Genomic DNA, 113200 nt, shown 5'->3' on the forward strand with positions numbered 1-113200 from the left:
CGGCGGTCCGCCGAACTTCGGCGCGGACCCCTCCCGCCCGGTCCCGCCGCCCCCCGGTCCGACCCCGCCCGCGGGCCCCGGCGCCACGAGCGGTGCCCCGCAGGGCTTCCCGGCGCAGGGCGCGTCCGCCCCGCCCGCCTTCCCGCAGGAGACCAACCGGCCCCAGCCGGGCGGTCCGTCCTTCGGTGGCGGCGGCGCCGACGACTGGGTCATCTCCCCGCCCTCCGGCAACGCCCCCGGCGGCCCCGGCCAGGCCGGTCCCGGCGGCCCGGGCGGTCCCGGCGGCTACGGCTACCCCCAGCCCGGCGGCACCCAGGCCCCGCCCGCGCCCCCCGGCCCGTCCTTCCCGCAGCAGCCGGCGACCTGGACGGCGACCATCGGCCCGGACCGCGAGTACTTCATGGCGATGATGCAGCGCTCCGGCCCCGAGGCCGCGGGCCTGAACCTGCCCGCCTACTCCCCCGAGCAACAGCGCACGCTCACCGGCAACCAGGTCACCATCGGCCGCCGCCGGCACTCCACCGGCGACACCCCCGACGTGGACCTGTCGGTGCCGCCGGAGGACCCGGGCGTCTCGCACCAGCACGCGGTGCTGGTGCAGCAGCCGGACGGGTCCTGGGCGGTCGTCGACCAGAACTCGACGAACGGCACCACGGTCAACGGCGCCGAGGAACCCATCACGCCGTTCGTGCCGGTGCCGCTCCAGGACGGCGACCGGGTGCACGTCGGCGCCTGGACGACGATCACGATCCGCCGCGGCTAGCGGACGGCCACGTCACCGGAGGGGCCACGCACACGGTCCCTCCGGATCGTCCAGCCACGCCCACTCCCGGTCCCCGCTGACCGTGACGCCGTACCGCTCGCGGCTCGGCTGCCCCTCGCGCTCCCACAGCGCGTACGCCTCCCGCGGTTCGAGGCTGCCGCGGCTCAGGGCCAGCAGGAAGCGGAACAGGTCGCTCTCCCGGGCCCGCCGCGGGAGACCGCTCGGGTCCGGCGGCTCCTGCTCCCGCCGGCCCGCGCCACGCAACGGCACGAAGTAGGCGGGCGTGTGCAGGAACCGCCCGTCGGCGTGCCCGGCGTCCCGCACGGTCAGGGCGATCAGGCCGGTGGCGAGCGGGCCCAGGACGCGTGCGCCGGGGCGGCACTGCGCGAGCCAGGCGGTGGGCACCGCATCCAGGGTGCAGGTGGCGATGATCCGGTCGAAGGGGGCGCGTTCGGGCACCCCGCGCGCGCCGTCGCCGGTGACGACGACGGGGTGGTACCCGGCGGCGGCCAGATGAGCTCGCGCCGCCTCGGTGATCTCCGGCTCCAGGTCGACGGTGGTGACGTGGTCGTCGCCGAGCCGGTGCGCGAGCAGGGCCGCGTTGTAGCCGGTGCCGGCACCGATCTCCAGGACCCGGTCGCCGTCCCGCACCCGCAGTTCGGCCAGCATCTTCGCCATCAGCGAGGGCTGGCTGCTGGAGGAGACGAGCTCGCCGTCGCGCAGCCGGGTGGCCAGCGGGGCGTCCGCGTAGGCCCCGCGGACCCACTCCTCCCGGGTGCGCGGGTCCGGGCTCTCGCCCCAGCGCCGCTCGTAGCCGCCCCTGACGCCGACGTAGTAGTACGGCACGAACAGGTGCCGGGACACCGCCTCGAAGGCCGCCCGCCAGGCCGGGTCGGCGGCCCAGGCCCCGCTCGCGTCGATCTCCCGCACCAGCGCGGCCCGCGCGGAGGCGGCGAGTCCGGCGAGGTCTTCCCTGTCGAGAGCGTGCGCGCCCATACCTCCACTCTGCACCCTGAGCGAGGGAGGTCCTAAGCCTTGAGTCCTCGTCCTGCCGGTCTGAGACCATGGTTGACGTGAAAGAGATCCGGCGCGGCACGCTTCAGACGCAGACCTTCTACGAGCAGGTCGGCGGGGAGGAGACCTTCCGCCGCCTCGTCCACCGTTTCTACGAGGGGGTGGCCGAGGACCCGGTCCTGCGGCCCATGTACCCCGAGGAGGACCTCGGCCCGGCCGAGGAGCGCCTCACGCTGTTCCTGATGCAGTACTGGGGCGGCCCCACGACGTACAGCGACAACCGCGGCCACCCCCGGCTGCGCATGCGGCACGCGCCCTTCGTGGTCAACCGCGAGGCGCACGACGCGTGGCTGCGGCACATGCGGGACGCCGTCGACGAACTCGGCCTGTCCGAGGAGCACGCGACCCAGTTGTGGAACTACCTGACGTACGCGGCCGCTTCGATGGTGAACACCCCCGACTGATCATCCCTCGTGCACCGTTCGTCGATCACCCCTCGGTGACCGCCGCTCACTGATTGCCGGATTCCGGTCGCGTGGTGCCGGAATCCGGTCACAATCAGGTCAAGCCCGCGCTACAGGCGCTTACCCGTGACCGGCGCCTCTGACATCCTCGCCAAAGATCTGGCACGACACGGCGGGGGGCCGGGTGACGGGGTTCGGGGGAATCGCACGTCTCGTGTTCCTGCGTGCGCGGGCGCACCGGCTGCTGCTCGCCGCCGCGCTGCTCACGGTCCTGCTCACCACGGCGGTCCTCGCGACCCTGACCGCCTACTCCGGCGCGATCGGCGACGCGGCCCTGCGCCACTCCCTCGGGGACCCGCGCAACACGGCCGACACCGCGCTGGTCGTCAAGGCCGACGTGCCCGAGGAGCGCCGCAAGGCCGCCGACAGCGCCGTACGCGACGTGGCGCGGCGGGCCTTCGACGGGCTGCCGGTGACCGTGCGGACGTTCCTGCGGTCGGGCCCGTACGCGCTGCCGCGGTCGCTCCAGCCCGAGTCCGCGCGGTCGGGGGACCCGGACCTGACCCACTTCGCGCAACTGGACCGCAGCCGGGTGCGGTTGGTCGAGGGGCGGCTGCCACGGCCGGCCGAGGGGCTGGTCGAGGTGGCGCTCCCGCAGGCCGCCGCCCGCACCCTGCACCTCGCCTCCGGCGCCCGCTTCACCCTCGCCGACCGGCTGCGCGGCCCGGCGGTACGGGTCGCGGTGACCGGCCTGTACCGGCCCGTCCGCGCGGCCGACCCGTACTGGCTCCTCGACGAGCTGCACGGCCGGGGCGTCAACAAGCTCGACTTCACGACGTACGGCCCCCTGCTCGCCGACCCCGGCGTGCTGGCCGACGGGACGGTGAGCGTCGGGACGTCCGGGTGGCTGGCGACGGCCGACTTCGCGACGGTGACCACCGCGCGGTCGGACGCGCTGCGCGGGTCGGCCCTCGCCGCGAACGCGGCCCTGCGCAAGGAGTCCTCCCTCGGCGGCGCCACGACCGCGTCGACCTCGCTGCCCGAGGTCCTCGACCGCACCGACCGCTCGCTGCTGGTCTCCCGCTCGACCCTGCTGATCGTCGCCCTCCAACTGGTGCTGCTCGCGGGCTGCGCCCTGCTGCTGGTGGCCGGGCTGCTGAGCAGCGAGCGCACCGGTGAGAGCCGGCTGCTGCTGGCGCGCGGCGCCTCCCGGGCCCGGATCGCGGGACTGGCCGCCCTGGAGGGTGTGCTGCTCGCGGCCCCCGCGCTGCTGTGCGCGCCGCTCCTGGCGGGCCCGCTGACCCGGCTGCTGGCCGGGCGGGGGCCGCTGGCCCGGATCGGGCTGCACCTGGAGGTGCCGTCGGGCGGGCGCCCGGGGGTGTGGCTGGTGGCGGGGGTGGTGGCGCTCGGGTGCGCGCTGGCGGTGACCCTGCCCGCCCTGACCTCCTCCTTCGCCCGCGGCCGGGCCGCGGGCCTGCCCGCAGCGGTGCGCGCGGGGGCGGACCTCGGGCTGCTGGCCGTGGCCGGGGTGGCGTACTTCCAGCTCAGCCGCCAGACCTCCGGTGCCGTGTCCGACGACACCTCCGGCACGCTGGGCGTCGACCCGCTGCTGGTGGCGGCGCCCGCGCTCGCGCTGCTGGCCGGGACCGTCCTGACGCTGCGGCTGCTGCCGCCGCTGGCCCGGCTCGCCGAACGCCGGGCCACCGGCGGACGCGGGCTGACCGCGGCCCTGGCGGGCTGGCAGATCGCCCGCCGCCCGATGCGCGGGGCGGGCCCGGTGCTGCTGCTGGTCCTCGCGATGGCGCTGGGCATGCTGGCCATCGGACAGGGCGCCTCCTGGGACCGTTCGCAGTCCGACCAGGCGGACTTCCGGGCCGGGGCGCCGGTGCGGGTCCTGGTGTCCGGGGACGCGGGCATCGGCCGCACCGAGCAGTACGCGGCCACCGCGGGCGTACGGCGGACCGCCCCCGCGGCCCGCTCCGAACTGCCGCTGTCCGGCAGCCGGGTGGCGACGGTGCTCGCGCTGGACACCGCGCACGCCTCGATGCTGATCCGCCCCGACCTGCACTCCGGGCCGTTCCTCCAGGGCCTCGCCCCCGAGGGCCCGACCGTGGGGGTGAGGGTACCCGCGGGCACCGCACGGCTGCGGCTGACGGCGAGCATGCGCAGCGCGGTCCCGAGCACGACGGCGCAGGTCGCCGTCACCCTGATCGACGACTACGGCACCCCCTACCGGATCCCGGCCGGCGAACTCGCCGCCGACGGCCGGACCCACCCGCTGGACGTCTACGTGTCCGGGGGCCCGCTGACCCTCACCGCCGTGGAGCTGGTGGTGTCCGTGCCGGGCGGCAAGGCCGACCGACAGCGGCTCACCGTCAGCGAGTTGACGGCCAAGGGCACCGACGGGGCGGTGCGCCGGCTCCCGCTGCCGACCGACTGGGACGCGAACTCGCAGAACGACGGGGCGAGTTCGCTGCCGGACCCCAAGACCAAACCCACCGCACCGCGGCTGAGCTCGGCAGCCGGGCGGCTGAGCGTGGCCTACGGCACGGGGTTCATCCCGTGGGACGACCAGTGGAGTTCGGGGTCGCTGACGGTCCGGCTGAAGGCCCCGCAGCCGAAGGCGCCCGGGATCACGGCCGTCGCCACCGAGAGCTTCCTGGCCTCCGCGGGCGCGGCGGTCGGGGACCTGGTCGACGTGCCGCTGGACGGCGAGACGGTGGGGGTGCGGATCGTGCGCACGATCCGGGAGCTGCCCACCGCCTCGGACAGCGGCGGGGCCCTGCTGATCGATCTGCGCACGGTGAACCGCGAGTTGCAGGAGCGGTCCGGGGGCGGTGTGGAGCCGACCGAGTGGTGGCTGTCGACGGAACCGGGTGCCTCGGACGAGGTCGCGGCGGCACTGCGGGCCCGGCCCGACATGGACCCCGCGCAGGTCGTGGTGCGGGACGAACTCGCCGGCCAACTGCGTGACGACCCGTTCGGGGCGGGCCCCGAGGCCGCGTTCGCCGCGGCGGCCGCGGTGGCGGCGGCGCTGGCCGCGGTCGGCTTCGCGGTGAGTTCGGCCGGGTCGCTGCGGGAGCGCGGCGCGGAGTTCGCCGTACTGCGCGCCCTGGGTGCCCCGCGGCGGCGGCTGGCCCGGGCGGTCGCCGTGGAACAGGGCGTCCTGGTGGTGCTGGCGCTGCTGGTGGGCGCGCTGCTGGGCGCGGCGCTGACCCGGGCGGTGGTCCCGCTGATCGTGCTGACGGACGAGGCGACCCGGCCGGTCCCGCGGGTCCTGGTCCAGCTCCCGCTCCCGCAGGCGGCCGCGCTGCTGGCGGCGGTGGCCCTCGCCCCGCTCCTGGTGACGGCGGCACTCGCGCTGCGCCGGGCGGATCCGGCGCGGGCACTGCGTGAGGGGGGTGAGTGAGGTGAGGTTCTTCAGGAGGGCCGAGCCGGGAGTCCCCGGGGCGACCGTGCCCTGGGTGCGCACCCGGCTGCGGACCGCGCCCGGCACCGCGTTCTGGCTGGCGCTGCTGGTCGCGCTGACCGCTTGCCTGGCGGCCGCGTTCCCGCGGGCCGTCGACCGGTACGAGGACTCCGGACTGCGCGCGGCCGTCGAGCAGGCCCGCCCCGACCGGACCAGCGTCCAGGTGTACGCCCCGCCGCCGTCCGTGATGCTGACGCCGCCCGAGCGGGAGGACGTGCTGCGCCCTGCCCTGCTGGCCCGGCAGTACGCCAAGGTCCGCGCCGAGGTCCCGCCTGCGCTCGCCCTCGACAGCGACCAGTCGGCGTACGGTGTGCGCACCACCCTGGACATCCCGGTGCCGGACCCGTGGCTGCCGAGGCCGACCGGCAAGCCCGCGGAGGTCACCCTGGTCGCCCAGTCGGGTCTCGGCGCCCACACCTCGGCCGTCCGGGGACGGCTGCCGCGCGCGGCGGCGGACATCACCTCCGCCGCGCCCGAACTGGAGGCGGCCGTCAGCGTCGAGACGGCCAAGTCCCTGCACATCAAGGTCGGTTCGGTGCTTCACCTGCCCGCGGCCGGCCGCACCCTGCCCGTCCGGGTCACGGGCGTCGTCACCCCGCGCGACCCGAAGGGCGCCTACTGGGGCACCCGGCCCATCCTGCGCTCCCCGTCCCTGATCCGGGAGCCCGCGCCGTCCGTGGACATGCACTGGCTCGGCGCCCTGCTGATCGCCCCCGAGGCGGCCCCGGCCCTGCTGGCCACGCCGGGCCGCCCGGAGCGCTACTGGCATCTGGCGCCCTCCGAGGACGTCCTCCGGGCCCGCGACACCCCGGCCCTGCGGTCCGCGCTCGCCTCCCTGGAGGCCGGCCCGGCGCTGCGGAAGACGCGCCTGCGGATCGACGGCCCGCCGACCGAGCTCACGCAGATCACCGGGCAGACCGAGATCCTCACCGACCTCGACGAGGTCCTCATCGCCTACGACCGGTTCCGTGCGGGGGTCGCCCCGCTCGTCGCGGTCGCCGCGTTCGGCACCGGCACGGTCGCCGCCGTCGTCCTCCTGATGGCGGGCGGCCTCACCGCCGAACGCCGGCGCACCGAACTCGCCCTGCTGCGCGCCCGTGGCGCCTCCCTGCGCGGTCTCACCGCCCGCCTCCTCGCCGAGACCGCGGTGGTGGCCGTCCCGGCGGGCGCCCTGGGTCTGGCCGCCGCGCTCGTCGCGGTCCCCGAGGGCCGCCCGCGGTACGCGGTCGCGGCCGCCGCGGCGGTCACCGCCGTCACCTGCGCGGCCCTCCCCCTCCGCGCGGCGGCCGCCCACCGCGTGGTCCGCCTCCACACCGGCCGCGAGGACATCGCGGCCGTACGGCCGTCCCGGCGCCGTGCCGTCGCCGAGCTGACCCTGCTGGTGCTGGCGGTCGGAGCGGTGGCGTCGCTGCGCCGCCGGGGCACGTCCGGCGGGTCCGACGACCTGGTCTCGCTGGCGCCGGTGCTGGTGGGCGTGATCGCCGCGCTGGTCCTGGTCCGCCTGTACCCGCTGCCGCTGCGGGGCCTGGCCCGGCCTGCCGCCCGGCTGCGCGGTGTCCTCGCCCATCTGTCCCTGGCCCGGGCCGGCCGCACCTCGGCCTCCGCCGTCCTGCCGCTGCTCGCCCTGCTGACCGCCCTGACCACGGCGGCCTTCGGCGGCTCGGTCCTCGCGGGCGTGGCGGAGGCCCGCGACCACGCGGCCCTCCTCGCGGTCGGCGCCGACGCCCGCGTGGAGACCTCGACGCCCCTCCCGTCGGGGCTGCCGGACCGACTGCGCAGGTCACCGGGGGTGAGCGAACTGTCCGCGGTGAGCGTCACCTACGACGCCAAGCCGGAGAACGGGGCACAGTCGCTGCCGCTGGTCGGGGTGGACCCCGCGGACTACGCGGCCCTGTCGTCCCGGACGGACATCGGCGCCTTCACGGCGGCCCGGCTGCGGGACGAGGCCCCCGGCGCCACGGTCCCGGCGCTGGCCTCCACGGCCACCGCCCGGACGTACGGCACCCGGCCCTTCCCGGTCCTCCTCCCGGACGGCAGCTCGGTCACCGTCCGCATCACCACCGTCCTGAACCGCACCCCCGCGGTGGCGGGCACGGACTTCCTGGTCGTGAACCGCGCGGCGCTGAACCCGGCGACCGCGCGGCCGACGGCCCTGCTGCTGACGGGCCGGGACCTGGACGGGGCCGCGCTGCGCGAGGCGGCCCCCCGGGCGGCGTCCGTGCACCTGCGGTCCGAGGAACGGCGGCGCTACGCCGACTCCCCGCTCCAGACCGGCGCGGAGGGCGTCTACGCGACGGCCGTCGCGGCCGGCACCGGATACGCGGTCCTGGCCCTCCTGCTGTCCCTGTTGCGCACGGCCCCCGAACGCACCGCCCTGCTGGCCCGCCTGCGCACCATGGGCCTGACCCGGGCGGCGGGCCGCCGCCTGCTGATCCTGGAGTCCCTGCCCCAGGCGGTCTTGGCCGCGCTGGGCGGCGCCCTCACGGGCTGGGCCGCCATCCACCTCCTGTCCCCCGGGATCGACCTGACCGCCATCGCCCTGCCCGCGGCCGAACCCGCCGACGGCGGAGCGCGGTTGCGCACGGACGTCCTCTCCCTGGCGATACCGGCGGCGGGAGTGCTGCTGCTCGCGGTGGGGATGGGGATCGGCCAGGCGTGGTGGTCGGGAAGACGGGGATCGGTACAGGAGTTGCGGGCGGGGGACGCGAGATGAACGACTCCGCGTGGGCGGGACCACGGGATGAGCGACTCCGCGGCGGCAGGGGACGCGAGATGAACGACCTCGCACGGGCGGCGACCACCCCGGCGGCAGGGCCGCCCCCGGACCACGGCACCCGCCCGACGGCACAGCGCGGCACATCGACAGGCGCCCCCTCAGGAGACGGCCAGTGACCACGAACCCCACCCTCACCGACCTCGCCCACAAGGCGACCCGGTTCCGCGACCGCCCCGCCTACGGCCACGACGCCCTGATCACCTGCGACCGGCTCGTCCGCATCTTCACCACGGACGGCGTCGAGGTCCAGGCCCTCCAGGGTCTCGACCTCCTCGTCCGGGAGGGCGAACTCCTCGCCCTCGTGGGCGCGTCCGGCAGCGGCAAGTCCACCCTCATGAACATCCTCGCCGGACTGGACACCCCCACCGCCGGCGCGGCCAGGGTCGCGGGCCACGACCTGCTGACCATGACGGCGAAGGACCGCCTGGCCTACCGCCGCAGGACGGTCGGCTTCGTCTGGCAGCAGACCTCCCGCAACCTGCTCCCCTACCTCACCGCCACGCAGAACATCACCCTGCCCATCCAGCTCTCCGGCTCCCGGACACCCCGCCGCGCCCAGACCGAACGCGCCCTGGAACTCCTGGAGTTGCTGGAGGTGGCCGACTGCCGCAACCGCCGCCCGCACCAGATGTCGGGCGGCCAGCAGCAGCGCGTGGCGATCGCCGTGGCGCTGGCCAACAGCCCCGCGGTCCTGCTGGCCGACGAGCCGACGGGCGAACTCGACTCCCAGACCGCGGAACAGATCTTCGCCGCGTTCCGCACCGCCAACGAGCAGCTCGGCACGACGATCGTGATCGTCACCCACGACCAGGCGGTGGCGGGCGAGGTCCGCCGCGCGGTGGCCATCAGGGACGGCCGCACCTCCACGGAGGTCCTGCGCCGCAGTCAGGTGGACGCGGCGACGGGCGACGAGACCCTGGTGGCGAGGGAGTACGCGATGCTCGACCGCGCCGGCCGCCTCCAGCTCCCGAAGGAGTACACCGAGGCACTGGGCATGCGCGACCGGGTCGCGTTGGAACTGGAGCCGGACCACATCGGCGTGTGGCCGGACGACAGCGACCGGGACTGACGGCCGGTCAGCGCACGCTGACCCCGAGCGCCCCCAGTCCCCCCTGGCGTACGGCGATCGAGCCGTACGGCGTGCGCAGCCGCAGCCACGCTCCCGAGGCGAACAGCGCCGCCTGGCTGCTGGGCAGCAGGAAGCCGAGCGACTGGGCCGCGTGCACGGCCCGGACGGGCAGCCGGGTGTCCCCCACGGTCCGGGACCAGATCTCCCGCCCGATCCGGTCGAGTTCGGCCCGGGTACGCGCCTCGGGGCCCAACTCCTCGGTGCGGGAACGGAATTCGGCGACCCCGGCGTGGACGAGCGCCCGCAGCGTCTCCGGCTCCGGCAGCCCGGGCGCCTCCTGCCATCCGCCGCGCGGCGGCAGCACTCCGGCCCACGGCGGGCCGGTCACCGCCGCCGGCACGACAGCCGTGCCGGCGCTCTCGTCGACGGACTCCAGGAGCTCGCCGGCGGACACGGTCACGTCGAGCGTGACGTCGAGCCCGTTCTCGTACGGCTTGGCCAGGCGCACCGCGCGGATCGCCAGCACCTCGAAGGACGGCGGCCGTCCGAAGACGGCGAGCGCGGTGCCGGTGCCCTGGAGGCGCACCGCGGCCGAGCGGTCGTAGTGGAGCAGCCGGGAGAGGAAGGCGGCGAGGTCCGCGGCCTCCCCCTCGTCGGCGAGGTGGAGCACCGTCATGCGGCGACGGCCTCCTCCTCGTCGTCGTCCCGGTACCCCTCGAGGAACTCCCGTTCCTCCGCGGTGATCCGGCGCGGCCGCTGGGCCGGGAAGTCGAACGGCACTATCACCGTCGAGGCCCGGACGTACACCTCGTCGCCGTCCTTCACCTCGTAGGCGATGGTGAAGGAGGCCGCTCGGATCTCGGTGACCCACAGCTCGATGTCCACCGGCGCGTGCCGGTGGACGAGCTGCCGCTTGTAGTCGATCTCATGGCGTGCCACCACGGACCCCTGCTGGAAGTCCTTCTCCGGGCGGAACAGGAAGTCGATACGGGCTTCCTCCAGGTAGCGGAGGAAGACCACGTTGTTGACGTGGCCGTACGCGTCCATGTCCGCCCAGCGCAGCGGGCAGCGGTAGATGTGCCGCAAGATCAGCCCCGGGTCAGCTTCTTGTAGGTGGCGCGGTGCGGACGCGCGGCGTCCGGGCCGAGCCGCTCGATCTTGTTCTTCTCGTACGACTCGAAGTTGCCCTCGAACCAGAACCACTTGGAGTCGCCCTCGTAGGCGAGGATGTGGGTGGCGACCCGGTCCAGGAACCAGCGGTCGTGGGAGACGACCACAGCCGCGCCCGGGAACTCGAGGAGCGCGTTCTCCAGCGAGCCGAGGGTCTCGACGTCGAGGTCGTTGGTCGGCTCGTCGAGGAGCAGCAGGTTGCCGCCCTGCTTGAGGGTGAGCGCGAGGTTGAGGCGGTTGCGCTCACCGCCGGACAGGACACCGGCCGGCTTCTGCTGGTCCGGGCCCTTGAAGCCGAAGGCCGAGACGTACGCCCGGCTCGGCATCTCGACCTGGCCGACGTTGATGTAGTCGAGCTCGTCGGAGACGACCGCCCACAGCGTCTTCTTCGGGTCGATGTTCGCGCGGCTCTGGTCGACGTACGAGATCTTGACGGTCTCGCCGACCTTGATGGTGCCGGAGTCCGGCTCCTCCAGGCCCTGGATCATCTTGAAGAGGGTGGTCTTGCCGGCGCCGTTGGGGCCGATGACACCGACGATGCCGTTGCGCGGCAGCGTGAAGCTCAGGTCGTCGATCAGGACCTTGTCGCCGAAGCCCTTGCTGAGGTTGCTGACCTCGACGACGACACTGCCGAGCCGCGGGCCCGGCGGGATCTGGATCTCCTCGAAGTCCAGCTTCCGCATCTTGTCGGCCTCGGCGGCCATCTCCTCGTAGCGCGCGAGACGGGCCTTGGACTTGGCCTGACGCCCCTTGGCGTTGGACCGCACCCACTCCAGCTCTTCCTTGAGCCGCTTGGCGCGCTTGGCGTCCTTGGCACCCTCGACCTTGAGACGGGTCTGCTTGGTCTCCAGGTACTTGGAGTAGTTGCCCTCGTAGCCGTGCAGGCGGCCGCGGTCGACCTCGCAGATCCAGCCGGCGACGTTGTCCAGGAAGTACCGGTCGTGGGTGACGGCCACGATGGTGCCCTCGTACTTGGCCAGGTGCTGCTCCAGCCAGTTCACCGACTCGGCGTCGAGGTGGTTGGTGGGCTCGTCGAGAAGCAGCAGGTCAGGCGCTTCGAGCAGCAGCTTGCACAGGGCCACGCGGCGCTTCTCACCACCGGAGAGGTTGGTGACGGGCCAGTCGCCGGGCGGGCACCCGAGCGCGTCCATGGCCTGCTCGAGCTGCGCGTCGAGGTCCCACGCGTTGGCGTGGTCGAGCTCCTCCTGGAGCTTGCCCATCTCGTCGAGCAGCGCGTCGGAGTAGTCCGTGGCCATGAGCTCGGCGATCTCGTTGAACCGGTCGAGCTTGCCCTTGACCTCGGCGACGCCCTCCTGGACGTTCTCCAGGACGGTCTTGTCCTCGTTCAGCGGCGGCTCCTGCAGCAGGATCCCCACGGTGTAGCCCGGCGACAGGAAGGCATCGCCGTTCGACGGCTGCTCCAGCCCCGCCATGATCTTCAGAATGGTCGACTTACCGGCACCGTTCGGGCCGACCACACCGATCTTCGCGCCAGGCAGGAAGTTCAGCGAGACGTCGTCAAGGATGACCTTGTCGCCGATTGCCTTGCGCGTCTTGCGCATGGTGTAGATGTACTCAGCCAAGAGAAACCGTCCGGCAGCTTGAAATCTGGCAGTGGGCAGATACACCCCATCTTGCCTGAGGTCCACCCTCGGGTGGTAACCCGTTCGGCCGGGGGGCTGTGACCTGGGGTTTCCCGACCGTCGGCGGTGGCTCGACGGTCACTGTCCGTTGCCGTGGCGCGGCCCAGGGGGCGCCGGACGGCCCAGGGACGGCGGCCCGTGAACCCGCCGCCACCCGCCGGGCGTCGGATCAGTCCTCGCCCCTGCGCATGGCCACCAGCACAGCCGCGCCCACGGCCACCGCCCCCACCGCTCCCGCTGACCGCATCAGCCCCCGGGACGTGCCCACCGACAGCACCGACCACCGGGACCGGGCCGACAGCAGCGACGCCGTGCTCAGCCAGGAGCCTCCGGAGATCAGGGACAGTGCCGAACCGATCGAGCCCACGGACAGGGCGCTGCCGATCGAGCCGACCGACAGGGCCGAGCCCACGGAGCCGATGGACAGCACCGAGCCCACCGAGCCGATCGACAGGACCGAGTCCCGGGACCACAGGGACAGCACCGAGTCCGAGGAGGTGTGACGCGCCGACGATGCGGAGGGCTTGGTCATGACGCCATTCTGCCCGGCCCGGCCTCTCCCGTTCAGTCCTGTGCGCCGTTCTGCTTCCTGCCGGTGATCACGAGGGCCGCGCCCCCGATCACCACCAGGGCGATGGCGGTACCGGCGATCAGCGGGGTGGTGGCGGAGCCGCCGGTCTCGGCGAGGTTGACGTCGGTGGTGGGGACGGCCACCGTGGCGGGGCTGGGCTCGCTGAGCGTCTGGGTCGTGGTGCCCGTCTCACTGCTGCGGGTGCGGCAGTCGAGGACACCGGTGAAGCGCTTGGACAGGCCGTCGGGTCCGGTGATCGTGAAGTCGTACGCCTGGTCCTCCTGGAGCGGGACCGTGACCGTGCGGGTCTCGCCCGCCGCGATGACGTACTCCGTGCCCATCAGCTCGAACGCGAACTCCTCGTCGCCCTCGTTGACGGCTGTGATGTCCAGGCCGCTCTCGGCGCAGTTCCGCGCCGCGGACAGGGCGGGGACGGCGCCCGCCTTCGCCCAGGACGCGCTCGCCGCGGCCGAGACCGTCGACTCGCTGGAGCCGGCGAGGATCTGGGTCTGGCTGCGGCTCTCGGAGGCGAACGCCCGGCCGACCGGCACGGTGGTCGAGGCCTGCACGGTCAGGTCGGCCGAGCCCGCCGCCGCGTCCTCGGGGACGTCGAAGTAGAGCTCGCTGCCGTTGCTCACCGAGGTCACCGGGTTGCCGTCCTTGCCGACGATCCGCACGCCGCTGGTGGCCGCGTCCGCCGGCGGGGTGACCGTGGCGCCGGCCGCGTTGGTGTGCACCGTCACCGGGCCGAGCAGCTCGCCGGGGTGGCCGGAGACCGCGGGCGGGTCGAGCGTCAGGGACGCCGTCGGCTCCGCGGCGTCACGGGCGCTCTTCTCCAGGTAGTCCGCGAGCTTCTCGGCCTGCGGGTCGGCGGCGTCGACCTTCGCGTGGTCCGAGTAGCGCCAGATCGCCACCTGGGTGCCCGCCGCCGCGTCCTGCTCGGTCAGGCCCGAGGCGACACCGGCCTTGGCGGCGAGCGCCGCGAGATCGTTGACCTGCGGATAGGAGTTCTGCAGGATCCAACGGATCCGGCCGGCGTCCTTGTTGGCCCCCAGCGAGGTGCCGCTCCAGTCGGTCTCGTGGTACTTGGCGTCCTTCTGCGTGGGGTTGTAGAGGTCGACGCAGTAGGTCTGCAGAGTGCCGCCGCCCTCGACGGACATCTCGAACAGCCCGGCGGACACCTGGAGATCGCCGTCGGCGGCGTGTATCACCGCATCACCGTAGGTCTTCAGGCCCCCTATGGTGGCGGTCGCCCCTCTCTGGTTCTGCGCCGCCCCGTCCGCCGCCGCCGGGCCGGCGACGGCGACCGTCGCACCGGCGGCGAGCAGGCCGGAGACGAACGTGACGGCCGCGAGGCGAGCCGCCCCACGTCCGCGCACGGACAGCGCAGAGAACGCAGAAAACACGGAATTCCCCTTCGAGCAGGACCCGTTGTCGAGCGGGGTGGCGGTCCCACCAGCAGAATCAGTAGCCCCGGGAGCTGTGTTCGGCATCCTAGGGACGCGGCCGCCCCCCTCTTCCCGAGGATGCGGTCGGAAGATCGATCCGACTCGGAATCGTTATCGCCAGGAGCTTTGACCCGTCTGGCTTATCGACAAGTCGACCGGCGACATCCGGAGCGCATGCGCCGATAAGCCGCACTTCGGTCAGCCCTGCCGCGTCCCCGGCCGCCGTCACGTCACCGCGACGGGCTCCTCCCGGTCCGCGGCCTCGCCCGGCGGTGTCTCCCAAGCGGGCTCCGGCTGCGCGGACGCGCCCGCGGCGGCCTGCTCCGGGCGCTGGGTGCGCCGGAAGGCCGAGGTGCCGCGCGCGAGGTCGTGGCCGATCGCCACGGCGTCGATGTCGGCCGAGGTCCAGGCCGGCTGCCCCTCGCGCACCTCCGACCGCACCTTCAACCGGCCCTGCACGACCACCGGATCACCCAGGTTGATCGACCCGGCCACGTTCGTGGCGAGCTGGCGGTTGGCCCACACCGTGAAGAAGTTGGTGTGCCCGTCCGTCCATTCGTTCTTCTCGCGGTCCAGGTACCGCGCCGTCGCCGCGAGCCGGAACCGCACCGACGCACCCGTCGCCAGCTCCCGGTACACCGGCTGTGTCGCCACGTTGCCCACCGCGCAGATCATGGTCTCGTTCATCGCTGGAACCCCTCCCGGACATGCGTACGGGCCCGTCCCGTACGGCTGCTGCCTGCGCGCCGACCGCGTCACCGCGATCGCCGCGACACCAGACTGCCTCCGCCGGGCCGAGCCCGCCGCGCCCTGTGGACCGCCCCCGGGCTGTGGAGAACTCCGCCACCCGAACGAGGGCTTCCGCCCGAGGGACCGTCCTTCACCCCACTCCGACCTTCACCCCACTCCGACCTTCACCCCACTCCGACGACCTTGCCGTACTGCTCCCGGACCTCCCGGTACCGCAGCAGCTCCGCCGCCACCGGGTCCAGCACCCGTGCCCGTCCGCACCCGGACGCCGCTTCCCTGAGCCGCCGTTCCGCCTCCACGCCGTAGCGCCGCGCGGGCCCCCGCGCCGCCATCCGGCAGCTCCACTCGACGAGCGGGCCGCCGACGATGCCGGCCACCATCAGCAGCACCGGGACACCCAGGTTGGGCGCCATGACCCCGACGATCTGGCCCACCAGCCAGAGCCCGCCGACGATCTGGAGCAGCGTCATGGAGGCCTGCGCGAGCACGGCCACCGGCCACCACCCGGGACGCGGCGGTCGGCCCGGCGGCAGCCCGGCCCGGGCCGTCAGCTCGTCCAACGCCTCCGCCAGCCCCTGGGAGCCGCGTACGGCCGCCTCCCGCACCGCCTGCGCCCACGGCGCGGGCAGGCCGGCCGAGGCCCGGTCGGCGAGCGTCCGTACGGCGTGCTCGACCCGCTGCCGCGCGGTCGCCTCCTCGTCGGGCTGGGCGCGCAACGGCAGCCGCCCCGTGGCCGGTTCGCACCGGTCCTGGTACCAGCGCCACAGCCGCAGCCAGGGCGTCCCGCACGCGCGGTTGGCGTTGCGCAGCCAGGCGCGCTCGGCCGCCTCGCCCGCCGCGGTGGCGCCGACCGCGTCCGCGAGGCGGGCGGCGAAGTCGTCGCGCGCCGCCTCGCTCAGCCCGGTGCGCCGGCCCGTCGTGTAGACGGGTCGCAGCCGCCAGGCCGCCGCGTCCACGTCGGCCGCGATCCGCCGCGCCGGCGCTCCGCGCTCCGTCACGAACTGGCCCAGCGCCTCGCGCAGTTCCCCGACACCGTCCCCGGTGAGCGCCGACACCGCGAGCACGGTCGCGCCCGGTTCGCCGTACTCGCCGAGGGCGATCCCGTCCTCGTCCAGCAGCCGCCGCAGATCGTCGAGGACCTGCTCGGCGGCCTCCCCGGGCAGCCGGTCGATCTGGTTGAGGACGACGAACATGACCTCCGCGTGGCCCGCCATGGGCCGCAGATAGCGCTCGTGCAGGATCGCGTCGGCGTACTTCTCGGGGTCGACGACCCAGATGACGGCGTCCACGAGGGCCAGCACCCGGTCAACGTGCTCGCGGTGCTGGACCGCCGCGGAGTCGTGGTCGGGCAGGTCGATCAGGACGAGCCCGCGCAACTGCGCCTCCGCCTCGGCGCTCTGGAGCGGGCGCCGCCGCAACCGGGGCGGGATGCCGAGCCGTTCGATGAGGGTCGCCGAGCCGTCGCTCCAACTGCACGCGATCGGCGCGGCCGTGGTGGGCCGGCGCACGCCGGTCTCCGAGATGGCCACTCCGGCGAGCGAGTTGAACAGTTGCGACTTGCCGCTGCCCGTCGCCCCCGCGATGGCGACGACGGTGTGCTGCCCGGAGAGCCTGCGCCGGGTGGCCGCCTCGTCCAGGACCTGCCCGGCCTCGGCGAGCGTGCGGCTGTCGAGCCGGGCCCGTGAGAGCCCCACGAGTTCGCGCAGCGCCTCCAGACGGGAGCGCAGGGGGCCGTCGTAGGTGAGCGGCGCGGGCGGCGGGGCGTTGGTCCCGCGGGCCTCCACGGCGGTGGTCTGCTCGCTCTCGGCGGTGACCCGGCGGGCGATGAGCCCGTCGTCCCAGGCACCCCCGGACTCGGCGTCGTCCTGCTCCCCGGTCGCTTCCACGGCCTCCCCGCGCGCAGACGCCCGACCGGCGTCCCCGCGCGCAGGCGCCCGGCCTGCGTCCGCCCGCGCGGAACCGGAGTCGGCATCCGCCCGCCGGTCCGCCCGCGCCCTCTTCACGCGCGCGTGCCCGTCCTTCCCGCTGTCGTCCGCCACCGCGTCACCCACCGATTCCTCGACCCGCTCTTTCCCGTTCCCGGACGTGGTGTCCCCCGCCCGCTCCGTGTGGTCCTGATCCGTGACGGCGGTCATCGGTCACCTCTCCTTCTGCAGTACGGACAGCGCGGCGATGAGTTCGGCCTGGGGTTCGGGGTGGACCTCGAGTGCGTCCAGCGGGGCGAGCCGGCGTTCGCGTTCGGCGTGCACGACCCGGTCGAGGTGCTCGGCGAGCAGCCGTCCGCCCCGGTCGCGCAGCCGCAGGGCCCCGTGGGCGCCGATCCGTTCGCCGAGCCCCTCGCCGGCGACCCGGGCCCGGCGGCCGCCGAGCAGCGCGGTGGCGACGAGGGCGGCGACCGTCTCCGGGTCGGGCGCGACCCCACGGTCGAGGTCGCGGATCTCCTCTTCGGCGTACTCCTCCAGCTCCCGCCGCCAGCGTCGTACGGCCATCCCGATCCGGTGCTCGGCGCTCTCCGGGCCGGGGTCGCGCTCCGTCAGTTCCGGTGCCGCCGCGGCCGGTTCGCGCCGCCAGGCCTCGTCCACGCGTTCGTCGGCGGCCGTGACGGCGCACAGCAGGAGGGCGCCCAGGCTCTCCACCAGCGCGTCCAGGAGCTCTTCGGCGGTGCAGTCGAGGGGGAAGGCCCGCCAGCGCTTGAGGGCGTCACCGGCGAGCACGGCACCGGCCTGGAGCCGCCCCCGCACACGCGCGTACTCGCTGTCGTACGCCCCCTCGACGGCGGCGGTGAGCCGCAGTGCGGCCGAGTACTGGGCGGCGGCCGCCCCGGCCAGTTCGGGCATCCGCGACTTGAGGGAGGCCAGCACACCGTTGGCCGTACGGGCGACAGCGTGGTGCCGGGCCGCGGGGTCCTGCACCTGGTGGACGAGCCAGGTGCGCAGCGAGGCCACGGCGGTGGCCGGCAACAGCCCGCCGCCCCAGGCCGACTCGGGCAGCTCCGGCACCGTGAACCGGGGGACCTCGCCGAGGCCCGCCTTGGTGAGCAGGGCGCCGTACTGGCGCGAGACCTCGGAGACGACCTGGTGCGGCACCCGGTCGAGGACGGTCACCAGGGTGGCGTCGTACTCCTTGGCGGTGCGCAGGAGATGCCAGGGCACGGCGTCGGCGTAGCGGGCGGCCGTGGTGACCATGATCCAGATGTCGGCGGCGCAGATGAGCTCGGCGGCCAGGACGCGGTTGTCGGCGACGAGGGAGTCGATGTCGGGCGCGTCCAGGAGCGCGAGGCCCGGCGGGAGGGTGTCGGCGGTCTCGACGCGCAGCACGCGCGCGGGGTTCTCGCCGGGCAGCAGGAGTTCGTCCGGCTGCTCCCCGTGGGGCACCCACACGCGCGTGAGGTCGGGCAGTACGCGCATTCCGCTGAACCAGTGATGGTCCTCCGGATGGCAGACCAGTACGGGTGTCCGCGTGGTCGGCCGCAGGACGCCCGCCTCGCTCACCCGGCGTCCCACAAGGGAGTTGACGAGGGTCGACTTGCCGGCCCCGGTGGAACCGCCCACCACGGCCAGCAGGGGCGCTTCGGGGTCCCGCAACCGGGGCACCAGATAGTCGTCGAGCTGGGCCAGCAGCTCGTCACGGTTGGCACGCGCGCGTGGCGCCCCCGCCAGGGGCAGCGGAAAGCGTGCGGCGGCGACACGGTCGCGCAAGGCGGACAGTGCGTCGAGAAGCTGAGGCCGTACGTCCAAGGTCACCACATGTGAAGAATGCCCAATTTTAGGGGAATTCTGAAGCATATGACCATGTCTGCGCGCCGACCGGACACAAGGGACGGAAGGGATGACTGGGACGGAGGCATAGTCCAGGCATAACGAGTGCACAACACCCGGTGCGCCAGGCGCCAAAAGCGATGCACGATTCGTACCTGCCTGCGATTATCAGGACCGCTTCACTGAACCTCCACATCGAGCCACGGAGGCGAAGCAACAGGGACAAGGTCGTGGGAGCCCTATCCTTGTCCCCGGCAACGTCACGGAACGGCCCACACCCGGGCACCCAAGACAGGAGCCACCACACCCGGCCCCCGTAGCTCAGTGGATAGAGCAGGCGCCTTCTAAGCGCTTGGCCGCAGGTTCGAGTCCTGCCGGGGGCGCACACACCTTCTGACCACGCGTTCCGGGCAGAGGGTCTTTTCATGTCCGCCCCGGGCCGACGAGATCACGCGCCCCTCCCGCTGTCAGTGCCGCGGCGTAGAGTCGATCACCCTGACCGGATCAAGCAGGGGAAGGGCCGCCATGCGTCTGCGCTGTGCCGTGCTCGACGACTACCAGCGGTCGGCGACCCGGCTCGCCGACTGGTCACCGCTCGCGGACCGGGTCGACGTCGTCGCGTACGACACCCACTTCGCCGACGAGGAAGCGCTGGCCGCCGCCCTCGCCGACGCCGACATCGTGGTCACCCTGCGCGAGCGCGTCCCCTTCCCCGCCTCCCTCCTCGCCCGCCTGCCCCGGCTGAAACTGCTCGTCGCCTCCGGCATGCGCAACTCCGTCATCGACTACACGGCCGCCGAGGCGCACGGGGTCACCGTCTGCGGGACGGCGAGTTCGTCGACCCCGCCGGTCGAGCTGACCTGGGCGCTGCTGCTCGGCCTGGCCCGCGGGATCGTCGACGAGAGCAACGCCCTGCGCGCGAACGGCCCCTGGCAGTCCACGGTCGGCGCCGACCTGCACGGCCGCCGCCTCGGACTGCTCGGCCTCGGAAAGATCGGCGGCCGGGTGGCACAGGTCGGGCTCGCCTTCGGCATGGAGGTCAGTGCCTGGAGCCGCAACCTCACCCGGGAGCGCGCCGACGAGGTCGGCGTCCACCTCGCCGACTCCAAGGAAGAGCTGCTCGCCGAGAGCGATTTCGTCTCCGTCCACCTCGCCCTCGGCGACCGCACCCGCGGTCTGCTCGGCGCCGCCGAACTCGCCCTCCTCAAGCCCACCGCCTACCTGGTCAACACCTCCCGCGCGGCGATCGTCGACCAGGACGCGCTCCTCGCCGCCCTGCACGAGGGCCGGATCGCCGGCGCGGGCGTCGACGTCTTCGACACCGAGCCCCTGCCCGCCGACCACCCGATGCGCACGGCGCCGCGCCTGCTCGCCACCCCGCACCTCGGCTATGTCTCGCAGGCCAACTACGCGACCTACTACGGCCAGGCCGTCGAGAACATCCAGGCCTACCTGGCGGGCTCCCCCGTACGACGGCTCCCCTGACGCGGGCGGTACCCGGGCCTCCGCTTCAAGAAGGGTGATCCCCACATGAACGCCGTTACCAGGAGTGAGCCTCCGCGTTGAAGGGGAAGTGCGACGGCGCGTCCTGCCGTCGCACTCACCGAGTCAGAAGGAGAACGTGATGTCTCGCATCGCGAAGGCAGCAGGTGTCGCGCTCGGCACCGGCGCCGTGGTCATCGGCGGCGCGGGCCTGGCCCTGGCGGACGCGGGCGCCGACGGCACCGCCGTCGGCTCGCCCGGCGTCCTGTCCGGCAACGTCGTCCAGGTCCCGATCCACATCCCGGTCAACGTGTGCGGGAACACCGTCAACGTGATCGGTCTGCTGAACCCGGCCTTCGGCAATAGCTGCGCCAACGTCAGCGACAGCCACAAGGGCAACCCCGGCCCGGGTGGGCACGGCGGCTACGGCGGCTGATCGTCCGTACGCGCACCAGAGCCCCGGCACCTCGAGCGCCGGGGCTCTTCGCTGTCCGTTCCGCGTCCGCGGGCCCGCGTGGGCGCTCAGGCGTACCGGTAGATCCTGCTGACGTCCTCGAGCTGATCCGGCGTCACGTCCCACGGCGGCAGGTGCTCGTGCCGGGCCACGACCCGCTCGTGCTGGTCGCTGGCCGGCCCGGGCGGCCTGGCGGGCAGATAGCGGGCGCCGGCGTGCCGCCGCTGCCAGCGGTACCAGCACAGGTCGACGAAGGCGTGGTGCAGCCAGAACACGGGGTCGTTGACCGACGCGCCGCCCACCATGGCCCCGCCGACCCAGCGGTGCACCCGGTTGTGGTTGCGCCAGGAGACGCTGCCCCGTCCGCTCCCCCACCCCTCCAGCTTGTTGCGGAAGCCCTTGGTCACCGTGGAGTTCCAGGGCGAGACGTCGTAGACGGGGTCGGCGAGCGCCCCTTCCAGCTCGCTCCTGGTCGGCAGCGCGAGGGGAGCGGCGGCGCGCCCGAGATCCCGGGTGAGGAACTCCGCGTCGGTGATGCCCTCCGTGAGGGTCCAGTTGCCGCTCGCGTAGGCGAACGGCCCCGTCGTCACCTGGCGGTCCGAGCGCCGCCCGTTGCCGCCGAGGAGGTCCTTGGTCCAGGGCGGGGACGTCGTCGTGCGGTCCCGGGTCCAGTCCCAGTACGGCACCGTCACCGAGGAGTCCACCCGGCGCAGCGCCCGCTCCAGGTCCAGCAGGAAGCGGCGGTGCCAGGGCAGGAAGGAGGGCGCCATGTGGGCGGTCCGCAGTCCGTCCTCGCCGTCGGAGACGTAGTACTGGATGTGGGTGCGCACGAACTCGTCGTACTCACCGCGCCGTTTCAGCTCCAGCAACGCGTTCACGAACCGCCGCTTCTCGCCGGCGGTCAGGGTGCTGACGTCCTTACGCGTGTACGCCATGGTGGCCCCCCGAGTGCGTGTCGCCCGCCATGGCGTCCGTGTCGCGCAGCCGCCGCCCCGGCCCCAGTTCGTCGGCGGCCGCGCGGGCCGCCGCCAGCGGGCTCGGGTACGAGCGGTAGTGGTCGACCATGCTCAGCCAACTGCCGTCGGCACGGCGCATGAGGTGCAGCGGCCGGTCGTCCACTGTGACGTGCCACGGGCCGTCGGCGTCGACGGGGTGCCCGACGGTCGCCGTCCGCGAGCCCCGGATGCGGTGGCCGCGGCGGATCTCGTCGAAGTCGAGGGCGAGGTCCGCCGGCCGGGCGGTCCGGCGCAGGGGCCGGGAGGCGGCGACGACGGGGGCCAGCGCCATGGCCACGGCCGTGACGAGCAGTCCGCGCAGCACGTCCCGCCGCGCGGTGCGCACCGGCCGGGGTCTCACCGCCCCTGTCCCGGCTCCCGCCATTCCCCCACCGACGCTGACGACCATCGTGCACTCCTCGTCCGGTTGCGATGTACACAGCCGTAACCGTCCGAGGGCCCCCGTGGTCACTCCTGCGGTCCGGGCGGCCCGGGGAGCCACGCCGTGGACCGGGGCCGTGAGCGGTCCTACAGGCCCGGTCCCATGCCCAGGTTCGCGGCGGGCACGGTCTGCAGGACGGGGGCGAGGATGCCCGCCTGCGGGAGCTTGGTGTCCGGCAGGCCCATGTGCTCGGGGTTGGGCCGCGTCAGCGGGGCGTCCACGCTCAGGCCGGGCGAGAGGGTGCGCAGGTCGGACGTCGGGACGCCGACACCGACGTGGTCGAACTCCGTGCCGAGGACGTGCGGCACGGGCGCGCGCAGGCCGGCGCCGGGCAGGCCGCCGGTGACCGGCAACTGCGGGACGGTGCGGGCCGGGAGGAGCCGGCCCTCGACGAACTGCGGCCCGTCGGGCTTGCCCGGCCGCGGCAGCGGGATCTCGCCGTTCAGGCTCGGCAGCTCCATGTTGAGGGTCTTCTCGGCGGCTTCCAGGGGCACCGGGACGGGGACCGTGCCGACCGCGACGGCGGGCGCGGCGGCGGCGCCCATGGCGGCCGCGACGCCGGTGACGACGGCGGCAAGGGTTCCTCGGGGGGTCGACTTCATGGCAGGTGCGGTCCTTTTCAGGGTTCGGGGGCTCAACGTCCGTACCGCGTAACGATCCTGGGGCGGTCACCGGCGCAAGAATCCCCCGGGTGCCGCAGTAGTACGACGAACCGACAACGGCCGGTCAACCCGTCCAGAAGTCCCACCAGCGGGTCAGGACCAGCATCCCGACGATCCCGGTGTGCAGCACCGGGGGCACCCAGGCGAACTCGTCGAGGAACGCCCTCAGCGGGGCGGGCGCGGGCAGGAGCCGGTGGCGTACGGCGTGCGCGACGACGTACCAGAACAGCGTGATGGTGGCGACCCAGGCCAGGCAGCACCACAGGCACAGGGCGTTGATCCGGTACAGCGACTCGAACTGGAGCCACGACACGAACCCGAGCCCGAACAGGCAGCCGGCGCCGAACGCCAGCCAGTACCAGCGCGGGAAGCGGGCGCCCGCGAACAGGCCCGTGCCGACGCAGACCACGATGCCGTAGGCGACCAGGCCCAGCATCGGGTTGGGGAACCCGAAGGCCGAGGCCTGGTCGCTCTCCATGACGCTGCCGCAGGAGACCACCGGGTTGAGGCTGCACCCGGGGGTGAAGTCCGGGTCCTCCAGCAGCCTGAACTTGTCGAGCGTGATGACCCAGGAGGCCAGCAGCCCGGCCGCCCCGGTGACCACCAGCAGGAGGGCGAAGGCGCGGCTCGCGCCCACGGGTTCGCGCGGCTGGCGCCCCGGGGCGGTCACGGGGTCAGGCGCGCAGGCTGCGGGCCGGCAGCACGATGTGCGCGGCGGCGTCCAGGGTCTCGTCGGCGTTGACGAACTCGGCGAGCGCCTCCGGGTCGACGGACGCGCCCGGCTCGGCCTCGGTCCAGGCGCGGGTGGTGAAGATGAGGTAGGCGAAGCCGCGCGCCTCGATCGCCTCCAGCCACTCCGGCGGCACGGTGCACTGGACGCTGAGCCGCGGCATGGTCAGGACGGCCTGGCCCGCGACGACGAGCAGGCCGACCGGGAGACTGGGCCTGGCGATGCCGTCGACCAGCTCCCGGCCGACCGGCAGGCCGTTGTCGGTCAGCAGCCGCTCGACCGCGGCGGACGTCGCCTCCGGACCGCCCTCGGTGTTCCCGAGGGAGCAGACCAGGAGGTGGGGGATGGCGACGCCGTCCGCGTTCTCCCCGCTCCAGGGCAGTACGACGACGGTGCCCAGGTCGGCGGAGCGGAAGGGGCGGGTTTCGCTTGAGGTTGAGGTCACCGGGCGACCATAGCGACGCTCCGGGGGGCCGCCCGGGCGTTCTCACCCGAGCGGGCGATGTACCGCGGTCCGTCCACACGAACGAGGGACGGGGTCGAACAGCGCGAAGGGCCGATCCCGGGGCCTGTACGGCCACCAGGGAATCGGCCCCTTTTCCGGATGTCTCCGGGCGCCGGGAAAAGCGGATTCAGCCACCCACGGGAAGAACGCCGGCAATTCCGCCGTCGTTGTTCAGGTCCTGGGTCGCGCCTTTCACGGCGTTGAGCACGGAGCCCGTGTTCTCGGTGTCGAGCGCGTCCGACTGGTGCTGCAGCGGCATCACGTCGATGGGACCCCTGGTGAGCGCGTTCACGGCGCCGTTGAGGCTGGTGGGCGTGAGGTCGGCGCTGTTGTAGGCGAACGCGGGCGCTGCGGCACCGGCGAGGACCAGGGAACCGGCAACGACAGCAGCGGCCTTCAGGGACTTCATCGTGTTCCTTTCTTCGGCAACTCAGGTCGCCAGAGGGAATTCTGACGCCGTGCCCAACGAGTTGCGACCGGAGCGGAAACTCCTTTTATGAGTCCTCATATGAGATCCCGTCGGTCAGCTCGACGGGCCGCCCACGGGGACGCCCGGCAGGCTCGGCGCGGGCAGTCCGCCGCCGACGAGCGTCGCGGCCACGGTGTTGACGAGGCTCGTCACCGTGTCGGTGACCGCCGCGGAGACCTGAGCGGCGGCGCCCGACGTCACCGCCCGGATCAGCTCGTCGATCGCCTTCTGCAGCGCGGCGAGGGCGTCACCGATGACGTCGGCGGGGGCCGCCGTGCCGTTCCGCGTGGGCGCGGGGAGCGTGGTGGCCGACGTGCCCGCGCCCGGTGACGCCGGAGCCGTCGCGGTGGCCTGCGCGATGGCGTCCTTCACGGCGGTGCCGAGTTCGTTCGCCCGGTCGGCCGGGAGGCGGCCCTCGTCGGCCTTGAGCACGGCGTTCAGCAGGTCGGTGACCGGGGTGATCACGCCACCGAGGTTGCCGAGGCTCCTGACCTGGCCGAGAAGTGCGTCCGCGTCGGGCAGCGGCGCGTGGGCCGCGGCGTGGGCACGCTCCCGGACCGGGTCGGCGGCCAGGGCGGCCGGACCGGCCAGGCCGACCAACAGGGTCGCGCAGAGTGCGGTGGACGCGATACGCCGTGCGGGCAGACCACGCATGGGGGTTCCTTTCGGTGAGCGTCGGATCTGTGCCCACCGTGTGTTCACCCACCGTGCCCCGCAACCGATCGATCGCGCACGGTGCCGGGTCGCGCCGCATGTCACCCGGGTCGCCGCTGGTGAGTGCGGCTGTCGGGCCCGGCGCGGCGGCCCGGCGTCCGCATCCCCCGTTCGGGGAAACGCAGACCGGCCGCTCTCCCGCGTGCGAACACGGGAGGGCGGCCGGCCTACGGGGTGGCGTGTGAACGTCAGTCGTTCTCGCACTGGTTGCCGAACGCCGGGTTCAGCAGGGCGATGACGTCGACGGTGTTGCCGCAGACGTTGACCGGAACGTGAACCGGAACCTGCACGACGTTGCCCGACAGGACGCCCGGGGAGTGGGCGGCGGCGGCCTGCGCGCCACTGTCGGCGACGGCGATGCCCGCACCACCGGCGACGGCCGCGGCGGCAACGGAGGTCAGGGCCAGGCCCTTCGCGATACGCGACATGGAGAGTTGCTCCTTGGGGGTTGACACAAAACACCCGGGCGGGATGCCCGGCGTTGTGTCAACGCGCGGCGCCCGCGCGAGTTGTGCGGCCAAAGGGGTGATCTGCCCGAGCCCCGGGCGTGCGATGCCGACACGGTTGACTGATTTGACAGTAATAGTCCGGATCGTGACTAGAGTTGCGGACCTCCCGAGGCCCCCGCAGACGGCACGTCGCCCGCACGGGGCGCCGTACTTTCCCGAAAGGGCAACGCCGGTCATGCGCAATTCCCCGGGCCCACTGCCGCGCCGTGCGATCGCGGGCGTGCTCCTGCTGGCGGCCCTGTGCGCGCCGGTGCGCGCGGAAGCGACGGTGCCCGACCCGTCGGCCGCGGAGGCGCGGCGGCTCCCGTTCGCCGAGCGGTACCGCGCGACACAGCACGGCGGTGTCGTCCGCGCCGCCAACACCTCCATCACCTGCCGCGCCACCGGCGCCGGGGCCGCCGCCGCCTGCCCGACCGTACGCGCGGGCGGCAAGGGGGCCAACGGCGACTTCGACATGGTCTACGTCGACGTGGACCGCGACCCGAACACCTACAACTCCTCCCGCGCCGAGGTCCGGCTGCCCGAGGGCTCGCGGGTGACGTACGCGCGGCTGTACTGGGGCGGCAACCTGCGGGTGGGCGAGCAGAAGCCGCCGAAGGACAACGGGCGGGTGCTGGTCGCGGAGCCCGGCGGGCAGTACAAGGCCCTCCTCGCGGACACCGTGGTGGGTCACCGGGCGGCGCACGGCGCGGACGCCTTCCAGGCCTCCGCTGACGTCACGGACCTGGTCCGGGACAGCGGTCCGGGGCTGTACACGGTGGCGCAGGTCAACGTGGCCAAGGGCAGGTCGAAGGCCGGGGCGTGGGGCGGCTGGACGCTGGTCGTGGCGTACCGGAACCCGGCGCAGCCGCTGCGGCACCTCGCCCTCTGGGACGGGTTCGACGCCCTGAACTCCCGTACCGCCCCGCGGATCCGCCTGGGCGGACTGCGCCTCGCACCGAGGGGCACCGGCCGGGTGGGACTCGTCGCCTACGACGGCGACCGCGGCCGTACGGGTGATTCGTTCACCGTGTCGACCGGCCGCGGCGCGCACACCGTGCTCGTCGGTCCCGGCGGACCCCGCGACGACGTGCTGAACTCCACGATCTCCGAGGCGGGGGCGCTCGCGCCGGAGCGTGTGCCCTCCTACCCGCACACCCTCGGCTACGACTCGGACGTGTTCGAACTCGGGAACGCCCTGCGGCACGGCGGTGACCACCTGGCCTTCCGGCTCGTTTCCCAGCGGGACGCGGCATGGGCCGGCGCGCTCTTCGTCGCCGTCGACGCCCGGCAGTAGGCGCGTTCCGGCCCGTCCCGAGCCCGTCCGTGAGCGAGGAAACCGCGCAATGCACCAGTCAGCAACCGACCCCGGGCCACGGGTCCTGCACCTCACGCAACCCGTGGACGGCGGGGTGGCCCGGGTGGTGACGGATCTGGCGCGGGCCCAGGTCGCCGCCGGTCTGCACGTCACGGTCGCCTGCCCGGACAGCCCCCTCTCCGCCGAACTGCGGGCCCTGGGCGCGGACGTACGGCGCTGGGAGGCGACCCGCTCACCGGGTCCGGCGCTCGTCCGGGAGGTACGGCGGCTCACCCGGGTGGTCGACGAGGTGCGGCCCGACCTGGTGCACGCGCACAGCGCGAAGGCCGGACTGGCCGGACGGATCGCCGTGCGGGGACGGATCCCGACCGTGTTCCAGCCGCACGCCTGGTCGTTCGAGGCGGTCGGCGGCGTCACCGCCGCCCTCGCGCTGAACTGGGAGCGGCGCGGCGCGCGCTGGGCCGCGCGGACGGTGTGCGTCAGCGACGCGGAGCGCCGGACGGGGCTGCGGGCCGGGATCGCCGGGCGGTGGAGCGTGATCCCCAACGGGATCGACACCGACCGCTTCCGCCCCGCCGCCGCGGACGCCGTACGGGAGCGGCTGCTGCCCGGGGTCGATCCGGCGGCGCCGCTCGTGGTGTGCGTGGGGCGGCTGTGCCGGCAGAAGGGGCAGGACGTCCTGCTGCGGGCCTGGGACGCGGTGCTGCACCGGGTGCCGCGGGCCCGGCTGGTGCTCGTCGGGGACGGACCCGAGCGGGACCGGCTGCGCGAACGGGCCCCGCGGTCCGTGCACTTCGCAGGCGCCGTCACCGATGCCGTGCCCTGGTACCGGGCCGCCGATCTGGTCGTCCTGCCGTCACGCTGGGAGGGCATGGCCCTCGCCCCGCTGGAGGCGATGGCCTGCGGGCGGCCCGTGGTGGTGACGGACGTGGACGGCGCCCGGGAGAGCCTGCCGTCCGCTCTCGCGCCGCGCTGCCTGGTGCCCCCGGAGAACCCGGCGGCGCTGGCCGACGCCGTCGCCGCCCTCCTGCTCGACCCGTCGCTGCGCGCGTCGCTCGGCCACCAGGGGCGCCGTCACGTCCTGTCCACGCACGACGTGCGGCGCACGTCCGAGGCGGTGGCGGGCCTGTACCGCGACCTGCTCGACGCCGAGCCCGCCGCGCGCGTCGCGCCCACCGAGTACAGGGAGCCCATCCACTCGTGACCGCGGAAAGCACCGTCCCCTCTCCCGGCAAACAAGCCAGGGACCTCGGATTCTCATCCGTCTCGATCATGCCGCCGCGCGGCCCCGGCGCGGGGTTCCGGTTCCCCGCCCGGCGGCCCCCGGCGCGCCCCGTCTCCCCGGTCCCGCTGCTCACCGCGGACCTCGTCGCCGCCCTCGTGGGGGCGTTCGCGCTCAGCACCGCCCAGTGGCGGCCGCTGCTCGTGGCGGCGCTGGTGGCCGGATCGCTGCTGCTGCGCCCGCACCCGCCCCGCCAGGTGACCGGCGTCCTCGACGAACTGCCCGCCGTCTGCGCCCGGATCGCCGTCGCCTGGCTGGCCCTCGCCGCCGCGGCGGCCGCGTACGACCCGGACCGGGCGCTCTCCCCGACCACCCTCGGCGCCGGCTTCCTGCTCCAGTCGGCGGTGGCCTGCGCGGGCCGCGGCACCGTGCGCCGGCGCCAGCGCCTCGCCCGGCTCACCCGGCCGCGCGCCGCGCTCGTGATCGGCCCGGCGGGGACCGCGCAGCGCGTGGCCGCCGCCGTGCTGCGCCATCCGGGCTGCGGGGTCCGCCCGGTGGGCATCGTGACCGAGCAGCCCGACGGCGGCGAGGGGCTGCCCGTGCTCACCACCGGCGAGGAGGTCGAGCGGGCCCTCATCCAGAACGGCGTACGGGACGTCCTGACCGTGCACCCGTCCGTACGGTCCCGGCAGGGCCCGCTGCTGCGGGCGCTCGCCGAGTCGGGCTGCGCGGTGTGGGAGATCGACGCGGAGTCGCCGTCGTACGAGATGCGCGAACAGCTCGCCGGGTTCTCCTGCCGGCGTCTGGTCATGGGGTCCCGGCGGCGGGGCAGCGCAGGCAAGCGGGCGCTGGACGTGGTCGTGTCCGGGACGCTGCTGCTGCTGATCAGCCCGCTGCTGCTGGTGTGCGCGGTGGCGCTGCGGCTGAGCGGCGGGCCCGGCGTGGTGTTCCGGCAGGAGCGCATCGGCAAGGACGGCAAGCCGTTCACGCTGCTGAAGTTCCGCACCCACCGGCCGGTCGACGCCCATGAGGCGGCGACCCGCTGGAGCGTGGCGAACGAGCACCACATGCCGTGGCTGTGCCGGTTCCTGCGGCGCACCTCCTTGGACGAGCTGCTCCAGTTGTGGAACGTCCTGCGGGGCGACATGAGCCTGGTCGGCCCGCGGCCCGAACGACCCTACTTCGTCACGAAGTTCAGCCAGACCTACCCCGGTTACGCGGCCCGCCACCGGATGCGCACCGGGATCACCGGCCTCGCGCAGATCCACGGGCTGCGCGGGGACACCTCGATCGAGGACCGCTGCCGGTTCGACAACGCGTACATCGACAACTGGTCGCTGTGGCAGGACATCTGCATCCTGCTGCGCACCGCGGCCGCGCTCGTGCGTCCGACGGGGAGCTGAGCGCGCATGAGCCTCGCGCTGAACCTGGCACGGGTACGGCAGTTCACCCCCGTCCTGCCGGTGGTGGCCGTGGTCGCCCTGCTGGCGCTGCCGGTGTCGCCGACCGCCGAGAGCGGTGCGGGTCCGGCCGACGCGGTCTCCGGCCTGGTGGTGCTGTACTGCGTGGTCCGGCTGCTGCGGGAGCGCCGGCGCCCCCTGTCGTGGACGGCCGCCGTCGTCCTCGGGCTGCCGGTGGCCGGGCTGGCCGTCGCCGCGGTGGGCGCCTCCTCGCCGGCGGCCGGGCTCACCGGTCTGGGCCGCTACCTCCAGGTGTTCGTGCTGGTCCCGGCGGCCGTGCTGCTGCTGGTCCGGGACCGGCGCGACTTCCGGCTGCTGGCCTGGTCGTTCGTGGCCCTGGCCGGGTGGCAGGGCGCGATCGGCGTGCACCAGTACGCGACCGGGACCGGCGCCTCCTACCAGGGGGAGGACATCCGGGCCGTCGGCACCTTCGGCGCGGCGGACGTGATGGGGATGGCGACCGTCGTCTCCTTCGGTCTGGTGTGCGCGCTCGGGCTGGCGCTGGGACAGGCGTCCGTGCGGCAGCGGGCGGTGGCCGCCGGGTGCGCGCTCGCGCTGCTCCTGCCGCTGGCGCTGTCCTTCAGCCGGGGCGCGTGGATCGCGACGGCCGTGACCTGCTCGGCGCAGTTGGTGCTGGCCGGGCTGCGGCGGGCGCTGGTGGTGGGGGCCGTGACGGCCGCCGTCGGCGTGGTCCTGGTGGGCGGCTTCGGCGTCGGTTCGGCGCAGTTGCAGGAGCGGATCAGCAGCATCACGCAGGTCACCGACGCCCCCGACCAGTCCGTGACCGACCGGTACACCATGTGGGCGGCGGCCGTCGGCATGTGGCGCGAACAGCCGCTGAACGGCGTGGGGTTGAAGGGCTTCCCCGAGCAGCGCGACGGGCACGCCTCGCTCGCGCTGTCCGCAGGCAGCGACACGGAGGGCGCGGGCGCGGCCTTCCGCCGGCAGCCCTTGCTGTCCCCCCACAACATGTACCTCCTCGTGCTCGCCGAACAGGGCCTGATCGGCCTGCTCGCCCTCGCGGGCGCCTGGTTGGCGCTGCTGGTGTGCGGACTGCGCGGGCTGGTGCGGGCACGGGTGTCCGGGCGCGGGCTGGACTGCGCGCTCGTCGGCTGCGGGCTGCTGGTGTGGCAGCTCACGGACTTCGCGTACGCGGACATCGGCGGGCCCTCGACCGTGCTGACGGCGGTGTGCTTCGGCGTGGTGGCGTGGTGGGCGCTCGTCGGCAGCGGTGCCCTGCCGCCGCGGTACGGCAACGGTTCCGTCCCGGTGCGGGAGGGGGCCGCCGAGGCCGAGGGGGCCGGGACACGATGACGGTGAAACCTCCGCATGCCACTGGGGCCACCGGGGCGGACCGCGATGCGGGCACGGACGCCGGTCCCGCCTCCGAACCCGTCGCCCACGCAAGCGGCGACGGGCCGGTCGCGTACGGAACGGGTGACGGGCCGATCACCCGGGGAACCGGTGGCGGCCCGAGCACTTGGGGAACCGGCGACGGGCCGAGCATTCGGGGAACCGGTGACGAGCCGCTCCCCCTGAGAACCGGTGACGGGCCGGTCACCCGGGGAGCCGGTGGCGGGCCGCTCTCCCTGAGAACCGATGACGGGCCGATCACCCGGGGAACCGGGGGCGGGCCGCTCTCCCTGAGAACCGGTGGCGGGCCGAGCACCCGGGAAACCGGTGACGGGCCGAGCACCTGGAGACCCGGTGACAGGCCGGGCACCCGGGGACCCGGTGGCATGCCGGTCGCCGTTCCTTCGGCCCGGGGCGCGGACGTGGCGCCGGGCGGGGCTCACGAACTGCCGCCCGTGTCCCGCCGTTTCCTCGCCAAGGCCACCGCCGTCACCGCCGCCCTGTCCGTCGCCGGGGCGCTGCTCGGGCTGGTCCGTGACCAGTCGCTGGCCCGGCTGTTCGGGGCCGGCAGCGGGACGGACGCCTTCCTGGTGGCGTGGACCGTGCCGGAGTTCGCGGCCACGCTGCTCATCGAGGACGGGCTGGCCTTCGTGCTGATCCCGGCGTTCAGCCTGGCCCTGGCCCGGCGTGCCCAGGGCGCCCCCGGCGACCCGGTCCGGGCCCTGGTCGCCGCCACCCTGCCCCGTCTGACCCTGGTCTTCGTCGCCGCGTCCGCGCTGATCGTCGCGACCGCCCCCTACCTGGTCGAGGCCCTGGCGCCGGGCCTGCCCGACCCCGGCCTGGCCGTGGACTGCACCCGGCTCACCGCGACCTGCGTGCTGAGCTTCGGGCTCGCCGGGTACTGCAGCGCGGTGCTGCGGGCGCACCGGCGGTTCCTGATGCCGGGCGCGATCTACGTGGCGTACAACGCCGGCATCATCACGGCGATGTTCGTGCTGGGCGGCGCCTGGGGGGTGCGTTCGGCCGCGGCGGGTGTCGCGGTGGGCGGTGCCCTCATGGTCGTGGTGCAACTCCCCGCGGTGTGGCGGCGGTTGCGGCACTCCCCGGTGCGGCGGGAGGCGCCCGCGGAGACCCCGGACCGGGCGGTGACGCTGGCGCTCGTGGCCACCGTGCTGCTGTTCGCGCTGTGCCGGCAGTCCCAGGTCCTCGTCGAGCGCTTCCTCGCCTCACCGCTGCCCGCCGGGGCCATCTCGCACCTGAACTACGCGCAGAAGGTGGCCCAGATCCCGATGACCCTGTCGCTGATGCTGTGCACGGTCACCTTCCCGGTGGTCGCGCGGGCCCTGGCCGACGGGGAGACCGAGCGGGCCCGCGCCCGCGTGGAGCGGGACCTGGCGCTGGCCGCCTGCACGGTGCTGCTCGGCGCGGCCACGGTGATCGCCTGCGCCCCGCAGATCATCGAGGTCCTCTTCCAGCGCGGCGCGTTCACCGCCCGGGACACGGCGGCCACGGCGGGCGTGATGCGCGTGTACGCCCTCGGGCTGCTCGGCCAGACCCTGGTCGGCGCGCTGATCCGCTCGTACTTCTCGGCGGGCCGCCCCACCTGGTACCCGGTCTGCGCGATGGCCGCGGGCATCGTGGTCACCTCGTCGGCCGGCGCCTGGGCGGTGGGCCCCTGGGGTGTGTCCGGGATCGCCGCCGCCAACGCCGCCGGCATCACCGTGACGGCCTCCCTGCTGCTCGCCGGCATGGGGACGACGTACCGGGGCGTCCCGCGCGGCATCCCGGTCCGCACCCGGCAGGTGCTCGCGGAGCTGAGCCGGCCGGTGTGCGCGGCCGTGGCCGCGACACCGGCGGGGTGGCTCGTCGCGAGCCGCACCGCTCAGCCGCTGCCGGGGCTCCTGGCGGGGGCGGCGACCGCGACCGCCGTGTTCGTCCTGCTCGGCCTGGCCCTGGGCGCCCAGGGCTTCGCACCCGCCCTCCGTTCCGTACGGGCCGCCGCCCGTACCCTCACCCGAAGGCTCCCGCATGGCCGTTGACTCCGCCGGCACCCGCACGGCGCCCCGCCGCGGTTCCGCTCCCTGGGTGGCGATGTACCACTCGGTGACGGACTGCCCGGACGACCCGTACCGCATCACCGTCACACCCGACCAACTGGAGCGGCAGCTCAGATGGCTCGCCCTGCGGGGGGTGCGGGGCGTGTCCATGGCCGAGCTGCTGGCCGCACGCGCGCGCGGCGAGGGCCGGCGGCTGGCCGGGCTCACCTTCGACGACGGTTACGCCGACTTCGTCGACCACGCCCTGCCGGTGCTGCGGCGGCTGGACTTCGGCGCCACCCTCTTCGTGCTGCCCGGCCGGCTCGGCGGCGACAACGCCTGGGACCCGCTGGGCCCGCGCAAGCCGCTGCTGACGGCGGACGGCATCCGGCAGGCGGCGCGGGCGGGCATCGAGATCGGCTCGCACGGGCTGACCCACATCGACCTGACGACCGCGGACGACCTCCGGCTGAAGGCCGAGGTCGTCGAGAGCCGGGCCGCCCTGGAGGACCTGCTCGGCGCTCCGGTGGACGGCTTCTGCTACCCCTACGGCACGCTCGACCAGCGGGCCGTCGAGGCCGTCCGGAGCGCCGGGTACCGCTACGCCTGCGCCATCGACCCGGGCCCGCTCACCGGCCCGCTCGCCCTGCCCCGCCTGCACATCGGGCAGAACGACGACTCCGTACGCCTGTTCCTGAAGTACCGGCTGCACCGGCTGCGGCGGCGTCCCGTGGAGGGTCTGTGACATGAGGGCCCTGCACATCATCACCGGCCTCGGAGTCGGCGGCGCCGAGCAGCAACTGCGGCTGCTGCTGCGCCACTTGCCCGTGGACTGCGAGGTCGTGACGCTCACCAACCCGGGCGCGGTCGCCGACGGGCTCGCCGCGGACGGGGTGCGGGTCACGCACCTCGGCATGGCCGGCAACCGCGACCTGGGCGCGCTGCCCCGGCTGGTCCGGCACATCCGCCGGGGCCGCTACGACCTCGTGCACACCCATCTCTACCGTGCCTGCGTGTACGGCCGGCTCGCCGCGCGCCTCGCGGGGGTCAGGGCGGTCGTGGCCACCGAACACTCCCTCGGCGACTCGCAGATGGAGGGGCGCCAGCTCACCTCGGGCGTCCGGGCGCTGTACCTGGCCAGCGAGCGGCTCGGCCGGTCCACCGTCGCCGTCTCCCCCACGGTCGCCGACCGGCTGCGCCGCTGGGGGGTGCCGGCCCCGCGGATCGAGGTCGTCCCGAACGGCATCGACCTGGCCCCCTTCCGCTTCGACCCGGCGCGGCGGCTGCGCACCCGCCAGCGGCTCGGACTGCCGGAGACGGCGTACGTCGTCGGCGGCATCGGCCGTCTCACGACGGCCAAGCGGTTCGACGTACTCATTCGCGCTATTGCCCAACTCCCGGACAACTATTGGCTGTTGCTGGTGGGCGGCGGGCCGGAGGAGCACGTCCTGCGGCGCACCGCGCACGCGGCGGGGGTGGCGGACCGGGTCCTGTTCACCGGCGAACGCCCCTGCGTGCCCGACGGCTCCCCGGGGCCCGACCTCCCCTCGCTCACCTCCGCGATGGACCTGCTCGCCTCGCCGTGCCCGGAGGAGGCGTTCGGCCTGGCCGTCGTGGAGGCCCTCGCCGCCGGACTGCCCGTGCGCTACGCCGCCTGCCCGGCGGTCGAGGACCTGCCCCCGCACTCCGCGCCGGGCGCACGCCGGGTGACCGGCGGCGGCCCCGACGCGTTCGCCCGGGCGCTGGCGGCGGCCCGCACCGAGGGCCCTTTGCCGCGCACCGCGCCCGACGCCGCCCACCACTACAGCATCGCCCGCAGCGCCGCGCTGCTCATGGACGTCTACGCGGCGGCCCACTCCTCGTCCCCGTCACCTCACGGAGTCAGCTCTTCATGACCGAGAATCCCACCGGCGCCCGCCGCCCGTACCGCGCCCTCACCCGCACGAGGTCGCTGCCGGCCTGGTCCCTGCTCGCGGCCGGTGTCCTCGCCGGCGGTCTACTCGGCGGCACGTACGGCCTGGTCAGGACGCCGACGTACACGGCCACCAGCTATGTGGTCGCCGTGCCGACCGAGCGGTCCGACTCGGCGACCGCGCTCGGCTTCGCACAGGCCTACGGCCGGGTCGCCACCCAGCTCGCGGTGCTCGGGGACGCGCAGGTGTGGGCTGGCGTGCCGGTTAAGACGCTGCGGTCGAGCGTGCAGACGGCGACCTCGCCGGACGCGCCGATGGTCGCGATCACGGCGACCTCCTCCCGCCCGGACCTGGCCGCCGACATGGCCAACGCCGTCTCGCGCGCGCTGACCCGGCACGCGAACGACTCGCAGGCCGACACCCACGTCGAGCTCAAGCAGTTCGCCCGCGCCGTCCGTCCCGGCGGGCCGTCCTCGGCGTCGCCCGAGGTGACGGGGCTGGTCGGGGCGAGCGCGGGCGGTCTGCTCGGCGGGCTGGTGCTGCTGGTCCGGCCCCGGCGGACCGTCACGGGCGAACCCGTACGGCCACCGTCCGTGCCGAGCCCGGCCACCGCCGCCGACGTCCACGGACAGCCGTGACGTACTCCGTGGAACTCGTCACCGACGACACCGCTTTCGCCGAACTCGCCCCCGACTGGGGCCGGTTGTACGGCAGGTGCGCGGCGGCGACCCCGTTCCAGAACCACGCCTGGCTGCACTCGTGGTGGCTGTCCTACGGCAGCCGCGGCAAGCTGCGCCTCCTGCTGGTCCGCGACGGCCGCGAACTCGTCGCCGCCGCCCCGCTGATGCGGGTGCGGCGTCCGGTGCCGACGCTCGTGCCGCTCGGCGGGGCGATCTCCGACTACGGGGACGTGCTGCTGGACGACGAGCGCGGCGAGGAGGCGGTGGCCGCCCTCACCGAGGGGCTCGCCGCGGCGGCCCGCACCGCGCTGATCGACCTCCGCGAGGTACGGCCGGGAGGCGCCGCCGAGCGGATCTACGACCGCTGGCACGGCCCGCGCCGCCGGGTGAGCGACTCGCTCTGCCTGGAGCTGCCCGCCGTGCCGATGGACGAACTGGTCGCCCGGCTGCCCTCGGCGAAGGCCCAGCGGGTGCGGGCCAAGCTGCGGAGGCTGACCGCGCTCGGCGTGCAACGTCAGGTGGTGCGGCCGGAGGAGGTCGACAGCGCGCTGCGGCGGCTGCTGGAGCTGCACCGGCTCCAGTGGCAGGGGCGGAAGGTGACCTCCGAGCATCTGCGGCCCCGGTTCTGCGACCACCTGGTGCGTTCGGTCGGACCGATGGTGCGGTCGGGGGACGCCGTGGTCACCGAGTTCCGGCTCGGCGAGGACGTGGTGGCCGTGGACCTGACACTGCTGTCGCACCGGCTGGCGGGCGGCTACCTGTACGGCGCCCACCCGAGGCTGCGGGAGAGCAAGGCGGACGTGGCGGTGATGCTGCTCGACGCGTGCGCCGAGCACACCCGGACCGGCGGGCGCGGCACCCTGAGCCTGCTGCGCGGCAACGAGCCCTACAAGCACCACTGGCGTCCCGAACCGGTCGTCAACCAGAGGCTGTTGCTGGCCCGGCGACGCACCGCGCCACTGCTGTCGGCGACGCTGTGCGACGTGGCCGCCCGGCGGCGGGGCAAGGAACTGCTGCGACGCTGGAGGGAGCGCGGTGGCGACGGGCCGTGACCGACCCGTCGCCGTCTCGGCGTCAGCGGCCGCGCGACCACCAGTCGAGGCGCACGCACAACTTCCCGCCGAGCCAGTACTCGACCCAGTCGCCGAGTTGCAGCGGCGAGCAGTTGGCCGGATTCACGGGCGTGGCCGGTGCGGTCGGGGTGACCGGTGCCGTGGGTGTCGTAGGTGTCGTGGGTGTCGGGGGTGTGGTCTCTCCGCCGGGCTTGGTCGGCTCCGGGGTCGGGGCGTCGGGGCGGCCGGAGAGCACGGACCGGTAGACCTGCGAGGACCGGGGGTTGTCGGCGCACTGCCAGACGCCGTGCGGGCAGTAGTCCGTCAGCGTGTTGTACAGCGGCTTGTGCGCGTCCATCCAGGCGAGCATGCCCCGCATGTACGCGGAGTTGTCACCGTTGCGGAAGAGCCCCCATTCCGGATAGGAGACGGGCTTCCCGTGCGCCTTCGCGAAGTCCACCTGGTGCTGGAGGCCGTACGGCTCCTTCACCTGCTCCTCGAAGGACAGTCCGCTCGGCTGGTCGTAGGAGTCCATTCCGATGATGTCGACCGTGTCGTCCCCGGGGTAGCACTCCGTCCAGGGGACGGCGTCCCGGCCGCGGCTCGGAGCGAAATCGAAGCGGAACTTCTGGCCCGGCACCGCGCGCATCGTGGTGACGATCCGCTTCCAGTACGTCTTCCACGTCTCCGGGTCGGGCCCGCAGCGGTGGGTGTACGTGGTGCCGTTCATCTCCCAGCCGAGGACGAGGACGGTGTCCGGCACCTTCAGCTCGACCAGTTGCTCGGCGAGCACCCGGAAGTGGCGGTCGAACTCGCCGGCGGCGCCCCGGCGCAGCAGCCGCCGCACCTCGGCGTCGGAGACGTTCTCCTCGTTGCGCTCCATCATCGGCACGTTGAGGACGAGCATCCGGTCGGCCTGCCGGGTGCGCCAGTCCGCCCACACGTCGAGGAAGCCGTACCGGCCCTCGATGTTGCTCCAGCGGTCGCCGGGCAGATAGGTGTGCCCGACGCGCAGCTCGGTACCGCCCAGCCAGTGACTGAGCTCGGCGATGCGGGCCACGCCGCGGGGGCCGTAGTCGAGGTAGGCGCCGAAGGCGGGGACGTTCTTCACCGGCGGGACCGGGACCGGCGGAACCGGCGTGACCGAGGGCACCGGCGGGGTGAGCGTCGGCGCCGGGACCGGCGGGGTGAGCGTGGGTGTCGGAGCGGGAGGATCGGCGACCCGCGCCGTCCCCGCGGCGAAGCCCGGACCCGAGGCCAGGACGACCGCCGCGGCGACCGCCGCCGTGGTGACCGCCAGTCGTCGGGAACGGGCTCCTCGCTGCTGTGAGGACATGCCTGCTCCTTTCTCTCCGATAACTGACACTCAGTCACATCAATATGACCAACGCCACCGCGGTTGCGGCTTTCGAGTGCACCGATGGCCCGCCCGAGTGAAACCACCCGAAGGAAATGCCCGTGTCGCTGCTCGACACCCGTGTCCCCGCCGTCCTGCTGCGGATCGACCGGAACCCCTTTCACCACGGAACACTGGGGGCCGTACGCTCACTCGGCCGGGCGGGGGTCCATGTCCACCTCGTCGCGGACTCCACCGGGAGTCCGGTCCGGGCATCCCGGTTCGTACGGCAGATCCACCCCCCGCCGCCACCCGGCGCCTCCCTCGGTGACATCGCCGTCGCCCTGCGCCGGATCGCGAACGGTGTCGCGCGCCCGGCCGTGCTGATCCCGATGGACGACGCGAGCGCCATCGCGGTGGGCCGACTGCGGGACGAACTGGCCCCCGCCTACCTGCTGCCCCAGCAGCCGGGCGCGCTGCCCGAACGCGTGGCCGACAAGGCGGAACTGACCGAGGTGTGCGCGGCGGCGGGCGTGCCCCATCCCGAGACGGTCCTCCCGGAGAGCGCGGAGCACGCCGTGCGCGCCGCCCGGGGACTCGGGCTCCCGGTGGTCGCCAAGTGGAGCCGCCCCTGGCTGCTGCCCGCCGGGTCCGGGCTGCGCAGCACGGTCGTGGTCCGCTCGGCGCAGGAGGCGCGGGACCTGTACCTGCGGACCGCGGAGGCCGGCAGCCGGCTGCTGCTGCAGGCGTTCCTGCCGCCCGGCCCCGACCGGGACTGGTTCTTCCACGGGTACGCCGACCGCTCCGGGGCCGTGTGCGCCGGCGGCCCCGGCGTGAAGACCCGGGCCTGGCCACGCGGCGCCGGGCTGACGGCGGTCGGCCGCTGGACACCCAACCCGCGGGTGCAGTTGCTCGCCGAGCAACTGGCGGGCGCGCTCGGCTACCGCGGCATCCTCGACCTCGACTTCCGTCGCTGCGGCGCGACCGGGCGCTATCACCTGCTCGACTTCAACCCGCGCCCCGGAGCGCAGTTCCGGCTCTTCACGGACAGCGCCGGGCTGGACGTCGTACGCGCCCTGCACCTCGACCTGACCCACCGTCCGCTGCCGGCCGGGGTGCCGCTGCCGGGGCGGGAGTTCGTGGTGGAGAACTACGCCCCGCTGACCGCGCTGCGGCCCGCCCCTCCCGCCGGCCGCGAACTGGCCTGGAACGCACGGGACGACCGGGGTCCCGGGCGGGCGCTGTGGGGGCTGTGGGCCCGCCGTGTGTCGGGCCGGCTGCTGGCGCGCGCCTCCGCCACCGCCCGCTCCACGGACTCGCCGCCCCCGGTCCTGTCCCCAGCCCTCCCACCGGACCTGCCCGACGCCCTGTCCCCCGACCTGTCATCCGAGCTGTCCTCCGAGCTGTCCTCCGAGCTGTCCGGCAACGTCTCCGACGGCGTCTGCGACGAGAAAGCGAGCAGTTGCTGATGTACGACCTGCTGGTGGTGGGCGCCGGGCCGTACGGCCTGTCCATCGCCTCCCACGCCGCGGCCGCCGGGCTCAGACTGCGCGTCCTCGGCCGGCCCATGGCGTCCTGGCGCGACCACATGCCCCGCGGCATGTTCCTCAAGTCGGAGCCCTGGGCCTCCAACCTCTCCGACCCGGCGGGGCGTTGGCAGCTCGACCGGTATTGCGCGGACCGGGGGACGGCGGCCCGGCACGGGGAGCCGATCCCCGTGGAGACCTTCGCCGAGTACGGCCTGTGGTTCGCACGCAACGCGGCGCCCGAGGTCGACGAACGCACGGTGACCCGGGTGGCCCCCTGCCCCGGCGGCTTCGAGGCGGTCACCGAGGACGGGCAGGTCCTGCACGCCCGCACCGTCGCCCTGGCGGTCGGTGTGCTCCCCTTCGTCGAGATCCCGCCCGCCCTGCGCGGTCTGCCCGCGTCCCTCGTCTCGCACAGCAGCCACCACAGCGACCTCTCCCGCTTCCGCGGCCGGGACGTGACCGTCGTCGGCGGCGGCCAGGCGGCCCTGGAGACCGCGGCCCTGCTCGCCGAACAGGGCACGCGGGTGCGGGTGTTGGTGCGCGCCGACCGCCTGTTCTGGAACGACGTCCCACCGCCGTGGGAACGGCCCTGGTGGCAGTCGGCGCGGGCCCCGCACAGCGGCCTGGGCTGCGGCTGGCGCAACTGGTTCTACGCCGAGCGCCCCGGCCTCTTCCACCGCCTCCCGGAGCCGACCCGGGCCCGCGTCGCGGCTACGGCACTCGGCCCGGCGGGCGCCTGGTGGGTGCGCGACCGCGTCGAGAGCGCGGTGGAGGTGCTGCCGGGGCACGAGGTGGCGGCGGCCCGGTCGGTGCGGGACGGAGCCGGGGTCAGGCTGGAGGTGGTGCACCGCGACGGCGGCGAGGGACCCGGTCTCCTGTCGGCCCTGGAGACCGACCACGTCGTCGCGGCCACGGGGTTCACGGCCACCTGTGACCGGCTGACCCTGCTCTCCCCCGATCTGCGCGCCGCCCTGGTGACGGGCTCGGCCGGTTCACCCCGGGTGACCTCGGCCTTCGAGTCCTCGCACGCGGGCCTCTTCCTGGCCGGCCTGATCACCGCACCGGGGTTCGGCCCGGCGATGCGGTTCGTGCACGGGGCGGCCTACACGGCGGGGACGTTGGTACGGGGCGTGCGGCACCGGCTGCGGGCCGGGGGCGTGGGCGCGGCGGTACCGGCGCCGGGGAGGCGGGGGCACAGCGGGGCGTCGGCGGGTGCACGCGGCTGACGCCGTCGGCCCCGGATGCCGGGCCGCGGGTGCCGGACGCTGACGGTCCGGCACCCGGCGCGCTAACGGCGGGAGGCGGCTCGGCCGCGGCGGTACAGGACGACTCCGCCCACGATCATCGCGGCACTGGCACCGGAAGCGGCCAGCATGGCCTCGGCACCGGTGTGCGGCAGCTCGGGCGGAGGCCTGTGGTGACCCCCGGGAGGCGTGTGCCCACCGGGCGGAGGGGTGTGCTCGCCACCGGGAGGCGGAGTGTGCCCACCGGGAGGCGGAGTGTGCTCGCCACCGGGCGGGGGCGTGTGCTCGCCACCGGGGGGAGGCGTGTGCCCACCGGGGGGAGGCGTGTGCTCCCCACCGGGAGGCGGGGTGTGGTCGCCGGGCGGAGGGGTGTGCTCCCCACCGGGAGGCGGAGTGTGGTCACCCGGCGGGGGCGTGTGATGGTCCCCGGGCGGGGGCGTGTGATGGTCCCCGGGCGGAGGCGTGTGCTCCCCACCGCCGGGAGGCGGCGTGTGCCCACCGGGCGGAGGCGTGTGGTCACCCGGCGGGGGCGTGTGGTGATCACCGGGCGGGGGCGTGTGATGGCCGCCGGGCGGGGGCGTGTGGTGGCCGCCCGGTGGAGGTGTGTGGTCGCCGTAGCCGCCGCCCCCCTCCTCGCCGGAGTCGTCCCCGTACCCGCCGTCCCCCTGGTGCCCGGAGTCGCCGTAACCCGGGCCGTCGTCGCCGTGACGCGGACCGCGGGCGTCGTGCCTGCCCGAACCCGGCTCGACGGCACAGGAGTTGGCGAAGGCCGGATTGAGTCCGGCGACCGCGTCGACGGAGTCGCCGCAGGCGTTGACCGGCACCTCGACGGGCGCCGCCACGCTGTCGCCGGACAGGACGCCGGGCGAATCCGTGGCGACCCCGCTGGTGTGCGTGTCGGCGAGGACAGGGCTGCTGCACAGGGACAGAATGCTTGTCGCGGCGGCGGCCGCGACCATTCCCCTACTCAGGGTCTGTCGCAATCTCGTTGTCTTCCTGCTTGTAGAAGTGGGAAAAGCCGGCCCCGGACGGCATCGAGCGGTCCAGGGCCGGCCAAGACAGCCGGTACGGCTGAGTCGTTACGCGATCAGTCGTTCACGCAGGCGTTGCCGAACGCGGGGTTCAGCGCACCGATGACGTTGATCGTGTTGCCGCACACGTTGATCGGCACGTGGATGGGCACCTGGACCACGTTGCCGGAGAGGACGCCCGGGGAACCGACAGCGGCACCCTGAGCTCCGGAGTCCGCGAAGGCCGGGGCGGCCACGCCGAAGGCCATGATCACGCCCGCGGCGACAGCGGCGGTCTTCTTCATGAGATTTCCCTTCTCTGCGGTCATGCCCCTTTGTCGGCGTGTGACCGAGCGAGCACAGACGGAACGGCTCGCGCCATGACCTGCAGGCTGTAGAACGAGGAATAGCCGTCGGAGAAACTACCGAACGCGTGGCGCGGGAGAATTCACTCGATTGCCCTGTGCCGTCACTCATTTCCCCCTCGACCGCACGGGAAAGGGGCACGCAAAAAACCGGACGGCCCGCAGACAATGCCGCGGGCCGCCCGGTCGGTCGGGTTCGCCTTAGTCCTCGGTGGCGGCCGACAGAACCGACAGGTCCTCGAGGACGTGCGACAGGGCGCCGTCCCGCTTGGACTGGGTGGAGTTGTCGCTGCACTGCTGGGTGAGCTGGTCCGACAGGATCGGGACGTCCTGGACGTTGACGATCTGCAGGACGCCGACGTTGGTGTCGCTCAGGCCGAGGCACGGCTTGTTGAGCGTGCCCTGGACCAGCGAGAGCTGGGGGCTCATGTCACCCTTGGTCGCCGAATTGCCGAACGACGACGTGGCGCCGTTACCGTTCTGCACGGTCGGTCCGTTGTCGTTGCCGATGGCAAGCGCCGTCGGAGCTGCCGCCACCGACATTCCGACGACAGAAGCGGCGGCCGCCGCGGCGGCCATTGCCTTCTTAAGCACTTCGCGTTCCTTTCCTCGTAGCGACACAATGCCCTACGGCCACATCAACCCGGCACGTGCGGAATGGTTGCGGGCGTTCACTCCTTTGGCCCTATCGGCGTCCTGGACGCCCGGCGGGGACCGGGTTCCGGCGGGGCTCCCGGGTGCTCCGCGCTATCGGCCGTCGGAGTGAACGGGAGAAACCTCCTCGCGGGCCCGCAGTTAGCCAGAACGCTCCGGTCCACGGGGCTTCCTCAGAAAGGACTGGCCAGTGATCAAGAAGATTGTTGCCACCGCGGCCATCGCCGCGTCCGCCGTGGGTGCCTCCGCCGCCGCGGCTCCGCAGGCACTCGCGATCGGCAACGACCAGGGACCGACCGCGGCGAACGGCAACGGCTCGTGGCAGAGCTTCGGCAACTCGAGCACCTACGGGAACATGAGCCCGCAGATGGCGCTGATCCAGGGTTCCTTCAACAAGCCCTGCATCGCCGTCAGCGACCTGCCCATCGGTGTGCTCCAGGTCGTCAACGTCCAGGACGTGCCGATCCTGTCGGACCAGCAGACCCAGCAGTGTGCGGAGAACTCCACCCAGGCCAAGCGGGACGGTGCGCTGGCCCACCTGCTGGAGGACGTGTCGATCCTGTCCACCGCCGAAGAGGCCGGTCGCTGATCCCGGTCCCCCGGTCAGGGCCGAAGGGGCCGCCGAGCATCTCGGCGGCCCCTTCGGCGTGTCAGCGCCGGTACAGCTCCTCGATCTCCTCCGCGTAGGCCGCCGTCACCACGTGCCGCTTGACCTTCAGGGACGGCGTGAGCATGCCGTTGTCCTCGGTGAACTCCCCCTCGACCAGCCGGAAGGCGCGGATCGACTCGGCGCGGGAGACGGCCGCGTTGGCGTGGTCGACGGCCTTCTGGATGTCGGCGCGCAGCCGTTCGTCCCCGACCAGTTCCGAGTGGGGGGTGTCGGCGGGCAGTCCCCGCACCGACAGCCAGTGGGTCATCGCCTCCGGGTCGAGGGTGACCAGGGCGGCGACGAAGGGGCGGTTGTCGCCGACGACCAGGCACTGGCCCACGGGGGCCTGGCTGCGCAGGCGGTCCTCCAGGACGGCCGGGGAGACGTTCTTGCCGCCGGAGGTGACGAGGAGGTCCTTCTTGCGGCCGGTGATGGTGAGATAGCCGTCCTCGTCCAGGGCGCCGAGGTCGCCGGTGGCGAACCACTCGTCCTTGAGGACCGCGTCGGTGGCCTCGGGGTTGTTCCAGTAGGCACCGAAGACGACCCCGCCCTTGATGAGGACCTCGCCGTCGTCGGCGATGCGGATCGCGGTGCCGGGAACGGGCTGTCCGACCGTGCCGGGGCGCGGGTCCAGGGGCGGGACGATGGTGGCGGCGGCGCTGGTCTCGGTGAGGCCGTAGCCCTCGTAGATGATGATCCCGGCCGCGGAGAAGAACAGGTTGAGCTCGCGGTCCAGGGGTGAGCCGCCGCTGATGGCGTAGCGCGTGCGGCCGCCGAGTTCCTTGCGGATACGGCGGTAGACCAGCAGGTCGTACAGGCCCCAGGCGGCGTAGAGGCCGAGGCCCGGGCCCTTGCCGCGGCCCAGGAACTTGTCCAGGTAGGCCGCGCCGAAGCGGACGCCGACGCGGTGGGCGCGGTCGAAGGAGGCGGCGCGGCCCATCCTCTCGGCGGTGGCGCGGCCGGTGGCGTGGATCTTCTCGAAGAGGTACGGCACGCCGACGAGGAAGGTCGGGCGGAACTCCTTGAGCGCGGGCCGCAGTTCGTCGGGCTTGATGCTGGGGCAGTGGCCGATCTCGATGCGGGCCATCAGGCAGGCGATCTGGAGGGTGCGGCCCATGATGTGGGCGAGCGGGAGGAACAGCAGGGTGGAGGCGGTCTGGTCGGTGACCTCCTTGAAGATCGGGTGGAGCAGCTCGACGGTGTTGGCGGCCTCGGCGTGCAGGTTGGCGTGGGTGAGGACGCAGCCCTTGGGGCGGCCGGTGGTGCCGGAGGTGTAGCAGACGGTGGCGATGGTGTCGGGGGTCAGGGCGGTACGGCGCTTGGTGACCTCCTCGTCGGGGACGTCGAGCCCCTTGGCCCTGAGGGCGGCCAGGTCGTGGCTGTCGATCCGGAAGTAGCGCACCAGGTCGGGCGAGGGCCGGCCGGCGGCGGTCGCGGTCCTCAGGTTGTCGTCGGTCTCCACGAAGAAGTGGCTGACTCCGGAGTCCCGGACGATCCACTCCACCTGCTGGGCCGAGGAGGTGGCGTAGACGGGGACCGTCCGGCCGCCGGCCGCCCAGATCGCGAAGTCCAGGACGGTCCACTCGTAGCGGGTGCGGGACATCACCGCGACCCGGCCGCCCGGTTCGAGTCCTTCGGCGATCAGCCCCTTGGCCACGGCGGTGACCTCGTCGGCGAACTGCCGGGCGGTGACCGGTCGCCAGCCCGTCTCGTCCCGGCGGTGCAGCACCACCGCGTCGGGGGCCTCGGCCGCGTTGGTGAAGGGGAGGTCGGCGATGCTGCCCGTGGTCGGGGGCGGGGCGAGGGGCGGTGTGCGGGCCTCGCGTACGACGCCGTTCTCGTCCTTGACGACCTCGACCCTGGTGCGGCCCGCCAGGTGTTTCGCCCTCTTCAGATCCCTGCGTACGCCCATGGTGGCTCCCCGGTCGGCTCCGACTGGGCCGCTAACTTACTCTGAAGTAAGAAAAGGTCAATGGGTCGGGAGTCAGTCCTCGAGGTCCCGGGCCCGGCGGATGGTGTCGGCCAGCCCGCGTACCGCGCTGTCCTCGGTGCGGTCCCCCAACTCGATCGCCCAGTCGGCGAGTTCACGCAGGGACGGCCGGCCCGGCAGGTGGTTGTCGCGGTAGGTCTCCCGGAGGGCGTCGGCGAAGTAGGCGGCCACCGCGTCGACCTGGAAGCGAGGGTTCGCCTCCCGCAGCGAGTCGTCGAAGGTCTCCAGGCCGGCCGACTCCTCGTGCGGGGCCCGGGTCTTCGGGTCCTGCCAGCGGACGGTGGCCGTGGCGAGGTGGCCGTCGGCGCCGGGCCGGGTGCGGACCGCGTAGAGCGCGGTGACGGTGTGGCCGGGGCCGACCTCGCCGCCGTCCACGCGGTCGTCGCGGAAGTCGTCGTCGGCGACGCGGCGGTTGTCGTAGCCGACGAGGCGGAAGGAGGCGACCGTCTCGGGGTCGAAGGCGACCTGGACCTTGGCGTCGCGGGCGGTCAGGTCGATGTTCTGCGGGAGCTGTTCGCAGAAGACCTTCTCGGCGTCGTCGCCGGAGACGTAGACGGTGTGGCCGTCGCCCTTGTCGGCGAGGCGTTCCATCAGGGCGTCGCCGTAGTCGCTGCCGACGCCGACGCCGAAAAGGGTGATGCCGTGCTCGCGGCGGGCGGAGTCGATGCGATCGAGGATCGCGTCGGCGTCGGTGTCACCGGTGTTGGCGAGGGCGTCGGAGATGAGGACGACCCGGTTGGTGGCGCCCTCGCGCAGGCCCTCGACGGCGGTCCCGTAGCCGGTCTCGACGCCCGCGCCGAGGTTGGTGGAGGACGTCGGTTCCAGGCTGTCGATCGCGTCGTGGACGCGGTCGCGGTGGTCGCCGAGGCGGGTCATCGGCAGGACCGTCTCGGCCTGGTCGCTGAAGGTGACGAGGGCGACCGAGTCGTCGTCGCGCAGCCGCTTCGTCATGGTGTCCAGGGAGCGCCGGGCGAGGTCGAGGCGACCGGGCTCGGCCATGGAGCCGGAGATGTCGATGACGAAGGTGAGGGCGGCGGGCGGGCGTTCCGCGTCCTCGGCTGCGCTCCTGGTGGCCAGGCCCACGCGGACCAGGGACCAGTCGTCGCGGTCGGTGCGGGCGCCGTCGACGGTGACCGTGAAGCCGTTGCCGTCGGGGCGGTCGTAGTCCTGGCGGAAGCTGTTGACGAACTCCTCGGGGCGGATCGTGGCGGGGTCGGGGCGGCGGCCCTCGGCGAGGGTGCGGCGGGCGTAGCCGTAGGAGGCGGTGTCGACGTCGAGGGCGAAGGTGGAGAGGTGGTCGGGGGACGGGGCGACGTAGTCGCCGCGGGACTCCCCGGAGTCCTGTTCGCCCTCGGGCTGCGCCGGGGCCGGGAAGCCCGAGTCGTACGAGCCGCCCCTCGCGCCGTCCGCGCTGCTCTTTCCCGCGTCGGCGCCCCCGCCGCAGCCGGTGAGCAGCAGGCCGCCCGCCACTGTGAGGGCGAGCATCACCTGTCGTGTCCGCTGTCGCTCCATCGTCCGTACCCCCTGGGCCTGTTGACGTCGGCTTCTGCGACTGTGACGGGCCGGGGGGCCGGAACGTGCGCGACGGAGCGTTGCGGATGGGTCTCGAAGGGGGCACGGAGAGGGCCTGTCGAGACCGGTGGGTGATCTTCCGTTGACCTAGGAGACCACGTCCTTGCGGGCGAAACCCCGGAAGGCCAGGGCGAACAGCACCAGGGCGAGCGTTATCGACAGGGAGGCGCCCTGGATCATGTCGGACCACTGCAAGGTGGGCCGTACGGCGTCCAGCCAGGCGTACTGCCAGTGCGCGGGGAGGAAGTCGCGCCAATCGCCGAGGGCCGTCACCTGGTCCAGCACATTGCCGACGATGGTCAGGCCGACCGCGCCGCCGACCGCGCCGAGCGGGGCGTCGGTGCGGGTCGAGAGCCAGAACGCGAGGGCCGCGGTGACGAGTTGGGAGACGAAGAGGTACGCCACCGTGATCAGCAGGCGCTGGGCCGCCGTGCCCGGCTCCAGTGCGCCGCCGGTGGGGAGCTGGAGCGGCCCCCAGCCGTAGGCGGCCGTGCCGACCGCGAGGGCGACCAGCGGGAGCAGCAGCATCGCGCCCAGGCTGAGGGCCAGGCCGACGACGAGCTTGGACCACAGCAGACGGGCCCTCGGCACCGGGGCCGCGAGCAGATAGCGCAGGGAGGACCAGCTCGCCTCGGAGGCGACCGTGTCCCCGCAGAACAGCGCGACCGGGACGACCAGCAGGAAGCCCGCGGAGGCGAAGAGGTTCACCGCGGCGAAGTTCGCCCCGGACACGGTCGCCGTGTCCATCAGGTTGACGCGGTTGTTGCCCGAGCCCGGTCCGCCGCCCAACTGGAAGGCGATCAGCAGGACGAAGGGCAGCGCGACGAGGATGCCGAACATGACGAGGGTGCGGCGGCGCTTCAACTGCCGTACCAGTTCGACCCGGACCGGCAGCGTACGGCCCGCGCGGTAGCCGTCGGCGACCTCCGCGCGCTCGGTCAGCGTGCTGCTCATGCGGAGTCTCCGATCAGGGTGAGGAAGGCGTCCTCCAGGCGGCGGTGGGGGCCCACCGACTCCACGGGGACCTCCAGCCGGACGAGTTCGGCGACCAGGCGGGCCGCACTGCCGTCGGCGGCGAGCCGGACGAGCAGGCCGCCCTCCGTCGCGGCCGCGGAGGCCACGCCGGGCAGGGCCGCGACCTTCTCGACGACGGGCTCCTCGACGGCCGCGGCCGTGCCGACCAGGAGCGTGTCGCCGGAGCCGACGATCTCGCCGACCGGACCCGCCTGGACCAGTTTGCCGTGGTCCATGACCACGAGGTGGGTGCAGGACTGCTCGACCTCCGAGAGGAGGTGGCTGGAGACGATGACCGTGCGCCCGGCGGCCGCGTACCGGATCATCACCTCGCGCATCTCGCGGATCTGCGGCGGGTCGAGGCCGTTGGTCGGTTCGTCGAGGATGAGCAGGTCCGGCAGGCCCAGCATGGCCTGGGCGATGGCCAGGCGCTGGCGCATGCCCTGGGAGTAGGTGCGGACCGCGCGGGACAGCGCGTCGCCGAGGCCGGCGATCTCCAGCGCCTCGTCCATGCGGGCGTCCTCGGGCGGGCGGCCGGTGGCCTGCCAGTACAGCTCCAGGTTCTCCCGGCCCGACAGGTGCGGGAGGAAGCCCGCGCCCTCGACGAAGGCGCCGACCCGGGAGAGCACGGGGGCGCCGGGGGCGATCGCGTGGCCGAAGACGCGGACCTCGCCGCCGTCCGGCCTGATCAGGCCCATCAGCATGCGCAGGGTGGTCGTCTTGCCCGCGCCGTTCGGCCCGAGCAGGCCGAGGACCTGGCCCTTCTCGACGCGGAAGGAGAGGTCGCGGACCGCGTACCGGTCGGCGGACCTGGCGTACCGCTTGCTCAGGTCGGTTATCTGCAGGGGGACTTCGGTCAGTTGCGGCTCGGGGGCCGCGGGGGCCGTCGTACGGCGGCGGCCCGTCACCACGAGGACCAGGGCGAGCACCGCGCCGGCCAGCGGCAGCCACCACACCCAGGCGGGCAGGGGGGCCTGGGTGTTCTTCTCGCCGAGGGGCTCCGGCACGTTCAGGTCGCTCTTCAGGGAGACGGTGTACGTCGCCGGGGCGGCCGGGGAGGCGTAGCCGAGGTCGGTGGAGGCGAGGACCAGGCGCAGTCGGTGGCCGTCGTCGATCTCGTGGTCGATCGCCGGGAGGGTGATCGTGACGTCCTTGCCGGCCTTGGCGCCCTGGATCCGGATCGGCTCGACGAGTTGGGAGGGCAGTGTCTGCTGTCCCCGGCCGCCCACGTCGTACAGCTTGGCGAACAGGACGGCGTCGTCGGTCGTCGACGTCACGTGGACGGTGACCGTGGGCGAGCCGGTGATCCGGAGGTCGTCCTCGACCGGGGCCGACTCGAAGGCGGCGTACTGGCCGGGGAAGTCGAGGGAGACGCCGACGCCGAGGGAGGAGAGCTGGGAGAGGCCGCCGCCGCCGAGGCCGGGCAGGGCCGAGACGGCGGGCGGGCTGGCGCCGGCCGGGTTGTCGAAGTCCTGTTCGCGGCCGGTCAGGGTGATCCGGTGGTCGTCGCCCTCCAGGCCCGGGTAGGTGTCGGCGGTGACGCCGGTCAGGCGGGTCTCGCCGTCGCCGGTGTCGGTGCCGAGGGTGCGGGTGACGCGGAAGGCGGTTCCGGTGCCGGCGGAGCCGTCGTCCTTGAGGTAGCGGTCGAACCAGTCGGCCACGCGGGCCCGGACCCGGTTCGTCTCCAGGTCGCCGCCGTCGTGGCCGCCCGCGATCCAGTCGACGTCCACGGGGGCGCCGTTGGCGCGGATCGCCTTCGCGGCGGCGTCGGCCTGGTCGAGGGGGAAGAGGGAGTCGGTCTGGCCCTGGACGAGGAGGGTGGGGACCTTGATGTCCCGGGCGACCGCCGAGGGTGAGCGCTCCTCCAGCATCCGCACGGCCTGCGCGTCCGGGACGCCGGACTGGGCGACCCGCTGGTACATCGCGCAGATCTGCGGCTCGAACTTCTCGCAGCCGCCCGCGGAGTTGACGAAGATGCCGGCCCACAGCTTCTTGAAGACGCCGTTCGGGAAGAGGGCGTCCGAGAGGTTCCAGTACGTGATCGACGGGGCGATCGCGTCCACGCGCCGGTCGTGTCCGGCGGCGAGGAGGGAGATCGCGCCGCCGTAGCTGGCGCCCGCCACGCCGACCCGGGGGTCGCCGGGCTTGTCGAGCCGCACCTGGGGCTGCTCGGCCAGCCAGTCGACGAGCCGGGAGACGTCGGCGACCTCGCCCTTCGGGTCGTTGAGGCCGACCTTGCCGGTCGACCTGCCGAAGCCGCGCGCCGACCAGGTCAGGACCGCGTAGCCGTCTCTGGCGAGGTCCTCGGCCTGTTGGCGTACGTCGTTCTTGCTGCCGCCGAAGCCGTGGCCGAGGAGGACCGCGGGGCGCCTTCCGGTGCCGTTCGTCGTGAAGTACGAGGTGTCGATGCGGACGCCGTCGATCGCCATGATCTGGTCCGCGCGGTGCACCGGGGGTGGGTCGTCAGAGGCGGCGGCCGTCCAGGTCCCGGCGGCGGCGAGCACGACGACGGAGGCCGCGGCGGCGATCCACCGCGGCCTCCGGAGGCGTCGAAGATCCATGCGTCAACGGTACGGGGTGAAACTGTCGGTCACTTGTCGACCGGGGGCTGAACTCCGGGCCATCCTGGGGGTGGACGGGGGTTCGTCGTGTACAGCGGGTGCGGTACGGCTACGGGGGTGGTGCGTCCTCTTCACGGCCGTCTGCGGGTTCGCTGTGGCTGGTCGCGCCCACGCGGCGGAGCCGCACATCGATACAGCCCCGCGCCCCTGGGCGGGTTCACTCGTCCGGAATCGAGACCAGCCACCTCGTGCCCCTGCGCGGGCGGAGATACAGGGCCCAGTAGAGGGTGGCCGCTGCCGTGATGCCGCCCGTCCACAGCAGGTACTCCGTCTCCTGCTGGGTCAGGATGTACGCCAGGACCGCGATCAGGAGGACCGGCATCGCGGGCCACAGGGGCATGCGCCAGGCCGGGGTGTGCTTGTGGTGGTCGCGGCGGGACAGCAGCGCGGCGATCGCGACGAGGAGGTACATGCCCGTCACCGAGACGCCGGTGACGCCGTACAGCGTGTCCAGGTTCACGAAGCACAGGGCCGCGCCCGGGATGCCGACCGCGAGGGTGGCGACCCAGGGGCTGCCGAAGCGGCCGAGCTTGGAGAAGACCGTGTTGACCGGGGCCGGCCAGGCCTTGTCCCGCGCCGAGGCGAACAGGACCCGGGAGTTCTGGATGACCATGACGATGCCGGCGTTGATGATCGCCAGGGCGACGCACAGGCTGACGAAGGTGCCGACCGCGGAGTTGGACCAGGCGGTGACCATGGTGCTGATGTCGCCGCCGGTGAGCGCGGTCAGGTCGGAGGCGCCCATGGTGATCGCGGCCACCGGGACCAGGATGATCACGGTGGAGATCGCGAGGGTGGCGAGGACCGTGCGGGCCACGTTGCGGCGCGGGTTCTCCAGTTCCTCGGAGAGGTAGACGGCCGTCGAGAAGCCCTGGGTGACGAAGAGGGCGATCGCGAGGCCGGAGACCACCAGCATGGCCGTCACCGTGTCCGTGCCGCCGTGCGCGTTCGCGACCTGCATCGACAGGAGGCTGCCCGGGCCGCGTTCGGCGTGGGTGAAGCCCAGGAGCGCCACCACCGCCGCCGCGATCACCTCGAGGACCAGGAAGATGCCCGTGATCCACGCGTTGGCGCGCAGGTCGAGGAGGCCGGCGAGGGTGGCCAGGAGCATGACTCCGGCGCCCGCCAGGGAGGGGTCCAGGTGGATCACGGGGGCCAGGTAGTCCGCCGTGCCCATCGCGATGACCGGCGGGACGATCATGACGACCAGGAGGGAGAGCACGAAGACGAGCCAGCCCGCGAGTCGTCCCGCCAGCGTCGAGACCATCGCGTACTCGCCGCCCGCGCTGGGGATGAGGGTGCCCAGCTCCGAGTAGCAGAACGCCACGGCGATGCAGAGGAGGGAGCCGATGGCGATGGTCAGGGCGGTGGCGGTGCCGAGTGAGCCGAAGAGGTCGGGGACGACCACGAAGAGCGTGGAGGCCGGGGTCACGCAGGACAGCGTCAGGAGGGTGCCGCCGACCACGCCTATGGAACGGTTGAGCTTGGCGTGGCCGTGCTCCAGCGCCTCTGGGACGGCGTTGTCGGCAGGGCGGAGGGTGTCGGTCATGGTGCTGCATGGAACCCCGACGAAAACCGACCCGTCAATAGATGACTTGCTGCGAAATCCGTAGTGAAGAACCGGTTGCGATGGCGGATTCAACAGTTTGCCGTGAAGAAATCCGCGATTTGGGGAGTACGGGAACCGCAGCGCGTGTGCGCAAAAAAACGGGGCCGTCCGCCATGCGGACGGCCCCGTCGGGGGTGCTCAGTGGTTGCGCGGGAAGCCCAGGTCCACGCCCGCCGGGGCGTCGGCCGGGTCGGGCCAGCGGGTGGTGACGACCTTGCCGCGGGTGTAGAAGTGCGTGCCGTCGTTGCCGTAGATGTGGTGGTCGCCGAAGAGGCTGTCCTTCCAGCCGCCGAAGGAGTGGTAGCCGACCGGGACCGGGATCGGGACGTTCACGCCGACCATGCCGGCCTCGACCTCCAACTGGAAGCGGCGGGCGGCGCCGCCGTCCCGGGTGAAGATCGCGGTGCCGTTGCCGAAGGGTGAGGCGTTGATCAGCGCCAGGCCCTCCTCGTAGGTGTCCACGCGCAGCACGGTCAGGACCGGGCCGAAGATCTCGTCCTGGTAGGCCTTGGCGCTGGTGGGGACCTTGTCGAGCAGGGAGATGCCGATCCAGTGGCCGTCCTCGAAGCCCGCCACGGTGTGCCCGGTGCCGTCCAGGACGACCTCGCAGCCCTCGGCGGCCGCGCCCTCGACGTAGGAGGCCACCTTGTCGCGGTGCACCTTCGTGATGAGCGGGCCCATCTCGGAGGCCGGGTCGTTGCCGGGGCCGATCCTGATCTTCTCGGCGCGCTCGCGGATCTTCTCGACCAGCGTGTCCCCGATGGCGCCGACGGCCACGACCGCGGAGATCGCCATGCAGCGCTCGCCGGCCGAGCCGTAGGCGGCGGAGACGGCCGCGTCGGCGGCCGCGTCCAGGTCCGCGTCCGGCAGGACCAGCATGTGGTTCTTGGCGCCGCCCAGGGCCTGCACGCGCTTGCCGTTGGCGGAGGCGGTGGTGTGGATGTAGCGGGCGATCGGGGTCGAGCCGACGAAGGAGACGGCCTTGACGTCCGGGTGCTCCAGGAGGCGGTCGACGGCCACCTTGTCACCCTGGACGACGTTGAAGACGCCGTCGGGCAGACCGGCCTCGGCCAGCAGCTCGGCGATCTTGAGGGAGGCCGACGGGTCCTTCTCCGAGGGCTTGAGCACGAAGGTGTTGCCGGTCGCGATGGCGATCGGGAACATCCACATCGGCACCATGGCCGGGAAGTTGAACGGCGTGATGCCCGCGACGACACCGAGCGGCTGGCGGATGGAGGAGACGTCCACCCGGCTGGCGACCTCGGTGGACAGCTCGCCCTTGAGCTGCACGGTGATCCCGCACGCCAGGTCCACGATCTCCAGACCGCGGGCGACCTCGCCGAGCGCGTCCGAGTGCACCTTGCCGTGCTCGGCGGTGATCAGCTCGGCGATCGCGTCCCGGTTCGCCTCGAGCAGCGCCCGGAACCGGAACAGGATGCTGGTCCGCTTGGCGAGCGAGGAGGTGCCCCAGGTCTGGAACGCGTCCTTCGCGGCGGCCACGGCGGCGTCGACCTCGTCGACCGAGGCGAACGCGACCTTCGTGGTGACCGCGCCGGTCGCCGGGTCGGTGACCGGCCCGTAGTTCCCCGACGCGCCTTCGACGGTCTTGCCGCCGATCCAGTGGTTGACGATCTTCGTCATGACCGAGTACTCCCTTTCACAGATGGCGGCGTCGGGTTGAGACGTGCCGTTCGTACAGCTCACGGGCCTTCACCGCGGACGCGCGCGTCGCGGTCTCGGCCACAGGAACATCCCACCAGGCCTGCGCCGGAGGCGCGCCCGACACTGTGTCTGCCGTTTCGGTCTCGACGTAGACACATGTGGGAGTGTCGGCGGCCCGCGCCTGTTCGAGGGCGGCGCGGAGGTCTCGTACGGTCTTCGCGCGCAGTACGCGCATACCGAGGCTGGCCGCGTTGGCGGCCAGGTCCACGGGCAGCGGGGCGCCCGTGTAGGTGCCGTCGTCGGATTGATAGCGGTACGCCGTGCCGAAGCGCTCGCCTCCGACCGTCTCGGACAGGCCCCCGATGGAGGCGTAGCCGTGGTTCTGGATCAGCAGGAGCTTGATCGCGACGCCCTCCTGCACGGCCGTGACGATCTCCGTCGGCATCATCAGGTAGGTGCCGTCGCCGACCAGCGCCCAGACGTTGCGGTCGGGAGCGGCCATCTTCACCCCGATCGCGGCCGGGATCTCGTAGCCCATGCAGGAGTAGCCGTACTCCAGGTGGTACTGGTCCCGGGACCGGGCACGCCACAGTTTGTGCAGGTCGCCGGGGAGGGAGCCGGCCGCGTTGATGATCACGTCGGACTCGTCGACGAGTGCGTCCAGGGCGCCGAGGACCTGCGGCTGGGTCGGCCTGACGTCGGGCTCGTCGGCCTCGTAGCAGGCGTCGACGCGCTGCTCCCAGCGCTCCTTGTCCAGGCTGTACTCGTCGACGTACCCGTCCTCGACGCGGTGGCCGTGCAGGGCTAGTGCCCCGGTGAGCTCCTGGAGGCCGCTGCGGGCGTCCGCGACCAGCGGGGTCCCGGCGAGCTTGTGGCCGTCGAAGGGCGCGATGTTGAGGTTGAGGAAGCGGACGCCGTCGCCCGCGAAGAGGGTGCCGGAGGCCGTCGTGAAGTCGGTGTAGCGGGTGCCGACGCCGATCACCAGGTCCGCCTGGCGGGCGAGCTCGTTGGCGGTGGCGGTGCCGGTGTGGCCGATGCCGCCGACGTCCTGGGGGTGGTCGTGGCGCAGGGAGCCCTTGCCGGCCTGGGTGGAGGCGACCGGGATGCCGGTGGCGCTCGCGAACTCGGCGAGGGCCTCCTCGGCGCGGCTGTGGTGGACCCCGCCGCCGGCGACGAGCAGGGGGCGGTGCGCCGACCTGATCGCGCCGACGGCCTCGGCCAGCTCGGCGGGGTCGGCGCCGGGACGCCGTACGGTCCAGGTGCGCTCGGCGAAGAACTCCTCCGGCCAGTCGTACGCCTCGGCCTGGACGTCCTGGGGCAGCGCGAGCGTCACGGCGCCCGTCTCCACGGGGTCGGTGAGGACCCGCATCGCCTGGAGGGCGGCCGGGATCAGGGCTTCCGGCCGGGTGACGCGGTCGAAGTACTTCGAGACGGGCCGCAGGCAGTCGTTGACCGAGATGTCACCGGCGTACGGCACTTCGAGCTGCTGGAGGACCGGGTCGGCGACGCGGGTGGCGAAGATGTCCCCGGGCAGGAGCAGGACCGGGAGGTGGTTGACGGTCGCGAGGGCCGCGCCCGTCACCAGGTTGGTCGCGCCGGGGCCGATCGACGTCGTCACCGCGTGGGTGGAGAGACGGTTCGACTGACGCGCGTAGCCCACCGCCGCGTGCACCATGGACTGTTCGTTGCGGCCCTGGTGGAAGGCCATCTCGTCGCCGTACTCGACCAGGGCCTGGCCGAGCCCGGCGACGTTGCCGTGGCCGAAGATGCCCCAGGTGGCGGAGATCAACCGCTGCCGTACCCCGTCGCGTTCGGTGTACTGGGCGGCCAGGAAGCGGACCAGCGCTTGCGCGACGGTCAGGCGGGTGGTCATCGGTACCCCTCCGTGTGGTCCGGGTGGAAGCAGATCCGCCACTCCCGCGTCGCACCCGGTCCCGCCATGACGTTGAGGTAGTACATGTCGTGGCCGGGCTGGGCGATGGACGGGCCGTGCCATCCGTCGGGGACGAGGACGGCGTCGCCGGAGCGGACCTCGGCGAGGACGTCGGATCCGCCCTCACGGGAGGGAGATACGCGCTGATAGCCGAAACCGTTCGGGCCGTCGATCTCGAAGTAGTAGATCTCCTCCAACTCGGCTTCCTCACCGGGCCGGTGCTCGTCGTGCTTGTGCGGCGGGTACGAGGACCAGTTGCCGCCGGGGGTGACGACCTCGACGGCGATGAGCTTGTCGCAGTCGAAGGCGTCGGCGGAGGCGAAGTTGCGCACGTGCCGCAACTGTGTGCCGCTGCCGCGCTCCTCGACGGGGACCTCCGGCGCGGGGCCGTAGCGGGCGGGGAGTCGTCGCTCGCACTTCGCTCCTGCCAGGGCGAAGCGGCCTCCCGCGCCGGAGGCGATCGATGCCTGGGCGTCCCGGGGCACGTACGCGAAGTCCGAGACTCCGGCGAACACGCTTTCCCGGCCCAGGAGTTGGAACTCTTCGGTACCAACGTGGACGGTACAGCCGCCTTCCAGCGGAAGCACGATCCACTCGCTGTCACCGGAGGTGAAGGTGTGGGTGCCCCCGGGTGCCAGTTCGACGATCCGCAGGCTGCTGTGGGTCCAGCCGGCCCGCTTGGGGTCGATGTCCACCGCGTACTGGGCGTTGGTGGAGGCACCCTTGGGGACGTACAGCTCGGTCTGTGTCATGCGGCGGCCCTCACAGCAGTCCTACGGCGGTGTCCACGGCGGCGGCCACGTCGCCGTCCGCCGGGTACAGCAAGGAGCGCCCGACCACGAGGCCGCGCACGGTGGGGAGTTGGAGGGCGCCGCGCCACTTCTCGTACGCGCCGTCCTGGTCGTCTCCGACCTCGCCGCCGAGCAGCACGGCGGGCAGCGTGGAGGCGGCCATGACCTCGCCCATGTCGTCGGGGTTGTCGCAGACCGGGACCTTGAGCCAGGTGTAGGCCGAACTGCCGCCCAGGCCCGAGGCGATGGCGATGGACTTGGTGACGGCCTCGGCGGACAGGTCGTTCCTGACCTTGCCCTCGGTGGTGCGGCCGCTGATGAACGGCTCGACGAAGACGGGCAGCCTGCGTGCGGCCATGTCGTCGATGGCGCGGGCCGTGGACTCCATGGTGGCCAGGGAGCCCGGGTCGGCGTAGTCGATGCGCAGGAGCAGCTTGCCGGCGTCGAAGCCGAGCCGCGCGATGTCCTCGGGGCGGTGGCCGGTGAAGCGGTCGTCGAGCTCGAAGCTGGCGCCCTGGAGGCCGCCGCGGTTCATGGAGCCCATGACGACCTTGCCGTCCAGGGCGCCGAGGAGGAGCAGGTCGTCCAGGATGTCGGCGGTGGCGAGGACGCCGTCGACGCCGGGGCGGGAGAGCGCGAGGCAGAGGCGTTCGAGCAGGTCGGCGCGGTTGGCCATGGCCATGCGGTTGCCGCCGACGCCGAGCGCGCCCCGGGCGGGGTGGTCGGCGGCGACGATCATCAGCCGGCCGTGGTCGTTGAGGAGCGGACGCCGGGGGCGGCGGGCGGCGGCCTCGGCGATCGCCTCGGGGCGTTCGGCGCGCAGCCGTACGAGTTCGGTGATGTCGACGCTCACTTGACCGCTCCCGCCGCGACCGCGTCCTCGATCTCGTCGACCGTGGGCATCGCGGAACTGCACTCCAGTCGGGAGGCGACGATGGCGCCCGCCGCGTTGGCGTGGCGCATGATCTTCTCCAGGTCCCAGCCGGCGAGCAGGCCGTGGCAGAGGGAGCCGCCGAAGGCGTCCCCGGCGCCGAGACCGTTGAGGACGTTCACGGGCAGGGGCGGGACCTCCGCCTCGTTGCCCTTGTCGTCGACGGCGAGGACACCCTTGGGGCCCTGCTTGACGACCGCCAGCTCGACCCCGGCGTCCAGCAGCGCCTGGGCCGCCTCGCGGGGTTTGCGCACCCCGGTCGCGACCTCGACCTCGTCGAGGTTGCCGACGGCGACGGTGGTGTGGCGCAGGGCCTCCTCGTAGAAGGGGCGGGCGGTGTCCGGGTCCTTCCAGAACATCGGGCGCCAGTCCAGGTCGAAGACGGTGGCGCCCGCCCTGGCCCGGTGGGCGAGGGCCGCCAGGGTCGCCGTCCGGCTGGGCTCCTCGCTCAGGCCGGTGCCGGTGACCCAGAAGATGCTCGCCTCGCGGATCGCGTCGAGGTCCAGCTCGTGGGCGTCGATCTCCAGGTCGGGGGCCTTGGGCTGCCGGTAGAAGTAGAGCGGGAAGTCGTCCGGCGGGAAGACCTCGCAGAAGGTGACGGGGGTCGGCAGTCCCGGGACCGGGGTGACCCAGCGGTCGTCGACGCCGAAGCCCTGGAGGGCCTCGTGCAGATAGGTGCCGAAGGGGTCGTCGCCGGTGCGGGTGATCACCGCGGTCCGCCGTCCCAGGCGGGAGGCGGCGACCGCGACGTTCGTCGCCGAGCCCCCGAGGAACTTGCCGAAGGACGTCACCTGCGGCAGCGGGACACCGGTCTGGAGTGGATACAGGTCCACACCGATCCGCCCCATGGTGATCAGGTCGTACGCCATCGGCTTCCCTTCGTACCTGCGTCGGCTCTCCCGGCGTTTGTAGCCCCGCACGAGGAGCCCTGTCAATGTTTTGTCCAGACATTCGGACGAGACCTTGACAGCGCTTGCTGCGCGAACCGAAGCTGGCCGGCATGACAGCGCCCGCACCTCAGCCCTCACTGTCCCGCATCCGGATCGGCTCGGCTCCGGACTCCTGGGGCGTGTGGTTCCCCGACGACCCCCGGCAGGTCCCCTGGCAGCGCTTCCTCGACGAGGTCGCGGACTCCGGCTACGAGTGGATCGAGCTGGGGCCGTACGGGTACCTGCCGACCGATCCCGCAGTCCTCACCGAGGAGGTCTCCCGGCGTGGCCTGAAGGTGTCCGCGGGCACCGTCTTCACCGGCCTGCACCACGGCGAGGCCGTGTGGGAGAAGACCTGGGCGCATGTCGCGGACAACGCGGTGCTCGCCCAGGCCATGGGGGCGAAGCACCTGGTCGTGATCCCGTCGTTCTGGCGGGACGACAAGACGGGCGAGGTGCTGGAGTCCGACACGCTCACACCCGGGCAGTGGCGCAACCTCAGCTCGCTGACCGAGCGCCTGGGACAGCGCGTGAAGGACGAGTACGGCCTGCAGATCGTCGTCCATCCGCACGCCGACACCCACATCGACAGCGAGGAGAACGTGGTCCGCTTCCTCGACGCCACCGACTCCTCCCTGGTGTCGCTGTGCCTGGACACCGGGCACTACGCGTACTGCGGCGGGGACAGCGTCAAGCTGATCGAGACGTACGGCTCGCGGATCGGGTACCTGCACCTCAAGCAGGTGGACCCGGAGATCCTGGCGGACGTACGGGCCAAGGGGACGCCGTTCGGGCCGGCCGTGGCCCAGGGTGTGATGTGCGAGCCGCCGTCCGGGGTCCCGGAGCTCGGTCCGGTGCTGGAGGCCGCGCAGCAACTGGACGTGGACCTGTTCGCGATCGTCGAGCAGGACATGTACCCGTGCGAGCCGGACAAGCCGCTGCCGATCGCCCAGCGGACCAGGGCGTTCCTGCGCTCCTGCGGGGCGTAGCCGGTCACCTGCGGGCGCGCGGGGGGGCCGGTCGCCCGGTTCCCCGCGCTCTTGGAGACTCCGGAGGGCGCCGGGGGACGCGGTACGGCCGCGGAGGCCGAAAGCGGCCGTTGTCAACGCGCCGCGCCCGCACGCCCGCGTACGCCTTTGCGTCACCTCTGTCACGAAGTCCCCTTCCGTGTCACACATGTCGCGTGTACGCGGGCTCCCCGTCACACTGCGCGCACAGACCCTGACCACCGGTCACCGCGTCTCGTTCACGGGGCACAGGCTTTGTGATCGCCAGCGCAGCGCCCGGTACCCCCGACGGCCGTTCCCGGCCGCCGCCGCGGTGCGCGCGGGGAGGTGCACCACATGACCGACCGAAGGCTCTGGTCGTACAAGGAGATCGCGGCGCACATCCGTGTGCAGCCGGACACCGTGCGGTCGTACCGCAAGCACGGGCTGCTGCCGGCGCCCGACCACGTCGAGGGCGGCAAGCCCTTCTGGTACGCGGACACCGTGCGCGCGTGGGTCGCGTCCCGGCCGGGGAACCGGGGGCGGAGAGAGGACTGAGGCGGCGCCGGACGGGCCGCGGAAAACCGCGGGCCGGGAGGTGGCCGCGTCTGACACAGTCGGGCCATGAGCGACTTCTCCGTGAAACCCGTGCTGACCGGTGAGCGGACCGTGCTGCGGCCGTTCACGGAGGCCGACGCCGAGGTCATGGCGGAGATCATCGAGGACCCCGAGGTGGTCCGCTTCACCGGCGCGCCCGCCGGCGAACTCACCCTGGAGCGGCTGCGCTCCTGGTACGGCTCGCGGTCCGAGCAGACCGACCGGCTCGACCTCGCCGTCACCGACCGCGCCACGGGTGAACTGGTCGGCGAGGTCGTCCTCCACGAGTGGGACCCCCAGGCCCGGAGCTGCACCTTCCGCACGCTCATCGGGCCCCGGGGGCGCGGACGCGGGCTCGGCACCGAGGCCACTCGCCTCGTGGTCGGCCACGGCTTCGAGCGGCTCGGCCTGCACCGCGTCGAGCTGGAGGTCTACCGCCACAACGCCCGCGCCCTGCGGGTCTACGAGAAGGCCGGGTTCACGGTCGAGGGTGTGCGGCGGGAGTCCGACCTGCGGGACGGCGAGTGGGTGGACTGGGTGGTCATGGGCCTCCTCGACCGCGAGTGGGCCGCCCTCAACCCCACGGCTGGATGACCGTCACCCCCGCTCCGGGGGCCGTGCCCATGGCCGCGAGGGCGGCCGGGGCCGCGTCCAGCGGGATCGTGGACGTGACCAGCAGATCCGGTCGCAGCACGCCCGCCGCGACCAGTTCCAGCATCGGCGGGTAGGTGTGGGCGGCCATGCCGTGGCTGCCGAGGAGCGCGAGCTCCAGGGCGATCGCGCGGGCCATGGGCACCGGCGTCGTGCCGTCCGCCGAGGGCAGCAGACCCACCTGGACATGCCGCCCGCGCCGGCGCAGCGACTCGACGGAGGCCGCGCAGGTGGCCGGGGAACCGAGGGCGTCCAGGGACAGATGGGCCCCGCCGCCGGTCAGCTCGCGGACCGCCGCCGCGGTGTCCCGGGTGCCGCCCGCGTCCACGCACTCCGCCGCGCCGAACTCCTTCGCCAGGGCCAGCGCCCGGGCCGAGACGTCCACGGCCACCACGCGGGCCCCCGAGGCCGCCGCGATCATCACCGCGGACAGGCCGACCCCGCCGCAGCCGTGCACCGCGACCCACTCCCCCGCACCGGCCCGCCCCTGCTGCACGACCGCCCTGAACGCCGTGGCGAACCGGCAGCCCAGGGCGGCGGCCGTGGCGAAGGTCATGTCGTGCGGTACGGCGACGAGGTTCACGTCGGCGTGGTCGAGCGCCACGTACTGGGCGAACGAGCCCCAGTGGGTGAAGCCGGGCTGGGTCTGGCGCTCGCAGATCTGGTGGTCGCCGCTCGCGCAGGCCGCGCAGGTGCCGCAGGCGCAGACGAAGGGGACGGTGACCCGGTCGCCGGGACGCCAGTCGCGCACGCGGGGGCCGACCGACTCCACCACGCCCGCGAGTTCGTGCCCGGGCACGTGCGGGAGGGTGATGTCGGGGTCGTGGCCCTGCCAGCCGTGCCAGTCGCTTCTGCACAGGCCCGTGGCCTCCACGCGGACGACCGCTCCGTGGTCCGCGGGGCGGGGGTCGGGCACGTCCCGTACCTGTGCGGGTTCGCCGTAGTTCTCGAAGACAACCGCTCGCATCCGCGTCTCCCTCGCCGATTCCGTCTGCGGGTACATCCTGACGGGTCGCCGGTCCGCCGGCCGGACCCGGCCGACGACTCTTGGAGAAATACCCCCTAGGGGTATAGGCTGTGATGCAGTAACCCCACACGCCTCCACGAGGAGAACGACATGACCGCCCAGACCGATACCCCGGGATCCGTCACCGCCGTCTACAAGGTGAGCGGGATGAGCTGCGGGCACTGTGAGGGTTCCGTTTCCGGTGAGATCTCCGAGATCGCGGGGGTCAGCTCGGTGAAGGCGGTCGCCTCCACCGGCGAGGTCACGGTCGTGTCGGCGGAGCCGCTGGACGAGGAAGCCGTGCGGGCCGCCGTGGACGAGGCCGGTTTCGAGCTCGTGGGCAAGGCCTGACCGCCCGGGGAAGCGCCGTGGCGGGCCGCCGGGCGACCGACGGCCGGCCACGGCCCGTCGCACTGTTCACCGCGCCCCGCAGGAGCGCGGACGAATCGTTTCTGGAGTAGGGAACATGTCCACCACGGCCCCGCCCGCGCCCGTCTCCGAGGTCGAACTCGTCATCGGCGGGATGACCTGCGCCTCCTGTGCCGCCCGGGTCGAGAAGAAGCTCAACCGGATGGACGGCGTCACCGCCACGGTCAACTACGCGACCGAGAAGGCGAGGGTCGCCTACCCGGCGGACGTCGAGGTCGCCGACCTGATCGCGACCGTCGTGCGGACGGGCTACACGGCGCAGGAGCCCGCGCCCGCCGCAGCGGAGCCCGAGGACACGGACCCCGAGCTCGCCTCCCTGCGGCAGCGACTGCTCGTCTCCGTCGCGCTCGCCGTCCCGGTCGTCGTGCTCTCCATGACCCCCGCCCTCCAGTTCGACAACTGGCAGTGGCTCGCGCTGACCCTCGCCTCGCCCGTCGTCGTCTGGGGCGCGTGGCCGTTCCACCGGGCCGCCTGGACCAACATCCGGCACGGCGCGGCGACCATGGACACCCTCGTCTCGGTCGGGACCCTCGCCGCGTTCGGCTGGTCGCTGTGGGCGCTGTTCTTCGGTGACGCGGGCATGCCGGGCATGCGGGAGCGGTTCGAGCTCACCGCCGGCGGCATGGACGGCGCCTCGGCGATCTACCTGGAGGTGGCCTCGGGGGTCACCGCCTTCATCCTGCTCGGCCGCTATCTGGAGGCCCGTGCCAAACGCCGTGCGGGGGCGGCCCTCAGGGCGCTGATGGAGCTCGGGGCCAAGGACGTCTGCGTCCTGCGGGACGGGCGCGAGGTGCGGATCCCGGCGGAGCGGCTGGCCGTCGGGGACCGGTTCGTCGTACGGCCCGGCGAGAAGATCGCGACCGACGGCACCGTCGTCGAGGGCTCCTCGGCCGTGGACGCCTCCATGCTGACCGGCGAGTCGGTGCCGGTGGACGTCGGCGTCGGGGACGCCGTGACCGGGGCCACCGTCAACGCCGGCGGGCGGATCGTCGTGGCCGTGACCCGGATCGGGGCCGACACCCGGCTCGCGCGGATGGCGAAGCTCGTGGAGGACGCCCAGAACGGCAAGGCGCAGGTGCAGCGGCTCGCCGACCGGGTCTCCGCGGTCTTCGTGCCGGCCGTGCTCCTCGTCGCGGTGGCCACCTTCGGGGCCTGGCTCGGCACCACCGGGGACACCGTCGCCGCGTTCACCGCGGCCGTCGCCGTGCTCATCATCGCCTGCCCGTGCGCGCTGGGCCTGGCCACACCGACCGCGCTCATGGTCGGCACCGGACGCGGCGCCCAGCTCGGCATCCTCATCAAGGGCCCGGAGGTCCTGGAGTCCACGCGGCGCGTCGACACCGTCGTCCTGGACAAGACCGGCACGGTCACCACGGGCCGGATGACCCTCCAGGAGATCCACGTCGTCGACGGGGCCGACGAGAAGCAGGTGCTGCGGCTCGCGGGCGCCCTGGAGCACGCCTCCGAGCACCCGGTCGCGCGGGCGGTCGCCGCGGGCGCCGAGGAGCGGGTCGGGGCGCTGCCGCCGGCCGAGCGGTTCGAGAACGTCCCGGGCAGGGGCGTCCGCGGCCGCGTGGAGGGCCACGAGGTGGCCGTGGGGCGGCTCTTCGACGTGCTGCCCGCCGAGCTGGCCCGGGCCAGGGAGGAGGCCGAGCGGGACGGCCGTACGGCTGTCGTGGTGGGGTGGGACGGCGTGGCCCGCGGGGTCCTGGCCGTCGCCGACGCGGTCAGGGAGAGCAGCGCCGAGGCGGTGCGGTCACTGCGGGCGCTGGGGCTCACGCCGGTGCTGCTGACCGGGGACAACCGGACGGTGGCGGAGGCGGTGGCCCGGGCGGTCGGGATCGACGAGGTGGTCGCAGAGGTGCTGCCCGAGGACAAGGTCGAGGCCGTACGACGGCTGCAGCGCGAGGGCCGGGTCGTCGCGATGGTCGGCGACGGGGTCAACGACGCCGCCGCGCTCGCCGCCGCCGACCTGGGGCTCGCCATGGGGACCGGGACCGACGCGGCGATCGAGGCGGGGGATCTGACGCTGGTGCGCGGTGACCTGCGGGTGGCCGCGGACGCGATCCGGCTCTCCCGGCGCACCCTGTCCACGATCAAGGGCAATCTCGTGTGGGCTTTCGGCTACAACGTGGCCGCGCTGCCGCTGGCCGCGGCCGGGCTGCTGAACCCGATGATCGCCGGGGCGGCGATGGCGTTCTCCTCGGTGTTCGTGGTGACCAACAGCCTGCGGCTGCGTGCCTTCCGTTGAGGATCCTTTGACAGACCCCCTCTGGAGTCCGGAGCCACGCTCACATAAGCTCTTCACAAGACTCGCGCATCGTCCTTACGCTGGGGTCCCGTTCACCGTATCCGGGCTCTTGCGTATCTAACGGACATTTGCAAGAGACGCAGATCACAGTGATGCGAACGTAACCATCGAAGGGGTTCGAAGGTCTAAGTTGGCGATGTCAGGCAGCGTCTTGGGGGGCGTTGACTGACGTCTGAGGATGTCTTGGGGGACTTCCTCGGAGCTGCGTTGCCGGGGCACGCACTTAGGGAAGCTTTGAGCGGCCCTCCCGACCGTGCGCTGTCCCGGCAGGCCGCACACTGGAGTAGTACGAGGAGTTCTGCTCGTTCTGCTCAACAGCAGTACCGGAAAGACAGCGATTCAGGCGCTGGTCTCTCAGACGCCCGGCCGGATCCCGTGGGGGGAATCCGCACCGGGACATGGGAAGGCGCCCTGGACGCCGGCCCGTGGGGGGACCGTCGCCAGGGCGCCTTTCGTTTTGCGTGCTCGCAGAGGCTCGCCCGCCGGGAACGCCGAAGGGACGCCACCGAAGCGGCGCCCCTTCGCTCACCGGCAGGTGTCAGCGCTGTTCGACCGGGATGAAGTCCCGCTCCACGACACCCGTGTAGATCTGGCGCGGGCGGCCGATGCGGGAGCCCGGCTCCTTGATCATCTCGTGCCACTGGGCGATCCAGCCCGGGAGGCGGCCGAGGGCGAACAGGACCGTGAACATCTCGGTCGGGAAGCCCATGGCGCGGTAGATCAGGCCCGTGTAGAAGTCGACGTTCGGGTAGAGGCTGCGCGAGACGAAGTAGTCGTCGGAGAGCGCGTGCTCCTCCAGCTTGAGGGCGATGTCCAGCAGCTCGTCGGACTTGCCGAGGGCCGAGAGGACGTCGTGCGCCGCCGCCTTGATGATCTTCGCGCGCGGGTCGAAGTTCTTGTAGACCCGGTGGCCGAAGCCCATCAGCCGGACGCCGTCCTCCTTGTTCTTCACCTTGCGGATGAAGGAGTCGACGTCACCGCCGGAGGCCTGGATGCCCTCCAGCATCTCCAGCACGGACTGGTTGGCACCGCCGTGCAGCGGGCCCCACAGGGCGTTGATGCCGGCGGAGATCGACGCGAACATGTTCGCCTGCGACGAGCCGACGAGACGGACCGTGGAGGTCGAACAGTTCTGCTCGTGGTCGGCGTGCAGGATGAGCAGCTTGTCCAGGGCGGAGACCACGACCGGGTCGAGGTCGTACTCCTGCGCCGGCACCGAGAACGTCATGCGCAGGAAGTTCTCGACGTAGCCGAGGTCGTTGCGCGGGTAGACGAACGGGTGGCCGATCGACTTCTTGTAGGCGTACGCCGCGATCGTCGGGAGCTTGGCGAGCAGGCGGATCGTCGAGAGGTTGCGCTGCTTCTCGTCGAAGGGGTTGTGGCTGTCCTGGTAGAACGTCGACAGGGCGGAGACCACCGACGACAGCATGGCCATCGGGTGGGCGTCGCGCGGGAAGCCCTTGTAGAAGTTCTTGACGTCCTCGTGCAGCAGGGTGTGCTGCGTGATGTCGTTCTTGAAGACCGAGAGCTCGTCGACGGTCGGGAGCTCACCGTTGATCAGGAGGTAGGCGACCTCCAGGAAGGTGGAGCGCTCGGCTAGCTGCTCGATCGGGTAGCCGCGGTACCGGAGGATGCCGGCCTCACCGTCGAGGTAGGTGATGGCGGATTTATAGGCCGCGGTGTTGCCGTAGCCGCTGTCCAGGGTGACCAGACCGGTCTGGGCGCGGAGCTTCCCGATGTCGAAGCCCTTGTCGCCGACGGTGCTGTCGATCACCGGGTAGGTGTACTCGCCATCGCCGTACCGCACTACTACAGAGTTGTCGCTCACGTCATCCCTCACCGACGTTGTGCCTCTTCTTCGAGGTTGCCCTGACTGTCTCTACCATCCCCCATTTGGCGCAGGAGAGTGCACTCGGGGTCGGCCGTTGGGCGTATCAGCGGCACTGAGTGCCGCCAACTTGCTCATCCTGCCCCTCCCCACCCGCTTCCGGAAGGGCTCTGTGACCCACGTGACTCATTTGATCGATCATTTTTTGTGTCGTCTCACGATTGACGCCCGTCACAGGGCCGAGAGCCGGAAGTCCAGCGCCGTGCAGCGCCGCCCCGCCGAGACCGTGCGCACCGCCTGACCGATCGCCTTGCGGGAGCCGACGAGGACGACGAGCTTCTTCGCGCGCGTGACCGCCGTGTACAGCAGATTCCGCTGGAGCATCATCCAGGCGCTGGTGGTGACCGGGATCACCACGGCCGGGTACTCGCTGCCCTGGGAACGGTGGATGGTCACCGCGTACGCGTGGGCCAGTTCGTCCAGTTCGTCGAAGTCGTACGGCACCTCCTCGTCCTCGTCCGTCAGCACGGTGAGGCGCTGGTCGACCGGGTCGAGCGAGGTGACCACGCCCACGGTGCCGTTGAAGACACCGTTGGTGCCCTTCTCGTAATTGTTGCGAATCTGGGTGACCTTGTCGCCGACCCGGAAGACCCGGCCGCCGAACCGCTTCTCGGCGAGGTCGGGGCGGCCCGGGGTGATGGCCTGCTGGAGCAGGCCGTTGAGGGTGCCGGCGCCGGCGGGGCCGCGGTGCATGGGCGCGAGCACCTGCACGTCCCGGCGCGGGTCGAGGCCGAACTTGGCCGGAATCCGACGGGCCGCCACATCCACGGTGAGCCGGCCGACCTCCTCCGTGTCGTCCTCGACGAAGAGGAAGAAGTCCTTCATGCCGTCGGTGACGGGGTGCTGCCCGGCGTTGATCCGGTGCGCGTTGGTGACCACACCGGACTGCTGGGCCTGCCGGAACACCCGGGTGAGGCGCACGGCGGGCACCGGCCCGCCGTCGGCGAGCAGATCCCTGAGGACCTCCCCCGCGCCGACGCTGGGCAGTTGGTCGACGTCCCCGACGAACAGCAGGTGTGCGCCCGGGGGTACGGCCTTCACCAGCTTGTTGGCGAGCAGCAGGTCCAGCATGGAGGCCTCGTCGACCACCACCAGGTCGGCGTCGAGCGGGCGGTCCTTGTCGTAGGCCGCGTCGCCGCCGGGCTTCAGCTCCAGGAGCCGGTGCACGGTGGAGGCGTCGGCGCCGGTGAGCTCGGCGAGGCGCTTGGCGGCCCGGCCGGTCGGGGCGGCGAGGACGACCTTGGCCTTCTTGGCGCGGGCCAGCTCCACGACCGAGCGCACGGTGAAGGACTTGCCGCAGCCGGGGCCGCCGGTGAGGACGGCGACCTTCTGGGTCAACGCCAGCCTGACGGCGGCCTCCTGCTCCGGGGCGAGCTCGGTGCCCGTACGGGACTTCAGCCAGCCCAGCGCCTTGTCCCAGGCCACGTCGCGGAAGGCCGGCATGCGGTCCTGGTCGGTGCGCAGCAGGCGCAACACCTGGGCGGCGAGGGAGAGTTCGGCGCGGTGGAAGGGGACGAGCCAGACGGCGGTGACCTCGTGGCCGTCGGGGCCGGGCACCTTCTCGCGTACGACGCCGGGGTCGCCGGAGTCCTCGTCGGGCAGGGCGAGTTCGGCGAGGCACTCGATGACCAGGCCGGTGTCGACCTGGAGGAGCTTGACCGCGTCGGCGATGAGCTGCTCCTCGGGGAGGTAGCAGTGGCCCTGGTCGGCGGACTGCGAAAGGGCGTACTGGAGGCCCGCCTTGACCCGCTCCGGACTGTCGTGCGGGATGCCGACGGACTGGGCGATCTTGTCGGCGGTGAGGAAGCCGATGCCCCAGACGTCGGCGGCGAGCCGGTAGGGCTGGTTCCTCACCACCGAGATCGAGGCGTCGCCGTACTTCTTGTAGATGCGCACGGCGATGGAGGTGGACACCTCGACGGTCTGGAGGAAGAGCATGACCTCCTTGATCGCCTTCTGCTCCTCCCAGGCGTCGGCGATCTTCCTGGTGCGCTTGGGGCCGAGGCCGGGGACCTCGACGAGCCGCTTCGGCTCCTCCTCGATGATCTTCAGGGTGTCGGTGCCGAAGTGCTGGGTGATGCGGTCGGCGAAGACGGGGCCGATGCCCTTGACGAGCCCCGAGCCGAGATAGCGGCGGATGCCCTGGACGGTGGCCGGCAGGACGGTCGTGTAGTTCTCCACGGTGAACTGCTTGCCGTACTGCGGGTGGGAGCCCCAACGCCCCTCCATCCGCAGGGACTCCCCCACCTGGGCACCGAGCAGCGCGCCGACGACGGTGAGGAGGTCGCCGCCGCCCCTGCCGGTGTCGACGCGGGCGACGGTGTAGCCGTTGTCCTCGTTGGCGTACGTGATGCGCTCCAGCACGCCTTCGAGCACGGCCAGCCGTCGCTCACCCGTGGAGGCCCCCGCCTGATTGGACATGCCCCGACGGTACCGCCCGGCAGTGACAGCCCAGGGGGTCGGCGTGGGGGACGGAGGGGGACGGCGTGACACGCCTGGGGTGCCTCCTGCTCCCCACGGCCCACGCCCGGTCCGCTACCCCGCCTGTGACGTCACGTGGTCGATCACCGTCGCGAAGTCCTCCGTCGGGGAGAACTCCACGAACTCGCAGTCCTCCAGGGCGACGGGGACGTGGCCGGGGCCCCAGTAGTACGCCTGGCCCGCCTCGTACTCCTCCTCGCCGGAGGGCGTGAGCATCTTGAGGCGGCCCTTCAACAGGTAGCCCCAGTGCGGGCATTGGCACGCGTCGCCTTCGAGGCCCTTGAGGGCGGGGCCCATGTCCGTGCCCTCCGGGAGCCGGAGCCAAGCGACGGACATGCCGCCGCCGATCGGCCGGGTGCGCACCTCCACGCCGTCGCCCGCGAGGGCGACGGGTACGTCGTCACGAGTGGCCGCCGTCATGGCTCCTCCGCTCCGGCCTCCCAGGCCTTGAGGAAACGACTTCTGCCCCTTCCAGCCTGGTCCGCCCCCGCGCGGCCCGCCACATCACGATTTGGTATCGGGGTCTTGCAAACGGCCGTGTAATCGATTCCAATCCTCGGTACACGCACTCGTGTAATCGATTCCACAAGGAGGTGGAGCGGCGATGGCGAGCATCAAGGACGTCGCTGCCGAGGCGGGGGTCTCCGTCGCCACGGTGTCGCGGGTCCTGAACGACCACCCGTCGGTCAGCGCGGACGCACGCACCCGCGTGCTGGCCGCCGTGGAGACCCTGGGCTACCGCCCGAACGCCGTCGCCCGCTCCCTGCGCACCGACCAGACCCACACCCTCGGCCTGGTCATCAGCGACGTGCTGAACCCCTACTTCACCGAGCTGGCCCGCTCCGTCGAGGAGGAGGCCCGCGCGCTGGGCTACAGCGTGATCATCGGGAACGCCGACGAACGCCCGGACCTCCAGGACCACCACGTACGCAACCTGCTGGACCGCCGGATCGACGGCCTCCTGGTCTCCCCCACCGACGGCGGCTCCCCGCTGATGCTGGACGCCGTCCGCGCGGGGACCCCGATGGTGTTCGTGGACCGCTGGATCCCCGGCGTGGCCGTGCCGGTGGTCAGGGCCGACGGACGGGCCGCCGTGCGCGACCTCGTGGCCCACCTGCACGGCCTCGGGCACCGCAGGCTCGCCATCATCGCCGGGCCCGCCGCCACCACGACCGGCCAGGAGCGCGTGGCGGCCTTCCGGGAGGCCCTGGAGGCGTACGGCCTGAAGCTGCCCGACGCCTACATAGGCCAGGGCGACTTCCAGGCCGAGAGCGGACGGCGGGTCACCGAGGGCTTCCTCGACCTGCCCGAACCGCCCGAGGTCGTCTTCGCCGCCGACAACCTGATGGCGCTCGGCGCCCTGGACGCCGTACGCGCGCGTGGGCTGCGGGTGCCGCAGGACCTGGCTCTGGCCGCGTTCGACGACATCCCGTGGTTCGTGCACACCGATCCGCCGATCACCGCGGTCGCCCAGCCCACGGGCGAGCTGGGGCGGGCCGCCGTGCGCGCGCTCGTCGACCGCATCGAGGGCCGGCGTCCCGCGTCGGTCACCCTCCCCGCCCGTCTCGTCGTCCGCCGTTCCTGCGGCGAGAACCCGCACGAGAACCCCGTAACGAACAGGAGCGAGTCGTGAGCAACGAGGACGAGTTGCTGCGCATCGAGGGCATACGGAAGTCCTTCCCCGGCGTGGTCGCGCTCGACGGCGTCGACTTCGACCTGCGCCGGGGCGAGGTGCACGTACTGCTCGGCGAGAACGGCGCCGGCAAGAGCACGCTGATCAAGATGCTCTCGGGCGCCTACCACCCCGACGAGGGCCGGGTCCTGGTGGACGGCGCGGAGGTGCACATCCGCGGGGCGCAGGACGCCGAGCGGCTGGGCATCGCCACCATCTACCAGGAGTTCAACCTCGTCCCCGACCTGACGGTCGCCGAGAACATCTTCCTGGGCCGCCAGCCGCGCCGCCTCGGGATGATCGACCGGAAGACCATGGAGGCCGACGCCGAGGTCCTGCTGAAGCGGGTCGGGGTCAACGTGTCGCCACGCGCGCGTGTGCGTGAACTCGGCATCGCCCGGCTCCAGATGGTCGAGATCGCCAAGGCGCTCAGCCTGAACGCGCGCGTGCTGATCATGGACGAGCCGACCGCCGTGCTCACCTCCGAGGAGGTCGACAAGCTCTTCGCGATCGTGCGCAGGCTGCGCGAGGACGGGGTCGGGATCGTCTTCATCACCCACCACCTGGAGGAGATCGCCGCCCTGGGCGACCGGGTCACGGTCATCCGGGACGGGAAGTCGGTCGGCCAGGTGCCCGCCACCACGCCCGAGGACGAACTCGTGCGCCTGATGGTGGGGCGGTCCATCGAGCAGCAGTACCCGCGGCAGCGCGGCGAGACGGGAGCGGCCCTGCTCAGGGTCGAGGGCCTCACCCGCGACGGCGTCTTCCACGACATCGGCTTCGAGGTGCACGCCGGCGAGGTCGTCGGCATCGCCGGGCTGGTCGGCGCGGGCCGTACCGAGGTCGTGCGGGCCGTGTTCGGCGCGGACCCGTACGACAAGGGGGCCGTGCACGTCGCCGGGACGGCGCTGCGGGGCCACGACGTGGGCGCCGCCATGGCCGCCGGGATCGGGCTGATCCCGGAGGACCGCAAGGGCCAGGGCCTGGTGCTCGACCAGTCGGTCGAGGAGAACCTGGGCCTGGTGACCATGCGGGCCGCCACCCGCGGGGGGCTCGTCGACCTCAAGGGCCAGCGGGCGGCCGCCGCGCGGATCGCCGACCAGCTCGGGGTGCGGATGGCGGGCCTGCACCAGCATGTGCGCACGCTCTCCGGCGGCAACCAGCAGAAGGTCGTCATCGGCAAGTGGCTGCTCGCCGACACCAAGGTGCTGATCCTCGACGAGCCCACGCGCGGGATCGACGTCGGCGCCAAGGTCGAGATCTACCAGCTCATCAACGAACTCACCGCGGCCGGTGCCGCCGTCCTCATGATCTCCAGCGATCTGCCCGAGGTGCTCGGCATGAGCGACCGGGTGCTGGTGATGGCCCAGGGCCGGATCGCCGGCGAACTCACCGCCGACGAGGCCACGCAGGACTCCGTGATGGCTCTCGCCGTCAGCACGAACACCGTCAAGACCGAGAAGGAGGCCCCCCGTGGCCACTGACACGCTCAAGAGCGGGGCGAGCGCGGGTGGCCTGCGCCGTCTCCTGCTCGACAACGGCGCGCTCACCGCGCTGATCGTCCTCGTCATCGCCATGTCGGCGCTGTCCGGCGACTTCCTGACCACCGACAACCTGCTCAACGTCGGCGTCCAGGCGGCTGTGACCGCCATCCTCGCCTTCGGTGTGACCTTCGTGATCGTCTCCGCGGGCATCGACCTGTCGGTGGGCTCGGTGGCGGCCCTGTCGGCGACGGTCCTCGCCTGGAGCGCCACGTCGCACGGGGTGCCGGTCTTCATAGCCGTCGTCCTCGCCGTGGTGACCGGCATCGCGGCCGGTCTCGTCAACGGCTTCCTGATCGCGTACGGCAAGCTGCCCCCGTTCATCGCGACCCTGGCCATGCTCTCGGTGGCCCGCGGTCTGTCGCTGGTGATCTCCGAGGGCTCCCCGATCGCCTTCCCCGACTCCGTCTCGCACCTCGGTGACACGCTCGGCGGCTGGCTGCCGGTGCCCGTCCTCGTCATGGTCCTCATGGGGCTGATCGCGGCCTTCGTGCTGGGCCGGACCTACATCGGCCGCTCCATGTACGCGATCGGCGGCAACGAGGAGGCGGCCCGTCTCTCCGGCCTCAGGGTCAAGAAGCAGAAGCTCGCCATCTACGCGCTGTCCGGTGTCTTCGCGGCCGTCGCGGGTGTCGTGCTCGCCGCCCGGCTGTCCTCGGCGCAGCCGCAGGCCGCCGACGGCTACGAGCTGGACGCGATCGCCGCGGTCGTCATCGGCGGCGCCTCGCTCGCGGGCGGCACCGGCAAGGCGTCCGGGACGCTGATCGGCGCGCTGATCCTCGCGGTGCTGCGCAACGGCCTCAACCTGCTGAACGTGTCCGCGTTCTGGCAGCAGGTCGTCATCGGTGTCGTCATCGCACTGGCGGTGCTGCTCGACACGCTGCGCCGCAAGGCCGGGGCGACCCCGGTGGCCGGTGCCCCGCAGGGCGGCAAGGGGCGCCAGGCGGCGACGTACGGTCTCGCGGCCGTGGTCACCGTGGCGATCGTGGGCGCGACCTCGTTCCTGCACGACGACTCGTCCTCGACGGCCAAGCCGAAGGTGGGCCTGTCGCTCTCCACGCTCAACAACCCCTTCTTCGTGCAGATCCGGTCGGGCGCCCAGGCCGAGGCGAAGAAGCTGGGCGTGGACCTGACGGTCACGGACGCCCAGAACGACGCCTCCCAGCAGGCCAACCAGCTCCAGAACTTCACCAGTTCGAACCTCGGCGCGATCATCGTCAACCCGGTGGACTCGGACGCGGCGAGCAACTCGGTCAAGGCCGCCGACAAGGCGAAGATCCCCGTCATCGCGGTCGACCGGGGCGTCAACAACGCCAGGACGGACGCCCTGGTGGCCTCCGACAACATCGCCGGCGGTGAGCTCGCCGCCAAGACCATCGGCGACAAGCTCGGCGGCAAGGGCAAGATCGTGATCCTCCAGGGCCAGGCGGGCACGTCGGCGGCCCGTGAGCGCGCCGAGGGTTTCGCCAAGGGACTCAAGGCGTACCCGGGCATCCAGGTCGTCGCGCAGCAGCCCGCCGACTTCGACCGCACCAAGGGCCTCGACGTGATGTCGAACCTGCTCCAGGCCCACCCGGACGTCCAGGGCGTCATCGCCGCCAACGACGAGATGGCGCTCGGCGCGATCAAGGCGCTGGGCTCCAAGGCCGGCAAGTCGGTCTCGGTGGTCGGCTTCGACGGCACTCCGGACGGCCTGAACGCGGTCAAGGGCGGCACGTTGTACGCGTCCGTGGCACAGCAGCCCTCCCAACTGGGCAAAATCGCGGTGGACAACGCGCTGAAGGCCCTTGAGGGCAAGAAGGTCGAGGAGACCGTCAAGGTGCCGGTGAAGGTGGTCACCAAGGAGAACGTGGCCGGTTTCACGGGCTGACGACGGCGTACGGGCGGGCGGTCGCTTCGACCGCCCGCCCCGCGTCACTGACTAGGGGAGTCATTCATGTACGACTACGACCTTCTGGTCGTAGGGTCGGCCAACGCCGACCTGGTGATCGGCGTGGAGCGGCGGCCGGGGGCCGGCGAGACGGTGCTCGGTTCGGACCTGGCCGTGCACCCGGGGGGCAAGGGCGCCAACCAGGCGGTCGCGGCGGCCCGGTTGGGCGCACGGACGGCGCTGCTGGCCCGGGTCGGCGACGACGGACACGGCAGACTGCTGCTCGACTCGCAGCGGACGGCCGGGGTCGACACGGTGGGCGTGCTGGTGGGCGGGGCCCCGACGGGGGTCGCGCTGATCACCGTCGACCCGTCGGGCGACAACAGCATCGTGGTGTCGCCGGGTGCCAACGGGCGTCTGACGCCGGGGGACGTACGGGCCGCGGTCAGCCTCTTCCACGCCTCCCGGGTGGTGTCGGCCCAGTTGGAGATCCCGCTGGAGACGGTCGTGGAGGTCGTGCGGAGTCTGTCGCCGGACAGCCGGTTCGTGCTGAACCCGTCGCCGCCGCGGCCGTTGCCCACCGAGGTGCTGGCGGCCTGCGATCCGCTCATCGTCAACGAGCACGAGGCGAAGGTGATCCTCGGGGAGGCCTGTGTGAGCGACGTGCCGGAGGACTGGGCGCGGCTGCTGCTCGCCAAGGGGCCCCGGTCGGTGGTGGTGACGCTGGGCGCCGGGGGGTCGCTGGTGGCGTCCTCGGCGGGGGTGAGCCGGGTGGCGTCGGTGAAGGTGGACGCCGTGGACACGACGGGTGCGGGGGACGCCTTCACGGCGGCGCTGGCGTTCCGGCTGGGGGCGGGTGCCTCCCTGGTGGAGGCGGCCGCGTACGCGTCCCGGGTCGGGGCGGTCGCGGTGACCCGGAAGGGCGCGCAGGACTCCTTCCCCACCGCTGAGGAGGTCGGCGCGCTGTGAAGAGGGCCGGAATACTGAACCGCCATCTCTCCGGCGCGCTCGCCGAGTTGGGGCACGGGGACGGGGTGCTGGTGTGCGACGCCGGCATGCCGATCCCGGACGGGCCGCGCGTGGTCGACCTGGCCTTCCGGGCCGGGGTGCCGTCCTTCGCGGAGGTCCTCGACGGGCTGCTCGCCGAGCTGGTGGTCGAGGGGGGCACGGCGGCGGAGGAGGTGCGGGACGCCAACCCGGCGGCCGCGGAGCTGCTGGTCGCCCGCCTCCCCGAGCTGGACCTGGTCTCCCACGAGCAGCTCAAGGAGATGTCGGCGGGCGCCCGGCTCGTCGTACGCACCGGGGAGGCACAGCCGTACGCGAACGTGCTGCTCAGGTGCGGGGTGTTCTTCTGACACCGGGGTCTCAGGGCGCCGGGAAGGCGAGGCGCAGGTCGTACGTCCGCTCGGCGCGCCGGAGGGCCGGTACCAGGGCGGCGCGCAGTGCGCGGACCTCCTCGGCGTGGTCCGCGAGGAACCGATCACGCAGGTCCCGCCGGGCCGGTTCGCGTGCGGTCTCGACCGGGCGCATGCAGGTGGCGTAGGCGTTGCCGAGCGCGCTGTCCACGCGCGCGTAGTCGGCCGCGGGCGCGTTCATCAGGCGGGAGTCGACGAGGGCGAAGAAGGCGTTCTCGTCGCGCACCCGGTACCCCCGTTCCGCGAGGCAGCCGGGCAGGCCGGCCAGGGCGCGGGTGGCCGCCGGGGTGCGACGGGCGGCGGAGAGCTCGCCGAACCACGCCCGCTGCAACGGCAGGTAGGCCTCGCGTACGGCCTTCGCGGCGGCCTCGCCCTCGGCGCGGCAGCGGCGGGTCTGCGCGGCGCTGCCGGTTCGGGCGGTGCCGGCGGCCGCTGTGGGCGCGGGGGTGGGCGGGGGCACCTCGGTGCCGTGTCCGAACCCGTGGCGGCCGAGGAAGGCCAGGTCGGGCAGTTCGGCGTACGAGATGAACGCCAAGGGGGCCTCCTCGGGGAGCCGGATGCCCGCGGTCCGGGCGCAGCGGTCGGCGGCGGTGCGTGCCACCTGCCGGCCGAGGACGTCCAGGCCCTGGGTCCAGCGGCTCTCGGCACCGGTCACCGGGAGCACCATGCGCACCGGGTCCCGGGGCAGGGCGTGGGTGACCCGCGCGGGTGCCGCGGCCGTGGTCGGCGCGGGCGCGGCGGCCGGCCCCGCCCCCGACGGGTCGGCCGCCGTGCCGCACGCGGCGGTGAGCATGGCGGCGGCCGCGGCGACCGCGGTGCGGGCGAGGCTGGTGCGGTTCACGTCCGTCCTTCCGCCGGCCGGGGTGCCGCGCGGGCGCGGCACCCCGGGACCCGGAGTCGAGGTCAGTGGGTGATGGTGACGCTGTCGCCGCCCTCGAGGAGGCTGGACACGCTGAACGGCGTGTTGTCGTTGACGTCGGTGCACAGCCAGTACGTGGAGTCGTTGACGCTGTGGCTGCCGTCGTAGGCCTGGACATAGCGCTTGGCGCAGGTGAACCAGGTGCCGTCGGAGCGGCGCAGACGGCCCGCGTAGTAGTCGTAGGTGCGGGACGTGCTGTTGAAGGAGTACGTCAGGTTGAGGTCGCCGCAGGAGCTGGTGGCGGACTTGTTGCGGACGGTGCCCTGGCTCTCGTACTCGCCGGTGGTCAGCGACGAGGCCGTGCAGGCCTGCGGGGCCGCGGACGCGGCGGGGGCGAGCACCATGCCGGTCGCCGCGGAGACGAACACGAGTGCTCCTGCGACGACGGCCCGGCGGCTGCGGTCTCTGTTCGGCATGCTTGGTTCCCCTTTTCCGGTGGGTGGTGGTGCCGCCGCACACAGTCGCAGCGCGGGTCCGGTCCGGACCACGACCTTCGAACAGACTCGAAAAGTCCAGGCGGGGCAGCGGAGTTCGTCGCTCCGTTGCGGCGGGTGCGACGGCCGGGGCCCATGAGCCGGAGGATGTCCTGAATTGCGGGCCGCCGGTGACTAAAAGTCGCTCGGCACCGTCGCCCCGGCACGCTCGGCCGGGGCGGGACGGCGCAGCATCGCCGCCCCGAGCGGGGTCAGGGTGTGCAGGACGGTGTTCTGGAGGCGGCGGCTCGTGCTCAGGCCGGCGTCGCGCAGCACCGTGGTGTGGTGCGTGGCCGTGGCCGGGGACACGCCCAGGAAGCGGGCCAGCTCCGAGGTGGTCATGCCGAGGGCCACGGCGCGTAACGCGGCGGCCCTGGTCCTGCCCAGCAGCGCGGAGAGCGCGGCGTCGGGCAGGGCGGGGTCGGGCGGCCTGACGCCCTGCACGGAGTACACCAGCACCGGTCTCAGTGTGCCGTCGGCCAGGGAGACCGGTGTCTTCCAGCAGAAGTAGGACGGCACGAGGCGCAGGCCGCGCCCGCCGAGGTGCAGGTCGCGGTCCTCGACGTAGTCGACGTGGAGCACGGGCGGGCGCCAGCGCATGGTGGGCGAGAGGCCGTTGAGCAGGCCGCCGACACCGCCGTTGAGCGTCGAACGGGCGAGCAGGACGCGCTCCCCGGCGAGCGCCTCGCCCATCCGGTCGTGGTGGGGCGCGACGACGGCGTCGTGGTAGGCGCGCAGGACCCGGACGAGCTCGTCGCGGGGGTCGTGTTCGGCCAGTCCGGTCACCCAGTCCGGGGCGCCGCTGCACCGGGCCAGCAGCTTCATCTCGTGGACGACCCGCTCGGGCGGGGTGTCCCGGACGGCGGCCAGCCCCGCCTCCAGCCCGTCCGCGCACTCGGCCGGGGTGAGGAAGTCCGGCCAGTAACGGGCCCTGGGCAGCACGGGGATGAGGAGCCCGCGCACCGCGGCGCCCAGCCGGGTGCCGGTGAGCGTGGCCCGGGTGCTGCGGTGCCAGTCCGCGTAGGCCCAGCGGCCCTGGGTGGTCTGGAGCCGGTGGAGGCTGAAGGCGGTCTCCCAGAGCGGGTCAGGTGTGTTCGCCACCCGGATGCGGGTCAGGTCATCGGGCGTGAAGTGGATGCGCAGCACGGAACGTCCCCCGGGATCGTCGGCAGTCGTGCTCGGCACGGAGCAGCCTGGGCCTCGGGCGCCACACCGGCAACGTATGGATTCGGCCGCTTCCCTCCGTCACCGCCGGCACCGCGAAAAAAGGGGGCGAAAAAAGTCGGTAGCCCGTACAACCCTCCCCCGACCTCGCGGGTCGTACTTGGCATCAGGACTCTTGGAGGGGGATCTGGGGGGATCACGGGGGTTCTGATGGGGAGGGAAACCCGAGGGGGCCCGGTCTGTCGACCGGGCCCCTTCGAAATATCCGGCCCGCTCACACGGTGTGGGCCACGAAGCGCTCGGCGGTCTCGGCGAGGACCTCGCGGCCGTCGCGGGCCCACAGCGCGTCGTTGAACAGCTCCACCTCGATGGCCCCGGTGTACCCGGCCGCCTCGACGTGACGCTGCCACTCCCGCATGTCGATCGAGCCGTCGCCGATCTGCCCGCGGCCGTTCAGCACACCCTCCGGCAGCGGGGTCGTCCAGTCCGCGAGCTGGAAGGTGTGGATACGGCCGCCGGCGCCCGCGCGGGCGATCTGCGCGGGCGCGTTGTCGTCCCACCAGATGTGGTACGTGTCCACCGTGACGCCGACCTGCCGGGCGGGGAAGCGCTCCGCCAGGTCGAGGGCCTGGGTGAGCGTGGAGACCACACAGCGGTCTGCGGCGTACATGGGGTGCAGCGGCTCGATGGCCAGCCGCACCCCGTGCTCCTCGGCGTACGGACCCAGTACCGCCAGGGCGTCCGCGATGCGTTCCCGGGCGCCGTGCAGGTCCGTCGAGCCGGCCGGGAGGCCGCCCGAGACCAGCACCAGGGTGTCGGTGCCGAGGGCGGCCGCCTCGTCGACCGCGCGGCGGTTGTCGTCCAGCGCCGCGGCCCGCTCGTCCGGGTCGATCGCCGTGAAGAAGCCGCCGCGGCACAGCGTGGTGACGGTCAGACCCGCGTCGCGGACCAGCTTGGCCGTCTCCTCGACGCCGTACGAGCGGACGGGCTCGCGCCACAGCCCGACGTTGCCGACGCCCAGGTCGCGGCAGGCGGCGACCAGTTCGGGCAGGGAGAGCTGCTTGACCGTCATCTGGTTGATCGAGAAGCGGGACAGGTCGGTCACTGGGTCACCCCGTACAGGGACAGCAGGTTCTTCATGCGCTCCTCGGCGAGGGTCGGGTCCGGGAACAGGCCCAGGCCGTCGGCGAGTTCGTAGGCGCGCGCGAAGTGCGGGAGGGAGCGGGCCGACTGGAGGCCGCCGACCATCGTGAAGTGCGACTGGTGGCCGGCCAGCCAGGCGAGGAGGACCACGCCCGTCTTGTAGAAGCGGGTCGGCGCCTGGAAGAGGTGCCGGGACAACTCGACCGTGGGGTCGAGGAGTTCGCGGAAGCCCTTGGCGTCCCCGGTGTCCAGCACCCGGACCGCCTCGGCGGCGAGCGGGCCCAGCGGGTCGAAGATGCCGAGCAGGGCGTGGCTGAAGCCCTGGTCGTCGCCCGCGATCAGCTCGGGGTAGTTGAAGTCGTCACCGGTGTAGCAGCGGACGCCCTGCGGGAGACGGCGGCGGATGTCGACCTCGCGCCGCGCCTCCAGGAGCGAGACCTTGATGCCGTCGACCTTGTCCGGGTGGGCGGCGATGACCTCCAGGAAGGTGTCGGTCGCCGCGTCGAGGTCGCTCGATCCCCAGTAGCCCTCCAGGGCCGGGTCGAACATCGGGCCCAGCCAGTGCAGGATCACCGGCTCGCCGGCCTGGCGCAGCAGGTGGCCGTAGACCTCCAGGTAGTCCTCGGGGCCCTTCGCCGCGGCCGCGAGGGCCCGGGAGGCCATCAGGATGGCCTGGGCGCCGGACTCCTCGACGAGGGCGAGCTGCTCCTCGTAGGCGGCCCGGACCTCGTCCAGGGTCGCCGGGCCGGTGAGCTGGTCGGTGCCGACACCGCAGGCGATGAGCCCGCCGACCGACCTGGCCTCGGCGGCGCTGCGGCGGATCAGCTCGGCCGCGCCCGCCCAGTCCAGGCCCATCCCGCGCTGCGCGGTGTCCATCGCCTCGGCGACACCGAGCCCGTCCGACCACAGGTGGCGGCGGAAGGCGAGGGTGGCGTCCCAGTCGACGGCGGCCGGCGAGTCGGGGCTGGTGTCGGCGAACGGGTCGGCGACGACGTGCGCGGCCGAGAAGACCGTACGAGAGGTGAAGGGGGTGCCGGAGGTGGCGGCGAAGGGTTCGAGGCGCGGTTCGTACGCCGTGAACCCTCCGTCCCCGGTGGGGAGTCGGATGGTCACAGCGCGATCTCCGGTACGTCGAGACGGCGGCCCTCGGCCGAGGACTTCAGGCCCAGTTCGGCGAGCTGGACACCGCGGGCGCCGGCGAGGAGGTCCCACTGGTAGGGGGCGTCGGCGTAGACGTGCTTCAGGAAGAGCTCCCACTGGGCCTTGAAGCCGTTGTCGAACTCGGCGTTGTCGGGCACTTCCTGCCACTGGTCGCGGAAGACCTCGGTGGCGGGGATGTCCGGGTTCCAGACCGGCTTGGGGGTGGCGGAGCGGTGCTGCACCCGGCAGTTGCGCAGGCCGGCGACCGCCGAACCCTCCGTGCCGTCGACCTGGAACTCGACGAGCTCGTCGCGGTTGACGCGCACGGCCCAGGAGGAGTTGATCTGGGCGATCGCGCCGCCGTCGAGCTCGAAGATGCCGTAGGCGGCGTCGTCGGCGGTGGCGTCGTAGGGCTTGTCGTTCTCGTCCCAGCGCTGGGGGATGTGGGTGGCGGTGAGGGCCTGGACGGACTTCACGCGGCCGAAGAGCTCGTGGAGCACGTACTCCCAGTGCGGGAACATGTCGACAACGATGCCACCGCCGTCCTCGGCACGGTAGTTCCAGCTCGGGCGCTGGGCCTGCTGCCAGTCGCCCTCGAAGACCCAGTAGCCGAACTCGCCGCGGACCGAGAGGATCCGGCCGAAGAAGCCGCCGTCGATGAGGCGCTTCAGCTTGAGCAGGCCCGGCAGGAAGAGCTTGTCCTGGACGACGCCGTGCTTGATGCCCTTGGCCTCGGCGAGGCGGGCCAGCTCCAGGGCGCCGTCGAGGCCGGTGGCGGTGGGCTTCTCGGTGTAGATGTGCTTGCCGGCGGCGATCGCCTTCTTGATGGCCTCCTCACGGGCGGAGGTCACCTGGGCGTCGAAGTAGATCTCGACGGTCGGGTCGGCGAGGACCGCGTCCACGTCGGTGGAGATGTTCGCCGGGTCCAGGCCGTGCTGCTCGGCGAGGGCCTTCAGCGCGTGCTCGCGGCGGCCCACGAGGACCGGCTCGGGCCACAGCACGTCGCCGTCGCCGAGGTCGAGGCCGCCCTGCTCGCGGATGGCGAGGATGGAGCGGACGAGGTGCTGGCGGTAGCCCATGCGCCCCGTCACACCGTTCATGGCGATACGCACCGTCTTGCGTGTCACGTCATTCCCTTCATAGGAGTCGTACGCGGTTGTGCGCGCCGCGCACGCTCCACTGATGAGCGTTACAGCAAGCGCTTTCTATCTAGGTAGAAGCTAGCCTCTGACCAGCGGTCCGGACAAGACCGCGAACCGGGTGAGTTGTTCGAGGGGGCGAACGGCGAGGGTCGGGGGGCTTATGGTTCGGCTCGGAACCGGGCCGTGGGGGCCCGCGTGTACGACGGAGTACGACTGAGATGCGCCAGGGCACACCGCGGCACACCGCGGCAGCCGGGGCGCGCGACCGGAGGACGACGAGATGACGGTGACCCTGGCGGACGTGGCGGCCCGCGCCCAGGTCTCCCCCGCGACGGTGTCGCGTGTGCTGAACGGGAACTACCCCGTGGCCGCGTCCACGCGTGAGCGGGTGCTGCGGGCCGTGGACGAGCTGGACTACGTGCTGAACGGTCCGGCGAGTTCCCTCGCCGCCGCCACCTCCGATCTCGTCGGGATCCTCGTGAACGACATCGCCGACCCCTTCTTCGGGATCATGGCCGGTGCGATCCAGTCCGAGATCGGGGGGCCGGGCGGGCGCGCGGGCGGTGAGCGGCTCGGGGTCGTCTGCAACACCGGGGGCTCCCCGGAGCGGGAGCTGACGTATCTCACCCTGCTCCAGCGGCAGCGGGCGGCGGCGGTCGTCCTGACGGGCGGGGCGACGGAGGCCGCGCCGCACAAGGCCGCGATGTCGGCCAAGCTGCGGAAGCTGGCGGACGCGGGGACGCGGATCGTGCTGTGCGGGCGACCGCCGGCGCCGGAGACCGGGGCGTTCGCGCTGACCTTCGACAACCGGGGCGGCGGTCGCGAACTCACCGAGCACCTCATCGGGCTCGGGCACCGCAGGCTCGGGTACATCGCCGGTCCCGAGGAGCGGACCACGACCCGGCACCGGCTGGAGGGACACCGGGCGGCGCTGGCGGCGCACGGCATCGAGGAGGACCCCCGCTGGACCGTGCACGGCCGCTACGACCGGCGGTCCGGGTACGAGGCCACGCTGGAGCTGCTGCGCCGGGACCCGTCCCTGACCGCCGTCGTCGCCGCGAACGACTCCGTCGCGCTGGGGGCGTGCGCGGCGCTGCGGGACTCGGGGCTGCGGATCCCGGACGACGTGTCCGTCGCCGGCTTCGACGACCTCCCGTTCAGCATCGACGCGGTACCGGCCCTGACGACGGTACGACTGCCGCTGGCGGAGGCGGGAGCACGGGCGGGCCGCATCGCGATGGGCCGCGAGGAGCCACCGCCGGGCGGGATCGCCACGGTGCGGGGGGAGTTGATGGTGCGGGGGTCTTCGGGGGGGCCTCGGGGGTGAGGGGGCGGTGGCTGTGGGGTGAGCTTGAAGGTGCGGTGGGTCCGAGGTGCCGCATGCCCGAGCGGGCGGTGGGTGCGGGGACCGTAAGTCTTGAGGCGCCGCGGGCGAGGGTGCCGTAGGCCCGAAGGTGCCGTGAGCCTGGGGGTGCCGCGGGCGCGCGAGTGCGGCAAGCCCCGGCGTGCCGCTGGCCTGAGAGCGCCCTGGGGGGCCACTGCCCTGGTCCGTGGGGCCGGTCGCCGGGCGGACGGTTGACGGCGTGTCACTGCCAGGGGGTAGGCCCACGTGGCGGCGGTGCCGCATGCCCGCGGATGGTGTGGGCCCCGGAGTCCCCCGTTCTGGTGGGCCCCGGTGTGGGGACGCCGTACGCTCGCTTCGCCGATGAGTTCTGTCCTTCGCCTCGGTCTGTACTGCCGTAACCCGACTAGCGAACCGGAGTGAGTCCCATGCGTATCGTGGTCAGTGAGTTCATCAGTCTGGACGGGGTCGTGCAGGCGCCCGGTGGGCCCGAGGAGGACACCGACGGCGGGTTCGCGCACGGGGGCTGGTCGCACCCGTACTTCGACGCGGAGGTGCTCGGACCGGCGTTCACCGAGGGGATGGAGCGGGCCGAGGCGCTGCTGTACGGGCGGCGGACGTATCTGACGATGGCGGGGGCCTGGCCGGAGCGCGCCGGGGACCCGTTCGCCGACCGGCTGAACTCGCTGAAGAAGTACGTCGTCTCGGACACCCTCGGCGACGACGAGCTGACCTGGGACAACACCGAGCGGATCCCGGGCTCCGAGGCCGTCGAGCGGATCCGTGCGCTGCGGGACACCGAGGGCGGCGAGCTGGCCATGATGGGCAGCCCCACCCTCGTGCGCACGCTGATCAGCGAGGGACTCGTCGACGAGCTCCAGCTCATCGTGATGCCGGTGCTGCTCGGCGGCGGCAAGTCGATCTTCCCGGACGACGGCGCGAAGCGGCCCTTCGAGCTGGTGTCCACGGTCACCGGCAAGACCGGCGTGCAGCTCTGCGTCTACCGGCCCGCCACCGAGGGGTAGCCGCGGCGGGCGCGGACGTCCTACGCTCGGTCCGTCGGTATCTCTGACCGAGTCAAGCATCCGGGGGTCGACCGATCATGACCGTCCAGGACATCCGCGCCTTCAACCGCTTCTACACGAACGTCATCGGCGCCCTCGACTACAGCCGCCGGCTGTACGCGCCGTACACCCTCACCGAGTCCCGCGTCCTGTACGAGCTCGCACACTCGCCGCGCACCGACGCAGCCGACCTGCGCACCGAACTCTCCCTGGACGCCGGGTACTTGAGCCGCATCCTGAACAAGTTCGAGCAGGACGGACTGATCGAGCGCACGACCTCGCACCGCGATCCGCGCCGGCGCCGGGTCACGCTCACCGCGCGCGGCCGGGAGACCGCCGCACTGCTCGCCGAGCGCGCCGACGAATCCGTGGGCGCCCTCCTCGCGACCGTCCCCGCCGCCGACCGGCCCCGGCTCACCGAGGCGATGCGGACCGTCCGCACCCTGCTGTCCGACGGCCGCCCGCCCCGCCGCGAGGACGTCCTGCTGCGCGAGCCGGGCCCCGGTGACCTCGGCTGGATCGTGGCCCGCAACGGAGCCCTGTACGCCGCCGAGTACGGCTTCAACGCCGACTACGAGGCCCTGGTCGCGAGGATCGTCGCCGACTTCGCGGAGGACCACGACCCGCATCTGGAGCGGGTGTGGATCGCCGAGCTGGACGGGCGTCCGGTCGGCTGCGTGATGTGCGTACGGGACGAGGCGCCCGCGACCGCCCGGCTGCGGCTGCTCCTCGTCGAGCCCGAGGCGCGCGGACTCGGCATCGGGGACCGACTGGTGTCGGCCGTCGTCGACTTCGCGCGCGGTGTCGGCTACCGCGACCTGGTGCTGTGGACCAACGACGTGCTCACCGCCGCCCGCCACCTCTACCGGCGCCACGGTTTCGTGCTGGCCGCCGAGGAGCCCCACCGCTCCTTCGGCAGGGACCTGAACGGACAGGACTGGCGACTGGACCTGACCGGCGCGGCCGAGTGACGGTGCCCGCGGCGGTCGGGCGACTCGACGGCGCCGCATCCGCCCGGCTGGACCTCACCGACCGAACCGGGCGAGAGTAGGGCGCATGAAACTGGCGTTCTCCACCCTCGGTGTCCCCGGCCTCCCCCTCACCGACGTGCTGCGGCTCGCGACCACGCACGGCTATCACGGCGTAGAACTGCGCGCGCATCCCGAGGAGCCGGTGCACCCCGGCATCGGGCTGGCCGAACGGGCCGACGCGGTCGCCGAGTTCAAGGCGGCCGGCGTGGAGGTCCTCGGTCTCGCGGGGTACGCGCGCGTGGCCGCGCCGGGCGACGACGAGCCGGTGATCGAGGAGATCCACCGCCTCCTGGACCTCGCCCGCGACCTCGGCGCCGGCTTCGTGCGCGTCTTCCCCGGCGCCGCCTCCGACCAGTCCCCCGAGGAGGCCGACGCCACGGCCGCCCGGCGACTCGGTACGGCCGCGCAGTACGCCGGCGACCTCGACGTGCGCATCCTCCTCGAGACCCACGACTCGCACCGCACGGGCGCCGACGCGATCCGGGTCCTCGGCCCGGTCGGCCACGGTCAGGTCGGCTCGCTGTGGGACGTCATGCACACCTGGCTGGGCGGCGAACAGCCCTCGGAGACCTACGCGGCCCTCGGCCCACACCTCGGATACGTCCAGGTCAAGGACATCGCGTCGGCCGAGGACACCACCCCGGTCGCGCTCGGCGCCGGGGTCCTGCCGCTCGCGGAGTGCGTGGAGGTCCTCTCCCGGCACAACTGGGACGGCTGGCTGTGCTGGGAGTACGAGAAGCGCTGGTACGAGGCGGCCGCGCCGCTGGAGGAGCTGCTGGGCACGGGCCGTGAGCACCTGGCCCGGCTGCTGAACGACTCCGCCTGACGGAGGGAGAAAACGGCTGGCGGGGGCGGACGCGGCCGGGTACCGTCCCCGGGTGCCTCAGCCCGCCCCTGCCCCGCTTCCCGTGTCATGAGCCTCAGCCGTACGTTCCTCGATGTACGGCCCCTGCGCACCTCGCCGGTCTTCCGGCGGCTGCTGTTCGGGCGCACGGTGTCCACACTCGGCACCTTCATGACCATGGTGACCGTCATGTACCAGGTGTGGGACATGACCCACAGCACGGTCTGGAGCGGCGCGGTCGGTGTCGCGCAGGCGGTGCCGATGGTCGGGGTCAGCCTGTTCGCGGGGGCCTGGGTCGACCGGGCCGACCGCCGCCGGGTCTACCTCACCGGAACCGTCGGCTCGGCGGTCTGCTCCCTGCTGCTGGCCGTGCAGGGCTTCGCCGGACACGCGCCCGTGCCGGTCGTCCTGCTGCTGGTCGCGGCGCAGACCTCGTTCGCCGCGCTCGGCGCACCGGCCGCCGGTGTGTTCGTGCCGCGGCTGCTGCCCCGCGAGCAGGTGGCAGCCGGTCTCGCGCTCCAGCAGGTCACCGGTCAGGCGATGATGCTGGTCGGTCCGGCCGTCGCCGGGGTGGTGCTCGGCTGGTGGGGCATCGGCGTCTGCTACCTCCTGGACGCCCTGAGCTTCGCGATGTCCTTCTACGGCGCGTTCGGCCTGCCCGCGCTGCCGCCCGAGGGGGAGAAGTCCCGCCCCGGTCTGCACGGCGTCCTGGACGGGCTGCGTTTCCTGACCGGTCACCGGGTGGTGCGCGGCGCGCTGCTGACCGATCTGGCCGCCACCGTCCTGTCCATGCCGGTGAGCCTGTTCCCGCTGGTCAACGAGGAGCGCTTCGGCGGCGACCCGCGCACGCTCGGCCTGTTCCTGTCCGCGCTCGCGGTGGGCGGGGTGGCCGCGACGGTCTTCTCCGGCCCGGTGACCCGGCTGGCCCGTCCCGGCCCGGTGATGCTGGGCGCGTCGGCGGCCTGGGGCGCGGCCCTGGCGCTGTTCGGCCTGACCACCAGCGCGTGGGCGGGTCTCGGCATGCTGGCGCTGGCCGGCGCGGCGGACGCCCTCGCCGTCCTGTCCCGTACGACCATCGTCCAGACCCGCACCCCCGACGCCCTGCTCGGGCGGGTCACCGCCGCGGAGACGATCGTCGGGCAGGCGGGTCCGCACCTCGGGAACCTGCGCGGCGGCCTGGTCGCGGGCTGGAGTTCGGGGGTGACGGCACTGATCACCGGCGGTCTGCTGTGCGTGGCGGCGGTGGCCTGTGTCGGCGCGGGCACACCGCAGTTGAGGGGGGCACCGGCTACGGGCGAGGCGTGATCGTCCAGTGGTTGCTGCGCAGGACCCGGTCCGCGAAGGGCATGTCGGTCTCACCGACGAGGCGGAAGCCCAGTGAGCGGCAGATGCCGTTGGAGGGGGCGTTGCCGGTCGCCGGAAACGCGTGGATGTCTCCCCAACGGCCGTCCTGCCAGGCCTGTTCGAGCAGGGCACGGACCGCGCGCTTGCCCCATCCCCGCCCCTGGAACTCCGGCAGCACCATCCAGCCGATCTCCGAGACAGGGCCGTCCCCGGGGTCGTGGGACCAGATGGTCAGCGCCCCCGCCACCACCTCGGGCCGGTCCGGGTCGGGGACGATCATCTTGATCCAGGACTCGTCGGCCGCCGCCTCCCGCGCGTCCCGGCGCACCTTGTCCGCCATGCCCGCGCGCGGCAACGGCCCACCGAGGTCCCCCATCATGACGGGGTCGCAGCGCATCCGTACATAGGCGTCGAGGTCGTCCGGCGTCACATCGCGCAGCAGCATGCAACGGCCATGCCCCGGTCTGGGGTGCGGGAACCGCCGGACATCAAAGGGCGGCACTTCCGCGTGACACGAATCCGGCCACCCGTTCCTCCAGCCGCGCACGGCACTGCGGCCACTCCTCCGCCGTGACGGAGAAGATCGCCGAGTCGCGCAGGAGACCGTCCTCGCCGGGTGCCCAGGAGCGGGACCAGTTGCGCAGGACGCCCTCGAACCGGGCGCCGACGCTCTGGATCGCGGCCCGCGAGCGTGCGTTGCGGGCGTCCGTCTTCAGGTCGACCCGGGAGACGCCCCACGTGTCGAAGGCGTGCCGGAAGAGCAGCAGCTTGGCCTCGGCGTTGACGCCGGTGCCCTGCGCCGAGGCCGCCAGCCAGGTGAACCCGACCTCGACGGCGTCGAGTCGGTCCTCCGAGCGCCAGCAGCGCGGCTCCCAGAAGGACGTGGCCCCCACCGCCCGCCCGGTCGCCACCGAGACCTGGGCGTAGGGCGCCAGCCGTCCGGTCGCCGCCCGCGCGAGCTGCGCGTCGACGTAGTCGCCGACCTCGTCGGCCCTGGGCACCCAGGTGTACGCGTACGTCCCGCGGTTCTCCTCCGCCGCCGCGGCCAGGTCGGCGGTGTGCCCGTGGCCCAGTGGCTCCAGGCGCACCAACTCGCCTGCCAGGACCGGCCCTCGCAGCTCGAAACTCAACCCGTTCAACCCCCGATGCCGCCGCGCAGGGCGGCGAACGCCTCGTGGAAACCGGGGAAAGTCTTCCGTACGCATCCGGGGTCGTCGAACGAAATACCCGGCACCCGCAGACCGGTGACCGCGAAGGACATGACGATGCGGTGGTCGCCGTGGGTCCTGATCCCGGTGCGGGCCGAAGCGGCCGTCCCCGGGTGGATCTCGATCCAGTCCGGGCCCGTGGCCACCCGCACCCCGAGCCGTCGCAGGTTCTCCGCGCAGGCCTCCAGCCGGTCGCACTCCTTGACCCGTGTGTTGGCCACGTCCTCGATGCGGACCGGGGCCGAGGCGAAGGGGGCGATCGCCGCCAGCGTCGGCATGGTGTCCGAGATGTCCCGCATGTTGACCGTCAGGCCGCGCAGTGCGCCGGTGCCCCGGACCGTGGTGGCGTCGGCGCCGACGGACACGTCCGCGCCCATCCGCCGCAGGACGTCCACGAAGCCGAGGTCGCCCTGGAGCGCGCCCGCGCCGAGGCCCGGGACGGTCACCTCGGCGCCCGGCGTGATCGCGGCCGCCGCGAAGAAGTAGCTCGCCGTGGACGCGTCCGGCTCGATCGCGTAGGTCGTGGCGCGGTAGCCGCCCGGCGGGACCACGAAGACGTCGTCCTCCCGGGTCACCTCCGCCCCGAACGCCCGCATCATCGCGAGGGTGATGTCGACGTACGGCGCCGACACCAGGTCCGTGACGCGGATGCGCAGGCCCTTGCGGGTGAGCGGGCCGAGGAGCAGCAGCGCGGTGAGGTACTGGGAGGACTGGCCGGCGTCCAGCACCACGTCCCCGCCCTCCACGCCCGCTGCCCGCACGGTCAGCGGATGATGTCCCTCCGCCTGCTCGTGCCGCAGGTCCACGCCCAGGTCGCGCAGGGCACGCGACAGCGGCAGCAGGGGCCGTCGGCGCATCTGGGGCGAGGCGTCGAAGCGGTAGGTGCCGTGGCCGGCCGCGGCGAGGGTGGGCAGGAAGCGGGCGGTCGTGGCGCCGTCACGGCAGTACACGTCCGCCTCGGCGGCCGCCGGCCCCTGCGGGCGGCCGTCCACCTGCCAGGCGTCCGGCGTACGGCCCACCCGGTAGCCGAGCCGTACCAGGCCCTCGGCGAAGCCCTCGGTGTCGTCCGAGCGCAGCGGGCGTACGAGGGTGGTCACCCCGTCGGCCGCGGCGGCCAGGAAGAGGGCGCGGGCGGTGATGGACTTGGAGCCGGGGAGGGCGAGGGAGCGCGGGGCGGGTGCGTCGACGGGCATGCCCTCATGATCGCCGCCCGGCCGTCTCCGGGGCCGGCACGTCCACGGGGTGGACCCCGGTCAGGCGCGCCGCCCGGAGCGCGGCCCCCGCTTCCACCGGTCGTCCGGCAGCGGCGCCCTCCGGTCCGTCTGCACCCGGAGCTCCTGGTACGAGTCGGCCGCCGTGCCGTGGAACGCCTCGTCGTGCGCGGCCAGCGCCCCGCGCAGACCGCCCCCTGCCGTGCCCCGTCTGCGGACGTGTCCGGCCAGGGCCGTGAGGAGGCCGAGCACGACGGCGAGCCCACCGAGGACGATCAGGAGCGGCATCGACTGACCCATGCGCCGACCCTACGCCGGACAAGTCGCCGACCCGTCCGCCCCCTTGGCCCCGGCCGCACCAACTTGGGGAAATCCGGCCCGAGCCGGGAACCCCGCCCCGTCGCCGCTCGTCCAACCCGCAAGCTGCCGGAGAGTCACCGCGGTACGGCGTCGGCCTCGCTGCTGGCTGCGAACGCTGACCAACCCTCTCCTCCGTACTGCGGCCGGCAGCACGCCGTCATCGGCGCGCCCCCCTCCAACTGCGCCGATGGCGGCCCCTCCCTGGTTACTGTGCACTCCCTTGACTGGCAGAAACTTCCCGGATATTGGTGACCTCTCGGAAGTTTCTTTCAGCGGATCACCTCCGGAAGGAGCGCACGTGCCCTCCAGACGTACCGTCCTCACCGCCACAGCGGGTGTCGCCGCCGCACTCGCCGTCGGCGGGACCGCACACGCCGGCGACCAGAAGCTCCGCTCCCTCATCTCCCGTATGACGCTCGAGGAGAAGGTCGGCCAGCTCTTCGTGATGCGGGTCTACGGCCACTCCGCCACCGCCCCCGACCAGGCCGACATCGACGCCAACCTCAAGGAGATCGGCGTCCGTACGGCCGCCGAGATGATCGCCAGGTACCGGGTGGGCGGGATCATCTACTTCACCTGGGCGCACAACACCCGTGATCCGCACCAGATCGCCGACCTCTCCAACGGCATCCAGCAGGCGTCGCTGTCCCAGCCGCGCGGGCTGCCGGTCCTCGTCTCGACCGACCAGGAGCACGGGATCGTGTGCCGGGTCGGCGAGCCGGCCACCCTGTTCCCCGGTGCCATGGCGATCGGCGCCGGCGGGTCGCGCAAGGACGCCCGCGCCCTCGGCCGTATCGCCGGGCAGGAACTCGGGGCCCTCGGCATCCGGCAGAACTACTCCCCCGTCGCCGACGTCAACGTCAACCCCGCCAACCCGGTCATCGGCGTCCGCTCGTTCGGCTCCGAGGCCGGCGCGGTCGCCGGGCTCGTGGCCGCCGAGGTGGCCGGCTACCAGGGCGCCGGGGTCGCCGCGACCGCCAAGCACTTCCCCGGACACGGGGACACCGCGGTCGACAGCCACTACGGCTTCCCGGTCATCACCCACAGCCGGGAGGTGTGGGAGCAGTTGGACGCCGTGCCCTTCCGGGCCGCGATCCGCGCCGGCATCGACTCGATCATGACCGCGCACATCCAGTTCCCGGCCCTCGACGACTCCGGCGACCCGGCCACCCTCTCCCACCCGATCCTCACCGGCATCCTGCGCGGCGAACTCGGCTACGACGGGGTCGTGGTCACCGACTCCCTCGGCATGGAGGGCGTCCGCACGAAGTACGGCGACGACCGCGTCCCCGTCCTCGCCCTCAAGGCCGGTGTCGACCAGCTCCTCAACCCGCCCTCCCTGGACGTGGCGTGGAAGGCCGTCCTGAGGGCCGTGCAGGACGGCGAACTCACCGAGGCACGCCTCGACGAGTCGATCCTGCGCATCCTGCGGCTCAAGGCCCGGCTGCGGCTCTTCGAGCAGCCGTACGTCAGCCACGGCGGTGTCACCCGGACCGTCGGCACCCCGGCCCACCTCGCCGCGGCCGACCGGATCGCCGAGCGCACGACGACCCTGCTGGTCAACGAGGAGCGGCTGCTGCCCCTGTCCCGGCGCACCCACCGCAGGCTGCTCGTCGTGGGCGCCGACCCCGCCTCCCCGTCCGGCACGACGGGGCCGCCCACCGGGGTCCTCGCCGCCGCCCTCACCGAACTGGGCTTCACGGCCACCGCCCTGTCGACCGGCACGGCACCCACGGCGGCCGTCGTCGCCCGGGCCGTCGCGGCGGCTCAGGACGCGGACGCGGTGATCGTGGGGACGTACAACCTCACGGCCGCCCAGAAGACGCTCGTCGAGCAGCTCGTGGCGACCGGGAGACCGGTGGTGGCCGTCGCGATCCGCAATCCCTACGACGTGGCCCAACTGCCCACCGTCCCGGCCTTCCTGGCGACCTACTCCTGGACCGACGTGGAACTGCGGGCGGCCGCCCGGGTGATCGCCGGGAGGGCGGCACCGCACGGGAGGCTGCCGGTGCCGGTGCAGCGGGCGGACGACCCGGCGAAGGTGCTGTACCCGGTCGGGTACGGGCTGTCGTACGACCGATAGCGCGCGGGACGTAGTTCCCGTACGACGCACAACTCGCACATCACCCCCGAAAGGCGCAAAGGACCCCACACGTCTGGCGTGGCCCCGCCGCGACGGTCACGCTGGACGGCGGGGACGGTCCGGGGGGATGGCAATGCGCGAGAAGAGTTCCGCGGGGGTGGTGTGCCTGCTGTGGGCGCTGCTCGCCGCCCTGCTGACGGGGTGCACGCACTCGGCGGCCGGCGAGGAGAGCGACGGACCCGCCACGTCGGTCGCCGTCCGGCCGTCCGTGAGCCGGCCCTCCGGTTTCGGCGCGGTGTTCCTCGGGGTCGACGAGTGCAGCTCCTTCGGCACGTCCAGCTTCACCGAGGTGCCCTGCGCCGGCGAACGGGCGGCGGCCCGGGTCGTGGCCCGGCACGACGGCACCACGGCCGACGGGCCGCCGTGCCCGGCGACCACCGACTTCGTGCTGCACATCAGTGAGCAGAGCCGGGTCTCCGACGAGGACGGCGACGGGGCGGTGCCCCAGGGCTACGCCTGCATGCGCAACCTGCAACCGCCGCACCCGGGCGACCCGGGCGGCGGGGGCGGGCCGCGGACCATCGTCGGCGACTGCGTGTACGGCGCGGGCAGCGGGCAGGTCCGGGAGACCGCCTGCGACGGCGAGGGCGCGAAGAAGCCGCAGTACAAGGTGATGAAGGCGGTCGCCGAGCGCGCCCAGTGCCCGCTGTCGACGGCCCTGTACGTGCAGCTCGGCGGAGCCCGGCCGGTGGGCTGCGCCCGGCCGGTGTGAACCCGGCCGGGCGCGGCGCGCGGACTACGGACGCAGCGTGGGCTCCCGCTCCACGTCCCGTACGTCCAGTTGCCTGTCGAACTTCGCGAGCGGCTTGGCCTCGGTCACGGCGGACGCGGACACGCCCGCCCAGTCGAGGATCCGCGCGGTGGCGAACGCCTTCTGGTCGGCGGCCAGACCGGCGACGTTCGCCCCGTGGTTCATGCCGGGCGCGGTGAACACGTACGCGTCCTTCGCCCCCTTGTCGACGCGGAACCGCTCCGCGCCCCACGGGTCGTTCTGGCCGTAGACGTACAGCATGTGGCGGGCGTTGTGCCGCACCCAGGTGTCCACGTCCCGCATCGCGTACGGCTGGAACTTCGTCGGGATGCTGCGCGGGACGAAGTTGCGCGGCGGCTGGTAGCCGTAGCGGATGTACTTCTTCTCGATGTGCGGGAACCTGATCGTCGGCGCGCCGAGCTGGGTGGCCGCCTGGTAGTAGTACGGCGTGTACGTCTCCAGGCCCTGGTCGGCGTAGGCGGAGAACCCGGAGATCGTGTCGATCGAGTTCCAGATCTGGTCGTCGGTCGCGGTCCGCGCGTCCGCCGGGATCAGCGCGTCGTCACCGCAGTTGGCCAGCAGGTTGTACTGCCAGAAGCCCCAGACGTAGTCGAGTACGACGGCCTCGTACGCCCTGTCCAGGCTGCCGATGGTGGTGAAGGTGAGGCCCTCCGCCGCCGCGTAGTCGGCGTACTTCTTCTCCAGCGGCTCGCGCCGGACCAGGGCCTCGCGCTGCACCGCGTTCAGCCGGTCGCGGCACTCCTCGGTGCCGACCTTCGCGAAGAAGCGGTCGTAGGCCGAGTCCTCGTTGTTCACCACGTCGTTGGGGGCGACGTACGCGACGACGCCGTCCATGTCGCGCGGGTAGAAGCGCTCGTAGTAGGTGGCCGTCATGCCGCCCTTGGAGCCGCCGGTGGAGATCCAGTTCTTGGCGTAGATCTTCTTCAACGCCGTGAAGATGCGGTGCTGGTCGCTGGCGGCCTGCCAGATGTCCAGCTTGGACCAGTCGGCCGGGTCGGGCCTGGAGGGCGTGAAGAAGCGGTACTCCATGGAGACCTGGTTGCCGTCCACGATCTGGGTCGGCTCACTGCGGCGAGGCGTGGTGGAGACGTTGTAGCCGCCGGTGAAGAAGACCGTCGGCCGGCTCACGTCCTTGTGCAGCACGGTGATCCGCTGCTGGAACGTGCCCTTGGACGGGTGCCGGTGGTCGACCGGCTGCGTGTAGTTGAGGACGAAGAAGCGGTAACCGGTGTACGGCTTCTCCTCGATCAGGCTCATCCCCGGGACGGCGAGAAGCTGATCCTTGATGTCGGCGGTGGCACCGGTGCCTCCGGCCTCCGGCTCGGCGGCGGTGGCCGCTCCCGCCGTGCCGACCGTGCCTATGAGCACGACCAGCGTGAGAAGCCATCTGAGCGCCTTGCGCATGCACCCTCCCCTGTGAGTACAGATGTGCGCCGGACGCTAGCGGCGCGGGACCTGTCCGCACCAGGGGAATCGGGCAGTTGATGGGGAAAACCCTGTGAGGAACCTGTGCCTCACAGCCGGATCCAGCCGTCCGAGTCGTACTTGCCCCGGCCGACCTGGCCCTTCACCCACACCTTGCGCTGCCCGGCGTGCACGGTGACGGGGCCGGCCCGGTACCTGTACCGGCCCGCGTCCTCGACCGGCAGCAGACCGTAGGCGCGCAGGCTCACCATCATGTGCTGCCGGGCCCCGGGACGTCTGGGGAGCGTGAGCGCGCACACGTAACCGCGTCGCTTGTAGACCTCCACCGTGCCGGTGGAGAACGGGAACGACCTGACCTTGCGCCCCTCGCACGAGGAGGAGGCGGCCTGCGCGTGCCCGGGCGCGGCGACCGCGAGCATCCCGGCCACCGCCGTCACCGCCAGCCCCTCGGCCAGCCGCCGTATCGCTCCACTCTTCACTGCCGTCCCTCCCGCAGCTTTCGGGCGTACAGGTGTACGGACGCACAACGTATGTCGGACGGTTGCACGACCGTCAACACGACACACGGTTCCGCTCACGCGGCGGCAGGCTCGTCCTCGCCCACGAAGGTGCGCCACAGGCCCGCGTACCTGCCGTCCCGTGCGAGCAGTTCGTCGTGGGTGCCGTCCTCGACCACGCGGCCGTGGTCCATGACCACGACGCGGTCGGCGCGGGCCGCGGTGGTGAGGCGGTGGGCCACGACGAGCGTGGTGCGGCGGCCGGCGAGGCGGTCGGTGGCCAGGTTGACCTGGGCCTCGGTGGCGAGGTCCAGGGCCGCCGTGGCCTCGTCGAGGAGCAGGATGTCCGGGTCGACCAGCTCGGCGCGGGCCAGCGCGATCAACTGGCGCTGGCCGGCCGAGAGGTTGCGGCCGCGCTCGGCGACCTCGTGGAGGTAGCCGCCCTCCAGCGTGGCGATCATCTCGTGGGCGCCGACCGCGCGGGCCGCCGCCTCCACCTCGGCATCGGTGGCGTCCGGGCGGCCGTAGGCGATGGCGTCGCGGACCGTCCCCTGGAAAAGGTACGCCTCCTGGGGGACCACGCCGAGGCGGTGGCGGTAGGAGGTGAGGTCAAGGGCGCGCAGGTCGGTGCCGTCGACCGTGACCCGGCCGCCCGTCGGGTCGTAGAACCGGGCCACCAGCTTGACCAGGGTGGACTTGCCGGCGCCCGTCTCGCCGACGAACGCGACCGTCTGGCCCGCGGGGATCCGCAACTCGATGCCGCCGAGGGCCTCCTCGTCGTCCCCGTACGCGAAGTGCACGTTCTCGAAGGCCACTTCGCCGCGCAGGGAGGGGACCTGCCGGGGTTCCTCGGCCGGCTTCGTGGACGTGGGCTCCCGGAGCAGTTCCTGGATGCGGCCCAGGGAGACGGTCGCCTGCTGGTAGCCGTCGAAGACCTGGGAGAGCTGCTGGACCGGGGCGAAGAACAGGTCGATGTAGAGCAGGTAGGCGACCAGCGCGCCGGTCGTCAGGGTCGCCGCGTCCACCCGGCCCGCGCCCGCGATCAGTACGGCGGCCGCGGCCACCGAGGACAGGAGCTGCACGAAGGGGAAGTAGACCGAGATCAGCCACTGGCCCCGGATGCGGGCCTGGCGGTAGCTGTCGCTGCGTTCCGCGAACCGCCGGCCGCCGTCGCCCTCGCGCCGGAACGCCTGCACGATCCGCAGCCCCGACACCGACTCCTGGAGGTCGGCGTTGACCGAGGAGACGCGCTCACGGGCGAGTTCGTACGCCTTCACGCTCGCCTTGCGGAAGAAGTAGGTGGCGACGATCAGCGGCGGCAGCGTCGCGAAGACGACCAGCGCGAGCTGTACGTCGATCACCAGCAGGGCGACCATGATGCCGAAGAACGTGACGACCGAGACGAACGCGGTGACCAGACCGGTCTGGAGGAAGGTCGACAGGGCGTCGACGTCCGTCGTCATCCTCGTCATGATCCGCCCGGTCAGCTCCCGCTCGTAGTAGTCGAGTCCGAGCCGCTGGAGCTGGGCGAAGATCTTCAACCGCAGGGAGTACAGGACCCGTTCACCGGTGCGTCCGGTCATCCGGGTCTCGCCGATCTGGGCCACCCACTGGACGAGCACCGAGAGCAGGGCGAACAGGGTCGCCGTCCAGACCGCGACCATGGCCATCCGCGAGACACCGTCGTCGATGCCGTGCCGGATCATCACCGGCAGCAGCAGGCCCGTGCCGGCGTCCAGGGCCACCAGGCCCAGGCTGATCAGCAGCGGGCGTCCGAAGCCGCGCAGCAGCCGGCGCAGACCGTACGACTCCTCGGGCGTGACCGCGCGCGCCTCGTCGATGTCCGGGGTGTCCGTGGCCGGGGGCAACGCGTCGACCTGGGCGAGCAGTTCGGGAGTGGCCGGGGTGCCGGCGAGGGCTGTGTCATCGGCGTTCTTGCGCTCACGGTCGCCGGTCCACAGCCGGGGCGTCACCCCGCGCTCGGCGTCGAACTCGGCGTCCAGCTCCTCGCGTACGGAGGTGTCCTCCTGCACGGCGACCGGCTGGGCGTGGCCCGGGGAGACGCCGCCGAGGCCGTCCGGGTCGGTGAGCAGACGGCGGTAGAGGGCGGAGCGCTTCTCCAGCTCCTCGTGGGTGCCGACGTCGGCGAGGCGGCCGTGCTCCAGGACGGCGATCCGGTCGGCGAGGTTCAGGGTGGAGCGCCGGTGGGCGATGAGGAGGGTGGTGCGGCCCTCCATGACCTGGGTGAGGGCCTCGTGGATCTCGTGCTCGACCTGGGCGTCCACGGCGGAGGTGGCGTCGTCGAGGACGAGCAGGCGGGGGTCGGCGAGGATGGCCCGGGCGAGCGCGACGCGCTGGCGCTGGCCGCCGGAGAGGGTGAGGCCGTGCTCGCCGACCGTGGTGTCGTAGCCCTTGGGCAGCTCGGCGATGAAACGGTCCGCCTGGGCGGCGCGCGCGGCCTTCTCGACCTCCTCCTGGGTGGCGTCGGGGCGGCCGTAGGCGATGTTGTTGCGGACGGTGTCCGAGAACAGGAAGGAGTCCTCGGGGACCAGGCCGATCGCGGCCCGCAGGGAGTCCAGGGTGAGCTCGCGGACGTCGTGGCCGCCGATGAGGACGGCGCCGCGGGTGACGTCGTAGAAGCGCGGGAGCAGGAGCGAGACCGTGGACTTGCCCGAGCCGGAGGAGCCGACGACCGCGAGGGTCTCGCCGGGGCGGATCTCGAAGGAGAGGCCGTCGAGGACCTTCCGGCCGTCCTCGTAGCCGAAGGAGACGTCGTCGAACTCGACGGTGGCCGGCGCGTCGGCGGGCAGTTCCTTGGTGCCGTCCTTCAGGTACGGCTCGGTGTCGATCAGCTCCAGGACGCGCTCGGTGCCGGCGCGGGCCTGCTGGGCGACCGTGAGGACCATGGCGAGCATGCGGACCGGGCCGACGAGCTGCGCGAGGTAGGTGGAGAAGGCGACGAAGGTGCCGAGCGTGATGTGCCCGCGGACCGCGAGCCAGCCGCCGAGGGCGAGCATCGCGACCTGGCCGAGGGCGGGGACGGCCTGGAGGGCCGGGGTGTACTTCGAGTTGAAGCGGATCGTGCGCAGCCGGCCGGCGTACAGGCGGCGGCCGACCTCCCGGAGCTTTCCGGTCTCCTGGTCCTCCTGCCCGAAGCCCTTCACCACGCGCACGCCGCTGACCGCGCCGTCGACCACGCCGGCGACGGCGGCGGCCTGGGCCTGGGCGTACCAGGTGGCGGGGTGGAGCTTGGAACGGGAGCGCTTGGCGATCACCCACAGGGCCGGGGCGACCGCCAGGGCGACCAGGGTGAGCGGGACGGACAGCCAGGCCATCACGACCAGGGAGATCAGGAAGAGGGCGAAGTTGCCGATCGTCATCGGCAGCATGAAGAGCAGGCCCTGGATGAGCTGGAGGTCGCTGGTGGCGCGGCCGACGACCTGGCCCGTGGACAGCTCGTCCTGGCGGCGGCCGTCGAGGCGGGTGATCGTGTCGAACATCTCGGTGCGCAGGTCGTGCTGGACGTCCAGGGCGAGACGGCCGCCGTAGTAGCGGCGGATGTAGGTGAGGACGTAGACGAGGACGGCGGCGACGACGAGGGCGCCGGCCCAGGGGGCCATGTCCCGGGTGTGGTCGCCGATGACGTCGTCGATGATCACCTTGGTGATCAGGGGCACGATCGCCATGACGGCCATGCCGCCGAGGGAGGAGCCGAGGGCGAGGACGACGTCCTTGGGGTAGCGCCAGGCGTACCCGGCCAGTCGTCGTGCCCAGCCCCGTTGCGGTTCCACGCGGTGTCCTCCGTCGTCCAGAAGTCCTGATCTACCGGAAGACACCAACGCGGACAGAAGCGGATTTCATCCCTCCGCAACAAAAGGCGGTCAGACGCGGACTCGGAGGAAGTAGAAACGGGTCGTCTGGACCGCGTTCTGGTTGTCGTCGCTGACCAGCAGGACCCTCAGGCGGCCGTGGTCCCGTCCGGTGACCACCATGCCCTCGATGTTGTCCAGGAGCGGGTTCGGCTGCGGCTGCTCGGCCGTGGCGCCCAGAGCCGGGCAGCTCGCGAGGTCCGTGAGCAGGGTCTTCCTGATCAGACGTACGTCCGTCTGACCCGTCAGGTTCTCGACGCCGCCGGTGTCCGTCGCGTGGCGGGGGTCGGCCAGGTAGAGGCGGACCGTGTTGCCGACGCCGGAGGTGAAACCGCGCTCCAGGACCAGGAGGCGGCCGTCGGGGAGGGCCTGGACCTCGGGGACGCCGAGGAAGGCCGCGTCGGTGCGGTAGGCGTACTGCTCCGCGGGCTTCCAGGTCTTCCCGTGCCGCGTCCAGGTCTGGAAGCGGACGATCCCTGCCGTGTCGCCGGAGAGCGCGTACTCCATGGAGGCGAGCAGGGTGCGGCCGCCGTTCATGAGGGTCAGGCCCTCGAAGGTCTGGTTCGAGGTGGCGCGGCCGGCCGGGGCGACCTGGAGGGCGGCCGGGACGGGGAGCCGGTCGAGGATCCTCCCGTCGGCGCTGTAGCGGCGGATCGACGGCTCGGTCTCGGAGGTGATCAGCCGGGTGCCGTCCCGGTCGACCACCAGGCCCTCGGAGTCCAGCGCGGCGCCGTTCTCGTCGGCGAGCGGGACGACCGAGCGCGGCGCGAGGGTCCTCGCGTCCAGGTCGAAGAGCGAGGAGCGGTCGGACAGGGCGGCGAGCGAGCCGTCCCGGTCCACGGCGAGCGCGGAGAGGTTGCCGACGAAGGTGCCGTCGTACGTCGTCTTGTCGAGGGCGTCGGAGAAGCGGTCGAGGGAGACGGACGGGGAGCAGGCGTGGCTCACCGGGGCCGAGGCGACGGCGGGTCCTGCCGCTGTCAGGCAGGCCGCCGCCGCCAGGGCCGCGGTGGTGGTCGCGAGTACGGTTCTGAGCTGCATGCGCGTCACCGTAGGACGGCTTCGTGACCGGCGGGAGACCGGGTCGTGAAGGGCCGGCTCGTCCTGCCCCGTACGACGGCCCGGTGACGCGCGGGTGCGGCGGGCGTCAGCTCGCCGCGAGATCCCGGTGGATGACCTTGGCGACGCCCTGGATCGTGGTGACGCCGTAGTTCATGGTGCTGTTGCCGTGCGTGAGCACCGTGATCATGTAGTCGTGGCCGCCGCCGGTGAAGGTGCCGACGCTGTGCACCCGCCAGCCGTGCGTGGAGCGCTGCAGCCAGCCGTTCTTGACGTGCCAGGAGATGCCCGACCCGCGGCCGTACGGCGTGCCCCAGCGCTGCGACGAGACGACCTGCCCCATCAACTTCAGGATGTAGGCACGCGAGTTGTCGCTCAGCACGGTGTTCTTCGCGGTGACCAGCTTGAGCAGTTTCTGCTCGTCGGTGACGGTGATCTGGGTCAGGCCCCAGTAGCCGTTGGCCCCCGGCTTGGTCTGGGTCATGCCGGCCGCGGACAGGAAGCCCTTGATCTTGGTCAGGCCGAGCTGGCGCCACAGCTTGCTCGTGGCGTCGTTGTCGGACTTGGTGATCATGGCCTTGGCGAGGTTGCTCTCGGTGGTGGTCAGATACCTGTTGTGCTTCTTGGCGTCCCACAGCAGCGTGGCGAGGACGGTCACCTTGACCACGCTCGCCGAGTCGTAGGCGGTCGAGGAGCGCAGGGTGCAGGTGGTCTTGGTCGTACGGTCGTAGAGGCCCACGGCGATCGTGCCCGAGCGGTTGGTGACGGCGGCCGTGATGTCCCGCTTGAGTTTGTCGGCGAGGCCGGCCTTGGCCGACGTGCAGCTCACGGCCGGTGCGGTGGCCGCGGCGGCCGGAGCCGCGGCGACGACGCAGGCGGCCAGAGCACCGGCCGCGATCCATTTCCTGTGTCCGAATATCCCCCGTGTCATGCCCAGTTGACTCTCGGGAGCGGGGGAATGGTTGTACGCATGGGGAATGGTTGTGCGAGTCGTTACCTAGCCCTTGGCGTTTTCACAGAGAGACGCCAGGTGCGTCACAGCCCTCACCCAAACCCCCTCTGCACGATGCCCGGGTGACATCTGCCACCGATCCCCACCCCCACGCCGAGACGGTGTCCGCCGACTGGCCGCCGCCGGCCCCGCCCGCGGCGGCCCCGGACCGGGCCCCGCGCTGGTCGCTGCCCGCACTGCTCGCGATCCTGGCCCTCGCCGGGGTCCTGTACGGCTGGAACCTGTCCGGGAACAGCCTCAACAGCTTCTACAGCGCCGCGGTCTACAGCGGTACGCAGAGCTGGAAGGCCTGGTTCTTCGGGTCGTTGGACGCGGGGAACTTCCTCACCGTCGACAAACCGCCCTTCGCGCTGATGATCATGGGGCTGTCGTGCCGGATCCTCGGCTTCGGCACCTGGCAGATGATGGCGCCCGAGATCGCGGCCGCCCTCGGCACGATCTGGATCCTGCACACCTCCGTCAAGCGGGTGTTCGGGCACGCGGCGGCCGCGATCGCGGCGCTCGTCCTCGCGCTGACCCCGATCACCGTCGCCATCAACCGGGACAACAACCCCGACACGATCCTGGTGCTGCTCATGGTGGGCGGCGCGGCCCTCGCCCTGCGCGCGGTGCGCACCGACCGGCTGCTGCCGCTGCTCGGCTCGGCGGTCTGCTTCGGCCTCGCCTTCAACACCAAGATGCTCCAGGGCTACATCGCCCTGCCGGCCGTCTTCGCGGTGTACGTGTACGCCTCGAAGCTCGGCCGGCGGAAGAAGGCCGCCAACCTGGCCCTCGCGGCGGTGGCGCTGGCCGTCTCCAGCTTCTGGTGGGCGACGGCGGTCTCCCTCGTACCCGCCGACGACCGGCCCTACATCGGCGGTTCGACGGACGGCTCCGCCTGGAACCTGATCATGGGCTACAACGGCCTGGGCCGGGTCCTCGGCGGCGAGGGCAACGGCGGAGGCGGCGGAGGCGGGGGCGGCACCTTCGCCGGCACCGCGGGCATCGGCCGGATGTTCAACGAGGTCCTCGGCGGCCAGATCTCCTGGCTGATCCCCTTCGCCCTCCTCGCGCTCGCCGCCGCCCTGGTGCGGTGCGGCCGCGCCCCGCGCACCGACATGACCCGGGCCGCGCTCGTCCTGTGGGGCGGCTGGCTGGTGCTGCACTACCTGACCTTCGCGATGGCCGAGGGCACCATGCACCCGTACTACACGACCGCGCTCGCCCCGGGCATCGCGGCACTGTGCGGTGGCGGCGGGGTGATGCTGTGGCGCGCCTTCCGCGGCGGTGACGCCCGCTGGTCCTGGGTGCTGCCGGCGGGGCTGGCGGTCACCGGTCTCTGGGCCATCGTCGTGCTGCGCCGGGCGACCGGCTGGAACACCTGGTTGTGGCCGGCGGTCGGGGTGGTCATGGTCCTCGCGATCGTGGGCCTGTTCGTCCTCCGTACGGCGTCCTCGGGGACGAGGCTGCGGCTGCTCGGGGTGTCGGTCGCCGCGGCGGTCGTGGCGGCCCTCGCGGGTCCGACGGCGTACGCGGCCTCGCCGGCCTTCGCCACCGCCTCCGGCGGCATGGGCGGCACCAACCCGACGGCGGGTCCGTCGACCGGGGGCGGTATGGGCGGCCCCGGGGGCGGCGGCGGCCGGGGCGGCTTCGGCGGGGACGGGGGCCCCGGCGGCGAGATGCCCGGCGGCACCCAGCAGGGCGGCGGCCAGGCGAACGGAGAGTTCCCCGGCGGCAACAACGGCGGCACCGGCGGCGGCACCGGCAACGGTCAGATGCAGCCCGGTGGCGGCGGCGAGCTCCCGCAGGGCGGCGGCGCACCCGGCGGCACGAACGGGGAGTTCCCGGGCGGCGGCACGGCTCCCGGTGGTGGCACGGGCGGCGGTCCCGGTGGGGGCGGCGGCATGGGCGGCAGCGTCGACAGCGCGCTGGTGGCGTACCTGGAGAAGCACCAGGACGGCGCCACGTGGCTGCTCGCGGTGTCCAACTCGCAGAGCGCGGGCCAGTTGATCCTCAGCACGCACCAGCCCGTCATCTCCATGTGGGGCTTCACCGGCACCGACCGGGCGATGACCCTCGCGAGGCTCAAGGAGCTGGTGAAGAAGGGCGAACTGCACTACATCCAGCTCGGCGGCGGTGGCATGGGCGGCAACAGCAGCCTGAGCCAGGAGATCAGGAGCTGGGTGCAGAAGAACGGCACGGCGGTGAAGGCGAGCGACTACGACACGGGCAGCGCTTCCTCGCAGAGCGGTCAGTCGAGCAGCACCTCGACGGTCTACCGGCTGGACCCGTCCGACGTCGGCTGACCACCGCACCGGCGCCCTGTTTTCCGGGCCGAAGAAACTTCGGCGCGCGTACAACCCTCGGGGCCCGTCGCAGGTCTCTTGATCGCCAACCGCACGTGTCACCGAGGACAACACCCGGCAAACACGGACGGTTCGCACCCCATCGACGCGGATGCCCGCCAGGCATCCCCGCATGCCGCAGGAGAATCCCGCATGCACCAGAAGCACCACGCGCACCTCAGACTCGCCCTCGCGACGGCCGCTGCGGCCGCGCTGACGGGCGGTCTGCTCACCGTCTCGGCGACCACGGCCACCGCCGCAGACTCCTTCAAGGTCACCAAGGCCGACTTCAACGGCGACGGCATAGGCGACGTCCTCGCCACGGCCGCCGGCGCCTCCGTCAGCGGCCACGCCGACGCCGGCCAGGTCGTCGCCCTCTACGGCAGCGCCGGCAACGGTGTGACCTCGGCCAAGCGCTCGGTTGTCAGCCAGAACTCCGGCACCGTGCCCGGCAGCGCCGAGGCCGGTGACTACTTCGGCGCCGCGACGGCGTACGCCGACTTCAACGGCGACGGGTTCGACGACCTCGCGGTGGCCTCGCCGTACGAGAAGGTCGGCACCGACACCGACGGCGGCGCCCTCGCGATCCTGTGGGGCTCGGCGAGCGGCCTCACCGGCAAGGCGAGCGACGTGCCGGACCCGGCCGTCTCCTCGCACGACAACTGGGGCCTGGCCCTGGCCGCCGGCGACTTCGACGGCGACGGCAAGGCCGACCTGGCCGTCGGCAACTCGTCCGCGACCCTGTACGTCTACAAGGGCGGCTTCAGCAGCTCCACCGGCCAGCCCGGCGGGCGTTACACGATCAAGCCCCCGATCATGCCCGGCTCCTCCGGCTTCCCCTACGGCCCGCAGCAGCTCACCGCCGGTGACGTGAACGGCGACGGCCGCACCGACCTGGTGGTCGACGGCTACGAGACGCAGACCGGCATCGGCTGGAACACCAACTACTGGGTGCCCGGCACCGCGAACGGCCTGAGCGTCGCGGGCGTCAAGACCCTCAAGCCGGGCATCGTCACCGGCATCGGCGACATCAACGGCGACGGTTACGGCGACATCGTCACCGGCGCCGGCTGGGACGCCACCACCGACGACGGCCAGAGCGTCCCGGACTCCGCGGACGGCGGCAAGGTCAACATCACCTACGGTTCCGCGTCCGGCCCCGCCTCGACCACCGGCATCACCCAGAACACCGGGAACGTGCCCGGCAGTTCGGAGAAGGGCGACTCCTTCGGCTGGGACCTGGACCTGGGCGACGTCAACGGCGACGGCTACCAGGACGTGGTCGTCTCCAGCCCGAACGAGGACCTCGGCAGCGTCAGCAACGCCGGCATGGTCACCGTCATGTACGGCTCCGCGAACGGCGTCAACACCTCCACCGGCCTGCAGTCCTTCGAGCAGAACACGACGGGCGTCCCCGGCACCTCGGAGAAGAACGACCTGTTCGGCGCCGACGTCAAGCTCGACGACGTCAACGGCGACGGCAAGGCCGACCTGGTCATCGGGTCCTACGAGGACGGCGGCGACGGAGCGGTCACCTACCTGCCCTCCACCGGCACGAAGATCGGCACGACCGGCTCCCGCGCCCTGTCGGTGACAGCGGTGGGCGTCTCCACCGCGGGCACCCCCCAGTTCGGCGCCCTCTTCGCCGACTAGTCGGCACTTCTCACAGGAACGGCCCCCGAGTACCTCGTCGGGGGCCGTTTTGTGTGTCAACTCGCGTAGACACGACCTGATTTGCCGTTTCAGGTCATCGAATGGACACGTGCCATCCATTTACATGGCCGCATGTCCATGTCACGCTCCCATCTGCCGCCTCCATTCAACCCGCGTAGATGGGACCCCCACCATGCTGGCGACACGTATCCGTAGCTGGAAGACGGTGGCGCTCACCACCGCCGCCGTGCTGGCCGGGCTCGCCGCCCCCGTCGTGACGACGACCCCGGCCGCCGCCACGACGACCGCGTACGACACGACGTACTACAAGAACGCGATCGGCAAGACGGGTTCGAGCCTCAAGTCGTCCCTGCACACCATCATCAGCAGCCAGTCGAAGATCTCGTACTCGGCCGTCTGGGACGCGCTGAAGGTCACCGACCAGGACCCGAACAACAGCAGCAACGTCGTCCTGCTGTACAGCGGCGTCTCCCGCAGCAAGTCCCTCAACGGCGGTGACGTCGGCGACTGGAACCGCGAGCACACCTGGGCCAAGTCGCACGGCGACTTCGGCGAGGTCACCGGCCCGGGCACCGACCTGCACCACCTGCGGGCCTGCGACGTCCAGGTCAACAGCATCCGCGGCAACCTGGACTTCGACAACGGCGGCAGCTCCGTCACCAACGGCGGCGGCTCCACCGTCGACTCCGACTCCTTCGCGCCGCGCGCCGCGGACCGCGGTGACGTGGCCCGCATGATCCTCTACATGGCCGTGCGCTACGACGGCGGCGACGGCTTCGCCGACCTGGAGCCCAACGAGAAGGTCGGCAACGGCTCCAACCCGTACATGGGCAAGCTCGCCGTCCTCAAGGCCTGGAACGAGGCGGACCCGCCCAGCGCCTTCGAGGAGCGCCGCAACCAGGTCATCTACGACACCTACCAGCACAACCGCAACCCGTTCATCGACCACCCGGAGTGGGTCGAGGCGATCTGGTAGGAGCCCGGCTACCGGTGCGTGGGCGCGAACATCCGCAGCACCGCCGGGAGCACGACCACCGAGGGCCCCGGTGAGCCGAGCGCCTTCGCCAGGTCGTCCGCGAGCGTCTCCGGGGTCGTGCGGACCCCGGGGACGCCGAAGGACTCGGCCAGCGCCACGTAGTCCGGGCGGGTCAGCTCGGTCGCCGTGGCCTGGCCGAAGGCGTCCGTCATGTACTCGCGCAGGATGCCGTAGCCGCCGTCGTCGACGATCAGCCAGGTGACGTCCAGGTCGTACTGGCGGGCCGTGGCCAGCTCGGCGATCGAGTACAGGGCCCCGCCGTCGCCCGACACCGCGAGGACGGGCCGGGTCGGATCGGCCACGGCGGCTCCCAGGGCCGCGGGGAAGCCGTAGCCGAGGCCGCCGGCGCCCTGGGCCGAGTGCATGTGGTTGGGGCCCTTGGCGTCGAACGCCGACCAGGCCCAGTAGGTCAGGATCGTCATGTCCCAGAAGGACGGCGAGCCGGCCGGGAGCGCCCTGCGCACCGACGCCAGCACGCCCTGTTCCAGGGTGAGTTCCTGTCCGGCGATCCGCTCCGCGACCCGGGCCAGGACCTCCCGCACCCGCTCCGGAGCCTCCTCGTCCGTCCTCGGCGTCACCGTCTCCAGCAGCGCCTGCAGGGCGAGGCGCGCGTCCGCGTGGATGCCCAGCGCCGGATGGTTGGACTCCAGCTTGCCGAGGTCCGCCTCGATCTGGACGACCCGCCCCCGCGGCCTGAACGTGTGGTAGTTGGACGACAGTTCACCCAGCCCCGACCCCACCACCAGGAGGACGTCCGCGTCCTCCAGGAAGTCCGTGGTGTGCCGGTCCTCGATCCAGGACTGCAGGGACAGCGGGTGGGTCCAGGGGAAGGCACCCTTGCCGCCGGGAGTGGTGACGACCGGCGCCCGGAGCGTCTCGGCCAACTGCCGCAGCTTGCGCGAGGCGTCCGACCGTACGACTCCCCCGCCCGCGATGATCGCCGGGCGGACGGCGTTCGACAGCAGGTGCGCGGCCACCGCCGTGAGTTCGGGGCGCGGCGGAAGCTCCTCGGGGAAGGCGTCGCCGCCCGTCACCACCGGGATCGAGGTCTCGGCGAGCAGCACGTCCTGCGGGATCTCCACCCACACCGGCCCGTGCGGGGCGGTCAGCGCCGACTTCCAGGCCGCCTCGATCGCGGAGGGGATCTGGGACTGGGTGCGGACGGTGTGGACGGACTTGACCACGCCCCGGAAGGAGCCCGACTGGTCCGGGAGTTCGTGGAGGTAGCCGTGCCGGCCGCCGCCCAGGCCGGCGGTCGGGACCTGGCTGCTGATCGCGAGGACGGGGGCGGAGGCGGCCGCGGCCTCTTGGAGGGCGGCCAGGGACGTCAGCGCCCCCGGGCCCGTCGACAGCAGCAGCGGGGCCGCCTCGCCGGTGATCCGGCCGTACGCGTCCGCCGCGAAGCCCGCGTTGTTCTCCACCCGCAGGCCGACGTACCGCAGGTCGGAGCGGCGCAGCGCGTCGAACACGCCGAGCGCATGCTGGCCGGGCAGGCCGAAGACGGTCGTCGCGCCGAGCCCGGCCAGGGTCTCCACGACCAGGTCTCCGCCGTTGCGGCCGGGAGGCGGGTTCAGAGCCGCCGAGATCTGCGCCTCGGTCGGACGGAGCACCAGGTCGTGGTCGTGAGTCACTGCGCGCGGGCCTCTGCAATCTGGCGGGACATGATCGTGGTCAGTTCGTAGGCGGTGTGGGAGGCCGCCACCGACGTGATCTCCGCGTGGTCGTACGCGGGGGCCACCTCGACGACGTCCGCCGACACCAGGTTGCACGATGCCAGACCGCGCAGGATCTCCAGCAGCTCGCGGGAGGTCATGCCGCCCGCCTCGGGGGTGCCGGTGCCGGGCGCGTGGGCCGGGTCCAGGCAGTCGATGTCGATGGAGATGTAGAGCGGACGGTCGCCGATGCGCTGGCGGAGCTGGTCGGCGACCTCGTCCACACCGCGCCGCATGACGTCCGCCGAGGTGACGATGCCGAAGCCCAGCTTCTCGTCGTCGTCCAGGTCCTGCTTGCCGTACAGCGGACCGCGGGTGCCCACGTGGGAGAGGGCGGAGGTGTCGAGGATCCCCTCCTCGACCGCCCGCCGGAACGGCGTGCCGTGCGTGTACTCGGCGCCGAAGTAGGTGTCCCAGGTGTCCAGGTGGGCGTCGAAGTGCAGCAGCGCGACCGGGCCGTGCTTCTTGGCGACGGACCTGAGCAGCGGCAGCGCGATGGTGTGGTCGCCGCCCAGGGTCATCAGCCGGGCGCCGCTGCCCAGCAGGTCGTCGGCGGCCGCCTCGATCGTCTCGACGGCCTCGTTGATGTTGAACGGGTTCACCGCGATGTCCCCGCCGTCCGCGACCTGCGCCAGCGCGAAGGGGGACGCGTCCTGGGCCGGGTTGTAGGGCCGCAGCAGCCGGGACGCCTCACGGATCGCGTTGCCGCCGAAGCGGGCGCCCGGCCGGTACGAGACACCCGAGTCGAACGGCACTCCGACGACGGCGACGTCGGCCCGGCCGACCTCGTCGAGGCGGGGCAGCCGGGCGAAGGTCGCGGGCCCGGCGTAGCGCGGGATGCGGGAGGAGTCGACGGGGCCGCGGGGGGTCTCGGGGGAGCTCATGGTCGGATGCCTTCCTTGTGTCTGTGCGTTCGGTCTACCGGGGTGCCGGAACCGGTTCGGGGACCTCGCGCCCGGCGAGTCGTTCCCGCCAGGCCGCGAGTACCGCGGTGTCGGTCGCCGGGGTCGCCAGGGATACGGCGACGTAGACGACCAGGGAGGCCAGCAGGCCGTAGTACACGGGCTCGTTGGCGAGGATGCCGTAGCCGGCCATCAGGCCGATGACGGCGAGGCCGCCGACGGTCACGGAGGCCAGCGCGCCCTGGGCGGTGCCGCGCTTCCACAGCAGGCCGCCGAGGATCGGGACGAGGAGGCCGCCGACGAGGAGGTTGTAGGCGACGGTGAGGGCCTCGACCACGTTGTTGAGCGCGATCGCCGTGCAGATCACGGCCACGCCCATGACGAGGATGAAGGCGCGGTTGCCCCGTACCTCGTCGTGGTCCCCCTCGGCCCTCCTGCCCCGCAGCCGCGACCAGATGTCGTTGTTGGCGACGGTCGCGCAGGCGATCAGCGCGCCGGAGGACGTCGACATGACGGCGGCGAGGGCGGCGGCCAGCACCAGGCCCCGTACGCCGACGGGGAGTTCGTCCTTGACGATGGTCGCGAAGGCGTCGTCCGCGTTGGCGAGGTTCGGGTAGAGCACCTTGGCGGCGGTGCCGATGACGGCACCGGCGAGGGCGTAGGCGAGGCAGTAGGTGCCGGCGACGGTGCCGCCCCACTTGGCGGTGGTGTCGCTGCGGGCGGTGAAGACGCGCTGCCAGATGTCCTGACCGATGAGCATGCCGAAGGTGTAGATCAGCACGTAGGTGAAGATCGTCTCGCCGCCGATGCCCAGCGGGTCGAAGTACCCGGTGGGGAGCTTCGCCCTCATCTCGCCGAAGCCGCCCGCCTTGACGACGGCGATGGGCAGCAGCAGGAGCAGCACACCGATCGTCTTGACGACGAACTGGACCATGTCGGTGAGGGTGATGGACCACATGCCGCCGAGGGTGGAGTAGGCGACGACGATCGAGCCGCCGAGGACGATCGCGACGGTCCGGTTCATGTCGAAGAGGACGTCGAAGATCGTGGCGTAGGCGATGGTCGAGGTGACCGCGAGCATGAGGGTGTACGCCCACATGACCACGCCGGAGATGACCCCGGCCCGGCCGCCGTACCGCAGGTCCAGCATCTCGGAGACGGTGTAGACCTTGAGGCGGGCGATGCGGGCGGAGAAGAACACGGACAGGGCCAGCAGGCCGAGGCCGATGGTGAAGACCATCCAGGCGCCGGAGAGGCCGTACTGGTAGCCGAGTCCGACGCCGCCGATGGTGGAGGCGCCGCCGAGGACGATCGCCGCCATGGTGCCGGAGTACATCGCGGGGCCGAGGCGGCGCCCGGCGACCAGGAACTCGCTCTTGGACCTGGCGCGGCGCATGCCCCACCACCCCATGGCGAGCATGCCGGCCAGATAGACGACGATCACTGTGTAGTCGACGGCCATGTCGGAGCCCTCCTCCTGCCGGTCTGCACCTTGCCGGTCCGCACGTGCCGGCCTGCGGCCTGCCGGTCTGCGTCGACACTAGGTGGCCGGAAAGCGGCTGCGAAGTGTACGTTTCATCCATTCGAGCGGTGCCGGATGGAGGGAACGTCCATAATGCCTGACCCGGCTGTCCCACCCACCCCACCGGTCCCGCTGGCCGCGCTGCTGGCCCGCGAGGACCTGGGCCTGCGGCAGATCGCGGGGCCATCGGACCCCGGCGCGGTGGTCCACTGGGCGCACACCTCGGAGATGGCGGACCCCTACCCGTACCTGCTGGGCGGTGAGCTGCTGCTGACGGCGGGGGTGCACATCCCGGAGGCGGCGGGCTCGGGCACCTACTTCGACGACTACGTGGCGAGGATCGTCGCGGCCGGCGGGGCGGCGCTCGGCTTCGGCGTGGCACCGGTGCACGACACGGTCCCGCGCGCCCTGGTCGCGGCCTGCGACACCTACGGGCTGCCGCTGATCGAGGTCCCGCCCGAGACCACCTTCTCCGGGGTGGCCCGGGCCGTCTGGCAACTGATGGCCCAGGCCCGCCACGCGGAACTGCGCCGGGTGACCGAGGCCCAGCAGAGCCTGGCCGCGGCCGCGTCCCGCCCCGACCCGGTGCCGTCGGTGCTGCGGCAGCTCGCGCAGCGGGTCGGCGGACGGGCGGTGCTGTACGGCCCGGAGGGCACGGAGGTCGCGGCGGCGGGCAGCCGGCAGGGCGACGGGGAGCTGGCGCGGTTGCGCCGGCTCGTCACCGAGCGCTCCTCCACCACGGCCACCGACACCACCGCCGGCCTCCATCTGGCCGCCTACGCCCTGGGCGCCGGGCACGGTTTCGTCCTCGGGGTCGCCGCACCCCGCCGGGACCCCGGCGACCACACCATCGCCTCGGTCGCCGCCGTGCTGCTGTCGCTGCTCACCGGTGAGCACCAGAGCGGGTCGGAGGCGGCGCGCTCGTCCGCTCTGGTACGGCTGCTGCTGGGCGCCCCGGCCCCGGACGTGGCCCCGCTCCTCGGCGGTGAGCGGTGGGTCGTCGTGCGCGCCCGGCCCGACAGCGCCACCGCCCCCGACCCGGTCGCGGCCTCCGCGCTCGGCGCGGCACTCGGCTCCCCGCTGGTGGACGTGGCCCGGGACGTCGTACGGGTGCTGCTGCCCGCCGACCGGGAACCGGCCCCGCAGCCCGGGTGGACGCTCGGGGTCAGCGCGGCGGCCGGACCGGCGGAGTGGACCGTCGCCGACGCCCAGGCGGGCCGGGCGCTGGCCCGCGCCCGCGCGACCCGCGCCGGGCTGGTGCGGTACGGGGCCCGGTCCGCTCTCGCCGACCTGGTGCCGGAGGCGGACGCCGACGCGCACGCCCGGGCCCTGCTGGCACCGCTGGCCCCCGCGCTCACCGAGACCCTGCGCACCTGGCTGTCCCTGCACGGCAGTTGGGACCGTACGGCGGTGGCGCTGGACGTGCACCGCAACACCGTGCGGCAGCGGATCGCGAAGTGCGCGGCGCTGCTGGAGCTGGACCTGGACGACCCGGACGTACGGATGGAATTGTGGTTCGCGGTGCGCCGGCCATGATCGGGTGAGCCGTGTCCCAGCGTGCGGGATGCGCGGCGGTCCCGTGAAGGCGTGCCTCAGAATGGAAGACATGCCGATACCCGGGACACCCAGCCGCGCCGAGCTCGTCGACCATCTCGTGAAGACCCGTATCGCGGGCGAGGTGGCCACCCCGCGGGAGAACAACCTCTCCCACTACCGCCAGCTCGCGAACGGCAACCGCCACTACTGGCTGGGGCTGGAGCTCGGGGACCGGTGGACCGACGAGCAGGACGTGCTCGCGGTGATGGCGGAGCGGGTGGGCGTCAGCGACGACCCGGAGTACCGGTACGGCCAGGACACCATCGACCCCGAGCTGACCGTGAGCGCCCTGGAGCGGATGGCGGCCCGGCTGCGCAAGGCGGCGGACGGGCGGCAGCGGGTGCTGTTCGCCACCGGTCACCCCGGCGGCATGCTCGACGTCCACCACGCCACCGCGGCCGCGCTGCGCGCCGCGGGCTGCGAGATCGTCGTCATCCCGGACGGGCTCCAGACGGACGAGGGGTACGTCATGCAGTTCGCGGACGTGGCCGTCCTGGAGCACGGCGCGACACTGTGGCACACCCACTCCGGCGACCCGATGAAGGCCATCCTCACGGCCCTGGAGCGCGAGGGCCGCCCGCTGCCCGACCTGGTGGTCGCCGACCACGGCTGGGCGGGCTACGCGGGACAGCACGGCGTGGACTCGGTGGGCTACGCCGACTGCAACGACCCGGCCCTGTTCGTCGGCGAGGCGGAGGGCACGCTCCAGGTGGCGGTCCCCCTCGACGACCACGTGGTGAGCCCGCGCTACTACGACCCGATGACCGCGTACCTGCTGAGCGAGGCCGGCCTGTCGTAGGCGCGGGTCACCTGGGCGCCCGGACCACGCCCTCCTGGATCACCGAGATGGCCAGCCTGCCGTCCTGGGTGTAGATGCGGGCCTGGCCGAGACCGCGGCCGCCGGAGGCCGACGGGGACTCCTGGTCGTACAGGAGCCATTCGTCGGCGCGGAAGGGGCGGTGGAACCACATCGCGTGGTCCAGCGAGGCCCCGACGACGTCACCGACGGCCCAGCCGCCGCGCCCGTGCGCGAGCAGGATCGAGTCGAGGAGCGTCATGTCGGAGACGTACGTGGCGAGGACGACGTGCAGCAGCGGGTCGTCCGCGAGCTTGCCGTTGGTGCGGAACCAGACCTGCGAGTGCGGTTCGCGCGGCGCGCCGAACTGCCCGAACGGCGGCTCGTCCACGTACCGCAGGTCGATCGCCTCGCGGGCCTCCAGGAAGCGCTCCACGACCGTGGCGTCGAGGTGGTCGTAGCCGCGCAGCCGGTCCGCGGAGGTGGGCAGCGTCGCCGGGTCGGGGGCGGCCGGCATGTCGGCCTGGTGGTCGAACCCGTCCTCGTGCCGCTGGAAGGACGCGGAGAGGGCGAAGATCGGCTGGCCGTGCTGGATCGCGAGCACGCGGCGGGCGGTGAAGGACCGCCCGTCGTTCATGCGCTCGACGGTGTAGACGATCGGGGCGCCCGGGTCGCCGGGGCGCAGGAAGTACGCGTGCAGGGAGTGGGCGAGCCGGTCCTCGGGGACCGTCCGCCCGGCGGCGACCAGCGCCTGCGCCGCGACCTGCCCGCCGAAGACGCGGGGGACGACGGCGGGGCGGGAGTGGCCGCGGAAGATGTCCTCCTCGATCTGCTCGAGGTCGAGCAGATCGAGGAGGTCCTGGAGTGCCTGGCTCATGGAGATGTTGTACCGGCCGTCGGTTTCGCGCGGCCTACAGGCCCAT

96 protein-coding genes and 1 tRNA gene (2 of these 97 cut by a window edge) are annotated in these 113200 nt (G+C 72.8%); 42 read left to right on the forward strand and 55 right to left on the reverse strand.

From position 1 onward, the window contains the following. Window positions 1-763, forward strand: partial view of an FHA domain-containing protein gene (locus ACZ66S_RS03045; RefSeq protein WP_469899208.1) — the 3' end only. The gene continues 1100 nt to the left of window position 1, outside the view; 763 of the gene's 1863 nt are visible here — the last part of the coding sequence; the start codon falls outside the window, past its left edge; it ends in the stop codon at window positions 761-763. A gap of 12 nt (window positions 764-775) precedes the next feature. Here ACZ66S_RS03045 and ACZ66S_RS03050 read toward each other — a convergent pair whose 3' ends face one another. Continuing rightward, window positions 776-1759: a methyltransferase domain-containing protein gene (locus ACZ66S_RS03050; protein WP_469899210.1), complete on the reverse strand. Its 984-nt coding sequence runs from the start codon at window positions 1757-1759 to the stop codon at window positions 776-778. 68 nt (window positions 1760-1827) lie between these two features. Here ACZ66S_RS03050 and ACZ66S_RS03055 point away from each other — a divergent pair, with 68 nt between their 5' ends. The 4 genes from ACZ66S_RS03055 to ACZ66S_RS03070 all read left to right on the forward strand — a co-directional run bounded on the left by ACZ66S_RS03055 (window position 1828) and on the right by ACZ66S_RS03070 (window position 9555). Then, a complete protein-coding gene (locus ACZ66S_RS03055) occupies window positions 1828-2241 on the forward strand; it encodes a globin (protein ID WP_469899211.1) in 414 nt (137 codons plus the stop codon). Between the two features lie 214 nt (window positions 2242-2455). Then, window positions 2456-5650, forward strand: coding sequence for an FtsX-like permease family protein (locus ACZ66S_RS03060; RefSeq protein ID WP_469899213.1), 3195 nt, complete (start codon window positions 2456-2458; stop codon window positions 5648-5650). Further along, a complete protein-coding gene (locus ACZ66S_RS03065) occupies window positions 5643-8423 on the forward strand; it encodes an ABC transporter permease (RefSeq protein ID WP_469899215.1) in 2781 nt (926 codons plus the stop codon). The genes ACZ66S_RS03060 and ACZ66S_RS03065 overlap by 8 nt, the downstream gene beginning before the upstream one ends. 175 nt (window positions 8424-8598) lie before the next feature. Beyond that, complete coding sequence (locus tag ACZ66S_RS03070) at window positions 8599-9555, forward strand: ABC transporter ATP-binding protein (RefSeq protein ID WP_469899217.1); 957 nt, start codon at window positions 8599-8601, stop codon at window positions 9553-9555. A 7-nt stretch (window positions 9556-9562) separates the two neighbouring features. Here ACZ66S_RS03070 and ACZ66S_RS03075 read toward each other — a convergent pair whose 3' ends face one another. From ACZ66S_RS03075 to ACZ66S_RS03110, 8 genes are all read right to left on the reverse strand, one after another. Beyond that, entirely contained in the window at window positions 9563-10231 is a 669-nt protein-coding gene (locus tag ACZ66S_RS03075; protein ID WP_469899219.1) for a DUF8185 domain-containing protein, read from the reverse strand. Further along, window positions 10228-10641 (reverse strand): acyl-CoA thioesterase, encoded by a 414-nt coding sequence (locus ACZ66S_RS03080; RefSeq protein ID WP_469899221.1) that lies wholly within the window; start codon window positions 10639-10641, stop codon window positions 10228-10230. The genes ACZ66S_RS03075 and ACZ66S_RS03080 overlap by 4 nt, the downstream gene beginning before the upstream one ends. A gap of 2 nt (window positions 10642-10643) precedes the next feature. Next, the gene (gene ettA, locus ACZ66S_RS03085; protein WP_469899222.1) at window positions 10644-12308 is read right to left on the reverse strand and encodes an energy-dependent translational throttle protein EttA; all 1665 of its coding nucleotides are present in this window, start codon (window positions 12306-12308) and stop codon (window positions 10644-10646) included. Window positions 12309-12537: 229 nt separating this feature from the next. Continuing rightward, window positions 12538-12900, reverse strand: a complete 363-nt coding sequence (locus ACZ66S_RS03090; protein ID WP_469899224.1) for a hypothetical protein — start codon at window positions 12898-12900, stop codon at window positions 12538-12540. 32 nt (window positions 12901-12932) lie between these two features. After that, complete coding sequence (locus ACZ66S_RS03095) at window positions 12933-14345, reverse strand: Cys-Gln thioester bond-forming surface protein (RefSeq protein ID WP_469899225.1); 1413 nt, start codon at window positions 14343-14345, stop codon at window positions 12933-12935. Between the two features lie 267 nt (window positions 14346-14612). Further along, complete coding sequence (locus tag ACZ66S_RS03100; protein ID WP_469899227.1) at window positions 14613-15074, reverse strand: single-stranded DNA-binding protein; 462 nt, start codon at window positions 15072-15074, stop codon at window positions 14613-14615. Between the two features lie 227 nt (window positions 15075-15301). After that, the gene (locus ACZ66S_RS03105) at window positions 15302-17272 is read right to left on the reverse strand and encodes a YfjP family GTPase (protein ID WP_469899229.1); all 1971 of its coding nucleotides are present in this window, start codon (window positions 17270-17272) and stop codon (window positions 15302-15304) included. Between the two features lie 3 nt (window positions 17273-17275). After that, a complete protein-coding gene (locus tag ACZ66S_RS03110) occupies window positions 17276-18883 on the reverse strand; it encodes a dynamin family protein (protein ID WP_469899231.1) in 1608 nt (535 codons plus the stop codon). A gap of 322 nt (window positions 18884-19205) precedes the next feature. On the opposite strand from ACZ66S_RS03110, the gene ACZ66S_RS03115 reads away from it, so the two are divergent. The 3 genes from ACZ66S_RS03115 (at window position 19206) to ACZ66S_RS03125 (ending at window position 20813) form a co-directional block, all read left to right on the forward strand. Continuing rightward, window positions 19206-19278, forward strand: a tRNA-Arg gene (locus tag ACZ66S_RS03115). Between the two features lie 142 nt (window positions 19279-19420). Beyond that, complete coding sequence (locus tag ACZ66S_RS03120; protein ID WP_469899233.1) at window positions 19421-20380, forward strand: D-2-hydroxyacid dehydrogenase family protein; 960 nt, start codon at window positions 19421-19423, stop codon at window positions 20378-20380. Window positions 20381-20519: 139 nt separating this feature from the next. Next, complete coding sequence (locus ACZ66S_RS03125) at window positions 20520-20813, forward strand: chaplin (RefSeq protein WP_053849884.1); 294 nt, start codon at window positions 20520-20522, stop codon at window positions 20811-20813. An 86-nt stretch (window positions 20814-20899) separates the two neighbouring features. On the opposite strand, the gene ACZ66S_RS03130 is transcribed toward ACZ66S_RS03125, so the two are convergent. The 8 genes from ACZ66S_RS03130 to chpG all read right to left on the reverse strand — a co-directional run bounded on the left by ACZ66S_RS03130 (window position 20900) and on the right by chpG (window position 25776). After that, complete coding sequence (locus ACZ66S_RS03130) at window positions 20900-21766, reverse strand: tyrosinase family protein (protein WP_469899235.1); 867 nt, start codon at window positions 21764-21766, stop codon at window positions 20900-20902. Then, window positions 21750-22235, reverse strand: coding sequence for a tyrosinase family oxidase copper chaperone (locus ACZ66S_RS03135; protein ID WP_469899237.1), 486 nt, complete (start codon window positions 22233-22235; stop codon window positions 21750-21752). Before ACZ66S_RS03135 ends, ACZ66S_RS03130 begins: the two co-directional genes overlap by 17 nt. A 119-nt stretch (window positions 22236-22354) precedes the next feature. After that, window positions 22355-22870 (reverse strand): hypothetical protein, encoded by a 516-nt coding sequence (locus ACZ66S_RS03140; protein ID WP_469899239.1) that lies wholly within the window; start codon window positions 22868-22870, stop codon window positions 22355-22357. 124 nt (window positions 22871-22994) lie between these two features. Continuing rightward, the gene (locus ACZ66S_RS03145; protein ID WP_469899241.1) at window positions 22995-23600 is read right to left on the reverse strand and encodes a vitamin K epoxide reductase family protein; all 606 of its coding nucleotides are present in this window, start codon (window positions 23598-23600) and stop codon (window positions 22995-22997) included. Window positions 23601-23604: 4 nt separating this feature from the next. After that, window positions 23605-24105: a DUF5949 family protein gene (locus tag ACZ66S_RS03150; RefSeq protein WP_469899243.1), complete on the reverse strand. Its 501-nt coding sequence runs from the start codon at window positions 24103-24105 to the stop codon at window positions 23605-23607. A 187-nt stretch (window positions 24106-24292) separates the two neighbouring features. Continuing rightward, window positions 24293-24574, reverse strand: coding sequence for a hypothetical protein (locus ACZ66S_RS03155; protein WP_469899245.1), 282 nt, complete (start codon window positions 24572-24574; stop codon window positions 24293-24295). Between the two features lie 114 nt (window positions 24575-24688). Next, window positions 24689-25288, reverse strand: a complete 600-nt coding sequence (locus ACZ66S_RS03160; RefSeq protein ID WP_469899247.1) for a hypothetical protein — start codon at window positions 25286-25288, stop codon at window positions 24689-24691. 248 nt (window positions 25289-25536) lie between these two features. Continuing rightward, window positions 25537-25776, reverse strand: a complete 240-nt coding sequence (chpG, locus tag ACZ66S_RS03165) for a chaplin ChpG (RefSeq protein ID WP_469899248.1) — start codon at window positions 25774-25776, stop codon at window positions 25537-25539. A 256-nt stretch (window positions 25777-26032) separates the two neighbouring features. Between chpG and ACZ66S_RS03170 the strand changes: the two genes are divergently transcribed. From ACZ66S_RS03170 to ACZ66S_RS03210, 9 genes are all read left to right on the forward strand, one after another. Next, window positions 26033-27133, forward strand: coding sequence for a DUF3344 domain-containing protein (locus tag ACZ66S_RS03170; RefSeq protein ID WP_469899249.1), 1101 nt, complete (start codon window positions 26033-26035; stop codon window positions 27131-27133). 49 nt (window positions 27134-27182) lie between these two features. Continuing rightward, the gene (locus tag ACZ66S_RS03175; protein ID WP_469899251.1) at window positions 27183-28358 is read left to right on the forward strand and encodes a glycosyltransferase; all 1176 of its coding nucleotides are present in this window, start codon (window positions 27183-27185) and stop codon (window positions 28356-28358) included. Next, window positions 28355-29779 (forward strand): exopolysaccharide biosynthesis polyprenyl glycosylphosphotransferase, encoded by a 1425-nt coding sequence (locus ACZ66S_RS03180; RefSeq protein WP_469899253.1) that lies wholly within the window; start codon window positions 28355-28357, stop codon window positions 29777-29779. Before ACZ66S_RS03175 ends, ACZ66S_RS03180 begins: the two co-directional genes overlap by 4 nt. A 6-nt stretch (window positions 29780-29785) precedes the next feature. Next, entirely contained in the window at window positions 29786-31150 is a 1365-nt protein-coding gene (locus ACZ66S_RS03185; protein WP_469899255.1) for an O-antigen ligase family protein, read from the forward strand. A gap of 425 nt (window positions 31151-31575) precedes the next feature. Continuing rightward, a complete protein-coding gene (gene murJ / locus ACZ66S_RS03190; protein ID WP_469899257.1) occupies window positions 31576-33228 on the forward strand; it encodes a murein biosynthesis integral membrane protein MurJ in 1653 nt (550 codons plus the stop codon). Next, window positions 33218-33970 carry a polysaccharide deacetylase family protein gene (locus ACZ66S_RS03195; protein WP_469899258.1) on the forward strand — a complete coding sequence of 251 codons (753 nt, stop codon included), beginning with the start codon at window positions 33218-33220 and terminating at the stop codon, window positions 33968-33970. The genes murJ and ACZ66S_RS03195 overlap by 11 nt, the downstream gene beginning before the upstream one ends. 1 nt (window position 33971) lies before the next feature. After that, window positions 33972-35120 carry a glycosyltransferase gene (locus ACZ66S_RS03200; protein WP_469899260.1) on the forward strand — a complete coding sequence of 383 codons (1149 nt, stop codon included), beginning with the start codon at window positions 33972-33974 and terminating at the stop codon, window positions 35118-35120. Further along, window positions 35117-35776, forward strand: coding sequence for a YveK family protein (locus ACZ66S_RS03205; protein WP_469899262.1), 660 nt, complete (start codon window positions 35117-35119; stop codon window positions 35774-35776). The genes ACZ66S_RS03200 and ACZ66S_RS03205 overlap by 4 nt, the downstream gene beginning before the upstream one ends. Further along, window positions 35773-36870 carry a GNAT family N-acetyltransferase gene (locus ACZ66S_RS03210; protein WP_469899264.1) on the forward strand — a complete coding sequence of 366 codons (1098 nt, stop codon included), beginning with the start codon at window positions 35773-35775 and terminating at the stop codon, window positions 36868-36870. Before ACZ66S_RS03205 ends, ACZ66S_RS03210 begins: the two co-directional genes overlap by 4 nt. Before the next feature lie 22 nt (window positions 36871-36892). Here the strand turns inward: ACZ66S_RS03210 and ACZ66S_RS03215 are convergent, their stop codons facing one another. Continuing rightward, window positions 36893-38206: a glycoside hydrolase family 26 protein gene (locus ACZ66S_RS03215; RefSeq protein WP_469899266.1), complete on the reverse strand. Its 1314-nt coding sequence runs from the start codon at window positions 38204-38206 to the stop codon at window positions 36893-36895. Between the two features lie 122 nt (window positions 38207-38328). On the opposite strand from ACZ66S_RS03215, the gene ACZ66S_RS03220 reads away from it, so the two are divergent. Together ACZ66S_RS03220 and ACZ66S_RS03225 are read left to right on the forward strand one after the other, a co-directional pair. Then, complete coding sequence (locus ACZ66S_RS03220; protein ID WP_469899267.1) at window positions 38329-39675, forward strand: carboxylate--amine ligase; 1347 nt, start codon at window positions 38329-38331, stop codon at window positions 39673-39675. Beyond that, a complete protein-coding gene (locus tag ACZ66S_RS03225; RefSeq protein WP_469899269.1) occupies window positions 39675-40961 on the forward strand; it encodes an NAD(P)-binding domain-containing protein in 1287 nt (428 codons plus the stop codon). Before ACZ66S_RS03220 ends, ACZ66S_RS03225 begins: the two co-directional genes overlap by 1 nt. Window positions 40962-41023: 62 nt before the next feature. Here the strand turns inward: ACZ66S_RS03225 and ACZ66S_RS03230 are convergent, their stop codons facing one another. The 3 genes from ACZ66S_RS03230 to ACZ66S_RS03240 form a co-directional block, all read right to left on the reverse strand. Beyond that, window positions 41024-41938 carry a chaplin family protein gene (locus tag ACZ66S_RS03230; RefSeq protein WP_469899271.1) on the reverse strand — a complete coding sequence of 305 codons (915 nt, stop codon included), beginning with the start codon at window positions 41936-41938 and terminating at the stop codon, window positions 41024-41026. 128 nt (window positions 41939-42066) lie between these two features. Then, window positions 42067-42294 (reverse strand): chaplin, encoded by a 228-nt coding sequence (locus ACZ66S_RS03235; protein WP_053849904.1) that lies wholly within the window; start codon window positions 42292-42294, stop codon window positions 42067-42069. A gap of 261 nt (window positions 42295-42555) precedes the next feature. Beyond that, window positions 42556-42948 carry a rodlin gene (locus ACZ66S_RS03240; protein ID WP_280851401.1) on the reverse strand — a complete coding sequence of 131 codons (393 nt, stop codon included), beginning with the start codon at window positions 42946-42948 and terminating at the stop codon, window positions 42556-42558. 250 nt (window positions 42949-43198) lie between these two features. On the opposite strand from ACZ66S_RS03240, the gene ACZ66S_RS03245 reads away from it, so the two are divergent. Next, window positions 43199-43597, forward strand: coding sequence for a rodlin (locus ACZ66S_RS03245; protein WP_469899273.1), 399 nt, complete (start codon window positions 43199-43201; stop codon window positions 43595-43597). Window positions 43598-43658: 61 nt separating this feature from the next. Here ACZ66S_RS03245 and ACZ66S_RS03250 read toward each other — a convergent pair whose 3' ends face one another. The 10 genes from ACZ66S_RS03250 to iolC form a co-directional block, all read right to left on the reverse strand. Further along, on the reverse strand, window positions 43659-45569 hold the full coding sequence (locus tag ACZ66S_RS03250) for an AMP-dependent synthetase/ligase (protein WP_469899275.1): 1911 nt from the start codon (window positions 45567-45569) through the stop codon (window positions 43659-43661). A 72-nt stretch (window positions 45570-45641) separates the two neighbouring features. Continuing rightward, window positions 45642-47132 carry a vWA domain-containing protein gene (locus ACZ66S_RS03255; RefSeq protein WP_469899277.1) on the reverse strand — a complete coding sequence of 497 codons (1491 nt, stop codon included), beginning with the start codon at window positions 47130-47132 and terminating at the stop codon, window positions 45642-45644. A gap of 174 nt (window positions 47133-47306) precedes the next feature. Next, the gene (locus ACZ66S_RS03260) at window positions 47307-48173 is read right to left on the reverse strand and encodes an ABC transporter permease (RefSeq protein ID WP_469899278.1); all 867 of its coding nucleotides are present in this window, start codon (window positions 48171-48173) and stop codon (window positions 47307-47309) included. After that, entirely contained in the window at window positions 48170-50794 is a 2625-nt protein-coding gene (locus ACZ66S_RS03265) for a CocE/NonD family hydrolase (RefSeq protein WP_469899279.1), read from the reverse strand. Before ACZ66S_RS03265 ends, ACZ66S_RS03260 begins: the two co-directional genes overlap by 4 nt. Window positions 50795-51011: 217 nt before the next feature. Next, window positions 51012-52403, reverse strand: a complete 1392-nt coding sequence (locus ACZ66S_RS03270; protein WP_469899280.1) for an APC family permease — start codon at window positions 52401-52403, stop codon at window positions 51012-51014. Window positions 52404-52601: 198 nt separating this feature from the next. Next, a complete protein-coding gene (gene mmsA, locus ACZ66S_RS03275) occupies window positions 52602-54104 on the reverse strand; it encodes a CoA-acylating methylmalonate-semialdehyde dehydrogenase (protein ID WP_469899282.1) in 1503 nt (500 codons plus the stop codon). 16 nt (window positions 54105-54120) lie between these two features. Next, window positions 54121-55998, reverse strand: a complete 1878-nt coding sequence (iolD, locus tag ACZ66S_RS03280) for a 3D-(3,5/4)-trihydroxycyclohexane-1,2-dione acylhydrolase (decyclizing) (protein ID WP_469899283.1) — start codon at window positions 55996-55998, stop codon at window positions 54121-54123. Next, a complete protein-coding gene (gene iolB / locus ACZ66S_RS03285) occupies window positions 55995-56810 on the reverse strand; it encodes a 5-deoxy-glucuronate isomerase (RefSeq protein WP_469899284.1) in 816 nt (271 codons plus the stop codon). The genes iolD and iolB overlap by 4 nt, the downstream gene beginning before the upstream one ends. A gap of 10 nt (window positions 56811-56820) precedes the next feature. Next, window positions 56821-57702, reverse strand: a complete 882-nt coding sequence (locus ACZ66S_RS03290; RefSeq protein ID WP_469899285.1) for a Cgl0159 family (beta/alpha)8-fold protein — start codon at window positions 57700-57702, stop codon at window positions 56821-56823. After that, a complete protein-coding gene (gene iolC, locus ACZ66S_RS03295; protein ID WP_469899286.1) occupies window positions 57699-58649 on the reverse strand; it encodes a 5-dehydro-2-deoxygluconokinase in 951 nt (316 codons plus the stop codon). The genes ACZ66S_RS03290 and iolC overlap by 4 nt, the downstream gene beginning before the upstream one ends. A 131-nt stretch (window positions 58650-58780) precedes the next feature. Between iolC and ACZ66S_RS03300 the strand changes: the two genes are divergently transcribed. From ACZ66S_RS03300 to ACZ66S_RS03310, 3 genes are all read left to right on the forward strand, one after another. Continuing rightward, complete coding sequence (locus ACZ66S_RS03300) at window positions 58781-59698, forward strand: sugar phosphate isomerase/epimerase family protein (RefSeq protein WP_469899288.1); 918 nt, start codon at window positions 58781-58783, stop codon at window positions 59696-59698. Between the two features lie 354 nt (window positions 59699-60052). Further along, window positions 60053-60253 carry a helix-turn-helix transcriptional regulator gene (locus ACZ66S_RS03305; protein ID WP_469899289.1) on the forward strand — a complete coding sequence of 67 codons (201 nt, stop codon included), beginning with the start codon at window positions 60053-60055 and terminating at the stop codon, window positions 60251-60253. Between the two features lie 66 nt (window positions 60254-60319). Next, window positions 60320-60886: a GNAT family N-acetyltransferase gene (locus ACZ66S_RS03310; RefSeq protein WP_469899290.1), complete on the forward strand. Its 567-nt coding sequence runs from the start codon at window positions 60320-60322 to the stop codon at window positions 60884-60886. Here ACZ66S_RS03310 and ACZ66S_RS03315 read toward each other — a convergent pair. Beyond that, window positions 60867-61910, reverse strand: a complete 1044-nt coding sequence (locus tag ACZ66S_RS03315; RefSeq protein WP_469899292.1) for a zinc-dependent alcohol dehydrogenase family protein — start codon at window positions 61908-61910, stop codon at window positions 60867-60869. The genes ACZ66S_RS03310 and ACZ66S_RS03315 overlap by 20 nt on opposite strands. A 150-nt stretch (window positions 61911-62060) precedes the next feature. Between ACZ66S_RS03315 and ACZ66S_RS03320 the strand changes: the two genes are divergently transcribed. After that, window positions 62061-62300: a heavy-metal-associated domain-containing protein gene (locus tag ACZ66S_RS03320; protein WP_031037814.1), complete on the forward strand. Its 240-nt coding sequence runs from the start codon at window positions 62061-62063 to the stop codon at window positions 62298-62300. Window positions 62301-62415: 115 nt separating this feature from the next. Further along, the gene (locus ACZ66S_RS03325) at window positions 62416-64629 is read left to right on the forward strand and encodes a heavy metal translocating P-type ATPase (RefSeq protein WP_469899293.1); all 2214 of its coding nucleotides are present in this window, start codon (window positions 62416-62418) and stop codon (window positions 64627-64629) included. 598 nt (window positions 64630-65227) lie between these two features. Here ACZ66S_RS03325 and ACZ66S_RS03330 read toward each other — a convergent pair. The 3 genes from ACZ66S_RS03330 to ACZ66S_RS03340 form a co-directional block, all read right to left on the reverse strand. Continuing rightward, the gene (locus ACZ66S_RS03330) at window positions 65228-66517 is read right to left on the reverse strand and encodes a citrate synthase (RefSeq protein WP_365450058.1); all 1290 of its coding nucleotides are present in this window, start codon (window positions 66515-66517) and stop codon (window positions 65228-65230) included. A gap of 231 nt (window positions 66518-66748) precedes the next feature. Continuing rightward, complete coding sequence (gene recD2, locus ACZ66S_RS03335; protein WP_469899294.1) at window positions 66749-68998, reverse strand: SF1B family DNA helicase RecD2; 2250 nt, start codon at window positions 68996-68998, stop codon at window positions 66749-66751. 114 nt (window positions 68999-69112) lie between these two features. Then, window positions 69113-69478: a cupin domain-containing protein gene (locus tag ACZ66S_RS03340; RefSeq protein ID WP_469899296.1), complete on the reverse strand. Its 366-nt coding sequence runs from the start codon at window positions 69476-69478 to the stop codon at window positions 69113-69115. Between the two features lie 184 nt (window positions 69479-69662). Between ACZ66S_RS03340 and ACZ66S_RS03345 the strand changes: the two genes are divergently transcribed. The 5 genes from ACZ66S_RS03345 to rbsD all read left to right on the forward strand — a co-directional run bounded on the left by ACZ66S_RS03345 (window position 69663) and on the right by rbsD (window position 75496). Continuing rightward, on the forward strand, window positions 69663-70691 hold the full coding sequence (locus ACZ66S_RS03345; protein WP_469899298.1) for a LacI family DNA-binding transcriptional regulator: 1029 nt from the start codon (window positions 69663-69665) through the stop codon (window positions 70689-70691). Further along, the gene (locus ACZ66S_RS03350) at window positions 70688-72214 is read left to right on the forward strand and encodes a sugar ABC transporter ATP-binding protein (protein WP_469899300.1); all 1527 of its coding nucleotides are present in this window, start codon (window positions 70688-70690) and stop codon (window positions 72212-72214) included. Before ACZ66S_RS03345 ends, ACZ66S_RS03350 begins: the two co-directional genes overlap by 4 nt. After that, on the forward strand, window positions 72204-74141 hold the full coding sequence (locus ACZ66S_RS03355; RefSeq protein WP_469899301.1) for an ABC transporter permease/substrate-binding protein: 1938 nt from the start codon (window positions 72204-72206) through the stop codon (window positions 74139-74141). Before ACZ66S_RS03350 ends, ACZ66S_RS03355 begins: the two co-directional genes overlap by 11 nt. Window positions 74142-74207: 66 nt before the next feature. Further along, window positions 74208-75110 carry a ribokinase gene (locus ACZ66S_RS03360; protein ID WP_469899302.1) on the forward strand — a complete coding sequence of 301 codons (903 nt, stop codon included), beginning with the start codon at window positions 74208-74210 and terminating at the stop codon, window positions 75108-75110. Beyond that, window positions 75107-75496 (forward strand): D-ribose pyranase, encoded by a 390-nt coding sequence (gene rbsD, locus ACZ66S_RS03365; RefSeq protein ID WP_469899304.1) that lies wholly within the window; start codon window positions 75107-75109, stop codon window positions 75494-75496. Before ACZ66S_RS03360 ends, rbsD begins: the two co-directional genes overlap by 4 nt. 10 nt (window positions 75497-75506) lie before the next feature. Here rbsD and ACZ66S_RS03370 read toward each other — a convergent pair whose 3' ends face one another. From ACZ66S_RS03370 to ACZ66S_RS03395, 6 genes are all read right to left on the reverse strand, one after another. Beyond that, window positions 75507-76397, reverse strand: a complete 891-nt coding sequence (locus ACZ66S_RS03370) for a hypothetical protein (RefSeq protein ID WP_469899306.1) — start codon at window positions 76395-76397, stop codon at window positions 75507-75509. 62 nt (window positions 76398-76459) lie between these two features. Beyond that, the gene (locus ACZ66S_RS03375) at window positions 76460-76891 is read right to left on the reverse strand and encodes a hypothetical protein (protein ID WP_469899307.1); all 432 of its coding nucleotides are present in this window, start codon (window positions 76889-76891) and stop codon (window positions 76460-76462) included. A 192-nt stretch (window positions 76892-77083) separates the two neighbouring features. After that, the gene (locus ACZ66S_RS03380; RefSeq protein WP_469899673.1) at window positions 77084-78094 is read right to left on the reverse strand and encodes a helix-turn-helix domain-containing protein; all 1011 of its coding nucleotides are present in this window, start codon (window positions 78092-78094) and stop codon (window positions 77084-77086) included. Between the two features lie 292 nt (window positions 78095-78386). Beyond that, a complete protein-coding gene (locus ACZ66S_RS03385; RefSeq protein WP_469899309.1) occupies window positions 78387-79217 on the reverse strand; it encodes a sugar phosphate isomerase/epimerase family protein in 831 nt (276 codons plus the stop codon). Continuing rightward, a complete protein-coding gene (locus ACZ66S_RS03390; protein WP_469899311.1) occupies window positions 79214-80368 on the reverse strand; it encodes a dihydrodipicolinate synthase family protein in 1155 nt (384 codons plus the stop codon). Before ACZ66S_RS03390 ends, ACZ66S_RS03385 begins: the two co-directional genes overlap by 4 nt. Continuing rightward, window positions 80365-81522, reverse strand: coding sequence for a Gfo/Idh/MocA family protein (locus ACZ66S_RS03395; protein ID WP_469899312.1), 1158 nt, complete (start codon window positions 81520-81522; stop codon window positions 80365-80367). The genes ACZ66S_RS03390 and ACZ66S_RS03395 overlap by 4 nt, the downstream gene beginning before the upstream one ends. Before the next feature lie 295 nt (window positions 81523-81817). Here ACZ66S_RS03395 and ACZ66S_RS03400 point away from each other — a divergent pair, with 295 nt between their 5' ends. The 5 genes from ACZ66S_RS03400 to ACZ66S_RS03420 all read left to right on the forward strand — a co-directional run bounded on the left by ACZ66S_RS03400 (window position 81818) and on the right by ACZ66S_RS03420 (window position 87123). Then, the gene (locus ACZ66S_RS03400) at window positions 81818-82864 is read left to right on the forward strand and encodes a LacI family DNA-binding transcriptional regulator (protein ID WP_469899314.1); all 1047 of its coding nucleotides are present in this window, start codon (window positions 81818-81820) and stop codon (window positions 82862-82864) included. Between the two features lie 443 nt (window positions 82865-83307). Continuing rightward, window positions 83308-83904, forward strand: a complete 597-nt coding sequence (locus ACZ66S_RS03405; RefSeq protein WP_469899315.1) for a dihydrofolate reductase family protein — start codon at window positions 83308-83310, stop codon at window positions 83902-83904. Window positions 83905-83981: 77 nt separating this feature from the next. Then, window positions 83982-84914, forward strand: coding sequence for a bifunctional helix-turn-helix transcriptional regulator/GNAT family N-acetyltransferase (locus ACZ66S_RS03410; RefSeq protein ID WP_469899316.1), 933 nt, complete (start codon window positions 83982-83984; stop codon window positions 84912-84914). A gap of 85 nt (window positions 84915-84999) precedes the next feature. Beyond that, on the forward strand, window positions 85000-85800 hold the full coding sequence (locus tag ACZ66S_RS03415) for a sugar phosphate isomerase/epimerase family protein (RefSeq protein ID WP_469899318.1): 801 nt from the start codon (window positions 85000-85002) through the stop codon (window positions 85798-85800). Between the two features lie 87 nt (window positions 85801-85887). Continuing rightward, complete coding sequence (locus ACZ66S_RS03420) at window positions 85888-87123, forward strand: MFS transporter (protein ID WP_469899319.1); 1236 nt, start codon at window positions 85888-85890, stop codon at window positions 87121-87123. Here the strand turns inward: ACZ66S_RS03420 and ACZ66S_RS03425 are convergent. Genes ACZ66S_RS03425 through ACZ66S_RS03440 form a run of 4 tightly spaced genes read right to left on the reverse strand, consistent with a single transcriptional unit; the run spans window position 87107 to window position 89881 of the window. Continuing rightward, a complete protein-coding gene (locus tag ACZ66S_RS03425; RefSeq protein ID WP_469899321.1) occupies window positions 87107-87607 on the reverse strand; it encodes a GNAT family N-acetyltransferase in 501 nt (166 codons plus the stop codon). The genes ACZ66S_RS03420 and ACZ66S_RS03425 overlap by 17 nt on opposite strands. Window positions 87608-87650: 43 nt before the next feature. Next, a complete protein-coding gene (locus tag ACZ66S_RS03430) occupies window positions 87651-88292 on the reverse strand; it encodes a GNAT family N-acetyltransferase (protein ID WP_469899674.1) in 642 nt (213 codons plus the stop codon). 5 nt (window positions 88293-88297) lie between these two features. Beyond that, complete coding sequence (gene aroA / locus ACZ66S_RS03435) at window positions 88298-89563, reverse strand: 3-phosphoshikimate 1-carboxyvinyltransferase (RefSeq protein ID WP_469899322.1); 1266 nt, start codon at window positions 89561-89563, stop codon at window positions 88298-88300. Window positions 89564-89623: 60 nt separating this feature from the next. Further along, window positions 89624-89881 (reverse strand): hypothetical protein, encoded by a 258-nt coding sequence (locus ACZ66S_RS03440; RefSeq protein ID WP_469899324.1) that lies wholly within the window; start codon window positions 89879-89881, stop codon window positions 89624-89626. Between the two features lie 358 nt (window positions 89882-90239). On the opposite strand from ACZ66S_RS03440, the gene ACZ66S_RS03445 reads away from it, so the two are divergent. Together ACZ66S_RS03445 and ACZ66S_RS03450 are read left to right on the forward strand one after the other, a co-directional pair. Next, window positions 90240-92024, forward strand: a complete 1785-nt coding sequence (locus tag ACZ66S_RS03445; RefSeq protein WP_469899325.1) for a glycoside hydrolase family 3 protein — start codon at window positions 90240-90242, stop codon at window positions 92022-92024. 133 nt (window positions 92025-92157) lie between these two features. Beyond that, window positions 92158-92796, forward strand: coding sequence for a hypothetical protein (locus ACZ66S_RS03450; RefSeq protein WP_469899327.1), 639 nt, complete (start codon window positions 92158-92160; stop codon window positions 92794-92796). 24 nt (window positions 92797-92820) lie between these two features. Here the strand turns inward: ACZ66S_RS03450 and ACZ66S_RS03455 are convergent, their stop codons facing one another. The 5 genes from ACZ66S_RS03455 to ACZ66S_RS03475 all read right to left on the reverse strand — a co-directional run bounded on the left by ACZ66S_RS03455 (window position 92821) and on the right by ACZ66S_RS03475 (window position 100634). Next, a complete protein-coding gene (locus ACZ66S_RS03455) occupies window positions 92821-94260 on the reverse strand; it encodes a S28 family serine protease (RefSeq protein ID WP_469899328.1) in 1440 nt (479 codons plus the stop codon). 110 nt (window positions 94261-94370) lie between these two features. Further along, complete coding sequence (locus tag ACZ66S_RS03460) at window positions 94371-94760, reverse strand: hypothetical protein (RefSeq protein ID WP_469899330.1); 390 nt, start codon at window positions 94758-94760, stop codon at window positions 94371-94373. A gap of 95 nt (window positions 94761-94855) precedes the next feature. Continuing rightward, complete coding sequence (locus ACZ66S_RS03465; RefSeq protein ID WP_469899331.1) at window positions 94856-98569, reverse strand: ABC transporter ATP-binding protein; 3714 nt, start codon at window positions 98567-98569, stop codon at window positions 94856-94858. A gap of 90 nt (window positions 98570-98659) precedes the next feature. After that, window positions 98660-99685 (reverse strand): esterase-like activity of phytase family protein, encoded by a 1026-nt coding sequence (locus tag ACZ66S_RS03470; protein WP_469899333.1) that lies wholly within the window; start codon window positions 99683-99685, stop codon window positions 98660-98662. 106 nt (window positions 99686-99791) lie between these two features. Then, window positions 99792-100634 (reverse strand): serine hydrolase, encoded by an 843-nt coding sequence (locus ACZ66S_RS03475; RefSeq protein WP_469899334.1) that lies wholly within the window; start codon window positions 100632-100634, stop codon window positions 99792-99794. 143 nt (window positions 100635-100777) lie between these two features. On the opposite strand from ACZ66S_RS03475, the gene ACZ66S_RS03480 reads away from it, so the two are divergent. From ACZ66S_RS03480 to ACZ66S_RS03490, 3 genes are all read left to right on the forward strand, one after another. Then, window positions 100778-103000 carry a mannosyltransferase YkcB-related protein gene (locus tag ACZ66S_RS03480; RefSeq protein ID WP_469899336.1) on the forward strand — a complete coding sequence of 741 codons (2223 nt, stop codon included), beginning with the start codon at window positions 100778-100780 and terminating at the stop codon, window positions 102998-103000. 192 nt (window positions 103001-103192) lie between these two features. Beyond that, entirely contained in the window at window positions 103193-104692 is a 1500-nt protein-coding gene (locus ACZ66S_RS03485) for an FG-GAP and VCBS repeat-containing protein (RefSeq protein WP_469899337.1), read from the forward strand. A 193-nt stretch (window positions 104693-104885) separates the two neighbouring features. Further along, window positions 104886-105689, forward strand: coding sequence for an endonuclease I family protein (locus ACZ66S_RS03490; protein WP_469899338.1), 804 nt, complete (start codon window positions 104886-104888; stop codon window positions 105687-105689). A gap of 8 nt (window positions 105690-105697) precedes the next feature. Here the strand turns inward: ACZ66S_RS03490 and ACZ66S_RS03495 are convergent, their stop codons facing one another. The 3 genes from ACZ66S_RS03495 to ACZ66S_RS03505 are packed head-to-tail and all read right to left on the reverse strand — an operon-like array spanning window position 105698 to window position 109825. Next, a complete protein-coding gene (locus ACZ66S_RS03495; protein ID WP_469899340.1) occupies window positions 105698-107380 on the reverse strand; it encodes a thiamine pyrophosphate-binding protein in 1683 nt (560 codons plus the stop codon). After that, a complete protein-coding gene (speB, locus tag ACZ66S_RS03500) occupies window positions 107377-108345 on the reverse strand; it encodes an agmatinase (protein ID WP_469899342.1) in 969 nt (322 codons plus the stop codon). Before speB ends, ACZ66S_RS03495 begins: the two co-directional genes overlap by 4 nt. 34 nt (window positions 108346-108379) lie before the next feature. Then, window positions 108380-109825 carry a sodium:solute symporter family protein gene (locus ACZ66S_RS03505; protein ID WP_469899344.1) on the reverse strand — a complete coding sequence of 482 codons (1446 nt, stop codon included), beginning with the start codon at window positions 109823-109825 and terminating at the stop codon, window positions 108380-108382. Between the two features lie 153 nt (window positions 109826-109978). Between ACZ66S_RS03505 and ACZ66S_RS03510 the strand changes: the two genes are divergently transcribed. After that, window positions 109979-111421, forward strand: coding sequence for a PucR family transcriptional regulator (locus tag ACZ66S_RS03510; protein ID WP_469899345.1), 1443 nt, complete (start codon window positions 109979-109981; stop codon window positions 111419-111421). Window positions 111422-111491: 70 nt separating this feature from the next. After that, on the forward strand, window positions 111492-112280 hold the full coding sequence (locus ACZ66S_RS03515) for a phosphatase (protein WP_469899346.1): 789 nt from the start codon (window positions 111492-111494) through the stop codon (window positions 112278-112280). Window positions 112281-112287: 7 nt separating this feature from the next. Here the strand turns inward: ACZ66S_RS03515 and ACZ66S_RS03520 are convergent, their stop codons facing one another. Then, window positions 112288-113154, reverse strand: coding sequence for an acyl-CoA thioesterase (locus tag ACZ66S_RS03520; RefSeq protein WP_469899347.1), 867 nt, complete (start codon window positions 113152-113154; stop codon window positions 112288-112290). 34 nt (window positions 113155-113188) lie between these two features. Continuing rightward, a protein-coding gene (locus ACZ66S_RS03525) for an acyl-CoA dehydrogenase family protein (RefSeq protein WP_469899349.1) crosses the window boundary here: on the reverse strand, window positions 113189-113200 show its 3' portion. The gene runs 1146 nt beyond the window's last position; only the last 12 of its 1158 coding nucleotides appear in the window; its start codon lies off the right edge, out of view; the stop codon is at window positions 113189-113191.

This window comes from Streptomyces sp. NPDC107471 (genome assembly GCF_055582845.1).

What these genes read in the sequence shown, in the direction of transcription:
- ACZ66S_RS03515 (WP_469899346.1), top strand. Translation starts at nt 111,492, where the DNA reads ATGCCGATACCCGGGACACCCAGCCGCGCCGAGCTCGTCGACCATCTC.
- ACZ66S_RS03075 (WP_469899219.1), bottom strand. Translation starts at nt 10,231, where the DNA reads ATGACGGTGCTCCACCTCGCCGACGAGGGGGAGGCCGCGGACCTCGCC.
- mmsA (WP_469899282.1), bottom strand. Translation starts at nt 54,104, where the DNA reads ATGACGAAGATCGTCAACCACTGGATCGGCGGCAAGACCGTCGAAGGC.
- ACZ66S_RS03425 (WP_469899321.1), bottom strand. Translation starts at nt 87,607, where the DNA reads ATGCTGCTGCGCGATGTGACGCCGGACGACCTCGACGCCTATGTACGG.
- ACZ66S_RS03250 (WP_469899275.1), bottom strand. Translation starts at nt 45,569, where the DNA reads ATGGGCGTACGCAGGGATCTGAAGAGGGCGAAACACCTGGCGGGCCGC.
- ACZ66S_RS03455 (WP_469899328.1), bottom strand. Translation starts at nt 94,260, where the DNA reads ATGCGCAAGGCGCTCAGATGGCTTCTCACGCTGGTCGTGCTCATAGGC.
- ACZ66S_RS03175 (WP_469899251.1), top strand. Translation starts at nt 27,183, where the DNA reads ATGCACCAGTCAGCAACCGACCCCGGGCCACGGGTCCTGCACCTCACG.
- ACZ66S_RS03300 (WP_469899288.1), top strand. Translation starts at nt 58,781, where the DNA reads ATGACAGCGCCCGCACCTCAGCCCTCACTGTCCCGCATCCGGATCGGC.
- ACZ66S_RS03260 (WP_469899278.1), bottom strand. Translation starts at nt 48,173, where the DNA reads ATGAGCAGCACGCTGACCGAGCGCGCGGAGGTCGCCGACGGCTACCGC.
- ACZ66S_RS03120 (WP_469899233.1), top strand. Translation starts at nt 19,421, where the DNA reads ATGCGTCTGCGCTGTGCCGTGCTCGACGACTACCAGCGGTCGGCGACC.
- ACZ66S_RS03305 (WP_469899289.1), top strand. Translation starts at nt 60,053, where the DNA reads ATGACCGACCGAAGGCTCTGGTCGTACAAGGAGATCGCGGCGCACATC.
- chpG (WP_469899248.1), bottom strand. Translation starts at nt 25,776, where the DNA reads ATGTCGCGTATCGCGAAGGGCCTGGCCCTGACCTCCGTTGCCGCCGCG.
- ACZ66S_RS03485 (WP_469899337.1), top strand. Translation starts at nt 103,193, where the DNA reads ATGCACCAGAAGCACCACGCGCACCTCAGACTCGCCCTCGCGACGGCC.
- aroA (WP_469899322.1), bottom strand. Translation starts at nt 89,563, where the DNA reads ATGCCCGTCGACGCACCCGCCCCGCGCTCCCTCGCCCTCCCCGGCTCC.
- ACZ66S_RS03420 (WP_469899319.1), top strand. Translation starts at nt 85,888, where the DNA reads ATGAGCCTCAGCCGTACGTTCCTCGATGTACGGCCCCTGCGCACCTCG.
- murJ (WP_469899257.1), top strand. Translation starts at nt 31,576, where the DNA reads ATGCCGGTCGCCGTTCCTTCGGCCCGGGGCGCGGACGTGGCGCCGGGC.
- ACZ66S_RS03405 (WP_469899315.1), top strand. Translation starts at nt 83,308, where the DNA reads ATGCGTATCGTGGTCAGTGAGTTCATCAGTCTGGACGGGGTCGTGCAG.
- ACZ66S_RS03155 (WP_469899245.1), bottom strand. Translation starts at nt 24,574, where the DNA reads ATGAAGTCCCTGAAGGCCGCTGCTGTCGTTGCCGGTTCCCTGGTCCTC.
- ACZ66S_RS03225 (WP_469899269.1), top strand. Translation starts at nt 39,675, where the DNA reads ATGTACGACCTGCTGGTGGTGGGCGCCGGGCCGTACGGCCTGTCCATC.
- ACZ66S_RS03255 (WP_469899277.1), bottom strand. Translation starts at nt 47,132, where the DNA reads ATGCTCGCCCTCACAGTGGCGGGCGGCCTGCTGCTCACCGGCTGCGGC.
- ACZ66S_RS03200 (WP_469899260.1), top strand. Translation starts at nt 33,972, where the DNA reads ATGAGGGCCCTGCACATCATCACCGGCCTCGGAGTCGGCGGCGCCGAG.
- ACZ66S_RS03135 (WP_469899237.1), bottom strand. Translation starts at nt 22,235, where the DNA reads ATGGTCGTCAGCGTCGGTGGGGGAATGGCGGGAGCCGGGACAGGGGCG.
- ACZ66S_RS03140 (WP_469899239.1), bottom strand. Translation starts at nt 22,870, where the DNA reads ATGAAGTCGACCCCCCGAGGAACCCTTGCCGCCGTCGTCACCGGCGTC.
- ACZ66S_RS03170 (WP_469899249.1), top strand. Translation starts at nt 26,033, where the DNA reads ATGCGCAATTCCCCGGGCCCACTGCCGCGCCGTGCGATCGCGGGCGTG.
- ACZ66S_RS03090 (WP_469899224.1), bottom strand. Translation starts at nt 12,900, where the DNA reads ATGACCAAGCCCTCCGCATCGTCGGCGCGTCACACCTCCTCGGACTCG.
- speB (WP_469899342.1), bottom strand. Translation starts at nt 108,345, where the DNA reads ATGAGCTCCCCCGAGACCCCCCGCGGCCCCGTCGACTCCTCCCGCATC.
- ACZ66S_RS03475 (WP_469899334.1), bottom strand. Translation starts at nt 100,634, where the DNA reads ATGACACGGGGGATATTCGGACACAGGAAATGGATCGCGGCCGGTGCT.
- ACZ66S_RS03510 (WP_469899345.1), top strand. Translation starts at nt 109,979, where the DNA reads ATGCCTGACCCGGCTGTCCCACCCACCCCACCGGTCCCGCTGGCCGCG.
- ACZ66S_RS03055 (WP_469899211.1), top strand. Translation starts at nt 1,828, where the DNA reads ATGGTTGACGTGAAAGAGATCCGGCGCGGCACGCTTCAGACGCAGACC.
- ACZ66S_RS03470 (WP_469899333.1), bottom strand. Translation starts at nt 99,685, where the DNA reads ATGCAGCTCAGAACCGTACTCGCGACCACCACCGCGGCCCTGGCGGCG.
- ACZ66S_RS03215 (WP_469899266.1), bottom strand. Translation starts at nt 38,206, where the DNA reads ATGTCCTCACAGCAGCGAGGAGCCCGTTCCCGACGACTGGCGGTCACC.
- iolB (WP_469899284.1), bottom strand. Translation starts at nt 56,810, where the DNA reads ATGACACAGACCGAGCTGTACGTCCCCAAGGGTGCCTCCACCAACGCC.
- ACZ66S_RS03505 (WP_469899344.1), bottom strand. Translation starts at nt 109,825, where the DNA reads ATGGCCGTCGACTACACAGTGATCGTCGTCTATCTGGCCGGCATGCTC.
- ACZ66S_RS03490 (WP_469899338.1), top strand. Translation starts at nt 104,886, where the DNA reads ATGCTGGCGACACGTATCCGTAGCTGGAAGACGGTGGCGCTCACCACC.
- ACZ66S_RS03100 (WP_469899227.1), bottom strand. Translation starts at nt 15,074, where the DNA reads ATGAACGAGACCATGATCTGCGCGGTGGGCAACGTGGCGACACAGCCG.
- ACZ66S_RS03235 (WP_053849904.1), bottom strand. Translation starts at nt 42,294, where the DNA reads ATGAAGAAGACCGCCGCTGTCGCCGCGGGCGTGATCATGGCCTTCGGC.
- ACZ66S_RS03320 (WP_031037814.1), top strand. Translation starts at nt 62,061, where the DNA reads ATGACCGCCCAGACCGATACCCCGGGATCCGTCACCGCCGTCTACAAG.
- ACZ66S_RS03410 (WP_469899316.1), top strand. Translation starts at nt 83,982, where the DNA reads ATGACCGTCCAGGACATCCGCGCCTTCAACCGCTTCTACACGAACGTC.
- ACZ66S_RS03105 (WP_469899229.1), bottom strand. Translation starts at nt 17,272, where the DNA reads ATGACCGCCGTCACGGATCAGGACCACACGGAGCGGGCGGGGGACACC.
- ACZ66S_RS03230 (WP_469899271.1), bottom strand. Translation starts at nt 41,938, where the DNA reads ATGGTCGCGGCCGCCGCCGCGACAAGCATTCTGTCCCTGTGCAGCAGC.
- recD2 (WP_469899294.1), bottom strand. Translation starts at nt 68,998, where the DNA reads ATGTCCAATCAGGCGGGGGCCTCCACGGGTGAGCGACGGCTGGCCGTG.
- ACZ66S_RS03375 (WP_469899307.1), bottom strand. Translation starts at nt 76,891, where the DNA reads ATGCCGAACAGAGACCGCAGCCGCCGGGCCGTCGTCGCAGGAGCACTC.
- ACZ66S_RS03185 (WP_469899255.1), top strand. Translation starts at nt 29,786, where the DNA reads ATGAGCCTCGCGCTGAACCTGGCACGGGTACGGCAGTTCACCCCCGTC.
- ACZ66S_RS03310 (WP_469899290.1), top strand. Translation starts at nt 60,320, where the DNA reads ATGAGCGACTTCTCCGTGAAACCCGTGCTGACCGGTGAGCGGACCGTG.
- iolD (WP_469899283.1), bottom strand. Translation starts at nt 55,998, where the DNA reads ATGACCACCCGCCTGACCGTCGCGCAAGCGCTGGTCCGCTTCCTGGCC.
- ACZ66S_RS03345 (WP_469899298.1), top strand. Translation starts at nt 69,663, where the DNA reads ATGGCGAGCATCAAGGACGTCGCTGCCGAGGCGGGGGTCTCCGTCGCC.
- ACZ66S_RS03340 (WP_469899296.1), bottom strand. Translation starts at nt 69,478, where the DNA reads ATGACGGCGGCCACTCGTGACGACGTACCCGTCGCCCTCGCGGGCGAC.
- ACZ66S_RS03205 (WP_469899262.1), top strand. Translation starts at nt 35,117, where the DNA reads ATGACCGAGAATCCCACCGGCGCCCGCCGCCCGTACCGCGCCCTCACC.
- ACZ66S_RS03360 (WP_469899302.1), top strand. Translation starts at nt 74,208, where the DNA reads ATGTACGACTACGACCTTCTGGTCGTAGGGTCGGCCAACGCCGACCTG.
- ACZ66S_RS03520 (WP_469899347.1), bottom strand. Translation starts at nt 113,154, where the DNA reads ATGAGCCAGGCACTCCAGGACCTCCTCGATCTGCTCGACCTCGAGCAG.
- iolC (WP_469899286.1), bottom strand. Translation starts at nt 58,649, where the DNA reads ATGGCGTACGACCTGATCACCATGGGGCGGATCGGTGTGGACCTGTAT.
- ACZ66S_RS03130 (WP_469899235.1), bottom strand. Translation starts at nt 21,766, where the DNA reads ATGGCGTACACGCGTAAGGACGTCAGCACCCTGACCGCCGGCGAGAAG.
- ACZ66S_RS03160 (WP_469899247.1), bottom strand. Translation starts at nt 25,288, where the DNA reads ATGCGTGGTCTGCCCGCACGGCGTATCGCGTCCACCGCACTCTGCGCG.
- ACZ66S_RS03265 (WP_469899279.1), bottom strand. Translation starts at nt 50,794, where the DNA reads ATGGATCTTCGACGCCTCCGGAGGCCGCGGTGGATCGCCGCCGCGGCC.
- ACZ66S_RS03450 (WP_469899327.1), top strand. Translation starts at nt 92,158, where the DNA reads ATGCGCGAGAAGAGTTCCGCGGGGGTGGTGTGCCTGCTGTGGGCGCTG.
- ACZ66S_RS03415 (WP_469899318.1), top strand. Translation starts at nt 85,000, where the DNA reads ATGAAACTGGCGTTCTCCACCCTCGGTGTCCCCGGCCTCCCCCTCACC.
- ACZ66S_RS03195 (WP_469899258.1), top strand. Translation starts at nt 33,218, where the DNA reads ATGGCCGTTGACTCCGCCGGCACCCGCACGGCGCCCCGCCGCGGTTCC.
- ACZ66S_RS03050 (WP_469899210.1), bottom strand. Translation starts at nt 1,759, where the DNA reads ATGGGCGCGCACGCTCTCGACAGGGAAGACCTCGCCGGACTCGCCGCC.
- ACZ66S_RS03440 (WP_469899324.1), bottom strand. Translation starts at nt 89,881, where the DNA reads ATGGGTCAGTCGATGCCGCTCCTGATCGTCCTCGGTGGGCTCGCCGTC.
- ACZ66S_RS03325 (WP_469899293.1), top strand. Translation starts at nt 62,416, where the DNA reads ATGTCCACCACGGCCCCGCCCGCGCCCGTCTCCGAGGTCGAACTCGTC.
- ACZ66S_RS03315 (WP_469899292.1), bottom strand. Translation starts at nt 61,910, where the DNA reads ATGCGAGCGGTTGTCTTCGAGAACTACGGCGAACCCGCACAGGTACGG.
- ACZ66S_RS03400 (WP_469899314.1), top strand. Translation starts at nt 81,818, where the DNA reads ATGACGGTGACCCTGGCGGACGTGGCGGCCCGCGCCCAGGTCTCCCCC.
- ACZ66S_RS03270 (WP_469899280.1), bottom strand. Translation starts at nt 52,403, where the DNA reads ATGACCGACACCCTCCGCCCTGCCGACAACGCCGTCCCAGAGGCGCTG.
- ACZ66S_RS03125 (WP_053849884.1), top strand. Translation starts at nt 20,520, where the DNA reads ATGTCTCGCATCGCGAAGGCAGCAGGTGTCGCGCTCGGCACCGGCGCC.